Genomic DNA, 115,343 nt, shown 5'->3' on the forward strand with positions numbered 1-115,343 from the left:
CACCGCGCCGAGATGCTGGCCGATCTGAAGCAGGCGGACGCCGACACGGCGCGCGAGCTGGACGTGGAGTTCGCCGGCGTGTTGCTCAAAACGGCCGTCAAGGTCGGACGCGTCACCGCCAGCCAGATCTGCGACGCCGCGGGCATCAACGGGGTGGTGTACTACCAGCCCCAGCCGGCCATCTGGAATCTGCTCCTCAAGACGGATTGGCCCACCCGGGAGGAGGATCCGGCCTGCCGCGAGCTGATGGGTATGATACTCCAGCTCATCATCGATCTCGACCTCCTGGCCGAGGTCGATAGCAAGGTCACCAACACCTACCGTGAGATCGTCCTGGCCATCACGGCGCTCGCCATCGTAGAGCAGATGCCGGCCGAGCTCGTCGCCCAGGCCTGGCAGTTGGCCATGGACAAGGGCGAGGAGGGTGATGGCTACACGGCTGTGGACGCCCTCGGCATCCTCACGCCGGAGCTCCTGGCCAAGCACATGAAGCACCTCGCCAGCCTCACGGCCCCGCTCCACACGGTCGCCCGCGAGCGCGGCTGGGAGGTGGTGGCGAAGCCGGAGCCGGCTGAACCGGCTCGGCCAGCCACCGATGATCTGGTTGACCTGGGTCCGCCGCCTGACCCGGCATCACTCGGCGAGAAGAAGCCCGCAGGTGATCGTGAGGAGGTTCTGGAGCTGGAAGCCGACGAGCCCAGTGGGGTCCACCCCGGAGCTGCCGTGGGCAGCGACGGACCCCCCGAGCCGCCTCCGGAAGAGCCCGCGCCGACTCCGCCCGTGGAGCCGGCTCCTCTGCCGCCTCCGCCTCCGGCAAGGGAGCCCTCCGATCCCTTCGCTCATCTGCCCCCGGCACCGCCGCCCGATGACCTCCAGCCCGCCGGAAGCATGTTCCCCGTTCCGCCACCCCCGCCCCCGACCCACGGAGTCGCCCTCGGCAGCGGTAGGAGGGGTCCACCACCCCCGCCCCCGACCCGTGGCGGTCGGCGAGGAGGCGGGTAGAAGCCAGTAGTACGCACATTTCCCAAGGAGACCGTTCGCGGCGGGGTTCAGACAAGGCAACAGAGCAAGCCAAGTCCTGAACCTCGCCGTCTTTTTTTATACAAAAAATGTTTTTAAAAACAAAAAAAGCCCATGGTTAAGGCATCTATTATCTTTTTTGAAAAAAATTTTGAATATTTTAAAAGGCGATCTAACGCCGCAATTATATATTGATATTTTGGCTGATCGCCTTTATTTTCTACACAAGGCGATCATGTTTCCCCCTCACGGGGGACAACATTCTACTGTCTTGGTAGATTTCTAGACCCGAACCGCTTGTGGGTAGAGCCCCAGTAGTCATGCGGAAAGCGCTCTGACTACATAATTGGAGTTGCCCGGGAAGAAGTTGGGCAAGCTTTTGCCATTCTTTTTTCTGTGTTTGGCAGTAGTTTGCCCGATTTGAAGCTTAATGAAGCTATTTTTTGTTTTTGCAGTGTTGGGTCTTGGTTCAAAAGAACTACATTTATATTATACTCTAAACTCTACAATGTGTCAATGGTCAGTCAATAGGTAAACGTTTGGCTAATTTACGCCAATATTTAGCAAAATTAAAATTAATTTAATTTTTAATTTGTATACAATAGTTTATACAAATTTTTTTAAAAATAAATTTTGCTAAAATAAGCAAAAAGTTATTAACTTTATGGGTGAGTTATACCCAGAGTTATCCACAGTTGTATACAATAGTGTATACAAATTTTATATTTTTGATAAAAATTATTTATATTTTTTTTCATTTGACTCAAAAAAATAAATGGTGTTTAATACTGTGTTAGCAACTTCATACACAATCGGTGAAAACCGAGGAGGATCAGATGCTCACGAAACCGCTTAACTGGGATGAGGCAGTTGAAGTTTGGGAGCTGATTCAGACGCTCCTCAAGAACTACAGAAGGTGGGGGAGATTCCAGTACGGCGAGTTGGCTGGCTTGGCGCGCGAGCAGTCGTGCCTTGAGCATGTCTTGAGCATCACTGTGCTGGCGCGAGTCATCATCGGCAAGCTCGGGATCTGGCACGTGTTCCCGGATCGCGACCTGTTCCTTTCTGCCTTTGAGGTGCATGACTTGGGCGAGGCCGTGCACGCCAAGGCAGATGGGGAGAAAGAGGGGGATGTGCCCTACCCCTACAAAACGGACAACGGAGACCTGGTGGAGTATCGCGCTTTCTGCCGGGTGTTCGGACGCAAGTTGGTACCGACGAAGTTCTGGCTGGAGGCGTTTCTGCTCCAGTTCTGTCTGAAGAATCCGGAGTGCTTTCCGGAAGACGCGCGTCGCATCATGAGCAAGCTCGCGCAAGAGCACAGGAAGGCCGCCTTACTCTTCACCATGGTGGAGCATCTGGACTACATCGCCTACGGCTACAGAGAGTTCCAGGAACGGCACTTTCCGTTGGTTCTCGTCAGCATCTTTGCCGCTGACCACTTCCGGATCCTTGACGCCATCGCCAAGGAAGTGGATGGGGTTTCAACCGTGATCTGGACGCCGGAGTGGCAGGGCAAGTTGGAGACGGTGCGCAAACAGATCTACAGCAAGAAGGTTGAGTTTGCGGAAACCGTGCTTCTCTGCGCGAAGAGCATGAGCGTGGAGGAGAAGCTCAAGCTCGCCGACAAGGTGCTTCTGGGCGACGACTACGATCCGGACATCAACCACAAGAAACGGCTATTCTGCGACATGTTCCGAACCTAGAATCAGAAAGGAGAATGGGCGCCTCGGCCAATCCGAGGTATTTTTTTTATCCACTTTTTATTGTGCACTTTTATGGCGCACTGGGCCTTTTAGTGATATAATCAATTGGGTTCAAAAGTGTCATTTTAACGCTAATTTATCACTTTTTTATGCGAAGCATCCCACTGGCTCTTACTTATGATGATGTTTTAGTTGTTCCGAAAAGATCAACGCTGACTTCGCGCAGTCAGGCAATCACCAAAACAAAATTAACGAAAAAAATAAATTTAAATATTCCGATTGTCAGCTCCAATATGGACACGGTGACTGAATCGGAAATGGCCATCGCTCTGGCCCGCCTGGGCGGCATCGGCATCATCCACCGCTTCATGACAATTGAAGAAAATATTGAAGAAATTAAACATGTGAAGCGCGCGCAGAATTTTATCATTCAGGATCCGTATGCAATTGATCCGAACAAGACAATTAAAGAAGCAAAAAAATTTATTGCTGAAAACGGCGTGAGCGGACTGCTCGTTTCCAACGGCGATAAAAAATTACGCGGGGTTTTATCAAAAAGGGACTTTGTTTTTGTCCGCGACGAAAGCCAATTGGTGCAATATGTGATGACGCCGCGGGAAAAATTAATTGTCGGCGATAAAAATACAACTTTTCAGGAGGCCAGAGAAAAAATGGCGCAGTATAGAATTGAAAAATTGCCGCTGGTTGATGAAAATGACGTGGTGGTGGGGTTGATTACGGCGGATGACATAAAACACCTGGTTGATTATCCGAATGCAAATACGGATGAGAACGGCCGGCTAATTGTTGGCGGCTGTGTGGGAGTGCATGGCGATTATATTGAAAGAGCACAGGAACTCATCAAAGCCGGAGCAGACGTGTTGGTGATTGATATTGCTCATGGTCATTCGGACATGATGTTTAATGCGATTATGAAACTGCGGGAAGCGTGCGGGGATGTGCAACTTATTGCCGGAAATATTGCCACGGCCGAAGCGGCGCGGGAATTGTGCGAGGCCGGAGTTGACGGGATAAAAGTTGGAGTGGGGCCGGGAACGATTTGTATAACCCGGCTGGTAACCGGTTGCGGAGTGCCACAACTCACCGCAGTAATGGAAGTGGCTGAAGTTGGCCAAAAATATGGTGTACCGGTAAATGCTGACGGCGGTATTCAAAAACCGGGAGATATTGTGAAAGCAATTGGCGCAGGTGCGGACAGTGTGATGTTGGGCGGTTTGCTTGCTGGTACAAAAGAAAGCCCGGGAATTATTATGAACAGAGATGATAAAAAATATAAGGTCTGCCGGGGAAATGCCAGTTTTGCCATTGCCCAGAGGCGAAAAATAGTTGAGCAGGAAAAGAAAGATTTGGGCGAGGTTGTGCCGGAAGGGGTGGAGTCGGTGGTGCCGTATAAAGGACCGCTGGCAGATATTGTCGGACAGCTGATCGGCGGGTTGAAATCAGGAATGAGCTATACAAATTCTCATACAATTGAGGAGCTTCAAAAAAATGTTGAGTTTGTGCAAATCACAAACGCGGGCCAGCGCGAGAGCGGGCCGCATGATTTAATGGATATTAAGTAAATTTTTAGTTTTTCTTCATCAGTGGCGGAGTAAAGTTTCTTCATAATTAAATAAAAATCATTTATGAAGAAATTTTTTATTTTGGCCGTGGTTTTAATTGGCAGTTTTTTTGTTTTTACAAAGGTGTACTCGGCCATAGAGGTTAGTGATGACACAGGTGATACTTCTTCCACCCCGCCAATAGAAGAACCGGAAGAGAGCACGTCTACTGTGCCAATTGTTATCACCTCAACAATTTGGGCGCAGCTAAAAATTAATGAATTTGTGGCTGATCCGGCCACCGGAAGCGAATGGGTTGAATTATATAATCCATCATCCAGCAGTTTGGACGTTACCGGCGGATATATTTGTGATTCGCGCAACACCACTTCCACCTGCAAAGATATTTTTGGAGTTGTTTCGTCAAGCAGTTGGCTTTTTATTGATTTACAAACTAAAAGTTATTTAAATAATGGCGGTGATGCGGTGATTTTGAAAAATCCGGATGGGGAAATTGTTGACCGGGTTATTTATGGTCCGGAGTTGGCGGCGGAAAAAGACCAGTCGGTCGCGCGCAAAACAGACGGCGTTGATACCGATGATAATTCGGATTGGGCTATAACCACAGAGCCCACGCCCGGAGCGGCAAATATAATTTTGGCGCCAGTTGTGCCGGAGCCGCCGGTTGTACCAGTTGTTATACCAGCCAGTCCGCAAAGCGCGCCTGTCGCAGAGAAAAAAACCGTTTCTTCAACCACAAAAACCGCTAAAGTTACAACTAAAACCGAAGAAAAAATTGGTTTGATGTGGAAAATAAAATACGATCCAAAGGTTAGGGTTGGGGAGAATGTTTGGTTTGATGCCAGCACGACTTTTGACCCCCGCGGTGGGCGAATTGGGTTTAGCTGGGATTTTGATGAGGGTAAAATTGTTACCGGTACTGTTGCCCAATATATTTTTGTGTCTTCCGGGCCGCATAATATTCTCATCTCTGCCACCAGCACCGCCGGCACGACTGATACCAAGAAATTAAAAGTGGCGGTTTATCCGAATGATATTTTTTACGGCACTGGAATGGCGATTAGTGAAATTAATCCGGAAACCGATGATGAATTTATAAAAATAAAAAATATTTCCACTAGCACAGTTAATGTTTCCAACTGGAAACTGATGTATAACAATAAAATTTATGAAATTCCCACCGGCACGCTGGTGGTGGCCGGCGATGAATTGATTTTTTATAAAGAAATTACCGATTTTACCTTAAATAATTCTAAAGGCGAAGTGGAATTGCGTTTGCCGGATGATATTTTGGCTGATGCAGTTGAATATAGTAAAAAAACGGCTGATCCTGCTACTAGCACCAAGAAAAAAATAGATATTGTAGTGACCTCTTCGATTTTGAGCGTGAGTTTATTAGAGGCGCGCGGTTTGGACAAAGATCAAAATGTAAAAGTAAATGGCATAGTCAGTGTTTTGCCGGGCATTTTTGGTAGTCAATATTTTTATATTTTTGATAAATCAGCGGGCATACAAATTTATCAATATAAAAAAGATTTTCCCAAGTTGCGTGTGGGAGATAAAATAAGCGTGAGCGGTATCACTTCCGAAGCCAGCGGCATAAAAAGAATTAGAATAAAAGATAAAAACGATATAAAAATTTTGTTGGCTTATGGCGAGGCCAGTTCAAGCCGGTTTGCTTTGGATGATCTAAACGAAGACGCGCTGGGAAATTTGGTGCGCGTGCAGGGTGAAATTACGGAAATTAAAAGCAATTTTATGTATGTTGATGATGGCACCAGTGAAGCGATAGTATATTTCAAACAAGGAGCCAAAATTGATAAAAGTAAATTTAAAGAAGGTGAAAATGCGGAGGTGATTGGGGTGTTGGAGCAGGGTAAAACCGATTTACAAATTTGGCCGCGGTCGCAGGAGGATATAAAATCATTGGGTCTGTCGCAGGATTTGATTAAAAAACAGGTGGTGTTGGAAAAAGCGATGGAACAGAATGATGACTCGTCAAAATATTTGCTGGCCACAGGCGGAGGCATCGCGGCCCTGCTCGTTGGGCTTGGGATTGTGAAAATGAAGAAAAGAAAGGTATAATATTGGTGTATTTTTAAACACTAATATGTTAGACATCAAACAATATGTCCGCGACGTGCCAGATTGGCCTAAACAAGGGGTAAATTTTAAAGATATCACCCCGCTTTTACAGGATAAAGACGGCTTTAAAGAGGTAATTGATAAGATCGCCGAGCCGTATTTAAACCAAAAAATTGACGTGGTAGTTGGAATAGACGCCAGAGGATTTTTGTTGGCTTCGGCCGTGGCCTATAAGCTGGGCGCGGGGTTGGCGATAGTGCGCAAAAAGGGCAAACTGCCACGGAAAACAATTGCACAGGAATACGCGCTTGAGTATGCGTCAAATATTATTGAAATGCATGAAGACGCCATCAAGCCCGGGCAAAAGGTCTTGATTGTTGATGACGTTTTGGCCACCGGCGGGACAATGGAAGCGACTTGCAACTTGGTAAAAAAATTGGGCGGCGAGATAGTCGGTATTTCTTTTTTGATTATTTTGGATTTTTTGAAAGGAGAGGAAAAATTAAAAGATTATAAAATTGAGGAATTAATCAGATACTAAAATATGTCAGAAACAAAAGCGGAAATAGGAATTTTTGGAGGGTCGGGGTTTTATTCGCTGTTTGACAGCGCCGAAGAGATTGAAGTTGAAACACCATACGGCAAACCGTCGGATAAAATTACCATTGGTGAGATTGCCGGGCACTATGCGGCGTTTTTGCCCCGTCACGGCAAGGATCACCGGTTTGCGCCGCACACCATTCCTTATCAGGCAAATTTGTGGGCCTTTAAAGAGTTGGGAGTGAAGAGAATTATTTCGCCGTCGGCAGCCGGCAGTTTACAGCCGCAGATTAAGCCGGGAGATTTTGTGGTTTGCGATCAGTTTATAGACAAGACCTCGGGCCGACGTTCAACTTTTTACAATGGTCCAAAAGTCATGCACATAAGTTGCGCGGATCCGTATTGCAATCAAATGCGCCGGTTGGCGATTGACTCATGCAAAAATTTGTCTATTCCGGTTCATGAAAAAGGGACGGTGGTGGTGATTGAAGGGCCGCGTTTTACCACCCGCGCCGAGTCGCATTTCTATCAGAAGCTGGATTATGAGGTGATAAATATGACCCAGTGTCCGGAAGTGGCGCTGGCCCGGGAATTGGAAATGTGTTATGTAAATATTTCTTTGATCACGGATTATGATGCCGGTTTGATTGGGATGGACAATGTTGAGCCGGTTGATGCCAAAACCGTGGTGGAAATTTTTAACCGCAATATTGGCCGCTTGAAAGAATTGATCCACGAGATGATAAAAAATTTGCCGGCGGAGAGGAGTTGCGAGTGCGGCAGTGTCTTGTCAAAAGCGGAGATTTAGGCTAGTATATATGCACTTTGGAAGGGTAGCCAAGTGGTTGTACGGCAACAGTCTTGAAAACTGTCGTCCACGCAAGTGGGCCGTGGGTTCGAATCCCACCCCTTCCGCACTTTGGAGAGGTGTCTGAGTGGTTGAAAGTGCCGCTCTCGAAAAGCGGTAGGGTTAATAGCCCTCGTGGGTTCGACTCCCACCCTCTCCGCAAATTTTATTCTAGTTGGCGTAAAATTGTTCAGCTGGTGTATAATACATTAGTTAAATAATTATTCATTTAAGCCCAAACATATGGCGAAAGGATACAAAAACAACATCGAAAAATTAACTTTGGAAAATGACAATTTCCGCAAGGTTTTATATTCCGCCCCGCATTGTCAGTTGGTTTTAATGAGTTTGGCGCCAAGCGAAGAAATTGGCATGGAAGTTCATACAGATAACGATCAATTTTTTCGTTTTGAAGCCGGTCAGGGCAAGGTAATCATTGATGGCAATGAATACAGTGTGGCTGATGGCGACGCTGTGATAGTGCCCGCCGGTTCGGAGCATAATGTGATTAATGTCTCTGACAGCGAACCGTTAAAATTATATACCATCTATTCTCCGGCCCATCATAAAGACGGAGTTTTGCGCGCCACCAAGGCCGAGGCCGTGGCCAATGAAGCCGACTTTGACGGGCAGACAACTGAATAAAATCAAATAAATTTTTATGGGTCTAGTTTTTGCTTTCATAGCTTTAGTCGGCTGGGGATTTGGAGATTTTTTTATCCAAAGAACGACCAGAGTCACAGGGAGCGAACGGGCTCTTTTTTTTATTACCGCAGTCGGGATGATTTTAATTTTTCCGTTTGTAAGAAAAGACCTGGCCACTTTGGGTGCGCTCAATCTTCTGCTCTTGGCCCTTGTCGGTATAGTTATGCTTTTTGCCGCACTTTTTGATTTTGAGGCCTTGCGTCAGGGTAAAATCGCCATAATTGAACCGATTATGGGCATTGAATTGCCTTTGACCATGGCTTTGGGCATAACTTTGGGCAGAGATATTTTGAATGCCCCACAAATCATATTAATTTTTGTAATTTTTATCGGCATAGTATTGGCCGTGACCTCCCACCACAAACAATTGCACTATCATAAAAGAATTCTTGAAAAAGGAGTGATCTTGGCCGGAGTCGGGGCGATCGGTATGGCTCTGACAAATTTTTTAGTTGGTGTTTCCAGTCAGAATATATCGCCACTAGTGACGGTATGGTTTGCCCATTCCTTGATTGCAATAATTATGGGGGTACTTATAGCTGCTAAAGGCGAGCTCCCCAAGCTTATTTCTGATTTGCGCAAACACCCCGGCCCGATTGCCGGTCAAAGTTTTTTGGATAATGGCGCCTGGGTGGCTTTTGCCTTTTCAACCACTTATATTCCCTTATCAATCTCCACAGCCATCACCGAGAGCTATGTTGCCTTAGCGGCCCTTTTGGGGATTTTATTAAATCGGGAAAAATTGAAAAAATCGCAAATGGTTGGTGTCGCGCTCGCGCTCGTTGGGGTAATTATCCTCTCATATTTTTCCTCTTAATCTGGCGGAAGCGCCGGCTTGAACTTAAGGGGGAATAGTGTTAGTGTGTAAATATCGGGTTTATTCTTAATCTTGTCTATATGTACTACGTTCTTGCCGCAGTGGTTGTGCTGATTTTAATCAGCATTCGTCAGGTAAATCAGTATCAAAGAGGGGTTAAGTTTCAATTGGGAAAATACGTAAAAATGGTTGATCCGGGCTGGAGATTGATAGCCCCGATTTTTCAAAGTATGGCCAAGGTGGACATCCGCGTTAAAGCGGTTGATGTGCCCTTGCAGGAAGCAATTACAAAAGACAACGTGTCTTTAAAGATAAACGCGGTTATTTATTACAAGGTGGTGGATGTGGCCAAAGCGGTTTTGGAAGTTGAAAATTTTTATTACGCCGTAAATCAATTGGCGCAAACCACGATGAGAAATGTGGTGGGTGAATTGGAATTGGATGAATTATTGGCCAATCGCGAAGCCGCGGCTAAAAGAATTAAAGAAATTGTTGATGCCTCTTCTGAATTATGGGGCATTCAGGTAAACAGTGTAGAGTTGAAAGATATTTTACTGCCGGAAAACATGCAAAGAACCATTGCCAAACAGGCCGAAGCCGAGCGCGAACGCCGGGCTGTGGTTATCAAAGCGGCCGGAGAGGTGATCGCGGCCGAGAATTTGTCCAAGGCCGCCAAGATGTTGGCTGAAACACCCGGGGGTTTGCATTTACGAACATTAAACACCATAAATGATGTAAGTTCGGATGAATCAAACACTATAATTTTTGCCATTCCGGTGGAGATCTTGCGCGCTTTTGATGCGGTAGCGAAAAAAGTATCGGAGAAGTCGCCTGAATAGAAATTTGTATTTTAAATTATGCTATTTCGCTGGGCAGTAATTGCTTTTATTGTCTTACTACCAAGCTATTTATTGCGCTTTAAAATTGGACCTCTGCCAACCACAGTGTTGGAGGCGGTTTTTGGTCTGATTTTTTTGATTTGGCTGATACAGTATAGCCGGAAGGATTGGCCGATTTTAGTCAGCGTGATTAAGGCGCATAAATTTTTATTTGTCTGTATCGGTTTATTTTTTATTGCTTCAATTTCCAGCATTTTTATCAGTGATATGCCGATTCCGTCGCTGGGTCAGTGGCGGGCGTATTTTTTGGAGCCGATAATTTTATTTTTAATTTTAGTGGCACACAAAAATGAGATTAAGTTTAAGGATTTGATGTGGGGTTTGGGTTTGTCTACTTTAAGCATCAGTATTTATTGTATTGTGCAAGAGTTTACGGGCTGGGGCATTGCCACGCCGGAGTGGACGGCTCTGGCTACTAGGCGCGCTACGGCTTTTTTTAGCTCGCCCAATGCGGTGGGGTTGTATCTGGCGCCGGTTTTGATTTTGATGGTAAGCTTGTTATATAAAAAATTTCGGTTTTCTTTTTTCTTGATTGCGGTTTTTTCAGCAGTGGCTTTGGTCTTCACAAAATCCCGCGGCGCGTGGGTGGCAGCGGCAGTGAGTTTGGTGGTGTTTTTATTTCTGGTGGGTTATAAAAAAATTGCGGTGGCTATTGCGGCGGTGGCGGTGGTCGGCGCGCTGGGCGTTTTGGTTATCCATCCGATCAACTTGGACAAATCCACCCAGAACCGGGTGACTTTGTGGAGATATTCCACGACTTTCTTAACACAATCTCCCAAGAATTTTATTTTTGGCACCGGCATCCGGCAATTTTTCAGGAAAATTCAAAAACCGTATTATAACGACAAGGTGATGGAGCGGTTAATTTATCCACATAATATATTTTTAAATTTTTGGACAGAGATCGGATTGGTTGGTATGTTGGCTTTTATGGGGATTTTGGGCTATGGATTTTACTTAGCGCAAAAAATCAGAAAATATGATAAAATAATCGGCGCGGGGCTGGTGTGTGTGTTGGCAACGCTCGTTATTCACGGTTTGGTTGATGTACCGTATTTTAAAAACGATCTGGCCATGCTTTTCTGGGTTTTAATTTTTACAATTTTGTTGGTATATGAGAGTTTACGTCAAAGCCAAACCCATGGCGTATGAGGAAAAGGTGGAAAAAATTGATGATACGCATTTTGTTGTCCATGTAAAAGAACCGCCACAGAATGGTTTGGCCAACAAAGGCATTGCCAAAGTGTTGGCAGAGTATTTTCAGGTGGCGCAAAGCCGGGTAAGGGTAGTAAAAGGATATACATCAAAACAAAAAATAATTGAAATAATTTAAATTGTATGGCAGACAAAATTTACAGCGACTCATTGGATTTGCATAAAAAATTTCACGGAAAATTGGAAATAAAAAGTAAAGTTCGGTTGAATAACCGTCAGGATTTATCATTGGCCTACACTCCGGGTGTGGCCGAGGTTAGCCGGGAAGTTGGCAAAGACAAAAAATTGGCCAGGGAATATACAATAAAGAGAAATTCAGTGGCGGTGGTATCTGACGGGTCAGCAATTTTGGGATTGGGAAATCTGGGGCCATACGCGGCTATGCCGGTGATGGAAGGAAAAGCAGTGCTGTTTAAGGAATTTGGCGGGGTTGATGCTTATCCGATTTGTTTGGATACGCAGGACACCGAGGAGATTATAAAAGCGGTGAAAAATATCGCGCCCGGGTTTGGCGGGATAAATTTGGAAGATATTTCCGCGCCGAGATGTTTTGAGGTTGAAAGACGATTAATAGATGAGTTGGATATTCCGGTGATCCACGACGATCAGAGGGGAACAGCCACCGTGGTTTTGGCGGCGCTGATTAATGCATTAAAGTTGCGCCAGGATGACGGCCAGCCGACCAAGGCGGTTAAAATTGTGATAAATGGAGCTGGCGCGGCTGGCACTGCTGTGGCCAAAATGCTGATGAAGTATGGTTTTAAAAATATTTTTGTTTGCGACACAAAAGGTTTGGTGTATGAAAGCCGAGGCGATTTAAATTCAGCGAAAATTGAATTAGCAAAACTCTCCGGCGCCCAAATGATCGGGGATAATTCTTTAAAAGATGTGGTGAAGAACGCAGATGTTTTTATCGGCGTCAGCGCGCCCGGGGTTTTGACCAAGGAAATGGTGCAAACTATGGCCAGCAAGCCGGTAATTTTTGCCATGGCCAATCCGGTGCCGGAAATTATGCCTGACGAGGCCAAAGCGGGCGGTGCGTTTATTGTTGCCAGCGGCCGATCTGATTTTCCCAACCAAATTAATAATGTTTTGGCTTTTCCGGGAATATTTCGGGGTGCGCTTGATAATGGCGTAGCCAAAATTACCGATGAAATGTTGATTCAAGCGGCCGAGAATTTGGCCGGCTGCGTTAAGAGGCCCACGACCGATCAAATTGTGCCAAATCCGTTTGACAAGGAAATTGTCAAAGCAGTGGCACGGGCGATTAAATAAATTTAGCGGATCTTTTTGTTTTTGATTTTTTCCGGAACGGATTTTTTGAACTTACTGTCATCAAACATCAGCAGAAGCAGAACTAAAACGCTTGTGGCTATTGAGAGTATATAAAATTGTAAACCAGAGGCCATGCCAATTGCCGCGGCCATCCATAATCCGGCAGCTGTGGTCAGTCCTTCCACACGATCTTCTTTGCGTAAAATTGTGCCCGCGCCCAAAAAGCCGATACCGGTAACAATGCCAGCGGCTACCGGGGCGTTGTTTGGGCCAAAAGCGGTCACTGACAGAAGCGTAAACAAAGCGGATCCGCCCGCGACCAGGGCGTGCGTGCGCGGACCGGCCCACTTGCCTTGTTTTTCTCTTTGCCAACCGATGAGGCCGCCTAAAATAATCGCGTAAACTATAGGGATAAGGAGGGCGAGTTCTTCTGTGTACATATTTTTATTTTTACTGGAGCGAAAATTTAGTTTAAATTTACCTTTTATTCATTATACCACTTGTTGACTTTTATGTTAATTACTGGTATTGTATTTTTGTTTTAAAAGCGATTTTTTGGGGATGACGGGCCGATAGCTCAGTTGGTAGAGCATCGCGTTTGCAACGCGAGGGTCTGGGGTTCGAGTCCCCATCGGTCCACGATTCTCGGCATCCCCCCTCTTGAGAAGGATGTCGAAGCCCTCCTTTGCCCTAATCTCAGCTATGTTCCCATCTTCAATCACCAGTTCGGAAAGCGCCGTTGTCAAGATACCGTGCTTCTGCCGCTTGGAAGCGTACTCGTAGCAAGAGCTAGCCAAACGAACGAGTTCGGAAAGGGAAATCACCGTTGCCAGTTTGTCCTCGTCCCCAACCTCCTCCTTGCGCCGCTGCGAAGCGTTGAGGTCCTCCAGCTCCGCTTCGAGCCGATGCAGCTCTGCCATGAACTCGACGCCGCTGTAGACGCCGTCCCTGAGAAGGGCGATCTTATTGTCCGTGAGGTAGGTCAGGTCGCGATTGATCACGCGGCGCCGGCTCTCCAGAGCCTTCTCTTCATCCACCTGCTTGGTCCTGCGTTGGGCGAAGAACCGCGGCGCACGCTCGGTGAGAAGCCGCTCCTCCTCCGGTGATAGCTGGGCCTGGCTGAGCACATCCTTCACCAGCTTGTCGATCCTGAACTCCGCGAGCGTTCGGCTCTGGTTCCCGCAGTGACCCAGGCAGGGGACCGTGTAGTACACGTGCCCCTTCTTCGTGTAGGGGGAGTATGCCCTTCCGCACCCGCATCGCAGGAACCCTCGGTAGAGGTAGAACTGCTTGTTCACGTAGTGCACGCCCTGCGTTCGCTGCCGCAGCACCTCCTGGACCTTGAAGAACAGCTCGGGCGAGATGATGGCTTCATGGATGCCCGGAGCCAACTCGTCCCCGTGTCGGATGAAACCCGCGTAGAACGGGTTGTGGAGAATGGCCTCCATCGTCTTCTCCGTCACCGGCCTGGTTACCGGCTCACCCACCTGTCCGATCTCAACGCCCGCAGCCACTTCCTGCGGGGTCCGGTTCCGACACCGCGGCTTGCTCGTCAGGCCAAGAGGTGCGGCCCACTGAGCGAGCTGAGCGTAGCTCCACTGACCCGTCGCGCAGCGCTCAAAGGCCCCCGCGACAATGTCAGCCTGGGAACGATCAACGGGCTTGTTGCTTGGACCGTGGTCCAGGTAGCCCATGGGCGCCCGGGTCGTGCACTTGCCCTCCAGTCGCAGCTTGGAGTTCGCAGCCCGGATGTTCTCGCTGACCTTGTCCGAGTAGTGCTTGGCGAACACGCCGTCGATCGACTTGTGCAGCCGGCCAGAGCTCGACTCATCATAGTTCGCCAGCACGTAGCGGACATCACGTCCGCCCTCGGTGAGCGAGTCAATGACACCCTCGTCCTGCTTGTTCCGGCTCAACCGATCCAAGCACAACGAGATCACTCCCTTGAACTTGCCCTGGTCGAGCAGTACGGCCAGTCGCCGGAACTTCGGGCGGTCGATCTTCCGTTTGACTGTGCCGTCAGCGAGAATCCGCGGCCGTTTCGTCTTGTACGCGGTATGCTTCTCAATGATGGCGCCGTGTTCGCAGAAGCCCACCTCAGTGAAGTCAGCGATCCGGAGGCCATTGACCCGGGCGTGCTCGCGCCCTCGTTGGAGTTGATACTCGATGGTGTTCTGTTGATTATCAACGTCGGCAGTACTTCGTCGTGCGTAGAGTAGGTATTCATCTTGATACATATGATTGTGATTAGTTGTCTTACGTAATACCATCGCCACAGTCGGCTGGGGGAACAAGCTGCCCATCGCGCATCACGAATCCTCGCGCGAGCAGCTCGTAGAGGATTGTACGAATCGCAGTGAGAAAACCGAGTAGCTGGTTCGCGGCCTCGTTTGATATGCCGCCAAGGGCTTCCGCAGATTGAGATGGTCGTGGTGAGCGTGTGTCATGAATCATAGACTCATCACGATACGCCATGTTCCTGGTCGGCGTAAGTAGTGAAATCGGCAATCCTGTGCGAGACCATCACCCCTTGCTGGTATCGGTCGGCTGTGGTACAATAAGGGCACTTGCTTATTAACTTAACAATGCACCGGTATGGAATCAACCAAGTACAAGGTCGCCTCCCGAGCACAGTACGGCATGCTCTATCTAGACCCTTCGCACGTGACCCAGGTACCAGACATTGAGTCCGGTCGAACGTATGAACTCGATCCGGTCCAGGTTGGCCGGGTATTTGGTCTTCTGAAGGAGGTTTTGGGTTTCAAGAGCAACAGGGAACTAGCACGCTACCTTCATCTTCAGGAAGGTCTCGTTGAGCGTGTGCTCGCCGCGGACAGGAGGAGCATCAGGAACGGCTTGCGCCTACCCCATGGCAAGGAAAAGAACAGCGAGCTGCCCTCTGCCTTGTCCTCCGGCTAAGCTCATGCAATATGGTTGACGATCCTAGATTCGAGAAACCGTCTGAACTGACCCCCAGGATCTTGTGGTTTCTCTACACGCTCCTGGACTTTGATCATGCCGGCGTTGACGCAGGAACTCGTTGCCGTCCACCGGCGGTCAAGGCAGCCCTGGACAAATGGCCGACCTACCGGTTCGACTGGTTCAAGCCTGAGCTGGTTGAGGTGCTTCGGCCAACATTCGAGCAGCTGGTCAAGCACCTGGGCGGCAAGTGGGCTATCACCAGAGGGATCCACCCGGAATTCAGGACTCCCTTCCTGGGACGCGGGCCGCTTCCCTTGAAACCAATCATACTCCACCGCATTAGCTGGATGATCAACAATCAGATGAGGAACTACAGGTTCGACTGGTCTATCGTTGACCGACTGTCTCAGCCACCGCTGACCGATGAGATGAAACGCGGGAGGGTACTTATCGATTGACGAAGCAGTGACGGCGTCCCACTGCGGTACCGTACCCTGCACGTCATCGTCCTCTGGCCACAGTAACAAGAAGCCTCTCTGCGAATGCGGGTGAGGCTTCTTGTTATGCTTGTCGCTTCCATTTCGAATTCACTTATCCACAGCCAACGACGGAGTACCGCCGTTTGTACTACTGTGCCACTCCGCTCACTTCAAGGTAAGCTGTATTATGATACCCGGATGTGGAGGATTGGTGTGAAACGAGACGGGTTGTTTTCATGCCACCCCCGCATCTATGAGTAGGAGGTTCCCCAGCACAGGGTCCAATCTAAACAAAGAAGGGAGGTGACATAGACACTCTTACAGATAATCAGATTACTGTCAAGAGTGGCTACCATGACAAACATATTTGCAACAAGAAGCCACGACCAGGAGAACTCCGATGAAATCGATACGAGCCCCCTGGGTTTTCACATACGCAGACTGCGTCAATGGTACGGAGAGGGAGGCTTGTCCCAACGTGAGCTGGCCGACCTGGCCGATGTTTCTCCGCGCCAGCTGAGGATGTACGAAAGCTGTCGCATGCTCCCCGAGCCGATCAGCTTCCTGCTTTCTCTCGCCCTCGCCTTGAGGGTTCCCCTCGAGTCCCTCATCAACGAGACCGTCGTGAACAGGCTCAGGGCCGAGATCGAGCGCCGTCGGCCGTTCGTCGAGCAGGGAGCGCGACAACGCGCCCTGGACCTGCCGAGTCGCGGGTATGGCGCGTAATCCCCGCCCTGCCAGACGGGTTCTCGTCGCCTGCTACCGCTTTCGTACCCTGGCGGTGGTCGAGCTCACCGAGGGCGAACGCCCCTTCGTGCTCAAGCACTGCATCAGGGGGCTCCGGAGAAATCTCGCGAGAGCTGTGGCGTTCGTGCTGCGCGACGCCAACACATCCCGTCCGCGCCTCATCGTTGCCGACAACGCGCTGCTCGCTGACGAGCTGAGGAAGACCATCTGTGCGGTCCCGATCCAGACCATCACCATCGCGACCGCCAAGGAGGTTCTCCTCCCTGCGGAGCATCGCCCGAATCACCACGACCTCTACCACCACCTGCTTCGACAACATCCGCATCTCCGGCGATACGTGACCGTGATCCCGTCCACGGGTCACATCGCCGAAAGCGAGAGGTGGCGAACCGTCGTCCTTCTCGCCGTCGCCCTCGGCCTCGCTGCCCAGCAGCAGGCCCGGGGCGGCAACCACCGGCGGCCTACCGGCCGACCGGTGGCGTAATTCACCGTAAGTCATCGACCTATGCACGTCTTCAACAACGACTCAACCCGAGTCACCAAAATCGAGAGGCTCCTTCGAGTCCTCGGAGATCACGACTGGCACTCCACCAGGGAGTTGGTTCGCCGAGTAGGCCATGCCTTCGGCGTGGCCAAGTTCAGGCTGGTCCACTCCTACCACTACGACATCGAGCGCCGGCACCACCCCGCCCGGCGGTTTCAGTTCCAGTACAGGCTGCTCAAGGATCTCGACGAGTAGGAGGAGCTGGCCGTCCTCCACGCCATCCGCTGGTCGTTCTCAGCTTGAGACTCCCGAGGCTCCCGGCTTGCATCGCTTCAGCTTCAGTGCCAATCGTGCGACCGGCGTGCTCCGGTCGTCCTCCACGGCTACGGGAACGGCGGCATTGCGCTCGAGCTCTTCGACAACCTGTCTCAGCGCAGCCACGATTGCTTCAGCTTGCGGCTCACCGCAGGTTCCGGGAAGCATCCGTGGCAGAATCAGGTCGACCGCAACGAGGACCTGATCTCGCGTCGCGTCCTCCGGCCCAGCGCTGACCTCCCGTAGCGCCTGGAGCAGCAGCTGTCTTGCCTGCTCCTCGGGGAGAAAGCATCGCAGCTCCTCGAGGCAGCGCAAGAACAGCAGACTCTCGGGCATCCCTGACCTCACCGCACATCGCCGCCCCCGGATCGATCATCTCCGATACGCGGAGCGGACGTCTGTGGCCCTCGCTACAAGTCACCCGATTCGTCCCGTACCTCGACGGGCCCTGGCCTCGTGTGCAACTTCCTCGCCGTAACGGACGAGGAGGCGCACGACGAGCCAACGGGTCAACAACCGCTAACCTACGGGCTAGGAAAGCGACGATTGTCGGGGGCGGAGCCCCCGACGTTTTTCTGGCATCAAGGTGGGTCCCGGCGGTTCATCCGAGGGAGAACGCGCCACCCTTCCATGAGCCAGAAAAACGTCGGGTGCCGCTGCGCGCTCCGCGCTCCGCGGCCCCACGACAATCGCGCAGCGGGTTACCCCGAGGAGGCGCCGGACACCGATTCCCGACTGCGTCGGGACCGGGTCCGTCACCTCCATCGAGGACCCAACGGCGAACGGTCGAACGACCGACGCCAGGAACCAACAACCACTATGCCAACGTCCCAAGGAGAGAAACAGATCGTGCTGACGTACGTCTACATCATCTGCATCTACCTCTTCTACGTCTGGTGCAGCGGCCCACGGCCCAGGCACTGAGCTCGCCTCTCGCGAGCGTGCGGCTTCGAGCCGGCCGTCGACCCCCTGTCCCTCCATCACCTAACTCCATCCACCATGCGTCCATCACGCTTCATCCGTCCGGATCAGGCCACCGGTCTGGTTCTCCAGCCCCGCGACCGGGCAATCCTGGTGTCGGTGTTCAAACACCGATTCATGTGCAGCGACCATCTCCATCAGGTTCTGTGCCCGAATGTCTGCCTCCGGGTGCTCCAGGTCCGTCTCCGCAAGCTCTGGGAGCACCAGATGCTCGACCGGCACTTCATCCCGTTCGTCCTCGACGGCGTGCACAAGCCGCCCAAGAGGGCGAGTCAGCCCATCTACAGCCTGGCGCCGGCCGGCGCCGCGGCTCTTGATGAGGAGTCGAGGAAGGAGAGCGAGCAGCTCGCGAAGCTGCGGCCAGCCGGGAGCGCGCCCGCGCTCCTCGAGCACAATCTGGTCGCCACCGACTTCCTGGTCAGCGTCCAGGCCGCGTGCCGCGGCCGCGCTGACGTTCAGGTCGAGTGCATCGAGGCCGAGACGTCGCTCTGGCGCAAGGTCTGGAACTGGCGACAGCGAACCGGCAGGGACACCGGCTTCATCATCCCTGACGCCGCAGTCGTTCTCCGACTTCCAGCCACTGGCGAGCGCCTGGCGTTCTATCTCGAGGTCATCCGATCCGACATCAAGGGCGGCAACCGACGGCTGCTCGTCAAGCTCAAGCGCTACACCGAGCTGCTCAGGCAGGGGTTCTTTCGCCAGGCCTTCGGCCACGAGCGAGTTCGCGCGGTGCTGGTTGCGACCAGCACGGAGACCAGGGCCCAGAACCTCAACGCCCTGGCTCAAGAACTCGCTCACGGCCGCAGGTTGTTCTGGTTCGGGGCCTACGAGCACAAGGACAGCGACGGCCGCGGAGCCACCAACTTCACGGCCGGCACGACCCTCTCGCCGATGTGGAGAACGATCGAGGGCGAACTAGTGTCGCTTGAGCAGGGCCGCGACAAACCGCCAGCGTGAGCCGGTAATCCACTCACGCAGCCGGTGCCGTCTCCGCCACGTTGATCTTGATCGTCGCGTCGCAGTCATCCGGCCGAGTGGCTGCGATGGGGTCATTCTGCTGAGTGTCGAACCGTATGGCCGGACGGAATCGCAACTTGGCCCCGGTCGCCGCTGGGCCGTGGAAGGAGACAACCAGCACGCCGTGCAGCGCGGGCCCGTACTCATCCAGCACCGTCTTGGTGATGTTCCACTCCACGGCCAGGGAGCCCGATTCGGCATCCAAGAAGCGGTAGATCCACCAGTTGCCGGGTGATGGGATGAGACTGTTGATTACCGGCACGCCAAGCGCGACCGCGCCCTTGATGATCGACTCAGTTCGCGACGAGCCAAGGCCTTTGGAGCCCTCCTTCAGGGCTGCCAGCATGCAGTCCCAGACGGACGCCGAATTGCGGGAAGGGTGTAGGGCGATCAGGCCTGCCGCAACTTCAGTAAAGACCGTGCGAGAAGGTTCTGTGCCATTCTTGTCGGAGGGGAAGTCGAAGATGAGCTGGGCCTTGATAGCAGGACTCTTCGCCAAGGTCTTCATCCAGTCGAAGGACGACCCATGGGGTGACGCGAGGGCGAGATTCCAGTCGTACCGATAGACGTCCGGTGACTCGCCGTGTCGACCCGCACTGGAGCTATCCTTGCTGGATGGCGGTTCCTTCGCTTCGGGCGCAGGCTCAATGGGGGCAAGGGCCGAGGCACAAGGGTTGCCCTCACCTGCGACGCCGTACTGGATCACGATGGCTTCGTCGACACCCTTGGGGGCAGCTTGGCGTGGTGCCCAATCGTGAGCCTCGGCGCTTGGACGCTGGTCCTCGGGCCGTCGGATAACCCACAGCTTGCGCTTCTGCTCAACCAGCAGGCTCATCCCCAGCCTCCTTGTCCAATCCTGACGAACCCCGACCCGTGACGTGGCAGCCGGACGGTACGCAGAGTGGCCAGCTATGTCAACGACGAGGAGGATCTCACTCACTATCCCTTCATCCCCCTATGCCACCAGCCTACATCCTCACGCCCCCGCAGCCGGCCTCGGAGAAGCTACTCATCCTCGGGGAGACGACCTGGAGGGGCAAGCATCTCCGGTTTGGGCTCCTTCCCGATGATCGGCTCCGCCACCTCTGGCTCCTCGGCAAGACCGGCTCGGGCAAGTCCACGCTCCTCGCCAATCTCGTGGCCCAGGATCTGGCGGCCGGCACCGGCCTCGCTCTCCTCGACCCGCACGGCGATCTGGTCGACAGCGTGCTCCCTCTTGTCCCTCGGAGCAGGACCAACCAGGTCCTGTTGTTCGCTCCGGAGGACAGGGAGTTTCCGCTGTCGTTCAACATCTTCCGTCGGGGAAGACAGCCTCACCCGGACACTGCTCTCCTGGCATCCCAGCTCGTCTCGGTCTTTCGCAAGTACTGGGCCGACTCCTGGGGCCCGCGGCTCGAGCACATTCTGCGCAACGCGATCCTCGCGGTCGCGCCTGATCCGAGGGCCACGCTTCTGTTCCTCTACCGGTTCCTGACCGATGAGGGGCTGCGGGAGAAGGTCACCTCGTCGATCTGTGATCCGGTTGTCTCTCAGTTCTGGACCAAGGAGTACCCGGGCTACACCAAGGCCCTGCAGAGCGAAGCCGTGGCGCCGGCCCTCAACAAGCTCGGCGCCTTCGTAGCCCACCCGGTGGTGCGCAACATTGTCAGCCAGGAGCGTTCGCGTCTGGACCTCGTCGAACTCATGAGCGATCGGGGCATCCTGCTCGCCAACCTGGCCACCGGACGGATAGGGGAAGATGCCAGTCACTTGCTCGGCGGACTGCTTCTGTCAGCCGTTCAGCTCGCGGCGATGGAGAAGCCACGAGGAGGACCGCCGTTCATGGTCTATGTCGACGAGTTCCAGCACTTCGTCACCGACTCGTTGGCCACCATGCTGTCCGAGTCCAGAAAATTCGGCTTGGGCCTGACGCTGGCACACCAGTATCTGGCCCAACTGACTCCTGCCATCCGCGACGCGGTTCTCGGGAACATCGGCACCTCGATCATTTTTCGCCTCGGCGGGCACGATGCACTGATGCTTGAGCCAGAGTTCGCGCCGGCCTTCACGGCTCGCGACCTGCAGGCCCTCGAGCGCTACCATGTGGCCGTGAAGATGCTCGCGCGCGGCGAGAGTCTGAAGCCGTTCTCTGCCTGCACCTTGCCGGCGATCGTTCGACCGGCAGATGCCGACGACACGAACATCAGGATCAGGGAGCAGTCGCGTGCGCGGTTTTGCTCGCCGCGGGAGCAGGTCGAGGCGGCAATCTCTGCCAGCTGCGGCATCGCGGGCGCTGCCGTATAGTGCGGTCACGCCGTTTGGGAGGAAGCCATGGCCAAGGTAGACGCAGACGAAATCTCTGCCGCCATCAGAGAGGTGCTCGCGAACGCGTCCACGGGAAAGGGAACCACTCGCGCATACCTCACCGCGTACCAGATCCTCAAGCGCCTCCCACAGGCGCTACAGGACACGTTGCAGGCGGAGTACGGAAGGAGCGGGAAGGGTGGTGGTTGGCCCTTCGGACCGGCCACCCGCGTTGCACAAGTGGCATCGGGCCTGCACGGGGTCCACCACGTCTCTCTCGACACGCGCGGTCTGCAATTCGATGTCGGCCAGACTGACGAGGTGGAGGCCGGCTACAACCTCTGCGCACTCTTCCGCCTCACGTAGACCACGACACCGCTCTTGCTCTCGTAGTCGCATCGCTTCATCTCGTCGCTCCTCCTGAAGAGCCCTCTTTCGGTGTTCACACACCGACACCGCCCGTCTCTGACGGGCCGTCCCCTCTGACTCGGCCGCTAGCCAATGCCGGTCGTGGCGCTTGCCCCGTCTGGTCACGGGCCTGCGCGCATCGGTCGCCTCGGGATCAGCCGAGGACCGGTGCTCAGAGGGGACGGTACCCCATCGGGGGGTGCTGCCGATCGCTCTTTCACGCACGCACCCCGGCGAGGAAGTCGGGGAAGGGAGGTGTACCCATGGAAGCTCTGCACTGCAGCCGGCCCAGGCACTGGCGCGACAACATCGTCGCGGTCAGCCAGCCCATGCGCCGGCTGCTCTCCCTCATCGACAGGATCGCACCTTCGACTCTGCCGGTCCTCATCCTCGGTGAGACTGGCACCGGCAAGGAAGTGCTCGCCCACGCCGTCCACGAGGCCAGCGGCCGCAGTGGGCCGCTCGTGGCCCTCAACTGCGCGGCGGTTCCTTCCGGTCTGGCCGAGAGTGAGCTCTTCGGCCACGTGCGCGGCGCTTTCACCGGCGCCTCGAGCGCCGTCCCGGGCTTGTTCGAGCAAGCCGACCACGGCTCGTTGTTCCTCGACGAGATCGCCGAGCTCGGCCTGCATCTGCAGGCGAAGCTCCTGCGCGCTCTCGAAGAGGGCACCATCCGTCGGCTCGGCGCCACGGCGCTCGTCACGATTGACGTTCGCATCATCGCGGCCACCAGCCGGAACCTCTCCTACCTCGTTGACCTCGGCCGGTTTCGCGACGACCTCGTGCAACGGCTCGCTGGCGTCGTGCTCCAGATTCCGCCGCTTGCTCAACGGCCCGCAGACATCGAGCCCCTGGCTCTTCGCTTCCTGCGCCAGGCCGTGGGAGACAGGAGGCCACCGGAGGTATCGCCCCTGGTCTGGCCCTGGCTCACGAGCCAGCCCTGGCCCGGCAATGTTCGTCAGCTCAAGCTGGCGGTCGAGCGCGCGGTCGCGCTCGGCGAGAACGTCCTTTCGCCGCAGCACTTCGAGACCGGAGGCTCCAGTTTCCGCCTCTGCGACTCGGGTGTTCCGGAGGCTTGGCTCGAGAACAGGAGCTGGCTCCGGATTGAGCGGGAGATTCTGGCCTGGGCCGTCCGGCACTACGGCTCTATCCGAGCCGCAGCCCGGGCACTCCAGCTGCCTCGCTCGACCCTCGCCGGGCGCGCTAGCAAGCTCGAGATCAGGGCGAGCGCTCTCGCACGAGGCGCCGACATCCCGCTCACCGGCCACAACCCCAACCAGGAGTAGACCCATGACACCATGTGTGATTGTCGTCCAGTTTCTCGACGGTACCGTCGATGTTGTGGGGCCCTTCCAGAACGACCAGGAGGCCCATGAATGGCGGCGCATGCATCCGACCATTCCCCGCGGCCTGTGCAACGTGCAGCCGATTGAGGACCCCGCCAGCTACAGCTGGCCGAGGAAACGTCGGCGTCGTCGCACCGTCCGCCTGATCATCACCCCCTGATGATCGTCTCGCTCTCACGCCCCGCAGCCCAGGCGCTCCAGCTTCCCCCCCCAACCCTCGCTGGCCGCGTCAGCAAGCTCGAGATAAGCATCCGCTCCCACGCGCACCTCACCGACTCGGAACCCATCAACCGCAACCTCGACCAGGAGTAGACCATGGGACTCTGCGTGATCATCGTCCGCCTCTTCGGCCTGACCTGCGACATCGTCGGCCCGTTCGACAACGACGAGGAAGCCTACGACTGGGTGCGCAAGCACCCGAGCGTCACCCGCGGCAGCTGGGATCTGGAGCCCATCCGGGATCCGGCCAGCTACCGCAGGCCGAGGCGCCCTCGGCGCCGCCGCGCCATCCGCCTCGTCATCGCCAGGTGACGTCGGCGATGTGATGAGCCAGGTGGTCAAGCCTGGGCTCGTCGGAAAGGAGAACCACGACCTATGAGTGAATGGGTCAACTTCGCGGAGATCCGCGCTCGGGTTTCACTCGAGGACGTGATCTTCCGCCTCTACAAGATCGACACCCTGAAGCGTGTCGGCAACAAGCTCACCGGACCCTGTCCGGTCCACGGCGGCGATTCGCCCACGGCGTTTCGCGCCGACCTGGACAAGAACGTCTGGTACTGCTTCACCAAGTGCCGCAAGGGCGGCAACCAGCTCGACTTCGTCGCGGCCATGGAGAACATCACGGTCCGCGATGCGGCCCTCAAGATCCAGGCGTTCTTCCTCGGCAACGGGCCGGACAGGACCAGCACCGAACCGCCACCGAGTGGCACAACGATGCCGCCGGCTCCGCCCTCGCCCGTACCTGCATCACCGCCCGCCACACCCACCACCAAGCCCACCGACGAACTTCCTTCCCAGGAGAACCCGCCCCTGAGCATGACGTTGGACCTCAAGTCCGACCACCCGCACTTGATCGAATTTCGCAAGCTCAAGCTCGAAACCACCCAGCTCTTTGGGGTCGGCTACTGCAGCCGCGGCATCATGCGGGGCACGATCGCCATCCCGATCCACGACGACGATGGCCATCTGGTGGCCTACGCCGGCAGACGGCTCAAGCCCGTCGACATCAAGGAGTACGGCAAGTACAAGTTCCCCAAGGGCTTCCGCAAGGACCTCGTCCTCCATAACCTGCATCGGGCGAACGAGCACGGCTCCGACACCGGCATCGTCCTTGTCGAGGGCTTCTTCTCGGTCCTGAAGCTCCATGAGGCCGGGCTCCCGAACACGGTCGCGGCCATGGGCTGCGACCTGTCCGAGGCCCAGGCTCGGCTCCTCGCTGACGTCAAGGAGGTGATCATCATCTTCGACGGCAACGAAACCGGAAGAAACGGAGCCCAGGCAGCCAGGAAGCGGCTCGAGGACCTCAACGTCCCGGTCCGCCTCGTGCACCTGCCCGAGAACCTGGAGCCCGAGGATCTGCCGCCGAAAGGACTGCGCTGGCTGGTCAACGGCATGACTGGCCTGGACCTGGCCGAGGTGAGCTTCACCCTGCGCCAGCCGAAGGGAGGTGAGACACCCAAGACCTGATCGACCACGCATCCATCCGCACCACGTTCCCCGCCCATCCGTCCGGTAACACCAATCCCATCACCGATAGGAAGGACAAGCACATGAGCAAGAGCGAGAGGCTGAACGTGTACGCGCTCGTCGAGCGCGAGGAGAAGAAGACCATCTGGCTGCGCGTCGGCACGGCCTTCGTCAACAAGGACGACAGCATCAACGTCTACCTCGATGCCGTGCCCCTGGCCGGCAAGCTCCAGATCCGGCGTCCGTCCGACAACAACAAGGACGCGGACTCCGAGCAGTAGTCCGGCCGATGGCAGGGAAGACGTCTGGGAACCAGGATGAGCGCACATCCGTGCTGCTCATCGACGCGCTCGCGCGCATCTGGTCCAAGATCCGCGAGCTGCACCCGAGAGTTCCGGGAGTGGTCCTCCTGGCCGCACCTGCGGCCAGGGAGACCGTCAACGCACTTGGCTACTTCGCCGCCCTGCGGTGGAGCGCCAAGAAGAAAGGAGGATCGCACCTTCACGAAGTGGCCGTGGTGGCCGAGCACCTGAACCGTCCGGTCGAGGAGATCGTGGAAACCCTGCTTCACGAAGCAGCGCACGCCATGAACTTCGAGCTGGGCATCAAGGACTGCTCAGCCTCCCAGTACCACAACCAGCGCTTCCGTGATGCGGCCCTGCGCCTCGGACTCGAGGTCACGCAGGTCAGGCACTACGGCTACGCGCTCACCAAGATGCCGCCGGAGACGGCGGCCATCTACAAGGAGGAGATCGAGTCGCTCACCCAGGTCCTTGTGCACAGACGGCGGATGACGCCGTTCGGCACAGGACCGACGCCAAAGGGCGGAGAGGAGGGCGACGACAGTAACGACAACGACAACAGGCCACGCTCACGCAACCTGAAGGCCGTGTGCGCCTGCGGGTTCATCATTCGCGTGAGCAAAGCCACACTCGAGAATACGGTAATTCGCTGCGAGAGCTGCGGAAAGCCGTTTTACGTCGGCTAGTCTCAAGGAGCCAACCACCAGGGAGGCTCCTTTTCAATGCTGCATCAGCATCTCCAGGTCCGCCGAACTTGGCCGTGACTTGATTGGAGAGCGGGATTTCTGGTAGAATGCTAATAAGGGACGAATGTCCCTCGTGGGCTTCTAAGAAGGAGGTGTGAGAAGTCCAAGAGGGTACGGACTTCCTACTGACCAATCATGGTCAGAGCGCAACCCAAACGAGGTACTAATGAAGGAAAGGAGTGCCATAGGAGGCCATTCTCGTTTTTCCAAAGAGTCAGACCATGCATCCGCGCAGACCGCAAACATACCCAACCCAGATGTCGCGCGTGTGCCTGACCGTGACGAGCACCGCACGAAGCAGCACCAATATGCCCGGCCCCCCGTTGCGCGGCCCCTTCCCGACGCGCTCGTGACAACCTCGGAAGCGTTCGTCGGTCTGCTCGTGCGGGTGCGCTGCCTCGCAGGTGGATTCTGCTACTCCGGGCCAGTAGTCTGGAGAATAAGCCCAGGCTTCCTTCGCGCGGAGGACATTGCCTCAATGTGGCATGGTGACCAATTCGGATCCTCGGATCTAGCCTTGGGCGAGCTTCTCCGCCCGGAGCACACGCCCGACTCGCTGGCAATGTTCATTCCACGATGGTTCGTTGACGCCGTCTCCCTGCGACTGACTCAGGAAGCCGCCGTGGTTGCTGCGAAGATCTCTCATCTTGGACTGCCCGCGGCGCTCCTCCTACGTCGAGCGACTCTATCCATCATGCTGGCCCTCCTTCATTCGTACGCCCTGACGTTCGGGGAGCCGCTATCATTGCTTCCCTTTTGGATTCGGACAGGGACCATCCTCCGTGATGGAAGACGGATCCAACTGTCCAGCGGACGAGATGGCCCGCTACTCAGGGCCGTCCAGGACGACTCGAGTGACGACACCCACACGATTGCATTTCCTCTCGTGTGTGGCGCGTTCAAGGAGTGGACGTAGGCTACCGAGACCCCGCAATCGTGGGGTCTCCTTTTCTAATTGCCTATTGGCATCTACCTTCAGAGGGGGGGACAGGTTGCCTCTCGGCCGCGAACGCCTTCTCCACAACCTCGCGCAGCACTAATCCCTTCCCGAACTCGCGAAGCGAGGTCACGATTGGAGCAGAATACCCATACGACACGCGCCTGTACGCGCTTGGTACGGGATAGAGAATACGCACCGCCGGGTGCTTGGACCAGTAGAAGTACAACCCAAGACATTGGATCTTGGTGCAGATTGGTACCACCACGATTCGTGGTTGAACTCGCCACAGTCGAAGAACACGTTCGCGATGCTGAGCGATGATATCGCGCAAGCGTGATGAGAAGTCGCGTGGTGAAAGGCTGGGCACAAGTTCGGCAAACACGTTGTGATGTGCAAGCAGTGGACGATTGACTTCCAGCGCAGTCGTCACGTAGGTCATCGCTACTTCCGGTTGCGTCCAGGGGACGCCTATGGCGGCAACCGCTATTGCAGGGTCGAGTTCGAGCATGGTTGACAGTCCGCGATCCCCCTCGTAGCCCGCAAGTATGACGGCGAGCAGGGGGGACTGAGGGCTGCAAAGACCCTCGAATCCAAGCACAGCAACACATTGACGGTGACCAGTACCGGACTCGCCCTGAGCATGTGCCGTATGTCTGGAGCCGCCAACATAGACGACATGGCTGATGCGGCCGTACAGCTGATGCAGCAATCGCAGTATGTGGAGCTTGGTCAGACAGGAAATATCAAGGACTATCTCCTTCGCGTCTCCAGCACAGGCCGCGACTGACCTGACAATCTGGATCTGTGACGAGATGTCACTGCGTATTACCTCATGCCGCACGCCCGCGTCAGCGACCATGAAATCGCATCGATTGACATTCGCTATCAGTGCCGGTACCAGCTCCTCGGCTGTCTGATCATAGCGAATCGACAAGACGAGGTCGGGTCTGAAGTTCGACAGGCCGTACTCAAGTGCAGGCGCACACCGCTCCTCGAAGCTGTACGCATGCACCAAGACTCTAGATGCGTTCGTCATTGGGGACCTCAGACTCGCCAGCGAGAGGCAGCTGCATTTGAAGCGCGTCCGAGGGCAAGAGTGCCGCGAGGAACCCCTGCGGGTTCTCAACAGCCAGCTTCAAGTGCTTGGCCTGTAGTTCTCTCTGATGATGGTCCTCCAAGCTCAAATGGTACCGAGGGCACAGCAGGCGATGCAGCCGGTACGCGCTCATCGGAGTCAGCTGCGCTGGCGATAGGGACTGCCGGAGATTGGCACGCTGTAGTACTCCCAGCGTCAAGCAACCTTCAAGCAGTTCCCGAGTCGCCACGTCGAGATTTCCCGGGTCGGTGACGACGAAGCGGAGCGTCCTTTGAGATGTCTTCTCGGCGCGGCGCTTGCTGTACTCCGCCAGACTATCGAGCAAGATTCCTATGCGATGGCCGGCGGCGCCTCCCCTGCGAGTCTCAGACGAGAAGACGTGCGAATGGTCGCTGATGACGCGACTCTGAATACGAACGTCAATGGGAGACGACAGGCGCTTGGGCTCGACGTTGACGCTTCCTTGTGCGTCGGTGACGATGTCTTTGCACAGCTCGAGGAACTTCGAAATGTGACCAGATGAAAGCCGGACGATTTCGTTGAAGCCTGCGTACCCGCTCTCCGGGGGAGTCTCAAACGCAGGCAGAAGCTCCCTTATCGACGCAAGCGCAGAGCCGAAATTGGAGAGGCGTCGGTTGGCGATGTCCTCAACGTAATGGGGATATCGTTGGCTTGCGCCCCCGAAGAGCAGCTCATGGTCAAGGTCCGCAATTCGATAGTCTTCATTGGGCTGCAGGGTTCCGAGAGCGGCTCCCGACAACGCGGAGTATGCGCACGCAACCTTGACGTCGAACCTCCTTGCGGAGATCCAAGAAGCGATGGGATCGAACTGCTCATCGGAGCCCTCGAAGTCGTCGATCATCAGGACGAGGCGTTGGCGTGCAAGCGGTGGAACCTGTGCGGTGAGAAGAGATACCAGGTCAGAAACGGTGGTGGCCCCAGTACAAGCAGACGCATCAATCCTAGAGCGGTCAATCAGAGAACGGGCCTTGCGGATCTCGAACGGTAGGTGTTGGAGAGGAACCTCAGCCGCATCGTCGGTCAAGCGGAGCAGGACGCAAATATCGCGCAGTGTTCGGGCTCCGGCGAGCAATGTCGGGAAACGATTGCACACCGCGCACAGGCACTCCATGATGCTCTCTGCTACGACTAGGTTCAGGTAATGCTGATAGAAGAGCCGCCATTGGCCGGGGTTCTCTTCGGTCAGTCGTTGAGTAGCCATCCGGATATCGCGTCCGAGCTTCACGTAGACGGCCAGGGTAGCAAGTGCGGACGGGTCCGCCATCGTTTCGAGGTGCCCCCGCGTTGTGAGGGCTCGGAGAAGCATGGATTTCCCGGTGCCTCGCCCTCCGAGCAGGATTGTGTTGCCCGGCGACGTGACCGTGCCGGTCACGGTCGGGTGGTTAATGAACAAACTCACAACTAGGGAGTCATCTGGAATCTGGTCTGTTTTCCAAAACAAGAACGGATTGGTCGCCTCGGGCAGGGTCTCCTTCTCATGACGGGCCAAGGCGCGCCCCACTACGGGCTCGTTTGTTTGAAGTGCCTGCGTGTGACTTCGCAGCGCGCGGAAGAACTCACTCGCATTCATGGGTACTGGTACTACTTCGGCGAGCTCGCGAAATCGTCCTACATCCTCGAGATGAGGATGAGGATTGACGACGAAGAGCAGCGGTTTCTGACCAGAGGCTTTCAGGGAGAGAAACCACCGTATGCAGTTGGCATCGCGGCCACGGAAGCCAACGAACACGAGGGGACCGCCTACGCAGAGCGTGACGATTCTCGGCAGTACGAGTTGCAGGTACTTGACGCATCTCTCCTCGATGTCAGAGTCGGTAAGACAATAGGGGCCCGCCCGGTTGATGCACCCATATATTTTGTAGAGCTTGCGACTAGTCGGTCGCTGGTCAGCCTGAGGAATATCCTGATCGCAGGTCACCACTTCTAGGTGCGTCGAGTCGTGTACCGTCTCTAGGAGCGTGTCATAGTTGGTCGTGACGATGTTGTCGATTCTCTCCAAGTCACGGAATAGCTCATAGGGCTGGCGACTCGCGGCCTTCTGGCTCTCCTTCAGTGTGTTCTGAACGAACGCGTCAAGTTCCACCCTCATGCGTCCCGTGCCGAGGAACCGCTCAGCGACCATCCCGAGGTCGTCCGTAGGGGGAAGCTCGAATCTCTTCGCGATTAGGCGAGCAAGTTGAGCCGCGCTCGGAAGGCCCGCGTCGATGCCGACGCCAGCACCGAGGAAGAACATCAGCCTGCCTTGCCTCAGGTAGTCGGCCAAGATGCGGACGGGATCGGGTACTTGGCTCATGAAGCACCCCCTTACAGAGGCAGCCTATCATGGTCAAGGAGCCACGTCAGCTGCGTGAGGAAGTTGGCCGGATGCCGGCTTGGCCAGGCAGGATGCGCGTGTAATTCCAATTACATGCTATTATGTGATTGACACGGGCAAGCGAGCGCGTAAGCTCGGAGCCGTGATTCCAATTCCTCCCCAGGATATGAATGAACTGGCTCGGTCCTTTGAGGGCTATCTGCGCGTCGAGCGCGGCCGTAGTCCGATGACCATCAAGCGCTATCTCTCGACCCTCACCAAGTTCGCCGCCTATATTGACGCGGAGAACGCGGACCTGGTTCTTGAGAAGGTGGTCAAGGCCGACCTGGTCAAGTTCCTGCGGCAGTCAGCCGGCGACGGTAATGAGCCGTCGCGGACCACCTGGAATCTGGCCCTCGCTTCGCTTCGCTCGTTCTACGAGTATCTGTTCAAGACGGAGGTCATCAACGTGAATCCGGCCATGCGTATCGACCGGCTCAAGACCAATCTTCGAGAGCCGACCCCTCTGTCCCTGGACGAGTACCTTGCCCTGGTCGAAGCAGCGGAGCAGCTATCAGCCAAACCTGTGCGTTCGCGGAACGCGGTCATCATCCACGTCCTGTTTCACTCCTCGCTCCGCGTGCGTGAGGTCTGCTCGCTCAACCTCGACCACCTGGACTTTGACAATCGATGGTTTTCAAACATCAGGACTAAGGGAAGCAAGTGGCTGTCGCTTCCCTTCAGCGACCTGGTATCGGCCGCCCTTGAGCGCTATCTCAACGATCGCACTCATCTGGCGGCCAACAAAAAAAACGGCGAGCCCGAGCTCGCCCTGTTTCTCTCCACCAGAGGCACCCGCCTCTCAATCCGCGCCATCGAGGAGATGGTCACAAACTGCGCCCAGCAAGCGGGGATCTCTCGTTCGGTCGGCCCCCACCTGGTCCGCCACTCTGGGGCCACCGGAATGTCCGAGTTGGGTACCCCGCTATCCGTTGTTCAGGAAATCCTCGGCCACGCGTCAGTATCGACGACCCGTCGCTATGTCCATGTCCGCGACGTTGCCAGGCGAAACGCGGTTGATTCCCTCGGGAAGGAGGTCACGAAGCGACTTCGTGACCGAACTCGCAGGCCGTCTCGTCGTTCCACCAGCACACCCGACGTCGGATTCAACGAGCAGTAGCAAGACGAGCGGATAGGATATCGATGGACAGGCACCATGGCTTCCGATAGCATCGCAGCAATCCACTAGGAGGCCTGACGAGAATGGCGCGTCCACGAAAAGGTGATTTCAAGGCCGAGCTTCGACCAATCGTTGAAGACTTCGTCGAGCGCATCGCGCAGTTGATGCAGACTCGCGCTCGTGATGAGATGAGGGGCAAGCTCGAGGTTCTTCTCGAGGAGACTCCGCCCATCGCGACCAAGGGAACCAGGGGACGCAAGGGCCCGCGCAAGGCCAAGCCTTGCAGGGTTCCCGACTGCGGCAAGCCCAGCAAGGGCCCGCGCTTCAACTTCTTCTGCGCGGACCACTGGGAACTCCCAGCCGAAGAGAAGGCCAAGATCGTGGCCGCGGACAAAGCCGCCAAGAAGGCCGCCAAGGCTTCCGGTCGGACTGGCGGTGAGCAAGCCGGCTCTGGCGAAGGCGCAGCAGCCAATGGCACCAAGCCAGCCGCCAAGCGTGCCGCGACCAAGAAGGTCGGCAACGCCAAGAAGCGACGCAAGTCAGCCAAATCCTAGATCGGCCGACCGCGTGTAATTGGAATTGTCCGCAATAGTTAGTGGGTGTGGATAACTCCACAGTGAATTGCGTGCCCATAAGACCAGGAGGGAATGACAACGCAAGGCTTATAGCTCTATCCGGATTCGTCACAACCAACGGCAATGCAGGTCGCGAAAGGGGAAACAGTCATGAGGGTGTGTAGCGTCACTATCCTATCCGTAGTCCTCGCAGTGGCAGGCATAGGGTGCGGGCTGATGAGCGACGGATCGAAGGGCTCGTCGACGCCTGCCGCAAGTTCGGCCAAGCCGGCCTCTCTCGACGCTTACCAAATGGCACCCTACAAGAAGCTCGGCAGCGAGGCGTTCGTCGACGAGTACAAGGGGAAGTACATTCGCTTCAAGGCCATGTTCATTGGCGAGTGGACAATCGTCAACAACTACAAGCTCGGCGGGATTGAGACCGATGGCCGTGTCTTCGTGAACCACCGCGATGCCGACTACCAGACGACCGCCACGCCCCTCGGCCCGAGTGATTCTGAGTTTCCGCCGTTCGTCCTCTCTGTGCCCAAGAGCGCCAGCGACTTCGTCTATTCCTCGAAGCGCGGCGACATCATCGAGGTCTGGGGGAGGGCTGAGGAGGCCAACGTTCCGGGCAAGCACACTGTGCACATCCTCGTAGATAGGATCCAGAAGCCGTAGCGCCGCGAGGCTCGCCGGGATTCCTACAGGCGGGCCAGGGGGCCCGACAGGCCACACCATCCCTCCCTGCTCTCCCATCAAGGCTGCAATTCTCGTAGCTGGCCGAGTGCTCCTAGTCGCCCCGAACGCGATCTCGCTTGCCGTGGCCGCATGACGGTGCGTAGGATCGAATCAGGCTCCACGGAGCCTGGTCGCCGGCCAGCTGCCCCCCAGGCTGGTCGGCGGCCACTTCCTCGGAGGCAGATTCTCCCTCAAGCAGAGAGGCCCTCCTTCCGATGAAGATGTTCGTGGCCAGGGACTCGGGGCCAACGCGGATCATCGTCGATGCCGTCCCTCCGACAGGTGGGCAGGCTTGCAGATCGACATTGCGGCGAAACTCAAGGGCGCGAGGTCAAGATGGCTTGGGTCACTGAATTCGATCTCAATGGCAAACAAGTCGTCCTTTTCGTCGTGAGCGTGGTGCCGCCGAGCGAGCTGGGCATGCTGGAGTACTCCGACCCGCTGACAGGGACGAGGAAGAGGTTCAGCGGCAACATCCTGACTTGGCAGGAGCACACCGGATCGTGCCCTGACGGTGCAGCGCTTGCGCATCCGGTCCATGAATAGGAGGCAGGCAGGGAGACACGCTTCTTGCCCCGACGCGCCCGAGAACCGACCGCGGCGCCTTCTCGCTTGCCCCCCAGGGCTGTGTTCTTGTAGCTGGCGGAGCCGCTCCTTGTCGGCGCGATCGCGATCCCGCTTGCTCGGTCCTCATCGCCGCGCGTAGGGTCGAATCAGGCTCCATGAAGCCTGGTCGCCTGCCAGCCGCCCCCACAGGTTGGCAGGCGACCGATGTTTCTCTCGCAGGAGCGGACCGCTGTGTCACTAGGGGACGCCGCTTCTACGACAAGGACGATCACTATTCCTGAGAAATGCAGGTCCTCATGCGCCAGTATTCCTGAAGCGCCAGTGCAGCGAGGTTCATCCATTGACGGCCGCTATCGTCCTGACGCCAGTTGGCGAGTAAGTTGAAAACTGAGCGCCTGTCAGTGCTAATCCAGTCCAAGCGGCCGTGCTCGAACACCGCTTGGCAAGCCTCGACGCGTTCCACTATCTGGCTCTCAGGGAGTCGGGCGCGAACGTGCGCCACGACGTGTACCAGAGGGCCATTGAGATTGTACCCGAACCAGGATACCTGTATGGGGCCGTGCTCACTTGGCATGAGTCCAACTTCCTCGTTCAAGCAGCGTTCTGCCAGATGAACTAAATCCTCCTGATAACCAGAAACCGCAAGCGGCGAGACCATAGTTTCATTCGGGCCAATGGTCCACATGTTCTGTGACGTTCTGACTGAACGTGAGCGTTTGATGGCGAGCAACCGACCGCTACTCGCCAATACCACTACATTCATGGCAATCACGGACCGCGGGGCGCGCCTTACCACGTCGCGCGGGGCGCTCGTTCGGAGACGCTGCTCCACATGGCTTCTTTCGTCACTTGTCATGCAGGCGTTGGCGGCCAGGAAGTCGCCATAGACGCTCGGAGCAATGTACATTCGAAAGACTTGGCCCCGCACACTTTCGCGATGATCGATTTCGTAGTCAACGAGATGGGAGGACGGACCTCCGGGATCGGTGACGTCCTTGGTTGCGTTGGCCAGTCGTTTGGGATCCACCCAGTCCTGTGTTGAGGGCGGGTGGACGACCACTACTTCCTGCCGATCACGCGTGAGCTGCCTTGCCGGAGACCAGCGGTTGAGGCAGATGAGGTGCTCCTGCTCGGGTTCAAACAACGGCAGCTCGCCAGTAGTCACCTGATCAGCAACCGCAGAAGCCGCCCGCCCTGTTCTCTGCTGGCGCGGGTTAGGCAAGCCGCGCCTTAGGGGGCCGCCGATTTTTCTCACCGCCAACCGCTGTGGTCGTTCGTGGAGAAGATGTCGGAACTCCCGTTGTTCTCCGGGAGTGAAGAGGAGCCTGTGGTACTTGGACCCAGCCTGCTTGATCGCATTACCCCCTTCAAACGCTTCCCACTTGCGAGCAGAACTCGCAATGCGAAACGCTTTGACTTCCTCCTCAGTGAAATTGCCCTCGATGTACTTTGAGAGAAGCTCGAAAACCGCGCGTCGGCCTGCCTTCTTGTTGGCTACCGCGGCCCAGATGACCATCTGACGTACGCCCTCGGCTATTGTTGTCTCGCGATTCTCCTTGGCCAGGGCAATGACGCGTTTTGCAAACCGATGCTGGTGTTCGGTAGCTCCCGCAGCATGCACCCCGTTGAGAGTTGCCTCTCGTCTGCGACCGCTGCCGTGATGGAGTGTCGTTGAACTGCTCCTGATCTTCACGCTGCGTCGACTGCCAGAACCTCGGGAACCGCGAGACATCGATTCGTTCTCCTCGGTATCCGCTTACCAGAAGCTTACCACGCACTGACCGTGTACTTACCTTCGCGCGCGCGGGCTCGCGGAAAATGAACGCATACGAAAAAGCACCCTCTGCGCGAGGGTGCGACGAACAAGGAGAAACGCGAACGGATATCAACGAGTGAAAATGTGAGGAGCCGCGACTCGGCGCAACGGTGTTAGAGCACCGCCGCTAAGGAACGGCACACGCAACCCCCTTACAGGCAGGAGGATGCACATGCAGCACCGACCGAAGACGCGGCCCCTCGGGCTGGGCGTCAAGTACCCGCGCAACCCGAGTGGCCACATTCCGGCAACCTTATCCCACATGTACCACAATGTGGGCTCCTTCGTCAATCACCCCGCTGTGGATAACTCTCCCTGCTTCTTGGTCATGCTGTCGACCGTTGGCCTGTTGCTGGCTTGTCTGTTCGCCGCCGGCTGCATGCCTGACGCCCCGTTGTCGCCGGCCTCGTCCGACACCGTCGGGTCATTGGCGTCTCCGTCCTCGCCAGCATCCACCACCTCCCCGATTTCAACGAGGAAGCGGCGCGAGGTGGGGGTGCTCGTGCATGTTGTCGACCAGAGCACATCCACCTCGGCCGACTGGCGCTGTGAGGAGGTGCTCGCCCGTGTCATCTCCACGATGAGCCTGCCGGGCATACGCGCGCTCGATGTCATGGTTCTGGGCACCGGCGGAGCATTCAACAACGAGCCGAGCATCATCGTCCCATGGATCCGCTTCCGGCCGCGTCACGACCCCTTCACTCCCGGCGACAGCATCGAGGTCCAGCGCCAGCGCTACCTCAAGGACATCCACGCCCAGTGCTCGGCGCACATTTCGCGGACCCACAGCTCGCCGATTTTCACGGCCATCGCCCGCGGGGTGGAGAGCCTGCGCGCGCACTGCTCGGAGGTGGAGCGCTCCGGCGATCGGTGCACCCGCAAGCACGTCTCCGTCGCCTCGGACATGCGCGAGAACGGCCAGGCGTCGATCACAGCGCGCCTCTACCGGCGCCACCCGCGCTTCTCCACCGGCACGCTGCCGGTGATTGAGATCGACAACGACATCACCCTCAGCATCTGCGGGGTCGCCAACTACTCGGACACCGATTCCGTCTCCGGCTCGCGCCTGCGCGCCGTCTGGACCGAGGTGTTCAGCAACCGGCTGCCGGCCTTCGACGCTGCCTGCGCCCGCACCTCGGTGCAGTGATGACCGACACGTCTGCTCCGGTCCCACTGGTTCTCGGTGCCGACACTTCCGAGAGCTACTCCGTGATTGTGCCGTCGGCCACGGCACAGGACGTTCACGACGTAGTCGGCCGTGTGGCGTCCTGCACACCCTCACCTCAGCTCGCCAGGGAGGTCGAGGCCTACGCCGTCGCGCAGGTCGAAGCTGGCGCCCCGCTTTCGCTCGAGGAAAGCCGCATCACCGACCAGCTTCAGCGCGCCAACCTGAGCGTGCTTGATCATCTCCGCGTTCGTCTCACCGACGCCGCCGAGGCGGCCAGAGACGCCTACTACCGGGCCCGGAGCGCCACCTCCCAGTGCCTCAAGGGACTGCCCTGGCTTTGGCACCTGCTCATCGTGGCCGGCGGCCTTGTCTTTGGCGCCTTCGCCGTCCGCGCTGCGACCTACGTGCTCTCGCTTCCGATGGAAGGAGTTGTCGTTCGACCGGCTCTGGACTCGGGTGCTCTCGATCCATCGGCCGAGTCGTGGCGGATGGCGATCAACATGTCGCAGGCGTTCGCCATCATCGCTGTCGCGCTTCCGATCGGATCCGCGATCTCGACCGGCGGCCGGTTGCATTGGTTCCTGAAGGTGCTGTGCATCCTCGTCGACCTTCTGTTCTCGGTCGCCTTCGCCGGCATCCGCTCCGAGCGCGGCTTCACTACCACGGCCATCTACTACACCGCCTTCGAGTTCGTCACTGTCTTCGGCTCCGCCATCTACGCCTTCGCGCTGGGCTCGATCCTCAAGGTGCATACCGACAGGAACGAGAAGAGGAAGCTGGCCGAGGCCGAGGAGGCGGCTTCGAAGCTCGAATACGAGGACAAGGTCCACGAGGCGCGGGCGGGCGACGAGGCGTTCGTCAAGCAGTACGACATCGTCGCGGCCCGCGAGCAGGCCGATGTCCGCCTGCCGCGCATCAAGGCCCTGCAGGCGGCCGTGGCCCGGAGGGAGTTTCTCGTCGCCCACGCCGAGATTTCCGAGCATGCAGTGGGCGGCCTCGTCGACGAGCTCGACGACACCGCTATTCGCGACCACCTGACCCAAGAGCTCGCCGAGCTGACGCAGAAGGAAGGAAACCATGTCAACGCTTGATGTTGAGGATCCGATCTTTTCACCTTTGGCTCGTCTCGATTCGGCTGAAGTGCTCAACGCGCGGCGGCGCATCTTCGTGGCGCGGCTCAAGCGCGTGCTCGCCCGTCTGGTCGCCGAGGCACTCATCGACGAGTCCCGGTTCAAGATCAACGCGGCCGAGGATGCCGCTGCGATGCCCTGGCGGCCGTCACGCCCGCGCACCTCGTGGTGGCGCCGGTTCAGAGCAAACATCGGCCTCGACTCCGCCCAGCCCGTGGATGCCAGCGCGGGCGATCGGCTTTCCCTCGCCGAGGCCCGCGTCAAGACGGCGAAGGCGCAGCACGAGCGTCTCATCCACTTCGATCTCCCCGAACTGCTGCGCCGGGCCGAGGAGACCGCCGACTCCGTCGAGAAACTCGACGGCCGGACCGCTGGGGTTCAGCCGGACCAGGACGCGCAGCCGCCGAAAAACGGACGCCGGGCCAGCGGCCAGTCGCAGGTGCGGAGCTAGATCATGCTCGGCTGCATCCTGCTCATCGGCATCGTTGTCGGCGGCATCTTGATGATGCTTGGCTTCACCTCGGCTGCGAAGCGCCTGGGCGTCGTCATCCTCCTCCTCGCGCTCGCTGGCCCTCTCGTCATGGCCGTCGTCGACGGGCTTCACTGGGTCCGCCTCGATTGGCTCGCGTGGGCTGTCGTTCCGCTGCTTGTCCTCGGCTTCATCGTCGCCTTCGTGCAGTTCACCAACCGTCGGCGGGCGGTGAACAAGTGGCTCGGCGAGAAGAAGACCTCGGCCAAGACCCGGCTGGACAGCGATGACGCTTGATTTTTCCAACCTTCGTCTCATCTTCCGTCGGGGCGGGGCCACGAGTGAGCCAGTCGCTCCGGCGGAAGATGAGGTCGTCATCGGCTACACCGAGAACAAGCGACCCGTGACCCTCGGCAAGCCCTCGCAGGACCGAGGGCACCACCACCTTGTCGTCGGGGCCACCGGGTGCCACAAGACGGTGCTCCTCTCTGCAGCCCTCGCCACTGAAGTCGCCCGAACGCCCAGAGAGGAACTCGGCTTGGTGCTCGTCGATCCTAAGGGGGATCTGCTGACCTTTCTCCATGCGCTGGCCGCCTGCGCCCCAGACCGGCTCGCCGACTGCGTTGTGATCGACCCCTTTGCCGTCAGCCCGTTCCCGTTCAACCTCACCAGGCTGGACCGCACCGGCGTCCCGCTCGAACTCCGCGCGCTTGAGCTTGCGCTCCTGTGCGCATCGCTCAGCACGGAACAGGGCAGCCAAAAGAGCCTCGGCGCCGGCAGCCGCCAGATCGACGTCACGCAGAACGTCCTCGCGGCCGTTCTCGCTGCCGATCACGCCAAGGCGAATCCCACCTGGGCCGTCGACGCGCTCGTCGCTCCTCGGGGCAAAGGGTTGAAGCAGTTGGCTGAGTTTGCCGCGGGCGCGGGCCGGGCCAAGCAGTTCCTCGAGACCGCCTTCTTGAGTGACGAGCTCGCGGCGTCGTGCGCTGCGCGTCTCCGCCTGGCCTTCACGGCGTCGACCGCGATCGAGCGCATGATGGCTGCAGACACCTCAGTCCAGTTTGCGGACCTGACTGCACCGGGTCGCATCGTGCTCATCGACTGCAGCCGCCCGACCGCCGGCCTGAGCGCCCTGCAAATCTACTGGGCCAGTCTGCTCACCCGGCTCCTTCTCTCCCACCTCATCCAAGCCAGGCCATGCCCGTCCCGAGGACACCACCACCTGAGAATCGTCGTTGACGAGGCGCCCATGGTACTTAACTCGACGATCGTGGCCGAGGCGGTCAACACCTTGGTCACCACGGGCCGTTCGCGCAACCTGTCCATCGTTCTCATCTGTCAGGGCACGAGCCAGATCCAGGACCCGGCCTTGCTCTCGATTCTCGTCGGCAACACCACGCGCATCGTGGGCCGATGTTGCGCCAAAGATGCCGACCTCCTTGCCCGCGATGTTGCGCCCGGCGCCGGCGTTGACGAAAGCGCGTCGTCGGTCAGGGCACGCGTCAGTTCGTCGATTTCGAATCTCGCCGACGGTGAGTTCTATCGCTTCGGCCCGGGTCGAAGGGAGAGGTTCACCAACATCCAGGTGGACATGAACGCCTGGAAGACGGCGGCCCAGCGCCACGCCGCGGCGATCGGGGCGGCCAGGAACCGGCTGGCCATGCCGCCGGATTTCAGTCCTCGCGTCAGTCTCGCCGACGCCCTGGCCGAGCGTCGGGCTCAGCAGAAGAGGCAGGACAAGTCCTCGCCGAGCAAGTCGCGACCGCGCTCCGGCTCCGCTGCAACCAGCGACGAGTCGACGGGGCCTAAGCCGAAGCCGCGCTCGAGGTGGGGCTGATGTTGAAGACCGTCCTCGTCATGCCGCTCAAGCTGCTCTGGTGGACCATCAGGATCACCGCCCGGCTCGCACTCCTTCTGCTCGAGTCCGCCTTCTGGTTGTTCCATGCGGTGCGGTGGCTCGTCACCATCGCCGACGACTTCTTCAAGGCGAAGCGCTTGATGCCTGCCGGGGAACTGCACTGTCCGCGCGGTCATCTGGTCCTGCCGGCTCGCGAGAAACAGGTGGCCAAGTGCGAGGCCTGCGGCTGGACGTTTGAGGCGTCTGGGTTCGACATCCTCGTGTGCAAGAACCCCGAGTGCGTCAGCCCTCAGACTTCGTACATCAACTGCCCCACCTGTGGTCTAAGCGTCCGCAATCCTTATAGGCTTGGTCGCCCATGAGCGTGCGTGCGGCCAAGCGGTCGAGGACGGTCCGGTGCAAGGGTAAGCACGGCCTCGAGATCACCGAGCGCGACACCGCTATTCTCATCCTCCTCGGCAACGTCCGGTTCGCCACTCCGAACCAGATCAGTCGCGAGCTGTTCTCGAGCCTCGACCGCTGTCGCCGACGCCTTCGACAACTCTTCGACGCCGGCTACATCGTCATCACGATCTCCTCCTCGCGCCACCCGAACCTCGTCTCGCTCACGAAGGCCGGGCTTGACGTCGCCAGCCAGGCTGCGCCTCACGTCGCAGACCGGCTCAGACTGGCTGGTGCCATTAGGCTCGCCGGCATCGAGCACCACTTGCTGTGCACCGACATTCGGCTCTTTGCGGTCGCTCTCGGCGAGCTTCGGCATGCGCCCCTGGCTCGCTGGGCCAACGCAGGCGGCGACCTCGTCCGCGAGCTCGATCTTGCTCGCTTCCACATCCAGCCCGACGCTGTCGCCCAGTACACCATCAATCCCTCCGGAGACGCGATCCACATCGCCATCGAAGCGGACTGCGCCACGCAGTCGGTCTCCTCGGTCCTCGTCGGCAAGCTTCGGCGCTACGCTCAGGCTGCCGCGCAGACGAGTCTCGACGCTCTGTGGTTGGTGACCTCCGGCGGGGAGCAGCGGCGGGCGAACATCGACGCATTGTTGAACCAACAGGGACTCGAGCAGTTCGTGCGGGTGCTGTCGCGCGCGCACGTCATCGCCCGACCGGTTCGGGAGCTGCCGGCGCGCGGGGGGAGTAGGGCCGTTCAAGGCCCTATTACGACCTCCTTCCTCGACTCTGATTCTAGTTGCACCTCGCGGTGTTCAAACACCGAGGGTCGCAGTCGGTAGGCGGGCCGATGGGCGGGTTCGATAGGACGGGCGGACACGAACACCGACGGTCGGCCTACTCGCCGCGCGCCCGGGAACCCCAGCTCGTCGATCTTCCGCTCATCATCGACATCATCCGTGAGGTTCTGCGTGAGGAGCTCAGCGCGTGTGCTATGCTCGCAGCGACTGAACTCCCGTCGCGCCGAAGAGAGGAGGGTGAACAATCATGGCGCGACCCAAGGAAGGACCACGCGTCCGAGGTCCGTACCGCTACGACGGAGGACGACGATGGCGAGTCGACGTTTTCAAGGGCAGAGGCGAGGAGGATCCTGAGCTCCACTACTACGAGACGGAAAAGGAAGCTCGGCAGGTAGTCCAGTCGCTGAGAAGAGCGATGGGTCAGCAGCAGGACCGCACCATCGACGACGCCTTGAAGGAGTACGAGCGGCACATGCGGGAGAAGGGGAACAAGCCGAAGTCGATCACGGAGACGACCCGCAGACTCCGACTCTTCTTCCCGGACCTCGAGATGCCGCTCGCCGCGTTCAACTCCAGCCGCGCTCAGACGTACTACGACGAGCTCTGCCAGCGACCAACGATGCAGCCGAAGCGGCAACAGGTCGACGGAGACGAGGTGGCGTCGCTGCGTGAACAGAAGCTCTCGTGGCGCGACATCTGTGCCAAGCTCAAGTGCGGTCGGTCGGCTGCGATGCGCGCGCTAGAGCAGCGAGGCCAGCCCGAGCCCGAGTCCCGCAAGCTGTCAGTCGACAGCCATCGCAACATGCTCGCCGAGGCCAAGTCGTTCACCCGCTGGTGCACGGAGGACAAGCGCTGGCTCAAGGCGAACCCCCTCGAGGCCGTCAAGGGCAAGGGCAAGCGCAAGCACGGCAAGCTGCAGCTGCGCATCGACGAGACGCGCAAGTGGGTCGCCAAGGCGCTCGAGTTGGCGGGGCAGGGCGAGGAGGGCGCGATCGCGGCCCTGCTCACGCTGTACCTCAACCTGCGCTGCAGCGAAGTGGTGACCCGAGTCGCGCGCGATGTCGACGACAACGGCCGGGTGCTCTGGGTGCCGGACAGCAAGACCGAGAAGGGCAAGCGTACGCAGGAAGTCCCGCCGGAGTTGCGGCCGTTCCTCTTGCAGCTCACGTCGGGCAAGACCGCCGATGCCAAGCTGTTCGGCTGTGCCTCGCGCGACTGGCCGCGTCATTGGGTGCAGCGGATCTGCGCCTTGGCGGGAGTGCCCGTCGTCTGCGCTCACGGCATGCGCGGCACTCACTCGAGCATCGCGCACGCCTTCGGCTTCACGAGCCGCGCCGTCGCCGACGCGATGGGGCATGAGTCCGAGAAGACCACGATCGAGAGCTACACGGACCCGTCGGTCGTGGCGAACGCGCAGCAGAAGCGCATGCTGCAGGTCCTGAATGGGGGCCGAGCTTGACAACGAAACGTCTCGTTTCGTTGTCAGCGGGCCCGGACAACAAGAAGGGGTTTCGCATCTCTGCGAAACCCCTTCTGTTCCGGTGGAGCTGAACGGGATCGAACCGTCGGCCTCCTGAATGCCATTCGTCGGGAAAGCAGGGGGCTACGAGTAGTTGTCAGGTGGTTTCGTTGTCAGCCGCGACGGGAGTTCAGTCATTCTCGTGGCTTATAGCTGACAAGGATTCGTTCGGTGACCAATCCTAGCATGGGGTTCAGCAGTTGTGGTGATCGGGTTGTCGTCGTGCAACACCGCGGACTGTCACGCGGAGACGCGATCTCCGTCGGGAGCATGGTCTTCACCTGCGGTGGGACTTGAAACCTGAACGGATGATCTGTAGCTTGGCCGGCATGTGGTACTTGAACCTGAGCGGCTTGAACATGAAGCTCGGCCCCTTCACGACCGAGGGCCTCCGCGATGCGCTGAGCAAGGGCGTGCTGCGCGCGGATACGGTGGTCGAGGACACCGGGGGCCGCCGGTCTTCGGTCGGTGACATCGTGGGCGCACCCGGGACGTCGACCCTGGAGAACGTCATCCTTGGGGCACTCGCCGTGGGAGGGGCCGCCGCCATCCTCCACAGCATCTTCGGCAAGAAGTCGCGCGTTGGAATCTCGAAGGAGGAGCGGAACAGCATCCTTCGGTCGGGGCGCGTACACGAACGGCAGGGCGCCTTGCTCGTCTGCATGGACCATGTGCCGGCTGCCTGCCCGCCCCCGAAAGTTGGTAGACGGCGGCCCGATCTGGTCGCCTACTACGACGACAAGATTGTCGCGGAGGAGCACGAGACCATCGCGACCGTCTTCAAGAAGCACTCGGTTGAACAGAACCGGGATCTGCGCAGAGAAACGAAGCGCTGCGGCTGGGAGTACCGGCAGGTCATCGCCGAGCTCCCAGACTTGGACCTCAACGACTGACTGGTCGGTTCCTCACACACCCGCAGTCTGAATCACGTAAAAGCCCTGGGGGTGGACGTATTCCCGCTCGAGGCCATGGGCGATGGCCGAAGCCATCGCCTGGGTGCGGTGCTGGCTCATGATGTCCCATCGCATGCGGTCGTTCGCGCAGTCCCAGTGCCGGACCGCCTTGGTGATGCCCACGCAATGGGCGCCGTCGCGCCGCGCGACAGGGTCCTTGGATACGCCGAAGCAAACCTCGCCCTGATCGTAGTTGATAGCGCGATAGACGAGGAACATCTCGGACCTCTCTCTTCGAACCCGACTCCCAGCTGCGGCGATGAACGCGTACAGGAGCAACTACTACTAGCGCAGACACGAAAACAGGCCCGAGGGGTATCACCCCGGGGCCCGTTCATTGGCTTTTCACATCAGGTTGCCTGAAGCAAAACAGAAGGCCTCTCCTACCCGAGCTGCCCGTAGATCAAGGTCCGCTTGACGAAGGTTTCGAGCTCAATCGGGTTCACCACCGGCGGCGCTCCTGGCCCGTTGTGGTGGAACTGCTTCGAGTAGTCGTTGATGTCCGTGAGCTCCTGCACACGCGGTTGCAGACCCACGAGGAGAGTGCCGGCGCCCGCGTTGCGGATTCTGCCGATGAAGTCGCCCAGGTAGTCCGTCGCCGGAAACGCGTCCGGGAACCGGCCCCGCAGCTGGCCCTCCAGGTACGGCCGGATCGCCCGGGCAATGGTCAGAAGGTCCCCACCAGTAGAGAGTCCCTCGTCCAGGTAGCGGCGCAGGAGGAAGAAGTCGCGGTAGGCCGCCTCCAGGCACGCCTTGAGGATGTCCCACTCCTTGATGGCGTAGGTCGCGCCGTCGCGTGTGACCTGCAGGGACTTGATCGTGGCCTTGTCGATGTTGGTGTCGTAGATGTGCTTCAGGAAGTCCGCGTCATGCGACAGGACCACCACCTGCTTGGCCTGACTGCCCAGGCGGCAAATCTCCTGCTGGGTGCAGGCTGTACGGAACACGTCGAGGCTCGAGAGCGGGTCATCGAGGACGATGACCTTCTGCGCCAGCAACGGGTCCTGCTCGAGCCGCGCCAAAAAGAATGCCAGCGCCAGGGTGCTCTTGTCGCCAGAGCTTAGGGCCGTCCGGAAGCACGGCGTGCCGCGGGGTGTCTTCTCGTCCCCTAGGTTGACGGGGGTGTTGTTGATGGAAATTTGGTAGGTGGAGCTGGCCCGGCCGCCCTGGAAGCTCGGCTTGGTACCGGTGAGGGTAAAGTTGGCGCCGAACTTCTGCAGCAGGCGGTTGATCGCCTGCTCGTACTTCTGGAGGATCGAGCCGGCGATGGTCTCCAGCTGGCTACGCGTCTTCTTCTTCTCGTCCTCGTAGTTCTTCTTCTGCTGGCGCCCGGCGGTCAGCTTGGCGCACAGGTCAGTGGCCTCGGGCTGCTGCCGGATCTGCATGTTGCGGAACCGGCGCAGCTCCCGCTCCAGCACGTCCTCGCCGGTGGCCGCGGCCTGCTTCTTGATGTCGGCGATCTGCTCGTTCGCGCGCGCGATCTGCTCGTTGACCTTGCGCACGGCGGCCGCCGCCTCCTCGAAGTCGTGGAGGGCGGCCTCCAGGTGCTCATCCTTGGACGGGGGCTCCGACGGATTGGCCAGCCGGCGCTTGAGGGCGTCGCGCAGGACCTCGCGGACGTGCCGCCAGGCATGCTCAAGCGCGTCAGTGGAACAGGTGGCGTAGCTCAGGTCGGCCAAATCTGCCCAGCCGCGGATCAGGCCGTCGTTGGCCAGCACTCGCTTCTGGACGCCGTGGAGCGCGTCGTCGCCGAGCGTCTGGTCCAGGGCGTTGATGGCTCGCTCGATGAGGACGACGTGGTCGCGGTACTTGGTCGAGAAGTAGTCGCGCAGGAGGGCGACCAGCTCGACCTTCTCGGTGGACTGGGTGCAGAACGGACAGGCGTGGTCCTCCTTCAAGTACTCGAGGCCTTGCCGCAACCACTGCTCGCCGCGACCGTCGAGGTCGTCCTGGATGTGCTGACGGACCAGCTTGTCGCCGCCCTCCGTCTTGCGCTCGACCGCGACCTGGAGGATGTCGATGGACTTGGCCGGAACCTCAGGCACCGTGAGCGGGTCCAGCTCGCGCCGAGCGACGATCTCCCTCGACTTGCGGACTGCGCTCAGGCGAGTGGTCCGCTCGCTGATCTTCTCCTCGAGCCCGTTCTCGGGGACGAGCGTGAGGAACTCGTCGACGCTGAACGGCGCCTGGATGATTCCCCGCAGCTTCGTCTCCAGCTCGGTTATGTCGTGCGCCGCGGTCCGGCTCTTGGTGTCGATCTCGTCCACCTGGTGCGCGAGCGCGACCGCAGCCGCGCCCACCACGACCTCGTAGAGGTGCTTGCGGTGCTCGGACTCGACGCGGTCGCCGGTGTAGACGTTCTCGTTGATGAAGGTCGAGTCGAATATCTCCAGGTCGGGCATGGTCTGCGACCACTGGCCGCCCTGGAAGCTGGCGTTGCCCGCCGCCAGCCGGATCTCGACCGCCGGCGAGCCGTTCACGCCGAGCGTAGCGCGCTCCTGGACGTAGGCCGGGTCCCCGGTCTGCAGGGAGCGCAGGATGCCGGCGAGAGTGGTCTTCCCGTGCCCGTTGTCGCCGTAGATGAGGGTCAGCCGCTTGAACTGAACGTCTGCCTTGGCTGCCAGTTTGACGAACCGACCGACGTTCTCCACCTTGATGATTTTCTCTATCATATTAGTATTCTCAATATGTTAGCCTGCGGGCCTGGGTTCTTTGCTTAGCTCTGGGATTTCTTGCCAGGCCCTTGACGTTATCTTTGCTATAACATAAACTACAATCATATGTCAACCACAACCTCATCATTCGGCGATCGCGTCCAGCTCCTGCGCAAGCGCCTGAACCTCAGCCAGGAGCAGCTCGGGACGCGGCTGGACGTCTCCTTCGCAACCATCAGCCGCTGGGAGTCGGGCAAGTCGCAACCGCAGAAAGCCCAGCTCGCGACCTTCGACCGTCTCTGGGAGGAGACCGGCCTAGACCACGACGAAGCCGCTACGACCGCGACAACAGGCCAGCGTCGCCGTCGCGGCGTTCATCGCAGCTCCGTGCTCAGCAACAAAAGCATGGAGCAGATGCTGTGGGACGCCGCCTGCTCGATCCGAGGCGAGAAAGACGCCCCCAAGTTCAAGGATTACCTTCTGCCGCTTCTTTTCATCAAGCGGCTATCCGATGTCTTCGACGACGAGGTCGAGCGCCTGACACAGACCTACGGCGACCGCGACACGGCCCTCACCGTGCTGGAAGCCGATCACGAGCTCGTCCGCTTCTACCTCCCGCCCGAGGCGCGCTGGGCCGTCGTCAGCGGACGCGAGCCCTTCGACTGGCCTGCCACCCTCCGGCCGAAATCACTCGGCGAGCAACTCACCACCACCATCCGCGCCGTCGTGAAGCACAACCCCGAACTCGCCGGCGTCATCGACATCGTCGACTACAACGAGACGCGCAACGGAGAGCGCGAGATCAGCGACGCCGCTCTTAAGGGCGTCGTTGAGACGTTCTCCGATCCCCGCTACCGCCTCGGCCTCCACAACGTCGAGCCCGACTTCCTCGGCCGCTGCTACGAGTACCTCCTCCGGAAGTTCGCCGAGGGCCAAGGCCAGAGCGCGGGCGAATTCTTCACGCCGCGTGAGGTTGGTTTTCTCATGGCGGAGATCATGCGGCCCCGCCCGGGCGAGGAGTGCTACGACTATGCCTGCGGCTCATTCGGCTTGCTCATTAAGCTCCAGCTCGTTTGCCGTCGTCTGAACCCCCTCAGCAAGGTGCCACTACAGCTCTACGGCCAGGAGCTCACCGGCTCCAGCTTCGCCATCGCCTGCATGAACCGCATCATCCACGACATGGAGGGCCAGGTCCTCCGTGGCGACTCGATGCGCAACCCGAAGTTCAGGGATGCTGACGGTCACCTCAAGAAGTTCGACGTCGTGGTCTCAAATCCAATGTGGAACCAGCCGTTCGACCCCGAGGTGTACGAGAACGATCAGTTTGGCCGCTTCGTTGAGCACGGAGGCATCACCACCAGCAAGGCCGACTGGGCCTGGCTCCAGCACACGGTTACGTCATTGAAGGACAACGGACGCGCCGCTGTGGTCCTCGATACCGGCGCAGTCACACGCGGCAGCGGCAGCAAGAACGAGGACAAGGAACGCAACATCCGCAAGTGGTTCGTCGAGCACGACCTGATTGACGGTGTGATCCTCCTCCCTGACAACCTCTTCTACAACACCATGGCCGCCGGGGTGATCCTTATCCTTTCCAAACGGAAGCCCAAAGAGCGACGTGGAAAGATCGTCCTTGTCAACGCTAGCAACGAGTTCACCAAGGGCACACCGAAGAACTACCTCACCGACGAGGCCGTTCAGAAGATCGGGGCTGCGTTCGTGGCAGGGAAGCCCGTTGAGGGCTTCGTGGCAGTCATTACCAACGAGGAAGCGCTGGCAGACGACTACAACCTATCGCCGTCGCGTTTTGTGCAATTCAACGGCACACGTGGCACAAATCGACCCTTGCCAGAGATTGTGGCCGACCTAGACGCCATCGATGCCGAGCGAACGCGAATCGACAAGGAACTGCGGCGGGTTCTGGAGCAGCTACTATGACCAACGCTGCTCCCAAGGGATGGACAGAAGTACCACTCGGAGAGATCGCCACCTGCCAGGGTGGATCAGCATTCTCTCCCGCGTTGCAGGGGCGCACTGCCGGTGACATTCCCTTCTTCAAAGTGTCCGACATGAACCTGCCAGGAAACGGTTGGTTCATGCGTCGGGCAAACAACTACGTAAGCCTCTCCGACACGTCCCGTATCCTCGGGGCAGAGAAGCCATCTGGCTCTGTCATATTTCCCAAAGTAGGCGCTGCCGTGCATACGAATAAGAAGCGCCAGCTCACACAGGATTCCTTCGTAGACAACAACGTCATGGCCGTATGGTCAAAGGACCCCGAGCGCTGTCGTCCAGGATTCCTTTACTTGTATTTTCTAACGGTTGATCTCTCGACGATGTCCAACCCCGGACCCCTGCCGTCAATAAACAACAGCAAGGTCTATGAGCAGACTATCCGTCTCCCTACGTCACTTGAGCAGGACCGCATCTGCGCCACGATGCTCACCATTAGACGCGCGATCGAGGCCGAGGAGAAGGCGATCACACTTATCCGCGAAGTGAAACAGGCCGCGCTGCTGCGCCTCTTCAGTCAGGGACTGCGCGGTGAGTCACTGCGTGACACCGAGATCGGTCTTGTGCCAGCCAGCTGGGATATTCAGCCCTTCGCCGAGCTTCGCGAGTTCTTGCAGTACGGGACCTCCGTGAAGTGCGACTATGCGCTAGAAGGGAATCCTGTCCTGCGCATCCCGAACGTGGTTGACGGTCGAGTTGATTACCGTGACCTGAAGAGATGTCGCCTCGACAGCGATACGGTCGCCTCTCTGTTGCTCGAACCAGGCGACATTCTGTTCATTCGGACGAACGGAGTGCGCGAACGGGTGGGCACCTGCGCAGTCTACGACGGCGTTCCGGAACAGGCGCTATTCGCCTCCTACCTCATTCGGGCCCGACCTAAGCGCGGTGTTCTCAACCCCCAATACCTCCAGTACTTCACGGCAACACGCACAGGCGCATCCCAGCTCGCCGGACGATCCTCACCGGCTGCAGACGGCAAGTTCAATATCAACACGAAGTCCATCGATGCCGTGCTAGTCCCGATCCCGTCGGAGGCCGAGCAGAACGACATCGTCGGCGTGCTCGAGACGATCGATGCTGCCGCAACCTCCTATGAACGCCGGCGAGCGACCCTCTCGGAGCTATTTGCCACGCTTCTCGAGAAGCTCATGACCGCCGACCTTCGCGTGGACCACCTCAACATCGACACTTCGCTAATGACGGCAGCCTAACTATGAAACCCATCACTGAGCTAACCAGCGTACAGCTTCCACTCGTCAACCACGCAAGTGGCGTGGGATGGACCGTGGTCACGCCTGAAGAGTCGGTCACCAAGCGCCGCGGCGAGGCCGGCTTGTTTCACTATGCCGAACTCGAGTCCGCCCTTCTCCGTCTCAATCCGGGCGTGGTCACCGACGACAACGTCGCCGGCATCATCCAGCAGCTCGAGGCAATCCCCTCGACGCTCCAGGGCAATCGCGAGGTGCTGGAGTGGCTTCGCGGCGCCCGTTCCGTCTATGTCCCCGCCGAGAAGCGGCGGCTCAACGTCACTCTCATCGACTACAACGACCTGTCGCGCAACACGCTTGAGGTGACCTACGAGTGGGCCTTCACGCCCGGTACCCGGAAGGGCAACCGCGCCGACGTGGTGTTCCTGGTTAACGGTATCCCCGTCGCGATCATCGAGAACAAGAACCCCAAGCTCACCGACGCGATGGAGCGGGCCGTGAAGCAGCTGCGGCGCTACGAGCTGGAGACGCCCGAGCTGCTCACCGCGCCCCAGGTCTTCAACGTCACCCACCTGGTCGACTACTTCTACGGCGTCACCTGGAACTACAGCCGGAAGAACATCTTCCTGTGGAAGGAGAAGCGCTCTGAGACCTTCAAGGAGGCCGTGCAGAGCTTCTTCGAGCCGCACGCCTTCCTCACCATGCTGAAGGAGTGGGTCCTCTTCTACGTCAAGGACGACGAGCTGCAGAAGACCGTGCTCCGCCAGCACCAAACGCGCGCGGCCGTGAAGGTGGTGAATCGTTGTGCCGACCCGGCGAAGCGCCGGGGCCTGGTTTGGCATACCCAGGGCTCAGGCAAGACCTTCACCCTCATCACCGCCGCTCGCCTCATTCTCGAGGACAAAGCCCGCTTCCCCGGCGCCACCGTTCTCCTCGTCGTTGATCGCAACGAGCTGGAGGGCCAGCTCGCTGGCTGGGTCGACCGGATGGTCGGCGAGATGCGCGGGAGCGACATCAAGATCGAGTACGCGAACACCAAGGCGCGTCTTCAGTCGCTCCTGGATCAGGACTTCCGCGGCCTCATCATCTCCATGATCCACAAGTTCGAGGGCGTGCGCGCTGACTCCTGCACCCGCGACAACTTCTTCGTCCTCATCGACGAGGCGCACCGGTCCACCGGCGGCGATCTTGGCAACTACCTGATGGGCGCACTGCCGGCGGCCACCCTCATCGGCTTCACGGGCACTCCGATTGACAAGACGGCCCAGGGGCAAGGTACCTTCAAGACCTTCGGCACCGACGACCCGAAGGGCTACCTCGACAAGTACTCGATCACCGAGTCCATTGAAGACGGCACCACCCTCAAGCTGCGCCATACCCTCGCGCCGAATCACATCCGCGTCCCTGACGAGATGCTCGAGAAGGAGTTCTTCCAGCTCGCGGAGACCGAGGGCATCAGCGACATTGACGAACTCAACCGCATCCTGGACCGGGCGGTCCGCCTCAAGACCTTCCTGAAGGCCGACGAGCGCATCGAGAAGGTCGCCAAGTTCGTGGCGCAGCACTTCAAGGAAAACGTCGCGCCGCTCGGCTACAAGGCCTTCCTGGTCGCCGTCGACCGCGAGGCCTGCGCCAAGTACAAGGAAGCGCTCGACCAGTACCTGCCGGCCGAGTGGTCGGAAACCATCTACACAAAGAACACCAACGACGTAATCGACCGGCCGCTCGTCGCCAAGCACCAGGTCGACGAGGTGCGCGAAAAGGATGCCCGCAAGGCGTTCACGAAGCCGGCCGAGCTGCCCCGGATCCTCATCGTCACCGACAAGCTGCTCACCGGCTACGACGCCCCCATCCTCTACTGCATGTATCTCGACAAGCCGATGCGCGACCATGTCCTCCTCCAGGCTGTCGCCCGCGTCAACCGGCCCTACGAGGACGACGCTGGCGTCAAGAAGCCGTGCGGCCTCATCATCGACTTCATCGGCATCCTCAAGGCGCTCAACAAGGCCTTCAGCTTCGACTCCAAGGACGTGGAGGCGGCCATCGAGGACCTCGACGTCCTTCTCGAGCACTTCAAGGAGCTGATGCGCAAGCCCGCGGCCCGCTTCCTCGACCCCGGCCCGGGACCGGCTGACGAGGAGCTCGACCGGCTCCTGTACAAGGTCTACTTCGACAAGGAGAAGCGCCAGGCCTTCGCGGAGTTCTATCGGGAGGTGGAGACCCTCTACGAGATCCTCTCTCCCGACGCTGCTCTGCGCCCCTACATCTCTACCTATCGCCGCCTGTCCGAGCTGTACGCAACGCTCCGCGCAGAATACGGGACCCGCAGCGGCATGATGACATCGGAGCTCGCCCACAAGACGGAACTACTGCTGCGCTCGGCCGCCAAAGTGGAGGGCCTAACCGGCACCACCAAGACGGTCGAGTACGACGAAAAGACGCTCGAGGCCCTCCGGGCCAATCCCAAGTCGGACACCGGCCGCGTGCTCAACCTGCTCCGGGACGTGCGCACCAAGGCCGAGATTGACGTCGTGACGCAGCCCGCGCTGCGCACCATCATCGAACGCGTCGACGCCATACGCACCGCCTTCGAGGACCGCCAGATCGCGACCCAGAACGCCCTCGACGAGATCCAGAAGCTCGTCGCCGAACAGGACAAGGCGAAAGCGGAGCGTGAACGACTCGGAATGGACGATGCCACCTTCGGCATCTACTGGGTGTTGGAGAAGGAGAAGCTCGAGCAGGCCGAGCAACTGGCCCGTGAGATCGCCGTCGTCCTCGCCCGCTTCCCCAACTTCCGCCAGAGCGCCGATGAACTGCGCCAGCTCAAAGCCGAGTTGTACAAGTCTCTCCTAAAGGTCGTCTCCGGCCGTCAGATGGTGGATATTGGCGACCGCATTCTCGCACTCAGAAGCTGACACGTATGCGCACTCCCGTGACAACCGAAGTGAAGATTGAGTTCAAGGCCAGGGTTCGTGCCTGGGCCGTTCGCATTCGAGTTGAGCCAAAGCAGGTCCGTGTCCAGGCCATGAGGCGCAAGTGGGCATCATGCTCGAAGCGCGGATGGTGTACGTTCGCGCACGACCTGCTCCACGAGTCACGTCCCTTCCAGGACCACGTTATCGTCCACGAACTACTCCATCTGCGATACCGCAATCACGGGAAGCTCTACCGGGCCGCCCTTCGTTCTTATCTCTCGCCGGCCAAAGCAATGCACCTCGACGTTGTCGGGGACCGCTGCCTTGTCCGCCGGGAGTCGTGAGGCCTTCCTATGAAAGAGTACCTCTTCTGTTCCCGAAACCTGTCCGACGTGATGGAGGACAGGCTCCAGAAGATGAAGCGCGAACTGGAAGACTACGCGCCTGATCGGCTCCTCAACACCTCGACTGAGGATCTCGTGGAGTACTGTGGTAATGAGTACGGGATGGAGCCCGTGGTTTTGCACGAGGAACAAACCGAATGCGATCAGCATGAGCATCAATTGGACGTGAGCCAAGACCCTAACAGGTTCATTTTCGATTCGAGCCGTCCCTTCTATGTGCCGTCCTACCTTTTCGAATTCTTCGTGCCGTTCAGCGGTGATCCCGAGGTCCTCGAATCGCGGACGATGAGCTACGATATGAACCCGCCACGCGCCGAGATTCGTGAAGGCCAGCTGAGGTTCGCGGCTATCCTCGAGAAGCCAGACGGCGAGGCTGCCCGTGAGCAGTTCCACAATGAACTAAAGAAAGTGCGAACCTACCTGTCGCGTGGTGAGGCGACCATCAGCGATTACAACAAGCGGGTGAGGACGACATCTCAGGCGCAGATTGAGGCACGCAAGCAGCGGCTGCTGGCGGGAAGAAACGTAGCCGCGTCCCTCGGATACCCCATGCGGGTCCGAGCCGATGCTCCCCTCACGTACGCTGCCCCTGCCATTAGAAGGAAGATGGTTGCTCCACCGCGGGCTAGTTCGGGAGCGTTCTCTCCTGAACCCGTGATGCTAATTGAAGACTACGAGCATATCCTGGGCATCATCGAGACTATGGTGCTTATGTTCGAGCGCAGTCCGGCGACCTTCAAGAACATGAAGGAGGAGGATCTGCGAAATCACATCCTGGTGCAGCTCAACGGCCACTATGAGGGCGCGGCGACTGGTGAGACGTTTAATGGTGGCGGGAAGACGGACATCCTCGTCCGAGTCGATAACAGGAATGTCTTCATCGGCGAGTGTAAGTTCTGGGCGGGACCGGTCACGCTCGCTGAGACTATTGACCAGGTTTTCGGGTATGCGTCCTGGAGAGACACCAAGATCGCGATCATCTTGTTCAACCGCAACAAGGACACGTCGGCAGTGCTGGCGAAGATCCCCGACGCACTCAGAAGCCACGCGAATTTCAAACGGCTCGAGAAGAGCGCCGCAGAGACGCGCTTCCGAGCGGTCTTGCATCAGCCGGGAGACGTAAATCGCGAGGTAAGCTTGACCGTGCTGGTGTTCGATGTGCCTGCTTGAGGCTGAGCGATTGCGATGGGCAACGAGAGTAGCAGGGTTCTAAGGCAGTCCCGACATGCCCGCATCGTGAGACACGCACAACACAAGCACTCGTCGGAGCGCAACACCAAGATCACCCCGGCACAGGGTGATCTTTCGTTTGCTCGAGCGCGATGTTCCGAGGATACCGGCGAGCGCCACCGCAAAGTGTCGCCCTCCGGGCCCCCAGGGTGGACGGGACTCGAACCTGCCGACCAATCGACAAAAACACGTGTAGTGGCCGCGCCTTAGCTCCAAATTCGAGTCTCGCGCCCCTGTCTTTCCTGTCCAGCAGTTACACGCAGTTGCGACCAAGTGCGGCGGAGCTTGGGCAGCAGTTGGGCAGTGCTCTTTCCGCTGGGCGGCAGGTTGTTACGTCAGCCTGCGCCTTTCCCAATGGGGACTTGCGTCGGGAGCCGCCGTTCCCCGATAGCGCCCAGCCTTCATCCTGGCGGCCCAGGGATTCGCACACTCCCCTTGCAGTGGCGCCGCGAGATGCGTATCTTGGTGGAGTCAGGATTGGAGTCAGGATCCCGTTCCGCTACCGGCTGGCGCTCTGCGCCCAACGGAGGTCCTGATGGCCAGCACACGTATAGTACTGTTCGATCAGATCACGCTCGACTTCGCAGTGGCACGTGATGGCGACGGCGGGTACGCAGTCCGTCGACTTCTCGCCCTCTTTCCCGATCGACGCTGCCATCCGCATCTCAGCCTGTTCGCGGCCCCTCGTTTCGATCTGCACTTCACAGCCGCTGGTGGGGGGCGCGCGTTTCGACGTCGGTTGTTGGACTTGCCACTCCAGAACGTGGCCGAAGGCGCAGGTCGTCTCGCGGCTGAGACCGGCCGCAGGTTCGTGACCGCACTTGAGCCGGTCGACCTCGATGAGATTGAAGCGTGCGGCTGGATGGCGCACGCCGCTGATTCCCGCGTCCTACTGCGCTGGGCGCGGCGCGCCGCCCGGAGTCAGGAGGTCCACGTCAACATCGAGAGCGTCGTGGCTCTGACATCTCATGTTCTCGAAAATGCCGCTCGTCCCAGTGCGCTCAAATCACTCGCCGATGGCAATGGGCGTCGGTTCCTTGCGGCGCGCCATAGGTCCGACGCTGACCGGGACCTTCGACAGCTCCTGTGGTACCCGGATGGCTACTGGACGCAGAGCGAGCCGGATGGAAAGGCCCACATGTCGCGTCCGCCTGGATGGTACTGGTACAATTTCGGCTCGACTGACCAAGCCGGACTGCAAGATCTACTGCCTGTAGAACTGCTCAAGCGCAAAGCTGCTGAGATTGGGAAGTACCTGCGACGCTTTCCCCGAAGGGGGACTAGCATCCCATCGGTTCCCCTGGACCAGATTCCACGCTTCGTCTCAACGATTGCCGGGTTCTATGCCGGCGACCTTCTCACTGCGCTACTGATCGCTCGCGAGGAGAACTCCTACCCAACCCAATGATCCGGCGAACTGGCGATTCCATCCCCACAGCGGCCTCGGAGGATCTGGATGAGCACGACCAGCAAGCAACGGCGAGATCAGAAAAAGAAACGAGCCGCAAAGCGAAGCAATCGGCGTCGAGCCGAGGCGAGCGCCGCCCGGTCAGCGCGTCACACTACTGCGACCCTGTTCTCCGAACGGAAGAGATACGTGGACCGATGGCGAGCCACCTCCGACCATCTGTTGGCCGGAGGCCATTATGCATGGATGGCGAGCTTCGTGCGGGGTTTCCCGCGCGTCCTGGAGATCGGTACGGGTGTTGGCAATGGGACGATTGTGCTGCTTCGAGACGGCCATGCCGTCGTCTCGATTGATGAGAATCCGGATTGTCTCGCTGCCGCTATGGGGCGTATCCAACACGCAGGGTTCCCATGTGTTTGTTTGACCCGAGGAACGGTGCACCAGGAGATCCACGGGCATCGGATTGAATATGATGAAGTCGATACCGCGCCGGCCTCCGAGGGCGCGACCCTGATCGAAGCTGATCTCGTGAACGATCCACGCTGGGTATCGTGGGTCAAGGCACTACTCCCCTTTGACGCTGTCGTCTGTTGGCTGGCCGGGAGCCACAGAGCACGACCGCTCAACGTCGCCTTGACAGGGATCGGGAGTCCGCAGGAATTGCGTCTGTCCGTACAGAACCGCGCGTACACACTAGCAGACGAAGTTCTGCGCCCAGGTGGAGTGCTCCATGTGGTTGATCGCCGTGAGCCAATGGCAAACCATGAGCTTCTTCGATCGGACGCGCTTCGAGCTCATCGAGAGCAGGCTTCACCGACGAATCTTGTGATTGCGGATGATGCTATCGAGGAAAGACTGTATGAGGAACCGCGCGACGGCGGCGTGGAGATGATCGTATCTGCAGGCATATCAGGTCGCATGCCAGACATGACCCAGCTAGCGTTGACCTCGATAATCAGCAGAAGGATGTAGCCTGGCTCGACCTGGCCTGGCATGGCCGCAGCGGGCCTGGTCGCGCTGACGATGCGGTCCCGGTCGACATCGAGTTGGCGGGATGATACTTGCTGCGGTCGCCCTGAGCGGCTGCGGCCCACTGCGCGGTGCCCTCGGCGCACAGGAGTTCCCGCTCATGCTCGACCGCGACGCGGACGTACGTCTTGACACGCGGTCTTGTCGGCCACGACCAGCGCATCGAGCCGGGCGGCGATCAGTGGCGAGTACGGTCTGGGACGCGGGCTAGTCAGCGCGTACGTACCTGCGCCGACAGCGCGACCGACGGCGTCGACCCGTTCCAGCCTCGCGCTGTGTGGAAGCTTGCCCAAAACCACCCGCTAGTGTAAATGAGTGTCTCCATGCGCAGGTTCTACCCGCTCAACAGACCAGCCCCGCAGCATCCGGCTCTCGCTGTGCCGTCCGGCGCTGCATGGTCACGTGCGATACGGTCGAGGCTCTGCCGCTGATCGCGCCCGAGGAGAAGCATGATCCTCCCGCCAGAACCCCGAGTGGGTGATTTGTCTCATCGGTTGAGACCGCTTTCTCATGCGAAAAGCTGGGTCACGAGCTGATCTTCGAGCCTGCTTTCTCGGCGAAGGGAGTCTTGCGAAGGAATCAATCATGCGGGTCGTGCACGTTCTAGTCCGCGTTGTGCGCCGCCATATCGAGGTTTCAGCAGACCCTGCGGAGCAATTCTAGGCAATGGCTCGGCACCCCTCTACGTCGGCAATGGCAAGCCGCCCAGCTCCACAGGAGCCCGTGCGACTCCTCTCCGTTCCAACCGTTTCAGAGCCAGCGGTTCAGCATTCTCCTCCCGTCCACGGATTGCATTCCTGGGAGGGCCACACCTCCGCGGGCATCCGCTGGCGGGTACACAGAGGAGATGCGCGACAAGTCATGGCGACCATACCAGAAAAAAGCTTCAACTGCGTCGTCACTTCTCCGCCCTACTACTGGCAACGCGACTACAACGTTCCAGGCCAGCTTGGGCTGGAACCGACCCCTGACGCGTACGTTGCCGCGATTGCGGACGCCATGGACGAGGTCCGTCGCCTCCTTCGCAAGGATGGCCTTCTCTTCCTCAACCTTGGCGACACGTACTACTCCAAGAAAGGCAAGCCGAAAGGACGCGACAAGAAGAATTGGGCTCGCCGCTTTGGTCGTCTCAGAGCAGTCGACACGAGCGGGTTGGGCTTACCCAGAAAAACAGCCATTGGCATTCCGTGGCAGGTCGCGCTATGCATGATTTCTCGGGGGTGGACACTCCGCTCTCCAATTATCTGGAAGCGCGAGCACGCTCAACCAGAACCCACTGCGCGCGACCGTCCCTGGCGGTCATATGAGATGATGTTCATGTTTAGCAGGAATCCCGTATACTACTTCTCTCGCGCTGCTCTTCAGGGCGAAGAGGATATCTGGACTGTACACTCGCAATCAAAGCATACGGACAAGCTCCGTTCGGCCTATTTTCCCGAACAGCTCGTACGAAGGTGTCTCGAGATAGGGTGTCCCCCCCATGGTGAGGTGCTAGACCCTTTCGCAGGGAGCGGCACAGTGCTCCGTGCAGCGGTCGCAGCCGGTCGGCCAGCGACTGGGATCGACCTCAGTGATTCCTACTGCAAATTCATGGCGGGCGATCTGAAAAAACTGTGAGCACCCGACCAGCATACATATCTCTGCCCCAGCTTCGGTCCTCGCTGGACCGCCTCAAGCTGGTGCACCCCTTCTTTGGGATCGCATTCCTCAGCTTCAAGCTCACGCACTTGCCTGTTGGCCGTTCCACGACACTCAACTTCTCATCAATAAACCGAGAGTTTCTCAACAGCCACTTTCGTGTGTCCTCATCCTACGCCGGCTACTATCACCCATTTCAATCCGTCACCGGTTGGGTCGCCCCGGAGTATTCGCGCACCTCGCTGCAGAGAATCTGCGCGGACACGTTCAAGGATGCGTTCATTCATCCGAATGGAACGTCCCTGTGGGGATTCGCCAGGGGATACGTTGACGCCCTAGTCCGTCATTTGTCCCGAACCAAGATACCGTTGTTCGACCTAGCCGTTTGGATCTATCGGACAGTAGAGTGGAAAACCACAGTAGCGCCCGCTGACCTGCGCGCGAGATTGGTTAGCGAATTCGGAATCACAGATGACGAGCGTTCCAACTTGTTCGACGAATCTGCCGGCCCGATCACTGATTGGCGCTCCGCCAGTCCTCTCTCAGAGGACGAGATCATTTCGCTCACCGGCCTACCCCCAGGCACGCCGCCCAAGACCGGCGCGGCGCTTCGCTTCCTGGCGGTAACAGGGGTCGGGCCCGCTAGGAGCCTTCGTTATGAGCCTGGTCCGAAGCTCAACATAGTCACGGGCGACAACAGTCTAGGCAAGACATTCCTCCTAGAACTAATCTGGAGTGCGCTTACAGGCAACTGGCGGGAATGTGCGCTACTCCCCCGCGAAAACGCATCGAAGTCCGGGTCGCGAGTTGTCTACGGCGTTACAACGGGACTCGCCAGTTTGCACGAAACCACAGTAACCTACGACTGGGCGCGGCAAGCCTGGCAGGGCAGCCTCAAGCCAACTGCTTTGCCCGGGCTTGTGATTTTCGCCCGATTCGATGGCTCCTTCTCCGTATGGGATCCCGCTCAGACAGCCAAGGACTCACCTAGTCCAGGGCTTCGGTTCTCGCGGAGCGACATTTGGGACGGTCTGGCTCTGGACATCGGTGGTGAGAGGCGCCCGGTGTGTAATGGCCTAGTGAGAGACTGGGTAACCTGGCAGACTTCGCCTCGACATCAGGACAAATTCGCAGCCTTGCGGGCCGCCCTGAGTTGCATGTCGCCAGCTCCTAACGAGGAAATCAGGCCGGCTGAGCCAACGCGGCTTCCCTCGGACAGTAGGGAGATTCCTACGGTTGAGATGTCGTACGGGATCGTGCCAGTCTTACACGCCTCAGCTGGCGTACAGAGGATAATCGCACTTGCCTATTTCCTTGTCTGGGCCTGGTACGAGCACCTTGCGCTGACGTCACGCATGCGGCGGGAACCACAACGGAGGATCATACTGCTCATTGACGAGATAGAAGCTCACCTTCACCCACGTTGGCAGAGGGTCATCGTTCCTGCCCTGATGGCGGCTGTCGAGAAGATCGAGGCATCCGTTGCGCTGCAGATTCACCTAGCCACACATTCACCGTTAGTACTGGCCTCCGCAGAAACCACGTTCTCGAGCAAGACGGACTGTCTGCATCACTTGTCGCTCGAGGCAAACACCGTACGGCTCGAGACGCTCGAGTTCGTGAAGCGTGGGCGCGCCGACCTTTGGCTTATGTCCAGTGTGTTTGGCCTTGCACAGCCGCGTTCCGTTCCCGCGGAGGCCGCAATGCACGATGCGAAGTCGCTGCAGCTTAAGGGCGAATCAGATCCGAAGGTGATCGCCGAGGTTCACGCGCGCCTGAAGGCCAATCTGCCGCAGGATGATGAGTTCTGGCCCAGGTGGCTCTATTGGGCGGAGCAGCGCGGGGTGAAGGATTGATCCGGGTCGGCCGCCAACCGGAACCCGACGACTTCGACGTGCGAGTGCGCAAACGCGGCAAGGCGTTTCTTGCGCGCGTTCCGCACCCGACCCCGAAGGAGTGGGCGAATCACGACTACTGGGTCGACATCCTCGGCGAACTTCACTCGCGGTACACTCGTATCTGCGCCTATAGCTGTCTGCGCATACCCTACGTTGACGGCAGGAGTGTCGACCACTTTCATCCAAAGGCCAAGTATCCAGGCTCCGCATATGAATGGGACAACTACCGCCTGGTCTTTTCCACACTCAATGGCAGGAAGGGGACCTACGAGGATGTCCTCGATCCATTCGAGGTCGAGGATGGGTGGTTCATGATTGAGTTCCCGTCGCTGCTGGTCCGCCCTTCGCCGACCCTGACACCTGGCTTGCGGAGCAAGGTGATTAATACCTGCAAGCATCTTGGTCTCAATGAAGAGGACACGTGCCTTCGGGAGCGGTATGACTACGTTCGACTGTACTGTCGGAACCTGGCCAGTAGCGACGAGGGAATTCCGTGGGCTACCCTGGTTTCCTGGGCTCCATTTCTTGCAAGAGAGTTGGATCGTCAAGGGCTTCGTGGCACAATCAACCAGATCATGAATCTGTAGTTCGGCAACGGGGCTTCTGATAGCTGGCCAATCGCTCGCCTATCGCTTCCATCAGGACCGAACAATCCGCCTACAGGACGTGGGGCCTCCGCCCCAGAGTGCAACGTATCGCCCTCAAGGTGCTTGCCCAGAGGTCCGCCGCTAGCGACCGTGCATCAGTCTGCGTTTGGCTGCTCAGTACTCTCAATCAGCTCTCCCGGAGAGCAGAGCTCCAAGTTCTAAGGGGTGTGGATCCCATCCTGCGCAGGAACAGCCTAATCGCGTGTCCAGGTTAGACGTGAACTTGAACACGGGGCAGATCCATGCCATCGCAGCGTGGCTCAGTGTTGCCGCTCATGTCATCAGCTACACCCGCAGCTCCCTTGGGGGAACCTCACTTGATGACGTCGCCCTCCGAGGGTTGCGCAAGCGCGGTCATCCTCGGCGTTGCGAAGCGCGGGCAGCACACTCAGCGGCAACCACCTGCGGATGGCCCCTTGCCCTCCAGTGTTGTCGGGGTTATCCCCACCGTAGATGAACCACTCGTAGTCCGCATCCCGTACGGGAGGTCCTGCTAGTTCTGGCTTCGGCCGGAAGAGATAGGTCAGCTTGGCCACCATTGGCCTCGACGCCACCAGGCATCCGCCGAGCAGGGCAACATGCGCTTCGTTCTGCTCAAAGTCGCTCAGGTATACGCAGATGCTGATGATCGCATCATTGCCCGGCGTCAATTGCATTCTCCACGATGGGGAGGTGTAATTGTCGCCGGGCACATCATCCTCCAAGGGACGAGCCAGACCATCCCAGAAGTCCTCAATGCGAAGCTGTCGCTCTGAGTCGGGAAGCGTCGGATCCAGGATCAAGCGCAAACCGAAAAGCAGGTTCGATTTGCCGACCTTGTTTGCCCCGACTACGACGATATTCTCGCCGAGATCGCATGCCGCGTCTGAGAAGTTGCGGAAATTGTGTGGTTCAATTCTGCTTAGCCTCATTCCTGAATTACAAACCTGCTATTGCAAGGCGGTCAACATGTCGGCTGCCACTATGTGTGTTGACCGGACACTCTCTGTCGTTGTATGATTACCAATGTATGAGTAGTTCACCATCTCAGTCTTCACTGCATCCGCGAATCGCAATAACGAAACAACGTCTCTGGTATCTCTACTGCTTTGCGAGTCTCAACAAGTCAGATATCGAGCGCCTCACCAAGTGGTCTCGAGGAATGATCGATTACCGACTTCACCAGTGGAACCTCACCCTGCGTTCCTCCATCTCGCTCGCAACGTGGAGGTGGATGGAATGGCGACTCGCCCGTCGCCTCAACATCCCGCGTCAACCCGACACCGTTGGAAGTTTGGAGGCCTGGCGAGCCCGCTTCTGCGACCAGTTGCGCGGTCGTCTTCTGGACAAGCCGATCAACTGGGCCGAGATTGACCGTGATCCAGGGTTGCGGGAGATTGAGGCCCATCTGTCAGAGAACCAATCTCAGACAGCAGAAGGGTTCTAAGATCCTCCTTTCTTGTCCACACCGCAACGAGTAGGCAAGGCCTCGGCATTTGCCTCAACTCAGCCAATTCATCCGAGCAAAAAGGGCCTTTGTCACCCATCGCTGGGGATTGCCTGTCAAACCGATTTGGCTACATTGAGCCAGATTCATGTTCAATTCCACCTGGCTATCTCGGATTAGAGCGAGGGTGGCGGCGCGCGCGCATTCCCGGTTGCCAGCGGCCTTGTCGGTGATCGCGTCTTTGTGCTACACTTATATAAGTCGGGGAGCGATCCTCCGCACGAGGACAGCCATGGCACCAGTTGCCGAGCGCGACAACTGTGGGTTCAACAGGGGAGGACTGCGATGATGACCAAGATCCCTCCACTCGTTTCCCTGGTGGCACTGTTTCTTTCATCTGGCTGCATGTCTGGGCCGCCCCCGGAGGAAACCTGGTACGACCCTCCTACGACGTACACCTACTCGATTGTGGTTGACACGGACGAGCATGGCAACTTCTATACCGAGTTCTCGGACGGAACCTACTTCACGGATTACGCTTCGTACGAGAGCTACGTGCCTCAGTTTGTTCTCGATGAGGCCTACTACTACGGCTACGAGCCCCCGGTTCAGCTCGGTGAATACATCTCCGGACTCGCCGAGGAAGGGTACTCTTACCCCAACACTGAGTCAGGGACAGACCAAACCACCGCCGACATTGGCGACGGCATCTCCCGTAGCGTCCATGAACTCGTTCTCCGTATCGGCAACTACATCGTCACTACCGGTCCCCTTGCTAATGGAGCCCATGTAGCAGGATGCATTGGTCAAGTTACCGACTATAAGTACAATATTCGCCTGAATCGAAAGAACCCGTCAGCCAAGCTCTTCGACCTGCATCTGGCGACTTACACCAAGGGTGGTCAATGGTGTTTCGGCGCATATGAGAGTCAACGCAACCTCATTGACTACTGTACCTGCGCTTACATAGACAAGGATGGGTTGCGCGACATAATAATCACGGTAGCCGTTGGTGCAGCCGTCTTAGATATAGCGGCTGCAATTATCGCCGACATCGCAGCGCCTATCGTTGCATTGGCGATTCTGGGCCTCTAGTCTCACTACTCACATCTGCATTTCACGCTCGTGGTATGCCTTTCGCAATATACATCGAGAGAAGGGATTACGACATTGTCATCGGATGGCGGGACAAGCAAATGGCCACCGTCCGTTTTGTGTTTGAAGGCTGGAAGGACAGGACGGCGGCAGACAGGTTTCACGAAAGCATCAGCTACCTGGACGCTGAAACCGCTGCCAAGAGAAACCCGGGGCCAGATGGCATGTATTGCATCAGGTGCCGCGGCAAGGGCGAACCGACAAGAGACGCTGTTCTAGAGGTGACCTACGACAACGCGCTATGTGACCCCGAGAAGCTGGACATGTTTTTCGCGACGAGTGGGGTCGCTGTACACCATGCCGATCCTTTCTTCAAACCTGTGAAGAGCCTGTGGCAGGCATTGGCCCAGCGTCGGATTCCCAAACCGAAAGCTAATTAGGTTCCGTCTCATCCCCAGAACTGACATCCGTCGCCTGGGTTCTAACATAGTCCATCCACGCCCGCATCGTGAGACAACGTCCAACCGCTCGTCACCGCGCCGCAATGCAAGGACCACCGCAGCTGCAGAGCGGTGGTCTTTCGTTTGTCCAGGCGCGCCATTCAGATGCCGCGCCGGACCTCGCGGTCGGATCGCGTAGGCGTGTCGGGCGAGATGGCTTGCAGCGGCGCGTCCAGGCGCCTACCATCGCCCCCAATGGCGCCTGTCACAGATCTTGAGGATCTCGTCCGAAGATGGGTTGCGGGGTCGGGAAACGGTGCGCAGCCCGCAGCCGATCAATCCTCGTTCTCCCTCGGCTCTCAAGCAGGCCTTGTCCGGAAGGAGAACCAAGATCGTGTTGCCCATGCGCGCTTCTACTTTGGTGGTGAGCCCGCCTCGCTCTCCATCGTGTGTGATGGGATCGGCGGCATGGCCGACGGTGCGCGATGTGCCGATTTGGCAATAGGGGCGTTCCTTTGCAGCGTTGTCGCTTCGTCGCCCGCCCGTGGCCCAGAGGCGCTGCTAGCCCACGCCGCATTCGTCGCCAACTCCCGTGTCTTCGACCTCGTCGGTGGCCGAGGCGGCACTACCTTGGCGTCAGTGCTCTGCTGGGCGGGACAGGAGTTCGCGTGCCACGTCGGCGACAGTCGCGTGTATGCAACCGCCCCTGACGGCACCCTTCCTCAAGTCGGAGTCGACGACACCTTCCAGGCTCGTCTTCAGGCGATGGCGGCGCCCGCGGCGCACCAGCCCCTCGACTCCGAGCGCCTGGTCCAGTATGTCGGCATGGGCTCAGACATGGAGCCACATGTGAAGAAGATCGAGGTGCCCGCCGACGGCAGGATTCTACTCACCTCTGATGGCGTACACGGCCCCGCAGGATCTGTCCTGCCGACTCTGGTTCGCCATGCATCGACGCCGCGCAGGCTCGTCGAACGCGTGCTCGCGCTTACCTTGTGGCTCGGTGGTCTCGACAATGCAACGGCCCTCTGCATCTTCCGAGCGTCAACTGGTGGGGAGGCCGAGGCAGGGATCAGAGATCAGCTGCTTTGTGAAGTATGGAGTCCGGCCGGAAGATTGGTCGTTCCGCTACTCGGTCGAGATTCTCTGACTCAGACGAAGCGAGCGGTGCCGATGCCAGAGCCACGCCGCTCCTCTGATCCCCACACCCACGGACGTCGATCGAAGGGGAAGCCCCGGGGCGGGACGCGAGAGCGCGCGAAAGCTCCCCCGCAGACCCCGCCCGCGAGCCAGCTCTCCATCGAGGTGGTGGTCGGCGACACGCCCCAGACCGCAGCGAGTAGTAGCCCACCGTCAGTTCAGGACACGACCCGCGACAGCGCGAGTAATCCTCACTCGACCTCCGGCGATGCAGACAGTGCGAAGCCGCACGGCAAGTGAGGCGATCAGGGGGCAGCTGCGATGATCTACGGTGGCCGATACGAGAGCATTGGTACCTCTGGAAGCTCGGGGGGTACGGGCACGGTCGTGATCTGCGAGGATCCGAACCTCAAGCGCAAGGTCGTGATCAAGTTTCTGCAGGCAGTCAGCCAGAAGCGGCGCATCTACGACGAGATTCGCGCTCTTCAGCGCGTTCGGTCGAAACACGTCGTTCAAATCTACGACATCGTCGTGCTGCAGCCGGGCAACCAACTCGGCATCGTGCAAGAGTACCTTCCTGGCGAGGATCTTCTTGCTGTGGCGGCGTCGAAACCCAATCTCGACAAGTACCTCCTGCTCCTGTACCAAGTCGCCTGCGGGCTCGCCGACATCCATGATCTCGCCATCATCCATCGCGACGTGAAGCCCAACAACATCAAGCTTGATGAGGAGGGCTTGGCGAGGATCTTCGATTTCGACTTGGCCAGAACCGGCGGCGGAGACGCCAAGACGGTCGGTTTCATCGGGACCCCTGGGTTTGCCGCTCCGGAACTCTACCCCGGGTATGGTGGAGGAGGTACGGTGGCCTTCACGGAGGCCGTCGATGTTTACGCATTTGGCGCCACTGCTCTCTACTGCGCTGAGAACGACCTTCCGGCCGAGCTTGCTCGACATCCAGACCCTCCCGACCCTGACGCGTGGGTGGCTCGTCAGGGGTTCTCTGGTGTGCGAGTGAAGCTCCCGGCACAGGTCGCGGACGTGTTGAACGCCTGCATTGCGCGCGACATTCGCTATCGTCCCAAGTTGGCTCAGGTAAGGACTGTGTTGGGGGCGTATCTTGTTCGAGGGAAACACCGAGCCCTTCTTGTTCACCGTGGAAAGACATTCGTTTGCGACGAGAAGCAAGCTGCCGTTCGCCTCGCGTCAACAGGTGTTGGAGAGATCCACGTTGGCTACGACGGGCTGGGCTTCGGCGTTACATTCGTTCGCGGCGATGTGTGGATCAATAACCAAGTGGCGAGCACAGGCGCGACAATCCCGGGTTCCTGTGTGATCACCATCGGGGCGCCCCGCCTGGGGCCTGCGCGTGACTTTATCACGCTCGACACATCTCATCCGGAGGTCGTCCTGTGACTACGACGATCCACAAAGCCGGAGATACGGTGGCCGGGCGCTACGACGTGAAGGCGTACGTTGACGCTGGGGGTATGCAGGAGGTCTACCGAGCAGTAGATGGCGTCCTGAAGCGTGAGGTCGCCCTCAAGGTCCCGAAGAATGCCTCTGCCGAGCGGCGTTTCGCGCGAAGTGCGATCTTGAGCGCCAGGATTAACCACCCAAACGTCGCCAAGACTCTCGACTTCGTCGAGGACAACAACAGGCCGTACCTGATCGAGGAGTTCATCAAGGGTGAGGATCTTCAGCGCGTGCGGCGCCGCCTAGCCATCATGGATCCCTATCTGGCGGCTCATCTGCTTCACCACATGGCGCGCGGAGTAGCAGCCTCGCACCATGCGGGCGTCGTGCACCGGGATCTGAAGCCGAGCAACATCATGGTCGCGCCCGACCTGTCGTTCGCCTTCGTGAAGATCACGGACTTCGGCATCGCCAAGATGGCGCAAGAGGAGATCGCTGCTGCAGCTGGTGCCGGGGAACGCGAGATGACCAGCAGCCAAACGGCTGTCGGTGCGCTGCCGTACATGGCTCCAGAGATGATTCTCACACCGCGAAGCACCGACACGCCCTCGGATGTCTGGGCACTAGCGTCGATGGCCTACGAGTTCGTCAGCGGGAAGAAGCCATTTGGTGCAGGCTGGGCCGCTGCGGCGAACATCATCAACGGCACGTTCCCCGGACTGCCACCAGAACTGAACAAGACGCAATTCAAGGGCCTCGGCGAGGAGGTGTTCGCGCTTGTCCAGCGATGTTGGGCTCGGGATCCGGCTGAACGTCCCACTGCCGACGAACTCGTGAAGCTGTGCGGTCAGCTATGCTACCCACCTTGCAGTCGAAGCCAAGGCGTCGTCGCGCGTGTCAGTTACGACGCGTATGGCTTCATCGACTCAGACTCGGGTAGCGTGTTCTTCCACATGGACAGCGTGTACGGCCCTCGACCGGCCGCGGGCGACACCGTCTGCTTCGCAGCATTCGATGGTCACCCGGCGCCGCGGGCGCACCCTGTCGTCACGATGCGGAGCGATCCCGCTGTCGCCACTTCATCGGTGGCGCCGTAGCGTTCAGATCAGACTCGCGTCTCGCCCTCTTGGGCCACGTAGTCGGGTGGCCGAGGGCCGTCCCCGAGCAAGTTGACTTCTGCTGATCCGAGGATCTGAATCCTCGGCATGCCATCCAAGCGTCCGGTTTGCGTACAGTGCGGCATCGACGCCAGCCCTACCTGCGATTGGCTCTGGTACGGCAAAGAGGTCGAGGTCCTCGCGGGCGCACGCGGGGGCCCGCGGCGGAAGGTGTTGTAGCTGTGCCCTGAGTGCGCGGAGGAGTTCGACACCGCCGAGGTGCGGTTCTTCGCCCGCGTCGTCACTGGCGAGCTGAAGCGGTGACCGCGGGCGCCGAGCTATTGCGCTCGTCTCGGAGTGTGTCAACGACTTTGAGACACTGGCCGGGACGCATTTACTGACTTTCCTCGTCCGCTGCCGACACCGGGGGTAGCTGCAGCGGGGGTGGGTTGATCCAGACGGCCGTGGGCGGCTGTGCTGGCACGGGCGGGCGACGTACGAAGCGCTCCGGGTGCTCTTGCCAGGCCGCCGAGAGTACCAGCTGCCGTTGCGCGAGCACGTGCGGCCCGCGGCCGTAGTGCACCATCTCGGGCGTCAGCAGGCCGAGGCCCGTGTGGTGGTGTTCGGTGTTGTACCAGGCGAAGAAGGGGCCGCAGAAGGCGCGTGCGTCCTCGACGCAGCCGAAGCGGTCGGGAAACTCCGGCCGGTACTTGAGCGTCTTGAATTGGCTCTCGGAGAAGGGGTTGTCGTTGGAGACGTGCGGGCGGCTGTGCGTCTTGGTGACGCCGAGGTCCGCCAGCAGCAAGGCGACTGGTCGGCTCGTCATCGACGTGCCGCGGTCGGCGTGCACCGTCACCATCCCTGGCCTAATCGCCTGCTTCTCGCAGGTCTCGTAGATGAGCTGCTGTGCGAGCTGCGCGGTCTCACGCTGGGCCACCATCCACCCGACGACGTAGCGGCTGAAGATGTCGAGGATCACGTACAGGTGGAAGTAGGTCCACTTCACCGGCCCGAGTAGTCGGCTGATGTCCCACGACCACACCTGGTTGGGCCGGGTCGCGAGGAGCTCGGGCTTGGCGTAGGTCGGATGGCGGAGCTGGTCGCGGCGCTCGCGCAGCTCATTGTGTGCGCGGAGCAGGCGGTACATGGTCCGCACTGAGCACAGGTACCGTCCCTCGTCGAGGAGCGTGGCGTAGATTTCGCGCGGCGCCTGGTCGACGAAGCGCGGGCTGTGCAGCTCGGCGAGCACCGCCTCCCGCTCCGCGGGCTGCAGCGCCCGCGCCGGCGTAGCGCGCGGCGCGGTGCGCGTGGGCGGGGGCGCGGCGGCGGTCCGCCGGCGCCGGTACAGGGTCGCGCGCGGGATCCCCAGCGCCGCACAGGCGGGCGCTGACCCGATCTCGCGCGCCAGCGCGAAAGCGGTCGGCATCAGTCGTTCTCGTCGTCGCTGGGGCGGGTCAGCGGGATCCCCAGCAACTCCGAGGCTTTTTTTTGGACCGCGATGACGATCTTCGCCCGGGTCAGCTGCTTCTGCAGCCGTGCCTTCTCGCGCTCCAGCTGCGCCACTCGTCGCGCCAGCGGATTGCGCGTCGGTTTGGGACCGCGGCGCGGCCCCAGCCCGCCCAGCACGCCCAGGCGGTTCTGCATCCGCCAATCCGCCAGGTGCGAGGAGTACAAGCCGTGGCGCCGCAACAGCGCCCCCACCTCGCCGGGCGTGGTGCACGCATCGGCTTCTTCGACGATGCGGCGCTTGAACTCCGCGGTGAAGGTGCGGCGCCCGGGCCGCTCGACCACCTCGGAATCGGGCGCGGCGTCGCCGCTCGGTGGCGCGGCCGCCGTCGGTGTTGCGCTCGACTGCGGCGGCCGCGCGATCGACAGCGTTGTGCTCGTCCGATCGGGAGTGCCTGCTCTCTCCAGCGCGTGCAACCGGGGCCTCCCTGCCTGCTTCTCACCGTTGCTCATCCACGAGCGCCTCCCCGCCCTCTTCTACACTAAACTCGGGAAGGCCAAGTGTCTCATGTCACGTTGGCACGGAGGGTCTCTCGACGCCCTCGACAGAGAAGAGGTTTCGCGGCGCGCTTCATTCCCGTTGTGATGCCTGCGGCGAGCTCAGCGTACTGGGTCGCTCGGATATCCTTGGGTAGCAGCCTCGAGCCTCGTCTGCACGCGCCCAGACGCCTAACGCCGAATCCAATGTCTAGCGCGCGGCACAGAAGTCGCGCGCCGTTGACGCACTTGTTAATCACGTGCTATTATATAGACACGTATGGTGTCATCGATCAGCAATCCACATCCTGAGATTACGAAGCAGCGCCTCTGGTACCTCTTCTGCTTAGCATGTTTGACCGAGTCTGACATTGAGACTATCACCGGTTGGCCCCGCAAGCTGATTGAGGAACGCCTGCAGACATGGGGACTGACATTCCTGTCCCCGGTTTCTCGTTGCACAACACGGTTCCTTGAACGGCGCATGGAGAGGTCCATCGTCACGCCACTCGGCTCTCTCGCCAAGGTGGAGTTCGTAGCTTCAATGCGAGAGCATCTGCGCAGCCTCATTCTGGACAATCCCGTGCACTGGAAACGCATCGACCAGATTCCCTGGTTGCCGCAGATTGAGGCTGAGGCCGCAAGCGTGCCACCGATACCCGAGTGATGGCAGTCTCCACCAGGCTGGCAATCTACGCGAGACGTCAGCTGTGAGTTAAGCTGAGCTCCGGTGCGGCGCGTAGGCGCTCTATGCTTGCAAGCACGGGACCGTAGATGTTATCGAGTTCGGAAAGGACCCAATATCCTCCACTTAATCTTTGATTTATGCCTACCAATCTTTCCAAAGGAAATGTTAATACCGGTGAAATTGTCTATACCTGGACGGTTAAGGAATATGAAAAATATGAAAGAAGCCGGCGCTGGTATTGGCTGATGGGAATAGTCGGGGTGTCTTTGCTGGTTTATTCCATTATAGACGCGAATTATTTGTTCGTTTTAATCATAGTACTGTTTGGTATAATTTTATTTTTACAGGAAGTGCAGGAACCGATGGATGTGACCTTTGCCATTACTGAAACCGGCATTGTGATGGGCAGAAAATTTTACAGTTATTCGGAATTGGAAAATTTTTGGATGATATATAATCCGCCTATGGTCAAGACCTTATATTTTTTAACAAAAGATTTGTTAAAACACCGTTTACAGATTGCTTTGTTTGATAATGACCCCCGGCCGATTCGCGATTTTTTGAGTCAATATTTAAAAGAAGATTTAGAACAGGAAGATGAGCCGCTTAGCGACAAGATGGGGAGGACGCTGAAGCTGCACTAATAGCGCCCCCGTCGTTCAATGGATAGGACACTAGCCTGCGAAGCTGGAAATCTAGGTTCGACTCCTAGCGGGAGCACAAGTAAAAATTGATTTTTAAAAGCCGAGGTGATAAAATTGCTTCGGCTTTTTGATAACACAAACAAACGCACGAGGAGGCGAACAATGCGGCTGACGAACATCATTGACCTGGCATGGGGCGACAACGGCAAAGGCAAGGACACTCTCTTCTGGACCATCTTCTTGTCTGCGGTGGCTGTGGCGCGGTATTCGGGGGGCAACAACGCCGGCCACGCCTTCACCGATGATGATGGTGTTGAGCACCGTTTGAGCGTGCTCACCGCGGGAATCGCGGTGGACGGGGTCAAGGTGGTTCTTGGTAACGGCATGGTCATCTCCCCCGAGAAGACGATGGAGGAGATCCGGCGCTACATGGCGTATGGCAAGGACGTTTCTCCTGACAGGATCTTGCTTTCGCACGAGGCCCACATCATCCATCCCGGGCATCGCGCCATTGACGAGATGATGGAGGCCCTCCGCTCCAAGGGCGGTTGCGCAATCGGTACGACCAAGAATGGCATCGGTCCTGTCTATGCCGCCAAGGCTCTGCGAGTGGGCATCCGCGCCGAGCAGATGCTTGATCCTAAGGGCTTCGGCATGGCCGCGGCCGAGATGGCGGACGAGGCCAACCAGTTGCTTCAGATGCATGACCGGCCCCTGCTGAACGCGGAGGAAATCGGCCGGGCCTACACCAAGTATGCGGAGTTGCTTCGGCCCTACGTGACCGACACCTCGCGGTACCTGGTGGGTCTGCCTGAAGATGCCGACGTGATCGGTGAAGCGTCCCAGGGAACGCTCCTGGACGTGGATCACGGCACGTACCCATTCGTCACCAGCTGTAACTGCACCATCGGCGCGGCCTTCTCCGGCCTTGGTATCGGTCCGGAACATCTGTACCGGAACATCGGTCTGGTGAAGGCGTACTACACCCGCGTGGGTGGTGGTCCGTTTCCGACCGAGATCCCGCCCGGCCCGACTCTGGATCGCATCCGCGGCGACAAAGGCGTACTGTGGGCTGAATACGGCACAGTCAGCGGCCGGCCCCGGCGCTGTGGCTGGTGGGACTCGGTCCTGGCCCGGTACGCGCTCCGCATCAACGGCACGCAAGAGATCCACCTCATGAAGATGGATTGCCTGGCGGGTATCTCGCCCATCAAGATCTGCGTGGCCTACGAGGTGGACGGGGAGCGTTTCGTGAATCTGCCGATGGGCTTGCACAATTTGGAACGCTACCGGCCCATCTACGAGGAGATGGAGGGCTGGGGCGACATCCGGAACGTGCGAGTGTACTCGGAACTGCCCTCGCCCGCCCGAAAGTACATCCAGCGGATTGCACAACTGACTGGCAAGCCCGTGACACTCATTTCCCATGGTCCGGGCAGAGGAGAAGTGATCATCAAGTAGAAGTTCTACAAGGAGTAAGCAGGCCTGGTGTTTGGGGGGACACCGGGCTTTTTTTATGTCCGATTTCTGCTATAATTACGGGCAGTGAATCAAGTAAAAAAGATATGGAATTAAACACTCCGGTTTCGGACTTAAGCCGGGTCGGGAAAACCGTTTTCAGCCGTCTCAAACGTCTTGGTGTTACTACCGTGCGCGATTTGTTGTATTATTTTCCGTTTCGCTATGAAGATTTCAGAAAAATTGTGCCGATTGCGGATTTGCAAGACGACCAATTGGTAACAGTTTGCGGTTTGGTGGAACTCATTTCCAACAAACGCAGTTTTCGCACCCGGAAAATGATTACCGAGGCATTGGTATCGGACAAGAGCGGAACTTTGAAAGTGGTCTGGTTTAATCAGCCATTTTTAACCAAAAATATCCATCCGGGTGAGATTGTTTATTTATCCGGCAAGGTGAAGAGCGATATGCTGGGGCCGCAATTGGTCAGTCCGGTTTATGAAAAATTTTCAGCCAAGGGCGCTTCCGGCAAAGAAACCGTGCACACGGCCCGGCTGGTGCCCATTTACCCGTTAACCTATGGCCTCACCCAAAAACAGATCCGTTTTTTAATCAATCAGATTATAAAACTGGCGGATGCAGTTAAAGAATGGATGCCGGAGATAGTTTTAGAAAAAGAGGATCTGGTGCCGCTTGCTAGCGCTCTTAAGGGCATTCATTTTCCCAAAGACGAAGCGGATTTAAAACAAAGCACAAGCCGGTTAAAATTTGATGAATTATTTATTTTACAATTAAAAGCCGAACTGACACGTTTGGAAAAAAATGCCATTAAGGCGCCAAAAATTATCTTTAAAGAAAATGAAATAAAGAGTTTTGTCGCTGGTTTGCCTTTTACTTTGACAGCCACCCAGAAAATTTCCGCTTGGGAGATTTTGCAGGACATTGCCAAAGATAAACCTATGAGTCGATTGCTTTCCGGAGATGTCGGTTCCGGCAAAACCGTGGTGGCGGCGATGGCGATGTATAGTGCGTATCTGAATAATTTTCAATCAGTCATAATGGCGCCGACGGAAATTTTAGCCAATCAGCATTATCAACTGTTGGTAAAATTATTTAAAGATATAAAAATTGGGCTGCTAACCGGCAGTACTAAAGATAAAAAAGCCATAAAGAAACAAATGGTCAAAGGCGAAATAAAAATTATTGTCGGCACGCACGCCTTGTTATCCGAGGGTGTGGATTTTAAAAAACTTGGCTTGGTGGTGGTTGATGAACAGCATCATTTTGGGGTGGAACAGAGGCGGTTAATTAAAGAGAAAGGCAGAGGCGCTCATTTTTTAAGTATGACCGCCACGCCGATTCCGCGTTCGCTGGCCCTGGTGGTTTTTGGCGATTTGGATGTTTCCACAATAAACGAACTGCCGCCGGGCCGAAAGAAAATTTTAACACGGCTGGTTGAGCCGGCCAAGCGCGAACAGGCCTATGGTTTTATCCGCGAACAGATAAAAAAAGGCAGGCAGGCCTTTGTAATTTGTCCGATTATTGAAGAACAGGAAACGGAAAAGAAAAGTGTGACCAGCGAGTATGAAAAACTTTCTAAAAAGATTTTTCCGGATTTAAGAGTGGGGTATTTGCACGGTAAAATGAAATCAATCGAGAAAGAACGCGTGATGGCCAAGTTTAAAGCCGGGGAGATAGATGTTTTGGTTTCAACTTCGGTAATTGAGGCCGGGATTGATATGCCTAACGCCAGTATTATGATGATTGAAGGCGCGGAAAATTTTGGTCTGGCGCAACTGCATCAGTTTAGAGGTCGGGTTGGGCGGTCAGAGCACCAATCCTATTGTTTATTATTCACCGGTTTGGATTCAGTGCGCTCAAAGGAGCGTTTACAATTTTTTGAAAAAAATAATGATGGTTTTAAACTGGCGGAAAAGGACCTGGAAATGCGCGGGCCAGGGGAGGTCTATGGGGTGGAACAAAGCGGAATGATGAATTTGCGTTTGGCCCAGTTGACTGACAGGGAACTGATAAAAAAAGCCAGGGAAGCGGCCAAATTGGTAGTACCGGATATGCCAAAATACCCTAATTTAAGCGAAAAAATACAGGAATGGGAAGACAGTGTGCATTTGGAATAAATCGGCAGTATTGACAGAAAAGCCGAAATGTAGTAGTTTACAATGTTCGATTCCTTTACCTTTAACCGGGTGGGGGGATCGTAAAAATACAAGGAGTCCCCCATGCCCACCAACCACGAATTTTTCAACATTGACCTGAAGTGGGACGCTGACCCGGAGAAGAACGAGCGCATACCACTGGGGCACAAGTGCCCCTACCAAGGAGAGATCGCGAATATCATCCTTTGGGAGGGTGTGGTGCGGGTCCGGATTGAAGGCAACAAGGTCCACCTGACGGTCAGGTTGGCCTGTCTGGAGAAGATGGACTACATCGACCCCAAATCCCTCAAGCGGATCGAAGACCTGATCGACAAACGTCGTCAGGAAGAGCAGGCGGCGTGACCCCCGCAACTGGTTCAAAGCAGGACTCCCTACCCCGTCTATCAAGGCGGGGTGTTATTTTACAATTTTTTCCACCAGTTCAGTCACATTTTTTACCCCCGCGATTTTTAGTCCGGTAATTTTTGGTGAAGTTTTTGATAATGGGATAACGGCAAAATCAAATCCCATTTTTTTAATTTCATTCAGTCGTTTTTCTGTTTGTGAAACCGGTCGTACCTCTCCGCCCAGACCAACTTCTCCAAACGAGGCAATATTATTGGGCAGGGTTTTATTTTTTAATCCGGATGCCAAGGCCAAAATCACGGCCAGGTCAGCTGCCGGTTCGCTGGCTTCCAAGCCGCCGACCACATTTAAGAAAACATCATATGACTCCAGTGGCAAGCCGGCGCGTTTTGACAGCACTCCGATTAAAACCTGCAGGCGGTTTAAATCAAAACCCGAAGCGCGGCGCTGCGGATAACCAAAATTGGTTTTTGAAACCAAGGCCTGCACTTCCACCAAAACCGGACGACTGCCTTCAATCAAACAAGTGACAGTTGTGCCGGGCACGGACTCGCCCCGGCCGGATAAAAACGCTTCAGAAGGATTTTTAACTTCTGTTAGACCCTTGGCCTCCATAGAAAATACGCCAATTTCATCGGTTGAGCCAAATCGGTTTTTTGCGGCCCGCAGTAATCTAAAGATATGATATTTGTCGCCTTCAAGATATAAAACCACATCAACCAAGTGTTCCAAGGTTTTTGGGCCGGCCACATTTCCATCTTTGGTCACTTGTCCGACCAGAACGATTATTGTGCCGGTGGATTTTGCCAGTTCCATTAATTTTACGGTGCAGGCCCGCACCTGATTTATATTTCCGGCCTCACCCTCCACTTCGCCGGAGTAAATTGTTTGCACAGAATCAATAATAGCCAGGGGAGCGGAAGATTTTTGAATTGTGGCCATTATACTTTCAATGTGGGTGGCATTGGCCAACTTGAGAGATTGAGATTGGACAGCCAGGCGGTCGGCCCGAAGTTTTATTTGTTCAACCGATTCTTCGCCGGAGATATATAAAGTATTTGAAATTATAGAGGCCAACTGCAAAGCCAAGGTGGACTTGCCAATGCCGGGTTCACCGCCGAGCAAAATTACCGAACCGGGCACCAAGCCGCCGCCCAAGACCCTGTCCAGTTCATCAATATTAGTTTTTGTCCGCTCAACTTTTTTACCGTCAATTTTATCCAGGCCAACTGTTTCCAAAGCCGGGTATTTGGTTTCGGATTTGGCGGCGTGTTTTGGGTCAACACTCTTTGGCGTTTCAGCCACCGTTCCCCACTTGCCGCATTCCAAACAACGCCCAACCCATTTGGTGTATTGAGCGTCGCAGTTGGAACAAATAAAAATATTCTGGGGTTTACTCATATTTACTGACTTTGTGTCTCATCTGCCGGAGCCACTGTTTCCGCATCAGGAGTGTCAAATTGTTTTGATTGTTGCGCTTTGCAGGATTGAAAAGCTGCCCATGCTCTGGGAACGCCGGCAGCTTGTGAAATATCTTGACCGCTGTTTGCTCTAACATTACCGCAACCGGCGGCATAAGCCCAAAATGCGGCCTGAATTTTTTTATCACCATCAGTATAACCTTTTTTTACCGCACAATCCAAGTTGCTTTTAAAAAGGTTGGCTGAGAAGATTGCAGCCGCGTCAACGGTTAAAAGTTGGGGTATAGTGAAACATTGTCCAAATTTACTTATACCTCTTTGGCCACCACAATAGGAGTCACCTCTTAAAGTAGCTTGACCCAGCCCAAAGCCGTGAGAAAATCTCCAATCCAATCCATAATCAGGCGGAGCGTTTGGATCAAATTTGTCGTCATTTTTTATTAGATTTCCATTACTGTCCTTTGTGTTATTCATTGTCTTGCTAAAATCACTTTTTGAACTGGCTGGGGGTGCAAAGGTATTAGTACTATTACATACCCCGGTTTTTACACAAGAGTATTTCTTACCGCTCAAAAGAAAATCTCTTCTGGACCAGACAAGCGCTGTAATTTTTGGATAGTTTTCATCATGTCCGATTGCTGCCGGGTTGCCACCTGATTCTTTACCAATGATTGTTATCATGTAACACGGATCATCAAGACCGACTTGCTTGGTTACTGCGATAGCTTTTTGTAAAATAGACCCTTGTGGCAGTTTAGTCTGGCCGGTTACTTTTTGATAGTCGCCGTCTGAAATAAAAACCAAGTTTTCTAAAACTAAGGGTTGTACTACTTGTACTTTCAGTGCTTTAAATTGTACTAAATCCGGATTCACGGTTGATAATATAAAAAACGATCCCCAGGCAATGGCCAAGCCGACAAATGCCTGCAGGATTTTGTTATAGGCATCTTTTTGCGCTTCGCCGCCGGCCGAGGTTATAATTCTTACTCCTTGAACAATTATCATCACCACCGCGATGATGCTTACAATTCCGATTCCAAATTTGTAAATTGCTGAAATATATTCGGCTATCCAAGGGATATATAAATATCCCTGGCTATCAACACTGTTTATTTTTGAAAAATCCAATCCGGGGATGCTGATTTTGAGCAAATCTTTAGGCAATTCAGTAATCATCTTACTTTTTAAATCATCCGAGATTTGGGTGGTTTGCGGGGCAGTGGTTGAAGCCATGATTCCGGTTTGACAGGCCGGGACTTGGGGACAGCTTTTCATCACTGTTTGTTGTCCGGGTCCGTTGCAGTTGGAAATATCATCCTGGCAAGTTGCTCCGCCTCCACCCAAAGTAATGCAACAAGCGCCGGATCCGACAATATCCGGGTTGGTGTTGCAGACAGCGGGCATTGATGCCGAACAAATGGCCTGATAAGTTGGTCCGTATGGCGTGCACGATGACTGATCCGGTGTTGGCGGAAAAGGCATTATACATCTTTTTGACACTTCGGTTTGAGCGGGGTCAAAACAAGTCACAGACAGGCCGCTCGTGCAGTTAGCGGCCATGGCCCCGCTGACAGGCAGCAAAAGCAGAGTAACAAAAGATATAAGAAACAATTTTATTTTCATAGACCAAGATTTGTGTCGCTGGTTGTGTTATCCGTTGTTGGTTGTGCTTCAGGTTTTTGGATTGCCTGATTTAAAAGCTGGGCCACATCAATGTCGGCATTTACCAAAACAGCCCGGTTGTTTATATAAACCGCGGGCAGGTCTTTAATCCCCAGTTGGCCGGCTAAATCAACCGATGTTTGTACCTTGTTTTTGATTTCATCCGAATTGGTGCAATCCCACCAGGTGGTGACGTTGAGCCCAAGTCCTTCCGCAATTTTGCGAAGTCCCGCTTCATCAAGATGGCTCGTATTTTGCATGGCAATATTTATAAATTCAAAAAATTTACCTTGTTTGCCGGCACACTGGGCGGCTTGGTGTGCTAAAACATCGCCGCTAAATAAAACATTGGATCGCGGTGCGTCTTTCCAAACCATCTGAATGTCTAAAGGATGCTTGGACACAAAGTCATGAATCGCGTAATAGGTCTTTTGGCATTTTGAGCAACTAATGTCCGCAAATTCAATTACCGTAACCGGCGCCCCCGGATTGCCGTATTGCGGATCAGTGCTGTCAATGGGGATATTAAAAGAATTGTCGGATATTAAAGGCACGGTACTGCGGGTGATGGTTATTTGGCTGGTTTTGTTAAGGGCGACAAAAAATAAAACCACAATCAGCGCGGTGGCGAACAAAAGGAGAAAAACAGTTTTAGTGTGATGCATAATAATTACAGTTTAGTTTGAAAGATTCCCGATTGGTTTAGATCGGTGAACTCAACCGCGTTTTGCGCTTGGTTGTAGGAGATATTATTGATGTTGTAGTCGCCATTTAAGGGGATAATTGTTTTTAGTCCGGTTTTTAGATCAATTTTATATAAGTCATCTACAGAATCGTTGGCGATTTCTCTGGCCATGGCCGCGCCTTGAGGCAAATCCCTGGGCACCGCGCAATACAATGTGGTGTCATTAGAAAAGGTGCACTTGTCAGCCCAGGTATCAAGACCCAGCATCTTGCGGTTGTTGCCGATGTTGTTGCCTGATGAGTCAACCACCCATAATTCCGGCTTATAATCACTGCGGGAGCTGTAGACACTGTAAATCAATTTGTCGCCGGTGGTTGACCATTGCGGCTGAAAACCCAAACCCTCCACAGTCAGTGATTTAAAATTTTCTCCGTTTAAACCGATAAGCAAAACTTCTCTTCTTTCCGATCCGAGCGGTTCGCCGGTTTGCGAAAAGGCCACCACTTGTTTATTGGGCGACCAGTCAACCGTCACCTGGTCGGCATTGTCTCCCATCGGTTCAATTATCCTGGCGCCGGTGGCGTCAACATTGGTGGTTATTAAAAATTGATTATCCGGAGAGAGACCCAAGCTCTTGGCCGCGATCTGGGTGCCGTCCGGAGAGAAAGAAAATTCCTGCCAATGGTTGGGCAGAGAAGTTTGTTTTTGATTGGCAAAATCATAGACAATTTTTGAACCGTCAGGGTATTCTATTACCGCCGAGTCCTTGCTGTTCGCCCAAGTTACTTTTTGGGCATTATAAAAAACAGAATCAGACATGGATTTAATACTGCCGTCAGCCGCGACTTTATAAAATTTTCCGTCAGCGGCGTTATAGTATCTGAAATTACCCGCCTGATTTAAGGATGGATTGGTGACGTAGGTGTCGGTTATTTGTTTAACGGCCTGCGGTTGATACAGGCCCGGTCCGGTTGGCGTAATGACCCCGCCGGAGGGCAGGACTCCGACCGGCTGGCCGGCTCCGCCGGTAGTTGTGGCCGGCCTGTTTCCGGCAGAGGGGAGTTGTCCCCCTGACGGCAATTGTGGGTATTGCCCGGCTGGCTGGGTTGGGGCGCCGGTTCTGGTGAACATGTAATAAAGTCCGTAGGCAATTCCTCCGGCTACAACCAAGAGGAGCACTATCAGTAGAACCTTTTTTAGGGTGGGGGACATATTTAGCAAAAATTTAAAAAATATTTATTTTTTAATTGGACTGACAGCCGCCGGGCCAAAATTGTCTTTGAGCGCGCCGTCAATATAGGGTTTGATTTTTGGGTAGATAAATGAGCACAGCGGAATGGCAAATACGGCTGAAATAACAAAAGCCAACAACGAGCCGATAATTGGAATCCAAAATAAAAGTAAGTTTACAAATAAGCCGATTAACCAGGTTGTTACTAAAAATTGTTCAATTATTGATTTTTCTCCAAAACAAAATCTGATTCCCTTTATAATCCACTTAATTCCCGTGAGCAGAGCCGTGCCAATGCCGCTCTTGCCGATTAAGGCCGCGGCCGCGCTGCCGAGTTCTTCTTTTTTGTGTTCGCCGGCCGTATTTTGGGAGGCCTGGCGCCTCTGCATTCGTGAAGATGCCATTTGGTTGGCGACATCCTCTTCGTTTTCTGTTTCTGTATCCAAAAACTCCGAGGACTCTGGCGTTTCCGTTCTTTGTGGCATCTGCGGCAGGGGAGAATTTTGACTATCATTAAGACGCCTAAGACGCTCACCTTCAAGTTGTCCGGCGATGGCTTCTTCAGCCATAGTTTTACTTTATTATGAGCCGTTCTCCTTCTAAGGCAAGCTGATATTTGCTTTTCATCTTGCCGTTTAAGATGACTTCGGAAATGAGATCCTCAACTTTTCCTCTCACTTCCTGGCGCACATCGCGGGCGCTGGAGTGCTTTTCGGGAAGCTGTTTAACGAGCCATTCCATTATTTCCGGCTCGGTTTTAATCACCGTATGGTAATTTTTCAGCCGCTCATTGAGCTGTGAAATTTCCAATTGGGCGATTTTGGCCAAGTCATTATGGTTCAGGTTATTGAAGATGCAAACCTGGTCAAGCCGATTTATCAGTTCGGGCGAGAAAAACTCTTTCAGTTTTTCTTTAATCCGTTTTTGATTTTGCTGTTCCAAATTTGCACTATCTTGGCCAAAGCCGATCTTGGCCTTTCTGGCTTCCTCGGCTCCCAGCGAAGTGGTTAGTATTATTATAGCATGTTTTAAGGAAATTTTCTTGCCCACCGCATCGGTGATTTCGCCGTTTTCCAGCATTTGCAAAAGTAGTTTTGCCACATCGTGGTGGGCTTTGTCAATTTCATCAAGCAAAACGACGCAATAAGGGTTTAATTTTATTTTATCCGTGAATTGGTTGCTTTCTTTATAACCGACATATCCGGCCGGAGAGCCGAGCAGTTTGGAGACGCTGAAACCCTCGTTAAATTCGCTCATGTTCAAATGAACCAGCGAATTTTGATTGGGGTATAATATTTTAGCCAGGGTTTTGGCGAGTTCGGTTTTGCCCACGCCGCTTTCACCGACAAACATAAAAGATGCCAGAGGGCGTTGGGGATCGGATAGTTGAAGCTGGGCTTGTCTGATTAGTTTGCTGGTTTTATTAATTACTTCTTCCTGACCGACAATAAAGTTTTTTATATTTTCTTCCAGATTGTTTAATCGCCCTCTTTCGTTTGAGAGCAGGGCGCCGACCGGTGCGTCAATAATTTTGGCCAATTGTTTGATGATGTCTTCTTTGGTCAGGGATACAAACGGTCCGGCAGTTTTCTTTTTGCCGGATAATTTTGCAATTTCAATTTTTAATTTGCTTTCCTTATCTTTTAATTTTACGGCCTGCTCAAAATGATCGGCGGTGGCGGCTTCTTCTTTGGCGGAAACGGTTTGTTCAAGTTTTTGTTTTAAATTCCAAAGTTTTGTTTCCCAAGGACTTTGTTTTGTTTTTAGGCGTTTGGCCGCGGCGGTTTCATCCAGCAAATCAAGCGCTTTGTCGGGCAAGAATTTGTTGGTCATATATTTATCGGCCAGTTTGGCCGCCGCTTCAATGGCTTCGCCCGTAATTTTCAAGTGGTGATAATTTTCGTAATTGGTTTTTATGCCGTTTAAAATTTTTATGGTGTCGCCAACGCTTGATTCTTTGATATAAATTGGTTGAAACCGACGCTCCAGGGCGGCATCGCTTTCAATGTACTTTTTAAATTCCGCGGGGGTGGTGGCGCCAATGCATCGCAGTTGTCCGCGTGCCAAAACCGGTTTTAAAATATTTGACGCGTCCAGTGTGCCTTGGTTGGAGCCGGCTCCGACAATATTATGCAGTTCATCAATAAACAGTATGATGTCAGGATTGTTGGCCACGTCTTCAATTATTTGCCGCAGTCGCGCTTCAAATTCACCGCGATAGGTCGTGCCGGCAATTAGCAGTCCCATATCCAGGGCGTATATCTTTTTGCCCCGCAAAATATCCGGTACGTCGCCGGAGACGATTTTTTTAGCCAAACCTTCCACAATGGCGGTCTTGCCAACGCCCGGATCGCCTAAAAGCACCGGATTGTTTTTAGTGCGTCGGCAGATTATTTGAATCATTCTTTCAATTTCGGTCTCGCGACCGATAACCGGGTCAATGTTTGTTTGAATTTCCGGACTGGTCAGGTTGGCGGCAAAAAAATCCAGGGCTGATTCCTTTTTTTTGCCTTTTTTTGATAATTGGGAAAGATTGTTAAGTCCAAGCGGTTCTTCGCCCAAACTCAAACTGTCTTGCAACTTATCAATCATTTCCGGTACGTCATTTATCTGCGGAAACCCCGCAACATTATTCATGACCGTTTCCAACTGGCTTTGCAGATCTTCTGTTTTTAAACTGTGATGCTGGAAAAATTTATCCAGCCACTCATCTTGCGTGGCCAAAAGGGCGGATAATAGATGTTCGGTGCCAATATAGTTGTGGCCATTTTCCTGGGCGATCAGCATGGCTTTCTCTAAAGCCATTTTTGAAGACAAAGAAAAAGGAGATAAGCTGATTTGGTCTGTTTCCGGACTGTTTGTGGTTGGGTCTTGCGGTACGCTCTCGTCATAACTTAACATGGCCCGTTCAATTTTTTTGGAATCAACCTTATATTTGACGAGCAGTTCATTGGCCACTGAGCCCTTTTGCAAAGAAATCGCAAAAAACAGATGCATCGGCTCAACTGATGTGTTTTTGAGTTCGGTGGCGAGACGAATGCTTCTGATTAAGACCTCGCGCAAATGGGTGGAAAATCTATCTATGATATTCATAATAGTTGCTTTCATTTATATTGTATAATATAATGATTTTAGCTTAATTTGTCAAAAAAATAACGCTATGATAACAATATCTCCAGGAATTTTTAAAGCATACGATATCAGGGGGGTTTATGAAGTGGAATTGGATGAGGATTTGGCTTACCGGGTGGGCAAGGCGTTTGCGGAATTTATTAAGAAAGATGCCGGTAAAAACGACTTAACAGTCGCGGTCGGGCAAGATATGAGAATTTCTTCGCCGACCTTGTTTGAAGCGGTGGTAAAAGGCATAACCGAACAGGGTGTTAATGTGGTGGATATTGGTTTGGTTTCCACGCCGACTTTTTATTTTGGCGTCAGCTTCTACGGTTATGACGGCGGTTTGCAGGTTTCGGCTTCGCACAATCCGGCAAAGTATAATGGTTTTAAAATGGTGCGGGCCAGGGCGGTGCCCATCAGCGGGGAAACCGGAATAATGGAAATCCGGGATATGGCGATTAAAAATGAGTTTGTCGCGGCGCCGGAAAAGGGAAATGTGACAAAGCGCGAAGGTGTTTTGGAGGAGCAAATAAAATTTGCTTTGCAGTATGTTGATCTCCAAAAAATAAAACCGTTTAAAATTGTCATTGACACGGCCAACGGCATGGGTGGGCCGATGATGGAAGAATTATTTAAACATTTGCCGTGTAAATTGGAAAAATTATATTTTGAATTGGATGGAACCTTCCCCAATCACGAGGCCGATCCGTTAAAAGAAGAAAACATGAAGGACTTGCAGAAGCGAGTACTTGAAACCAAAGCGGATTTGGGAATTTCTTTAGATGGCGACGCGGACAGATTATTTTTTGTTGATGATAAGGGCGTAACCATTGAGCCGGCCATGGTGCGCGGAATTTTGGCCAAGATATTTTTGCGGGATAATCCGGGCGCGAAGATTTGCTATGACATCCGACCGGGAAAAATTACCATTGATATGATTGAAGAGGGCGGGGGCGTGCCGATTGTCACCCGCGTCGGTCATTCTTTGATCAAAGAAAAAATGGCCGAGGTCGGTTCGGTATTCGCCGGGGAGTCATCCGGGCATTTCTTTTTGAAAATGCCGCACGGAATTTTTGAAGCGCCGGAAATTATGATTTTAAAGATTTTACAGGAGTTGTCGGAGAGTGGCCAGAGTTTTAGCGAGTACACCGCGCCCCTGTATAAGTATTTTCATTCCGGTGAAATTAATTTTGAAGTGAAAGACAAACAAGCGGTGTTTGATAAGTTGCGGGAAAAATACGGAGCGAATTTGCAGTATGATTTTGACGGTTTGTCATTCCAGTGGCCGGAGTGGTGGTTTAATGTTCGGGCAAGTAACACAGAGAATAAAATGCGTTTGAATTTGGAAGCGACTAGTGAAGAGATTATGAAAGAGAAAGTTATGGAAGTAAGTGGACTTATTAAATTTTAATTTATTTATATTTAATTTTTAGAATATGGCGTATGCAGAAAAAAATTTAATAGATAAATTACAAGATGAGATTAGGAATAAGAAGGATAAACAAATGGAGGGGTTACGCAGGGCTTTTGAAATTTCTTTTTGGAAATATTGGGATGATCATAGTGAATATCCTAATCTTAATAATGACCAGGATGTTAATCTTTATCTTGAGGGCCGTCCAGATTTAAAAGCTGCTGTTTTTAAACTGGATTTGGTTTTGCCTAGAGTGAAAGAAATTGCTTTTGAAATTCTTGAGAATTTAAGGAAAACAGGGGTAAGAAAAGGTGCGAAGAAGAAATAAGAGTTAAACAATTTCTAAAAATATTTTTAGTGGCCATACCCACTGTTTCACTGTGGTGGGCAACTCCAACAACTTCGTAAAGTTTGCCTTTGTAGCGCTCGTATTTGCCTAATTTTAGCATAAATATTTACGCCATCCCTCTTAATTTTTTGATTCTGTCTTCAATCGGCGGATGAGTGGAGAAAAGATTGGAAACTTTTTTACCGCTAAACGGGCTTGCCAGAAATAAATGGGCAGTGGCCTGATTGGCGTGTGCCAATGGTTGATTTTCAGCCGCAATTTTTTCCAAAGCCCGAGCCAAACCTTCGGGATAGCGGGTGAGCAATGATCCGGAAGCATCAGCCAAATACTCTCGCCGGCGGGAAATAGCCAATTTTATCAGTTCGGCAATAATTGGAGATAAGATCGCCAAGATAATTCCCACCACCATAAAGATAATGCCGAGATCTCCGCCTTCGCGGTTGTTGTTTCTTCTCGGCAGCCAACGGCTTCGTAAAAAAATATTTGATAAAATCGCAATTGCTCCCACCATCACCGCCACCAAAGTCATGAAGCGAATGTCATAGTTCTTAACGTGGGAAAGTTCATGAGCGATTACGCCTTCCAATTCTACGCTTTCTAATTTTTCAATCGCGCCGCGGGTGATGGCAATGGTGGCCATGTCCGGTTTGCGGCCCGTGGCAAAAGCGTTGATGGCAGGATCTTCCATTATGTATACCTTTGGCACCGGCAAACCGGCAGTGATGCATAAATTTTCAACCAGATGATACACATATGGATTTTCATCATGTTCAATCGGGTGGGCGCCGTTTGTCCAAAGCGCAATTTTGTCGCCCTGGAAATATGAAATCGCCGTCATGCCCAGAGAAAAAATAATCGCAAAGAAAACACCGCCATAACTTCCGGAACCGGAGGCCTGATCAAACACAAACCCCAAAGCAATGATGACCACAATAAAAATCATCATCAAAATTATGGATTTTCGTTTGTTGGAATCTATCTCGTTATACATTTTATGTGTGGCCAGCTAGAATTTCACTTGCACGTTTTCCTTTTCCGCCGCATCCGCCTGGAAGAAATCGTATTTTTTGAAATTCATCATGCCGGCAAAAATATTTGTCGGGAAGACCTGAATTTGGGTGTTGAAGTCGCGCACGTTGCCGTTGTAGAAGCGGCGGGAGGCCTGAATTTTATTTTCCGTATCGCTAATTTCACCTTGTAATTGCAAGAAATTCTGATTGGCTTTTAAGTCCGGGTAATTTTCACTGACGGCAAACAAGGTTTTTAAGGTGCCTGATAATTGATTTTCCGCTTGTTCGCGTTCAGCCATTGAACCGCCTTTGGCCGACATAGCCGCGGTTCTGGCTTCAGTTAATTGAACCAAAGTGTCGTGTTCATGGGTCATGTAGCCCTTTACCGTTTCCACTAAATTCGGAATCAAGTCATAGCGGCGTTTCAATTGGACGTCAATATCGCTAAAGGCCTCATCCACGCGGTTTTTTGACTTAATTAAACCGTTGTATATGGCTATAATCCAAAAAACGATCACGGCCACTATTGCCAAAATTACCCAAAGCATATGATTAAGATTAAAATTAAGTTATATTTTCTGCCCGCAGGGCAGCTATTGGCTTTTTCGTGAGTTTATTATATGATATAGCAATAAAATAAGCAAGATTTTCTCTTTATTGTATGATTACCCTATTAATCTTTTTGGCCATCTTGGCAATTTTGGTTTTATCCCATGAATTTGGGCATTTTGTTGCCGCGCGCCGAAGCGGGATGAAGGTTTATGAGTTTGGTTTTGGCTTTCCGCCAAGGTTATTTGGCATCCAACTGCTCAAAAGCAGAAAACCGGCTAAAATTGGTGAAATTCAAGAAACAGATATAAAAATTGAAGATATAAAAACAGCGGACGGCCAGGAGGTTGTGACCGAAACAGTGACGACAGACACTAAGACAATAGTTCAAACCACGAAAAAGTGGCGTTTTATTTGGTGGAATAAGGATGTTGTACCTGAAGAAGGAGACAGCACGCTGGAACATGGCACGGTTTATTCTTTTAATCTGATTCCCCTGGGCGGTTTTGTGCGTATCAAAGGTGAAGAAGGCGACGAAACAGGTCCGGATAGTTTTAATACGCAAAAAACTTGGAAAAAGGCCATCACGCTGGTTGCCGGCGTGGCCATGAATGTGGTTTTAGCCGCGATTTTGCTTTCAATCGGGTTTATGACCGGCATACCGCAAGCGGTTGATGATTCTACGGTTGGAGTGAGAAACAGGCACGTGGAAATCGTCCAGGTTTTGCCGGGCAAGCCGGCCGAGCTGGCTGGTTTAAAAGCCGGCGATGAATTTTTAAAAATTGATAATATAAATTCTCCCAGTTCAAAACAATTGCAGGATTATTTAAATGCCAATAAAGATAAAAATATTAATGTCGTTGTAAACCGGAATGGCCAGCTTATTACAAAAGATATTCATCCAATTATTTATCCGGATACGGGCAAGGCGGGTTTGGGTGTGTCCATAGTTGATGTCGGCGTGGTTGGTTATCCGTGGTATAAAGCCATATATTATGGAATAATAACCACCGGATTTTATTTGAAAGAAATCGTGTTGGCGTTTTACGGTTTGATTAAAGGGCTCTTTGTCGGCGCGCCGGTGGGTGATGCTGTTTCCGGGCCGGTGGGCATTGCGGTTATGACCGGGCAAGTGGCTAAACTTGGTTTTGCTTATTTGTTAAATTTTACCGCCTTATTATCATTGAATTTGGCAATCATAAATATTTTGCCGATCCCGGCTTTAGATGGCGGTCGGTTGTTATTTCTGGTAATCAATAAATTTAAACGCAAGCAAATTAATCCCAAGCATGAACAGTTGGCGCATACCATCGGTTTTGCCCTGTTGATGCTTCTGGTGGTGGTGGTGACGGTAAAAGACATCGGCGCGTTTAGCGGTTCAATCGTGAACTTCTTTAAAAATTTATTTTAATTTTAAATATGCAATCTAAACTGCAGAAATTAAAAACCGAAGCCCTGCTGGCGATAAAATCCGCAAAAGATAAATTGGAAGTTGAGGCCTTGGAACAGAAATTATTCGGCCGCAAGGGCGGAGAGATGACGGATATCTTGAAAGGCATAAAAGATTTGAGCGAAGATGCAAAAAAAGAAATCGGGCAATTGGCCAATGAAGTGAAAAAAGAAATTGAAAACGCGCTGGCCGCAAAAAAACAAGAGGTTTTGTCAAAAAGTTTTGCCGGCGCCTTGGAAAAAGAGCGAGTGGATTTAACCCAGCCGGCTTTGCCGCATCAAGAACGCGGGCATCTTCATCCGGTGTCAGTAATTCAAAATCAGTTGGAGGATTTATTTGCGTCAATGGGTTTTATGGTTTTAGACGGTTCGGAATTGGAAAGCGATTATTATAATTTTTCAGCGGTAAATATTCCGGAAGATCATCCGGCGCGCGACATGCAGGATACTTTTTATATTAAAAACCATCCGGATTGGGTGATGCGAACCCACACTTCTTCAATGCAGGTGCGGGGAATGCAAAAATACGGCGCGCCGCTTCGGGCGATTATTCCGGGCAAGTGTTACCGGAATGAAGCCACCGATGTCAGGCATGAACACACCTTTTATCAAATGGAGGGGTATGTTGTTGATAAAAATATCAACTTCGGGCACATGAAAGCGGTTTTGGAAACCGTGGCCAAAAATTTGTACGGCGCGGAAACCCAGGTTCGGCTGCGGCCGAAGTTTTATCCGTTTGTGGAGCCGGGCGTCAACGGCGAAGTGACTTGTTTTTTGTGTCATGGCAACGGTTGCCGGTTGTGTAAAAACAGCGGCTGGCTGGAGATTTTTGGCGCCGGTATGATTCACCCCAATGTTTTAAAAGAAGCCAATATTGATTCGAAAATTTATTCCGGTTTTGCTTTTGGCTTTGGTCTCACCCGTTTGGTGATGCTTAAATACGGCATTGAAGACATCCGCCTGCTCCAAAGCGGGGAGATGAAATTTTTAGAACAATTTTAACTTTCTTTCACACAGAATATGCTTATCTCTTTTAACTGGTTAAAAAAATACGTCAAGTTACCTGATTCGGTTAGTGCCGAGGATGTAGCTGAAAAATTAAAGCAAAGCACGGTGGAAATTGAAAAAGTGGCCAGTCGCGCCAAGGATTTGGAAAATATTGTAGTTGGAAAAGTTGTGTCTTGCGATAAACATCCGAATGCCGATAAATTACAGGTTTGCAAAGTCAGCGTCGGCAATGAAGAAGTGGAAGTTGTTTGCGGAGGCAGTAATGTGAAAGAAGGAATGCTGGTGGCGCTGGCAAAAGTTGGCGCCAAAGTGCGCTGGCATGGAGCCGGGGAGTTGGTTGAGCTTGCGCCAACAGAGATTCGCGGCGTGAAATCATTCGGGATGATTTGCGCGTCAACTGAAATCGGTCTGGCTGACATGTTTCCTTTAAAAAGCGAAAAAGAAATTTTGGATTTGAGCGGCGTGAAAGCAAAGCCGGGCGCGCCTTTAAACAAAGCGTTGGGTTTGGATGATGCGGTTTTAGAAATTGATAATAAATCTTTGAGCAACCGGCCCGATCTGTGGGGGCATTACGGCCTGGCGCGTGAAGTGGCCGCGTTATATAAAAAGGATTTAAAAGCATACGAGGTCAAGAAAATAAAATCGGGCAAGGGCCTGAAAGTGAAAGTAGAAATTGAAGATAAAAAGTTGTGTCCGCGGTATATGGCCGTGGCCGTCTCGGGAATTAAGGTGAAAGAGTCCCCGGAGTGGCTAAAGAAAAGTTTGTTAGCAGTGGGCCTGCGACCAATAAACAACATCGTTGATATCACCAATTATGTGATGATGGATTTGGGTCAGCCCATGCATGCGTTTGATGCCAAGGTTTTATCTGGCGATAAGAAACAGGCCGCGATTGTGGTGCGGCGTGCGAAAGACGGCGAAGAATTCGTTACTTTGGATGAACAGAAAAGAAAATTGGATTCGTCAATGCTTATGATTGCCAATCCGGAAAAATCGTTGGCCATTGCCGGCGTAATGGGCGGGATGGAAAGCGGAATTAATGCCGGTACTGATACTATAATTTTTGAATCCGCCAATTTTGATGCTTCATCAATAAGAAAAACGTCTACTAAATTGGGTTTGCGCACTGATTCATCGGCTCGTTTTGAAAAAAGTTTGGATCCGAATTTGTGCGTGTCGGCTTTAAGCAAAGCCGTCCAATTGGCGCTGGAATTAAATCCCGGCGCCGGTGTAGGCGGTAATATTGCCGATGAAGCAAATTTTCATCTTAGCACGGGTCCAATAGGATTTGGCCTGGAATATTTGAAGAAAATTGCCGGAGTGGAAATTTCCAAAAAAGAAGCGGTAAGCATTTTAGAACGATTGGGTTTTGCGGTCACCGGTAAAGGCGATGAAATGAAAGTAAAAATTCCCAGCTGGCGCGCCACCAAAGACATCTCTCTTCCCGAGGACTTGGTTGAAGAAATTGTGCGTATTTATGGCTATGAAAATATATTGTCTGCGATGCCGACGTTTCCGATAAACCCGCCGGAAGAAAACAAAGTGCGTAAACTGGAAAGACAAATTAGGGATTTGCTGGTAAAAGAAATGTCATATACGGATATGTATAATTATTCTTTTGTCAGTCCGCAGATGATTGCCAAAATGAATGATGATGTTAAAAAATATATTGAACTTGATAATCCAATTTCGCAGGAACGGCCGTATGTGCGCCGGCATTTAATCACTAACCTGTTGGAAAATATTTTAAAAAATATTGATAATCATCCCACTTTGCGTTTATTTGAAATCGGTAAAACCTTTATAAGTGAAAAGCCGGGGCAAAGAACAATGGCCAACAATGACGATCTGCTTCCGCGCCAGGACACCTGGCTGACAAGTGTGTTTGTGGAAAAGAAAAATGCGGCGCCGTTTTGGCAGGCACGCCGGGTAGTGGAAAATATTCTGGGCGATTTGGGGCAAAATTTTGAAGTGAAGGTGCCGAAAGAAATTTATCCGTGGCAGCATAAAGCGCGCGTGGCCAGAGTAATGGTTGCCGGAGAAGATGTGGGTTCGGTTTATGAACTTAATCCGGCCGCGGGAGCCAACTTAGGTTTAGAGTGGAGCGTGGGCGTGGCGGCGTTAAACATTGATAAGCTGGCAATGCTGCCTGTGTCTGACAAAAAATATAAACCACTGTCAGAATATCCGGCCATAGAACGGGATTTGGCGATTTTGGTGAAAAAAGAAGTTTCACACGGTGAAATTATTTCAGCCCTGGCGCACACTGATCCGATTTTAGCATCTGTGGATCTGTTTGACGTCTATGAAGGAGAGAACATCGGCGCCGGTTACAAAAGCATGGCTTATCATTTTGTCTATCGCGACCTTAAGCGAACCCTTACGGCCGGAGAGGTTGAAAAAGTGCACAGTAAAATTTTAAAAATTCTTCAGGAAAAATTTAAAGCGAGCGTGAGATAGTAAAAAATTTGTTGCATCTTTAAATTTGTGCTATAATATCTTCAGATTATTTTTATTTTTAATTTAAGGAGCGGTATGATAGAAACTTCCAAAGATATTTTATACCTGGTCATCGCGTTTTGTGTTTTGTGGCTGACGGTTTTTCTCTGCTGGACGTTTTTCTACGTGGTGAAAATTTTAAAGAACACCAACCGGGTGGTTGAAGAATTTCGCTCGCGCCTGCAACTGCTAACTGAAACCATAAATTATGTGCGCGGCAAGGTGGAAAGCATTCATGCTTTGATTGGTTTAGCCGGCGGCAATGTAGCCAATGCCGTAAAAAATATCGTGAGCAAGAAAGCCAAAGAATGGGTTGATAGCGGTTCTAAAAAAATGAATACTTCAGCTAAAGACGCGGTGGACTTTGCGGTAAAAGCGACTGCAAAGGGCATGAGCAAGGTAGCAAAGAAGATTAGAAGATAAAATAAATTTAAACAAGAGAGCCCACCCGGGCTCTTTTAAGTTGCCTCCTATCTTGACAAAAAAATATTTTTAGTGTATTCTTGGTGATTATTCCTTAGGTAAGGAAGCCCGGACCATTCCGGTTCGGGTATGATGATAGAGGAAGGAGAAAAAAGATGGGAATGCGCGCGAAGGACTGGGAGGCGGCCCAGGCCGTTTTCTTGAAAGAGGCCGGTGCCGACCCTGACCCCGACGATTCGTGGACCGTAGTTCGGTCGCCGAGTTTGCAGGAGCTTCTGCTGGCAAAGGAGCAGGAGTTCCCGGTTGAGCTCGAGCTCTCCGACGGCCGCAAGATGACCGTGTTCGTCGAGGATATCAAGGACCCCGACGCGCACGGCGAAGTGGAGGTGTACGTAATGTACGTCGCCAACGGCAACCGGCGCCGGCGGTACCTGCACTTCACCCCCGACGTCTACGAGCCCAGGGTCAACGTCTACCCCGAGCCCAAGGAATCCGTGGGCTGACCCCACTTCCTCCCTCGTCTCACGCCCAAGCATCTGCTTGGGCCTTTTTTTGTTGATTTTGTTATGGCTTTCGGGTAAGATACGAGCACTATGCCCGACTTTGTTCACCTCCATGTCCACAGCCATTATTCGCTTTTAGATGGCCTGCCAAAAATTGACGAGCTAGTTAAGCATGCCAAAAGTTTGGGCATGACTGCCCTTGCCCTCACCGATCATGGTAATATGTATGGCGCCATTGAGTTTTATGAGCGGTGTCAGAAAGAGGGAATAAAACCGATCATCGGCATGGAGGCATACTTGGCTCCGGGCAGTCGTTTTGATAAAAATCAAAATGACAAGTATTATCATCTGGTGTTGTTGGCTTTGGATTATACCGGTTATAGAAATTTGATGAAGCTGGCTTCGCTGGCTCATCTGGAGGGGTTCTATTACAAACCCCGTGTTGATAAAGAACTTCTAAAACAATATCATGAAGGTTTGGTTGCTTCATCTGCCTGTTTTGGCGGCGAGATTCCTTGGATTTTGCGCAAAGAAGATAATTTTGAGAAAGCCAAAAAAGTGGCGTTGGAATACGAAGAAATTTTTGGCAAAGGAAATTTTTATCTGGAACTGCAGGACTTGCCGGGTTTGGAAGGTCAGATGGAGATGAATACAAAATTAATTAAGCTTTCCCAAGATACTGGCGTCCCGCTTATTGTCACCCGTGACGTGCATTATTTGAAACCGGAGGACGCCGAAGCCCAGGATATTTTAACCTGCATCCGCGACGGCCGGACTTTGGATGAACCCAATCGCCAGACCATGAATGCGGTTGATTGTTCAATGGCTAGCGTCAAAGAAATCGCCGGCCGCTTTAAACATATTCCTGAAGCATTGGAGAACACGGTTAAGATTGCCGAAAGAGCGAATCTGGTTTTAGAACTTAATAAATGGCATTTTCCGCCTCTTGAGCTTCCGGTCGGGCAGACCGCCGACAGTTATTTGCGCGAGCAGGTTTATGAAAGATTGCCGAAGCTGTTGCAGATAACCGAGGAGGTGAAAAAAAGAGTTGACTATGAGTTGGAAATTATCGCCAAAAAAGGTTATTCTCCGTATTTTTTAACAGTTGCCGATTATGTGCAGTATGCGCGCGACCACGGCATTGCCGAAACGACCAGGGGCTCGGCTGCTGGTTCAATCGTTTCTTACGCTATAGGAATCGTCACTGTTAATCCGCTGTATTTCAAATTGCCGTTTGAAAGATTTTTAAATCCATTCCGTCCCAGCCCGCCGGATATTGACGCGGACTTCGCCGACGACCGCCGCGACGACATGATTGCTTATGTCACGCAAAAATATGGTGCGGACAAAGTGGCGCAGATTATTACCTTCGGAACGATGATGGCGCGCGGAGCGGTGCGCGATGTGGGCCGAGCGCTGGGCTATACCTATTCTTTTTGCGATCAGATTTCAAAAATGATTCCTTTTGGCGCGCAGGGTTTTCACATGAATATTGCCAAAGCCATGGAGCTGGAGCCGGATTTAAAAAAATTATACGATCAAAATCCGCAAGCCCACCGTTTATTGGATTTGGCGCAAAAAGTGGAGGGCTGCGCCCGACACACTTCCATACACGCGGCCGGAGTGGTGATTTCACCGACGCCGCTTACGGATTTTACTCCGGTTCAGCGCGAAACCGGCGGTGAGAGAATTACCACTCAATATGAAATGCACGCGGTGGAGGCGGCTGGAGTTTTGAAAATGGACTTTTTGGGGATCCGCAATTTATCTATTTTGGGTCATGCCGTGGAAATTATAGAAAAAACAACCGGCCAGAAAATTGATATCTACAAATTGCCCTGGGATGACAAAAAAACCTATGAAATGCTGGCGCGCGGTGAAACTATCGGTGTGTTCCAGCTTTCCGGATCTGGCATGACCAGATATTTGAAAGAATTAAAGCCGGCCAGCATCTTTGATATTATGGCCATGGTGGCACTGTTTCGCCCCGGGCCAATGGAATCAATTCCCGAATATATAAAAAGAAAAAATCATCCGGAACTGATTGAATATCTTGATCCGCGCATGGAAAATTATCTTGATCAGTCCCTGGGCTTGATTGTTTATCAGGACGACGTTTTGCTTACGGCTATAAATTTGGCCGGATACAATTGGGAGGAAGCGGATAAATTCAGAAAAGCGATGGGCAAGAAAATTCCGGAAGAAATGGCCAAGCAGAAAGAGAAATTTTTTAAGGGCTGCCGTGAATTCGGGCATTTGTCCGAAGCAAAAATCAACACCCTGTGGGAACGCATTGAGCCGTTTGCCGCTTATGGTTTTAACAAGGCCCATGCCTGCAGTTATGGAGTTGTGGCCTATCAGACCGCCTATCTGAAAGCTAATTTTCCGGTGCAGTATATGACCGCGATTTTGATTGCGGAAAGCGGCGACATTGATAAAGTGCCGGAAATTATTCATGAGTGCGAGAGAATCGGCATAAAGGTCTTACCGCCCGATGTTAATGAAAGTTTTAAAAATTTCGCCATGATTTCGCCGGAAGACGGATCCGAGCCGCACATTAGGTTCGGTTTAAACGGCATAAAAAATCTGGGCGAGCATATTGCCGAAGTGATTTACCGCGAACGCAAAGAACATGGCACGTATAAAGACCTGCAGGATTTGCTCACGCGTGTAAATGATAAGGATTTAAACAAAAAGTCCCTGGAAAGTTTGGCTAAATGTGGCGCGCTTGATTGTTTTGGCCATGACCGGGGATTGCTTTTGGCCAACACGGACAACCTTTTGGGTTTTGTCAGGCAGATGCATGAGAAAACCCAATCAAACCAGAATTCGCTTTTTTCAGGCACAACGATTGATTTGTCCGCCAAAGTTCAGCTTAATCCGGCGCCCCTGGCCGATGAAGCCGACAAGCTGATTTGGGAAAAAGAATTGCTGGGACTCTTCGTCACTTCCCATCCATTTAAGTATTTTGAAAAAATTATGAACGGCGTGCTGACACCGATTAAGGACTTGCCCAATCAGCCGCGCAACAGCCGGGTGGTGGTGGGCGGATTTATTGATTCCACCAAGAAAAAAATTACCAGAAGCGGCAAGGCGATGATGTTCGCCAAAATTCAGGATCTAAGCGGTGGGTTGGAACTTTTGATTTTCCCGCGCACCTTTGAAACCACCAAAGATGTTTGGCAAGAAGGAAAACCGGTTTGCGTGGTGGGCAAGACATCAGAAGAAGAAGGGGATGACAAACTGTTTGTGGACCGGGCGTATATTTTAACCAAAGAAAACGCGGCTACGCTGGCCATGCAAATGAATATCAATCAGGGTGCGCCGTCTTTGCGCCAGTATGCGCCGAATTTTGTCAGTCCGGAAGAAGAGGGCTTTGAAGTTGTGGTCAGCCCGGCCAAGATAAAAACCGAATCAGATAATATTAAAAAAATTCTAGGGAGGTATCCGGGCGATAAGGTGGTGTATATAAAAGTGGGGAATAAAAAAATAAAAAGCGGCTACCGGGTGGACGGCTGCACAGAGTTGAAAGAAGAACTTAAACAATTTTCCAATTAGGGTCGGCCTTAAGGTTCCGCCAATTTGTAAAATCTTCTTTAAGGGTATGATAATATCCGGCCACGGCAATCATGGCCGCGTTGTCCATGCAGTATTTTAAGTCCGGATATTTTATGTTGCTGCCGGAAAGTGCATCGGCGAAGGTTTCCCGCAGTTTTAAATTTGCGCTCACGCCGCCGCCAACCACGATTGTCTTCGGCCGGAATTCTTGCACCGCTTTGACGGTTTTAGAAACCAAAACATCAACAATGGCCTGTTCCAAACTGGCGCAAAAATCTTCCAGTGTAATTTTTTTATTGATTTTATGATCTCTTAACCAATAAAGAGCCGAGGTTTTCAGTCCGGCAAAACTAAAATTATAATTATCATCATTTATCATCGGCCGCGGAAATTTTATCGCCTGCGGATTTCCGTTTTTTCCCAGTTTAGAAATTTGCGGACCGCCCGGATAGGGGAGATCAACCAGCTTGGCCACCTTATCAAAACATTCTCCGGCTGCGTCGTCACGGGTCGCGCCCAGTAGTTTATATTGCCTGGGTTTTTTTATTAAAATTAATTCGGTATGGCCGCCGCTCACCACCAAACACAAAGCTGGAAATTCTATCTTGGAGTCGGCCGCGATCTCCGTAGAATAAATATGGCCTTCAATATGATTTACTGCCACCACCGGAATTTTTAAAGCGTACGATAAAGTTCTGGCCGCTTCCACGCCTACCAATAATCCGGTAATCAGCCCGGGTCCGGCCGTGACCGCAATCGCATCCGGCTGGGGCTGGTTTTCCAAAATGAGTTCAATCAGCGGCGTAATTTTTTCCGCATGCGCCCGGCCGGCGATTTCCGGCACCACCCCGCCGTATTTTTTGTGAATGTCAATTTGCGAAGCGGTTTTTTCCGATACCACAACGCAACCTTGGCTTGAACAATTGAGCAAGGCCACCGAAGTATCGTCACAGGAACTTTCTATACCAAGAATAAGCATATTTTTCGCAATACCGAATTTCCTATTTAGAAACTCGGTATTACGGAGGAAGACGTGTGTCTTCCTCGACTCCTTATGTCTCCTTATGGCCAGTTGAGTTCCGCCGGCATAGGCCAATCACTGGCGTCGAAACTCACGAATCCCGGCGTCCATTTGAACTTGGACGCTTCTCCCGGACCAGAAGTGCCCGTGAGCTCGTGAATTTTTTTAGAACTGAGCACCTTGAGCGGCGACATCTCTTTCGGCTCCGGGCTATCGATAGTGGCCTGGAGAGAATAACCAATCCCTTTCGTGGGATTGTAGAGGAGAAGTTGCGTGGCGACTTTTGCCCGTTTGTGCTCAAGGCAGTCCCACACCATCTTCAAGAGCGGCTTCTCCACTACGACCACAGGTTCATTATCCTCTGCAGTCAGAGCTGGGAATACACCCATCAGTCCGTGTTCGATCAGCAGTAGGTAACCGTACCGAAGCTGCCATCCGCTCAGATCCTTTTCGAAGATGCTTCCCAGCGCCGGTCCTTGTTTGCTCATGGTTTCCTCCAAGATCGAGATCGTTTTCCCGAGTGTCAGGGGAGGGAGTCGGACCCTCGACCTTAGGGTTATGAATCCTACGCTCTTACCAACTGAGCTACCCTGACATTACCGAAAGTATACAAAAAAAAATGGCTTTAGTCAATGTTGATTTTGGCTCTGTTCTGTGATAGTGTAAATTCAATAATTTTGTGATTATGTTGGAAAAAAGGCCTTATGAAAACTCAATACCGCTTGTCGGCCAGAATCGGCCGTCTTTTGCTGTGGAAAAAGTTGTTTTGGGGCAGAAAAGAGAAGCCAGGGAGTGTTTGAGACGCTGTTATGAATATCGCGACAGCAAGGGTGAATTTATCGCCCAGGGGTTGGTTGATGTAAATGCCAAACCGTTTCCTATTGAATCGCCGGATCCAAAGCTTGGATTTTACAACGGCTGGAAGCTGGAGTCCTTTATTATTATATCCAAAGAAGGAAAAAAGCGTGACGTATTAAAAAATTTAAACAAAGACGGCCAGCCGCTGCCGGATATAGTCATAGACGATTTGGTGGAGCAATGTGGGTATATCAATGAACCAAAAAAGATGATAGTCGTGCCGCCGCTTAAGTCCGCCAAAGAAATTGAAGAGTTGGTGCATGAAAATATGCACGCACAACAGGATAATAACAGCCATTTTAAACCACTTTTGGATTTGTATGAATGGTCGGAGATGGATGCCGGTGCGCTTGGCGAGGCGGAAGTGGAAAAACGGTTGCGTGAAATTTTGCGGGCGGTTTCCCATTTTGGCGAAGCAAAAAAGTTTGCCAAGCAATTGAAGGATGATGTTACTTTTTTTGAAGGCGCACTGCGGTCTGGCAAAGTGCCGGCCTCTGAAGTGCCAAAGATGATGGAAGAGCGGGTCAAACGGATACAAAAAATGTTTTCTTTACCAATGCAGATATGTGAGATAGACGCCGAAGACGGGGGATTAAAAGGGTTGGAAGAAATTAAAGAAACCATAGGCGCTGATTTTTTGGCGCCGTTTATCTGGACACCGTCAGTGATTGCCGACACCCCGCACTCCAGAGCGCTGGACGCGGAAGAAGAAAACCGCTTTGAGGTGTTGGGAACATCTGATTTATACGAGCAAAAGAAAAAATTTGAGCACGGCAAGCCGTCAGTCACCAGTGTGCCGGCGATTGTCAAAATGTATCTTGAATCCGTGGGCGCTTTGCCGGCGCCATGGGAAAAAGGTTGACTTTCACCGAATTTTCTGGTATCATAATGCCGCACTATGGCCCCATCGTCTAGTGGTTAGGACATCTCGCTTTCAATGAGAAAACACGGGTCCGATTCCCGTTGGGGCTACCAATACAAAAGATTCCGGAGAACCGGAATCTTTTGTTACGGGCGATGGCTAGAGGCCGAGCTTTGTTTTACAAGTTTTCGTAATAGCTTCTTTTGTCACACCGTATTTTGCCGCAAGCATATACCAATAATTATACAATCTTTGGGCATTTAACATGGCTACAAAAATATTATGGGAACGAACGTCGGCCGATTGGGCCAGCTCCAGCATTTTTTGACACTCTCCGGTTGTCACTGTCCCGCCCAGATTAAACGGTTCATCAATTCTCATCATGACAAGTGCCTGACATTCCGCTCCTTCCACCAAGTTAATGCTAAGGGCCAGTTTGTCCTTTGTAACTACCATGATATTACCCGACAACGCTATCTTGTAACCGTGTTTTTTAAAGGCGTTTTCCAGTTTCGCTGTTGTCGGTTTGATTTTGACAACATACATTAGGGCATCTCCGACCTGATCGCCTTGTCCGATATTGGCGGAAAAAATTATTTCACCGCCGGCTTCGCTGTAAATTGATTTTAATTCTTTGGCCAACCCATTGGGAACCTCTGCTTCTGTGGCTGAATTGCACATATCCCCGGAATCTTTGTTATCATCCGGCGGTTCCGTCGCAGTGCTGTTCGGAGACTGTTGGTTGACAGCCGGCGGGTAAATGTTCTCCTGCTTTGAATTTTGAGCGGGACTTTTATTAATACATCCGGCGCCGGTTAAAATCAAAATACTGCCTAAAACAAACGCAATACCAAGAATTTTTTTGTTCATATTTGAAATTAGTGCATTAATAAATTTAGCAAGGAAAATTTTTGGCTGATATAATTATATCATTTTATGTTAAGAATAACAAAAATCGTCTACAAACCAAACTCCACCCATAAGGTGGAGTTTGTGATATAATACAAATATCAATAATTTAATTTTTTATTCTTAACAAACACTATGACCAAACATCAAGGCGTCTCAAGCGGAATCTACGGCCTGGCATTCATCGGCGCTCTTATTTATTATATCCAACACGCCACCACATTCTGGATGGGCGTGCTGGGATTTTTGAAGGCCCTGGTTTGGCCGGCATTTTTGATTTATAAATTGTTGGAATTTTTACACATGTAAATATAAAGATCCTGTTGCTTCGCAAGCAGGATCTCTTTTTCTCCTTTCACATTATCCTTTCACAGGACCACTTCTTCGTAGTAGTCGGCCCGCTCGTGGCTAGCGTAGGGGCTTGATTTGGCATCCTTGAGCGCAGCTGCGGCGAACGGTTCGTCTATGGTGACCTCGGCAACGTTCTCGCACTTGGCGATCAACAGCTGACAACCATCACAGCCGAATCCGGTCACGGTTGCCAGAACCAGCGCCTCCTTGATCTTCGGTACCCGGCCCTCTTTGCGGATGGCTTCGGCCACATCGGCCGCGTTTTCTCCACCGCAGTCGGTCCAGAACTTGAAAACAACCTCATCACCCTTGCGCACACTAACGAGTCCGGTTTTTCCGTGCATATCACCCCTCCTTAGGTAACTTTACATGTTTTTTCATAAAGATCAAGAAAAATATCCTCCGGGTCAGTTTTCTTTTTAACCGCGTAATAATTATCTTTGTTCCAGGTTTTCCAAAAGTCATCTTCCGAATAATAGTTGGTGGAAATCAAGGTTTTGATGCCGCCAATAGCCATCAATTCTTCCTCAAACATTTTGTAATAGTTTTTGTCCGGCCGTTTTGGCAGTCCGTAGATGGCCAGATCTAAAAACAACTCGTCTTTCATTTTTTCAAAAAATTCTCCGGAAATCCATTCATAATGCCGGGCAATTTTATAAGGCACGCACCATAAAGGGAAAAAATTTATCTCTTTTTCATACCATTTCATAAAATTTTCACCTTCAGAAAACGGGATGAAGGTGTCAACCGTTACTGGTATCTTATCAGCCGGGATAACTTTGCGAAATTTTTGCACCAGTTTTAATAAGCTTGAAGAATTAATAAATTTACCAAAAAACAAACGTCCCAGAAATGATTTTGGGGTGACATTGGTCACACCTTTGTCATAGCGGAAAAAATAATCAATGGTTTTAAGATAATCTTCTTTTCGTATTTTTGTGCTTTTATAATATACCCTCATCCAGTCATAACTGTGGGTGTAGGGCGCCGTGTCAACAAAATTTCCTGTACTTAATACTAACTCGGTGGGGGAATGGATTATACCATCCATAAAATCAACATCTTTTTTGGTGTAGTGATCCCAGATGGTAGCTTTATACTCCTTAATATCCACACATTTTTGATAAGTGACTTTAACAAACGGCTTGGCCGGAACCAATCTGAATTTGAGTTTAGCCAGAAGGCCCAAAGTGCCAAAGGTGCCGTGTATCATTTGAAATAATAAACTGTTGTCATTATCCGGAGAGCAGGTCAGAACCTCGCCTTGCGCGGTAATAATCTCATATTCCAGACAAGTGTCGTGGAAACCCCCATATTTGTATGACATTGATTCTAATGAACAGCCGGAAACCGCGCCACCGATGGTAATTGTTTTCAGTTCCGGTACAACAATCGGCACCAGGCCATATTTCAGAGTGGCTGTTGCCAAATCTACAAAAGTTACGCCTGATTCGGCAACACAAGTCCGCGCATCAGGGTCAATACTGATAATTTCATTTAAATCACTGATGTCAATTTCTTCATTCCAGTATTTCTGTTCTTCAGGTTTGGGCACTACATGAGAAACCGCTTTCTTTTTAAATAATACCGGCTTGCCGTTTTTGTGCGCTTTCAGCTGTCCGGCAATTCTTTCAATTTTTTGTGCATGAGTTATCATATTTTTGATAACTTATCTTAGCAAAATTTTTCATTCTTAGCAAACTATAGGGAAGTTATCCACATCTCCTCAAAAAAAGTACGAAATGTGCTATAATATACATAATTAATTAATTGCCGGGGTACTTGATTTTTTTAAGTATCCGCTGGCTATAGCAAGATACATATGAAAACATTTAAAATGTTTTCTGGAGTTGTAGGAATTTTTTTATTTATTCTTCTCGGTCTGGCCGGACCAAACACCGCGTATGCGGCAATAGCAACGTCTCCCAATCTTGGAGATGCAGCTAGTTTTTCAGTTTTGGCCGGTTTATCAATGAGCGCCGCCGGCGCCGGCACTACAATTTCCGGTGATTTGGGCCTAAGCCCAGGTCTTGAGACCTCAAAAACCGGGCCTTGGACAGTGGGGGGATCACAATATTTTGGTACAACTGGTTTGTCCGCGACTGCTCAAGGGGCTGCTTTAATTGCTTATGGTAACCTGGCAGGTCAAACAACCAGCGGGGTGTGGGGTACAACCCCATGGACTCCGGTGCCGGGTGTGTGGACTTCAGCCAGTGATAAAACGTTTACCGGAACGATCTATCTTAACGGCACTTACGATGATGTTTGGGTTTTTCAGGTTGGGGGTGACTTTACGTTCAGTGGTTCAATTGTTTTGCAAGGCAATGCCCAGGCCTGTCATGTGTTTTGGCAGGTTGGCAGCAGTGCGACCATCGGTTCAGACAGTACTTTTGTCGGAACACTCATTGCGCAAACTTCTGTCACGCTGGTCTCTGGTGCAACTGTTAATGGCAGAATTATAGCTCTCAATGGTTCTTTAACAACAGACGGAAATAATATTTCCGGACCAACATGTGCGACTGCGCCTGTAGTTGCAACACCCGTATCCGGTGGCCAGCGTTATGGAACGATTAGTGTTGTTAAAACAGTCATCAACGACAATGGCGGAACCAAGACCGTTGCTGATTTTCCACTGTTCGTTAATGGCACAGCCGTTGTTTCTGGTCAGACCAACGTTTTCCCCGCGCCTGCCGGTGTGTATTCTATTACCGAAACCTCTGATCCTAATTACACCCAGACATTTTCCGGTGATTGCAACTCCACCGGGCATCTGGATCTTAATGTTGGCAATACCGCGGTCTGTATAATTACAAATGATGACATTGGCGCGCCGGTAGTTGTTCCGCCCGTACCACCACTCATTGATGTGATAAAAGTACCGGATCCTTTGGCTTTGCCGGCTGGTCCAGGTCCGGTGGCATACACCTACACGCTCCGTAATATTGGAACGGTTCCAGTAACCGACCTAACGATGGTTGGCGATACTTGTAGTCCAATAAATCTTATTTCCGGCGACACAAATGGCGATTCAAAGCTTGATATGGATGAAACTTGGGTATACCGCTGTTCAACAACGCTTTCAGAAACTCACACCAACACCGTTGTCGCGACCGGATGGGCCAATGGCATCAGTGCGGTTGATATCGCGCATGCTACGGTCGTTGTCGGCGCACCAATAATTCCACCTTTGATTCACATTACAAAAATTCCTAATCCGTTAACACTCTTGGCCGGAGGGGGAATGGTTACCTATACTAAACAAGTAACCAACCCGGGAACGGTTGCGTTAAGCAACGTCCGTGTTACTGATGATAAATGCAGTTCGGTGGTATATATTTCCGGCGACACAAATAGCGATTCAAAGCTTGATCCAACCGAGACATGGACATATACCTGTCGGACCAGAATAACCAAAACTACGACTAACACCGCCGTGGTAACCGGTGAAGCCAATGGTCTGACTGTGAGAGATTTTGCAGTCGCCACTGTCGTTGTGACCGCGGTTGCTCCGAAATTACCAAATACCGGGGTTGCTTCCAGTGAAAATCATATTCCCTGGAATAGTATCATACTGGTTGGTGTCCTTATATTAATTTCAACTTCAACAATTGTCGTTCTAAAGAAACGCAGAATTTAAGTTATGCGTTCCGTAAGAAAATCTAGGCGATCCAAAAGTAAAAGTCCGTCAAAACGGTCCTTGTTTATCGTCAGTATTGTGGGGGTTGCATTTTTTCCGGCAACCATTCTTTTTCCGACCCTACTTCCCGTTAGTCAAATTTCACAAATTAATCAAATCCCGCTAGGTGTAGTTGGAAATAAGTTAGCCGACGCCATCGTTTTACCGGAACAAATAAGTCCGGGAATTCCGATTCATCTCAAAATTCCGAAAATCCAGGTTGATACTGTTCTTGAACAAGTGGGCCTCCTGCCCAACGGAACAGTGGGTGTGCCGAAAGGCCCTGCTGCCGCCGGGTGGTTCAATCTTGGACCGCATCCCGGAGATATTGGCAGCGCAGTTATTGCCGGCCATTATGGTCGCTGGCAAAATGGTGCAAATTCAGTATTTAATAATTTAAATAAGTTGAGGAAAGGTGATAATTTATTCGTTGTTGATGAAAATGGAGCGACCACTACTTTTGTGGTACGTGAAAGCCGAAAGTATGACCCGAACGCTGATGCTTCAGCTGTGTTTAGCTCCAATGACGACAAGTCACATCTTAACCTCATTACTTGTGAAGGAAGTTGGAATAAAGCTGCCAAAAGTTATTCCGGCCGGTTAGTAGTATTTGCAGATAGGCAGTAGAGCTAAAGTATGATTAAAAAAATTATCATTGGTTTGCTATCATTAGCTGCGATTGGGGTTTTTGTATTCGCCGCGGTTTTTTATTATCAAAATCTGCAGGGAAACAGCGCCCCGGAGAGCAATACTATCAGTAGTGCAGCCGCAGTCGCTACCATTACCACATCGGATCCACCAAACAATCTGGGTCTTTCCCTGCCTGCCGGCATGTCGGTTAAAGTATTCGCGGAAAAGTTAAATAATCCCCGCGTCTTAAAATTAGACCCCAAAGGCAATTTAGTAGTCAGCGAATTTGCCGGCGGCCGCATAACCGTTTTAATTGATAAAAATGGTGATGGCAAAGTTGATAGCCAAAAAGTAATTTTGAAAAATTTGAACCAGCCGCATGGTTTTGAATTTTATTGTCTTAAGGGAAAATGTAAATTATACGTAGCCGAAAATGACGCGGTTTCTGTGTATGATTACAATTCCAGCACCTTAACCGCCTCCAACCGCAAAAAAATCATTGATTTGCCTGCCGGCGGCGTACATGTGACGCGGACATTATTAATTAAAGACAATAAATTATATATAGCCATTGGTTCCAGCTGTAATGTTTGTCATGAAAGCGATAACCACCGTGCCAAGGTTTTGGTCTCTAATTTGGATGGTTCGGGTTTAAAGGATTTCGCAACCGGCCTGCGCAATTCGGTGTTTATGGTCACCAATCCTCAAACCGGAGAAATCTGGGCCACGGAAAATGGACGCGATTTGTTGGGTGATAATATTCCGCCTGATGAAATTAATATCTTGAAGCAAGGAAAAAATTACGGCTGGCCGATTTGTTATGGAAAAAATATTCATGATACCGAGTTTGATAAAAATACTTATATCCGTAATCCCTGCATGGAGCCGTTTGAAACCCCAAGTTATATAAACATCCAGGCCCACAGCGCGCCTTTGGGGTTGGCTTTTGTGCCTAAAGACGGCTGGCCGCAAGCGTGGCAGGGGAGTTTGTTTGTGGCTTTTCACGGTTCCTGGAACCGTACTGTGCCCACGGGTTATAAAATTGTCCGGTTTGATTTTAAAAGTAATGGCACGGCCGTGCAGACCGATTTTATTACTGGTTGGCTGAAGGGGGGCACTGCCTGGGGCCGGCCAGTTGATATTTTGACCTTACCCGGTGGCATCATGTATGTGTCCGATGATACATCCAATGTGGTTTACCGGTTTACATATAAAATGTTATAATCTAACTAATAAACGCCTGCAGAAGTTATGAAGAAATACATAGCAATCGTATCGGTTTTGGTAGTAGCCTGTTTGGGCCTGTATCTTAATCGGGCCTATCGTCATATTTCTGTGTCTATTGGTGAAAAAAATTTAGCGAATCCGACTGTTCATCAAACCATCGTTTTACCGCCGGCCACAACCACATCAACCGCCAAAATAGTTTATGCGGCGCTGGGAGACAGCTTAACCGTCGGCGTTGGCGCGACTGCAGAGCAAAAAACATACCCATATCTTGTAGCCAAACTTTTGGCACAGGAAAAAAATATTCAAGTGACAGTTGCCAATTTAGGCATACCCGGAGCCACCAGCGCCGATGTTTTAAATCAGCAGGTGCCGCAAGCAGCAAAGCTTCACCCGGATATGGTTATATTGGCCGTTGGTATTAATGATATGTTAAACAGAGTGCCGACAGATGTGTTTGAAAAAAATATGGTTTCCATTGTTAACGGCTTGGCCGGCGCCGCTACACATATAACTGTTATCAATATCCCGTATCTCGGGGGTAGCCAGGCATATTGGCCGCCATACAGATGCTATTTTGATTGGCAAACTAGACGTTATAATAATTTTTTAAACAAGGCGCTCGCCAATAAAAATGTTGCAGTTATTGATTTATATACCCTGACGCACGAGCAAGCGTTTAATGATAAAAATTACTATTCAGTTGACGGTTTTCATCCGTCAGATGAAGGATATCAATTTTGGAGCAATATAATTTATGGCAATCTTAATTACTGATGCTTTAAGACAAAATTGGGTGGTGATAACGGGGCTACTATTGGCGCTAGTGGTATCAATACGCCGCACTAAAGACGACTCTTTTTTTCCACCGCAAACCACCACCGAACTCAAAGGTTTGGCGATTTTAATGGTGGTTTTTTCTCATATTGGTTATTTTTTAGTCAGCGATCGCCAGTTTTTAGTGCCGCTCTCCAATTATGCCGGCGTGGGGGTGGATTTATTTTTGGTATTGTCCGGTTATGGTTTGGTGGTTTCGGCCTTGAAAAAACCATTATCAATCGGTCAATTCTACTCTAAACGTTTGCGCCGTATTTATATACCCGTGGCCGTGACCGTGGCGCTTTTTGTTCTGCTTGATTTCTTTTTTCTGCACCTAACCTATCCTTTAAAAACCGTTATAGAAAATTTATTGGGATTTTTTCCGCGCGCGGATTTATATCAGGATATTAATTCGCCTTTGTGGTATATCACACCGCTTCTGGCGTATTACCTTCTTTTTCCGCTGATTTTTTGGAAGCGCTTTCCGGCGGTGTCTGCCATTGGTATGGCTTTAGTCGGGTGGCTGTTTATAAAATACTCTCCCCAATTTCATATTGTTTCCGTGGATATGATAAAGCTGTATAAACTTCACTTTCTGTCATTTCCACTGGGCGTAGCTTTGGGGGCGTTAAGTCCGATGTTAAGCCGTCTGCGTCTGTCGGCCGTTTGGCGCTGGCTGATAATTATTTTATCTTTGGGCGTGTTTGCCTATACCTATTCTCATTCGTTTGTGACTGATAGTGTGTTAAGAGATGCAGTCGCCAGTTTGATGACGGTGATGGCTGTCATAGCCCTGTTTGTTTATAAAAAGATCAATTTTAAAATCCTCGCCCTGTTAGGCGTGTTTTCTTTTGAAATATATTTATTGCACTGGCCGCTTCTCTATCGCTATAATTTTTTATACGGCAAAATTCCGGCCGGCTTGGCCACGCTTATTTATCTCGCCTTGTTTTTGGGACTGGGATTTTTATACCAAAAATTACTCTCCTTGTTCTATCCCGTTAGGCGTCAGCCGGATGTTTCCGGTAAGTCCGTTTGAAGTGCCTTCTAAAGTGGCGGTAATGGTGTAATAATTTGTGCCGCTGGTTGAACTGTAAATATAATTTCCGGACTGCGGATCTTTCGGAACTTTTCCCATATAAGCGCCGACACAGCCGGTGGCTTGCCAGCCGTCGGAGTTGAGGCAGGCCGTATCAGTGTTTCCTAAAGCTACGTCATCGCCAATCGGGTAATGGTTTTCGTCGTTATTATAAAGTTCCAGGGCCGTGCCAATTTGTCTAAGATCGGCCAGCCGCTTGGTGTCTCGCGACGCGGATTTGGCCGTGCCGTAGACCACAATCACAATTGTTGCCAGTAGTCCGATAATAGCGATCACAATCAGTAATTCTATTAAAGTGAAACCTTTTTTGGACATAAATGATTTTAGTTTTTTAAATTCGGTTGAATACATTATAACATAAAAAAAGAGGCAATTCCACCGGCGGCAGAACTGCCTTGAAACCTTCTTCTGGTCTTCCTCCTTAGGTGTCAACCGTCTCCACCGGAGGGTTGGGCACTGTTGGCCCCCAGAGAGGGACGAATTCCGTGCTCTGGAAGTTCTTGCGACACAACTCTTCAAGACCAGGGGTATCGCCATCGTAGATGACCCGGGAGGCCGTAATCACGGCCCGATCCTGCTTGGACCCGAACCCCATCTGGGCGGCCAAGTTGTAGGCGTTCCTAGCCGAAGGGGCTTCACCGTTTTTTTGCACTTCCGCGCGAATTGCGTCAGCAAAACGCTTGGTGAGATTGCCGCCGCGGCCAACCACAACTTTCATCAAAACCACGTCGCCTCGGAAAACGATGACCATTCCCGGAACAGCAGTCGTGGACATGGAGAATCCTCCTTATCGCAAACAAAGCGATGTTCAATTTTAACATGGGAATTTGCCAGTGTCAAGATTCGTAAATAACAAAAAATCCCCTTCGCAGGGGACTTTTGTTTTTGAAATGTTAGCTATTATTTCAAAGCATCCTTTAAGGCCTTACCAGCTTTGAATTTTGGTACGGTCACGGCTGGGATTTGGATCTTTTGAGAAGGATTTTGTGGGTTCACACCCTGGCGGGCAGCGCGCTTTTTAGCGCTGAAAGCGCCAAAACCTGTCAAAACAACCTCTTCGCCTTTCTTTAACATGTCAGTAATTACCTCTACCATTGAGTTTAGAGTATCTTCTGTCTGTCTCTTTGGTAAATTTAATTTTTCGGCTATAGCTTGAGCTAAATCTGCTTTATTCATAGTGTCACCCCCTTTCTTTGGGAGATAAATAACATTAGTTTACGACAAGGTGTATTCTATCACATCTACACTATTTTGCCTATATTAAGCAAAACTAGTTGTCCACAGGTCAAAGAACGCCTTATTTTGCGTATTCCACCACTCTGGTTTCACGAATTATGGTTACTCTGATTTCTCCAGGATACTGTAATTCTTGCTCAATTTTACGGGCAATGTCCTTGGCTAATTGGAAGGCAGAGTAATCATCAATTTCGTTTGGTTTAACGAAGATCCGTATTTCTCGTCCGGCTTGGATGGCATACACCTTTTCAATTCCCGGGAAGGAGGTGGCTGTTTTCTCCAGTTCTTCCAAGCGAGCGATGAATTGTTCATAACTGTCTTTGCGGGCGCCGATTCTGGCGCCGGAAATTGCATCCGCGGCTTTGGCAATGCTGGCAAAGATATTGAATGTTTTATCCAGGTGATGAGTCAAAGCTGTTTGGGCAATGTCTTCATCCATATTGAATTTTTTGAGGATCATGTTGCCGATTTCCGGGTGAGAGCCCTGGGTTTCCTGATCAACTGATTTGCCGATATCATGAAAGAAGCCGCATTTTTTTGCTCTGGCGGCGTCCAGTCCAAGTTCGCTCGCAATCAAGGATGACAAATATCCCACTTCCATTGAATGGTTCAAGATGTTTTGTCCGTAACTGGTTCTGTATTTTAAGCGTCCGACAATGCCGACCAGTTTTGGATCAATGCCGGTGATACCCATTTTATATAGGGCTTCTTCACCGGCTTTCTTTATATCAATGGCCAAATCCTGTTTGGCTTTTTCAATAAATTCTTCAATGCGGGCCGGCTGGATTCTGCCGTCGGCCATTAATTTTTCCAAAGCCAGTTTGGCAATTTGGCGTCTGATCGGGGAGAAGCCGGAAACCATGATCGCGTCCGGAGTGTCGTCAATGATAAGTTCACAGCCGGTTAGTTTTTCAATGGTTTTAATGTTGCGGCCTTCTTTGCCGATGATGCGCCCCTTCATTTCCTCGCTGGGCAAGGACACGGTGGTTGAAGTGATTTCAGCCGCGTGCGAAGAGGCACAGCGCTGAATGGCTTCACCGATAATAGTGCGCGCCTTTTCTTCAAAGACCTCGCCGGATTCTTTTTCCAGTTTCATGATGCGGGCGGCCAAATCATTTTTACTTTCCTCTTCCACCCTAACTAAGAGTTCGGTCTTGGCTTCGTCTCTGGTCAGTCCGGCAATGCCCTGCAGTTTTTCAATTTCCTGATCGCGCATTTTTTCCAAATCCTGCTTGATTTGCTGGACTTTTTCCACTTTTTCCTGGAGTTTTTGCTGTTTGTCCTGGAATTCTAAAAGTTTCTGGTCAAACATATTTTCACGTTTTTCCAGACGCTGTTGCACGCTGTGCAATTCCTGGCGCAATTGTTTTTCTTCCCGTTTGGCTTCATCAATTATCTGCGCGCCTTTTTCTTTGGCTTGCAGGATGAATTCCTGCTGTTTGGTCTTGGCTTCGTTTAAAAGCTTTTCGGCTTTGGCTTCAATAGAGTTGGCCTGGGCCTGGGCTATTTTTTTACGTAAAATATACCCCAGCAAGAAGGCTATACCGACGCCGACCAGGGTGATGATCGCCCAGGTAAAATTAGTTAAATGCATAAAAACCTCAAGATTTTGAGGGCGTTATTCAATTGAAGAAGAGTAGCTTTAGATAAGCACAAAAACACCGGTCAAATCCATCTGATTTGCCCCGGAAAAGTGTTTGTTTAGGTGTTTATTTAGCATAAAGTTGACAATTCGGTTCGGTCTTAACTCTGCGAGTCAGCTTTCTTCTTAACTATTTAGAATAACGACTCAAAAATCAATTAATTATTTAGTGACTCTACTATAGCACTAAAGAGGTGTTTTGTCAATTGTTTCTGCCTTTGCCCCAGATTTTCCATTCCCAGACCCCTCTGTTTTCTTTTGGTTCTTCCGGCGAATTTTCACGTCTTTCTTCCTCAATGATAGGCATTTCCTCATCATATATTCTTGGCCTCTCTTTTTCTCTCTCTTGCTCTTCGCGTCTCCTTATCTCTTCAATAATTAAATCATCCAGCGGACTAAGTTTTTTAGCCATAAAATTATGTTAAATTTATTGCGTTTTTTAAATAGTTTTCACCAATAGCCGTCCGTTCCAGTTCCTCGCAGTAAGCGCCAATGCCGAGTTTTTCGCCAATATCATTGGCCAGGGAACGGATGTAGGTGCCTGTAGAGCATTTTACCTCAATTTTTAGAATTGGCCAAGAGTAGTCAAGCAGGTTGATTTCGTAAATTTCAATTTCGTTGGGCTGACGTTCAATTGTTTTGCCCTGTCTGGCCAGTTTATACAAACGCTGGCCGTTGATTTTTTTGGCTGAAAACATCGGCGGGGTTTGCAATTGTTTGCCGATAAAAGATTTTAAAATTGATGAGATGGTTTTTTTATCTGGAATTTTGGTTGGGTCTTTGGTTGGGTTTTGGTATTCGGAAATTTTGCCGGTCTTGTCATAAGTGTCAGAGGTTGCACCGAGTTTAATGGTGGCAATATATGTTTTCGGCAATTGTTTGAATTCATCCAATTTTTTAGTGCAGTCGCGGCCGACGCCGACAATCAAAAGACCGGTCGCGAACGGATCAAGGGTGCCGGCATGACCAACTTTGATTTTTTTGTCGGTCCGGATATGCGCCACTACATCATGACTGGTCCAGCCGGCGGGTTTGTTGATAAATAGAAATGGCATACTATCCCTGCATTATAAACATAATTTTAAAATAAAAAAAGAGCTTCCCTGGGGAGGGAAGTTCAGTGGGGGTTGGCTCCGGTGTGATCGCCTGATGGCGAATTGGAGCACGGTAGGAAAGAGCAGGGCGGGGCGGCTGGCTAGCCGGCGGCGGAAGCGGCGATGGGGGCGATCTTGGGCTGGATGTCGATCACGGGGATCGGCTCGGGCAGACCGTCGAAGCGCTGGCGGAGCCAGTCGATCTCGGGCTCCGAGGCCTCGCCCATGAAGATCTCGATGTAGAACGTCCCCCTGATGAGGCCCTCGTACTTCAGCTTGAAGCCGGGGATCTCGTCGTCGAAGTCGGCCTTGTGCGGCCTGTTGACGTACCTGTTGAAGTCGTTGAGCGAGCAGTACCTGACGCTGCCGTCCACGAACTGGATCCGTACGGCCCTTGTCTGCAAGGTCGTGTCCGGGAACGTCATCAGCTTCTGGATCGGCATCTCCCTCTCCTTGGGACTACGAGCTCGTGTGACCATCTTGTTATGCCTCCCTTGTTTCCGTGTTGGGCCCAATGCCCCTAAACTTGTTGGCCTTGTCCAGGCCGTGATGGGCTAAATGGTATCACAATAATACGATTATGTCAAGAAGAATGGCCAAAAATTGACTAAATGCCAAGATAAAGATATAATATAGTGTAATTAAATTAGGTATGAATGTCAGTGAATTAGCCAGACAATTACGCGTACATCCGCAGAAACTCCTGCAAATTTTGCCCGAGTTCGGTTTTGATATTGGTGCGAAAGCAGTGAAGATTGACGACCGTGTAGCCCAACAGATTCAGCGCGATTGGCGAAAAATCAAATATATTATTGATGAAAGAGAACGCAAGGAGAAAGAAAAGCAGAAGGAACTGGAGAAAGAAGCCAGAAAAAGCACAGGCACTTCTGTGGCCATACCGCAAAAATTGACTGTCCGCGAACTGGCTGATGCTTTGCAAATGCCGCCGACAAAACTGATAATGGAACTGATGAAAAATGGCATTCTGGCCACGCAAAATGAAAACATTGATCATGACACAGCCATGCTTATTGCCCAGGAATTTGGTTTTACCGTGACGGAAAAAACCGAAGACAACCACAAAGAAGACACCCATGTTCAGAATTTGGAAAATATTTTAACCAGCGATGCGAGCGGTGAGAACAAAATTGCGCGTCCGCCGGTGGTGGTGGTTATGGGTCATGTTGATCATGGAAAAACAAAATTATTGGACGCGATCAGAAGCACGAACGTAGTTGATTCCGAGGCCGGAGGCATCACCCAGCATATTGGCGCCTATCAGGTTGTCTGGACCAATCCAAAAACCAAAGAAAAAACTCCGCTGACATTTATTGACACCCCGGGTCATGAGGCCTTTACGGTCATGCGCAGCCGCGGCGCCAAAGTGGCGGACATTGCCATATTGGTGGTGGCCGCCGATGACAGCGTGAAGCCACAAACCATTGAAGCGATAAATATAATGAAGGCGGCCAAACTGTCAATCGTGGTGGCCATTAATAAAATAGATAAAGAAGGCGCTGATCCGCAAAAAGTGCGGGTTGATTTGTCTCAACATAATATTATCTCCGAAGAATGGGGCGGCGATGTGCCGATGGTTGAGATTTCCGCCAAGCAGAAATTAAATATTGATAAATTATTGGATGTTTTACTCTTGGTTGCGGATTTGCATGCCGATGAAATAAAAGCTAACCCGGACAGATCGGCGGCCGGAACCGTGATTGAGGCCCACGTTGATAAGGGCGAGGGGCCGGTGGCCACAATCTTGGTGCAAACCGGAACTTTAAAAATCAATGATCCGTTGGTGGTAAACGGTGAAATTTACGGAAAAGTTAAGGCCATGAGAAATTATAAAGGCGATATTTTGGAAACCGCCGGACCAAGCAACCCGGTTCGTATCCTAGGATTTAAAGTGGCCCCGCAAGTCGGAGATGTTTTGGATGTCGGCAGTTTTGAAACCGCCACTAACATAAACATAAAAGAAAAAAGATCAAAACAATCCGGAGCCGAACAAGGTTCCGCGTCCACAGTAGAGGTCACTGCCGAAGGCGAAGAGAAAAAGTTTTTGAATTTGGTGATTAAGGCGGATACTTTGGGGTCGCTTGAAGCCATCATTGGATCACTGGAAAAAATTAAGAATGACGAAGTGGGCGTGAAGGTAGTGGGGAAGGGTTTGGGCAATATTACCGCCGATGATGTGGCCAAAGCCGAAGCCGCGGGCGGAATTATTTGCGGTTTTAATGTCGTGGCTATGCCTAACGCGCAAACCATGATTGCCGACAAAAACATCAGCTTCATGCAATACAAAATTATTTATGATTTGCTGGATTATATTAAAGAGGAGCTGCAAAAAATGTTAAATCCTGAAAAAATAATAACGGAGCTGGGCGCGGTAAAAATCATAGCTGTTTTTAGAACCGAGAAAAATTACATGATTGTTGGCGGTCGCGTAACATCCGGCAAACTTCGTAAAGATTGTTTGGTCAAGGTGATACGAAAAGGCGAAGCGGTTGGCGAGGGTAAATTATCTCAATTACAAATTGCCAAACAGACGGTAAATGAGGTTGCTGAAGGCAATGAATGCGGAATGCAGTTTGACGGCAAATTACGACTGGAAGCTGGGGATGTTTTGGAGGCCTATAAAGAAGAAATCAAAGAGAAAAAATTAATTTTAAATTAATCTTCATATGGAGTACGTTTTTAATCAGGCAAATTTTAATGAGGAGGTTTTACGGTCAAAGGAGCCGGTGTTCGTGGATTTCTGGGCGCCCTGGTGCGGACCTTGCCAGACCATGGGACCGATGGTGGAAGAATTGGCCAAAGAATTTGACGGAAAAAATATAAAAATCGGCAAATGCAATGTTGATGAAAACGGCGATATCGCCATGCAGTATAATATAATGAGCATCCCTTCATTTATTGTTTTTAAAGACGGACAGGTGGTTGATCAGATTGTCGGGGGAGTACAAAAAGAGAAGTTGAAGGAAATGATAGAAAAACAGGTGGGCTAAAACTTTTACTAAAACAAAAGAGGGGCATCAGTTGTCTTTGAGCGGGTTTGAGCGCCGCAGCGCTCACCCTGAGCCTCGCGGCGAGGAAAGCGAAAAGATAACTGATGCCCCTTTTGTTATAGTTTGATTTTTTCCATAGGATTAGGTAAAATGAATATTGGCTCTACAGTATTATGCAAAAATATAATCCTAAGAAAATTGAGAAAAAATGGCAGAAGTTTTGGGAAGAAAACAAGACCTTTGAGGTTGCTGAAGAAAAAGCCAAGAATAAATTTTATGCCTTGATTGAGTTTCCGTATCCGAGCGGAGAGGGTTTGCATGTCGGCCATCCGCGGCCATTTACGGCCATGGATGTGATTGCGCGCAAAAAGAGAATGGAAGGTTTTAATGTTTTGTATCCGATCGGTTTTGATTCATTTGGTTTGCCGACGGAAAATTATGCCATAAAGACCGGGAAAGCGCCGCAGGAGGTAACTGAAAAAAATATTGCCAATTTTACGCGCCAGTTAAAAATGCTGGGCTACAGTTTTGATTGGTCGCGCGTGATTAATACCTCTGATCCAGAATATTATAAATGGACGCAGTGGCAATTTTTACAATTTTTTAAACACGGCTTGGCTTATAAAAAGAAAATAGCTATCAATTGGTGTCCGAAAGACAAAATCGGTCTGGCTAATGAAGAAGTGGTTGACGGCAAGTGCGAGCGGTGCGGTACGCCGGTTGAAAAAAGGGATAAAGAGCAGTGGATGCTGGCCATCAGAAAATACGCGGATAAATTGTTGGCCGGTTTGAAGGATGTTGATTATATTGAACGCGCAAAAATTCAACAGGAAAATTGGATTGGCCGGAGCGAAGGCGCGGAAGTGGATTTCAGTTTAAAAAAACATAAAGAAAAGATAAAAGTTTTTACCACCCGGCCGGACACTTTGTTTGGCGCGACCTATATGGTTTTGTCGCCGGAGCATGAGTTGGTGCAGAAACTGAAACCGGAAATAAAAAATTGGAATAAAGTGGAAAAATATCTTGAAGAGGCCAAAAGAAAATCCGATCTGGAACGTACTGAATTGCAAAAAGAGAAAACTGGGGTTGAACTGCAGGGCATAAAGGCGATTAACCCTGTTAATAATGAAGAGATTCCGGTTTGGGTGGCTGATTATGTTTTGACCAGCTATGGTACC

General features: G+C 53.5%; 107 protein-coding genes and 6 tRNA genes (2 of these 113 cut by a window edge). 83 read left to right on the top strand and 30 right to left on the bottom strand.

The window, feature by feature from the left end; genetic code table 11:
• From WC526_00615 to WC526_00680, 14 genes are all read left to right on the top strand, one after another.
• A protein-coding gene (locus WC526_00615; GenBank protein MFA5061634.1) for a hypothetical protein crosses the window boundary here: on the top strand, positions 1-1,002 show its 3' portion. The gene continues 159 nt to the left of window position 1, outside the view; only the last 1,002 of its 1,161 coding nucleotides appear in the window; its start codon lies off the left edge, out of view; its stop codon occupies positions 1,000-1,002.
• 833 nt (positions 1,003-1,835) lie between these two features.
• On the top strand, positions 1,836-2,726 hold the full coding sequence (locus tag WC526_00620) for a hypothetical protein (GenBank protein MFA5061635.1): 891 nt from the start codon (positions 1,836-1,838) through the stop codon (positions 2,724-2,726).
• A gap of 149 nt (positions 2,727-2,875) precedes the next feature.
• Positions 2,876-4,309 (top strand): IMP dehydrogenase, encoded by a 1,434-nt coding sequence (guaB, locus tag WC526_00625; GenBank protein ID MFA5061636.1) that lies wholly within the window; start codon positions 2,876-2,878, stop codon positions 4,307-4,309.
• A gap of 63 nt (positions 4,310-4,372) precedes the next feature.
• Positions 4,373-6,394: a lamin tail domain-containing protein gene (locus WC526_00630; GenBank protein MFA5061637.1), complete on the top strand. Its 2,022-nt coding sequence runs from the start codon at positions 4,373-4,375 to the stop codon at positions 6,392-6,394.
• Between the two features lie 25 nt (positions 6,395-6,419).
• Complete coding sequence (locus tag WC526_00635; protein ID MFA5061638.1) at positions 6,420-6,935, top strand: adenine phosphoribosyltransferase; 516 nt, start codon at positions 6,420-6,422, stop codon at positions 6,933-6,935.
• Between the two features lie 3 nt (positions 6,936-6,938).
• The gene (locus WC526_00640) at positions 6,939-7,742 is read left to right on the top strand and encodes an S-methyl-5'-thioadenosine phosphorylase (GenBank protein MFA5061639.1); all 804 of its coding nucleotides are present in this window, start codon (positions 6,939-6,941) and stop codon (positions 7,740-7,742) included.
• Positions 7,743-7,761: 19 nt separating this feature from the next.
• Positions 7,762-7,849 (top strand) — tRNA-Ser (locus WC526_00645).
• A gap of 6 nt (positions 7,850-7,855) precedes the next feature.
• A tRNA-Ser gene (locus tag WC526_00650) sits at positions 7,856-7,941 on the top strand.
• Between the two features lie 83 nt (positions 7,942-8,024).
• The gene (locus WC526_00655) at positions 8,025-8,426 is read left to right on the top strand and encodes a cupin domain-containing protein (protein ID MFA5061640.1); all 402 of its coding nucleotides are present in this window, start codon (positions 8,025-8,027) and stop codon (positions 8,424-8,426) included.
• A 16-nt stretch (positions 8,427-8,442) separates the two neighbouring features.
• The gene (locus WC526_00660; protein ID MFA5061641.1) at positions 8,443-9,303 is read left to right on the top strand and encodes an EamA family transporter; all 861 of its coding nucleotides are present in this window, start codon (positions 8,443-8,445) and stop codon (positions 9,301-9,303) included.
• An 80-nt stretch (positions 9,304-9,383) separates the two neighbouring features.
• On the top strand, positions 9,384-10,142 hold the full coding sequence (locus WC526_00665) for an SPFH domain-containing protein (protein MFA5061642.1): 759 nt from the start codon (positions 9,384-9,386) through the stop codon (positions 10,140-10,142).
• Between the two features lie 18 nt (positions 10,143-10,160).
• Entirely contained in the window at positions 10,161-11,354 is a 1,194-nt protein-coding gene (locus tag WC526_00670; protein MFA5061643.1) for an O-antigen ligase family protein, read from the top strand.
• Positions 11,344-11,535: a DUF167 domain-containing protein gene (locus WC526_00675; GenBank protein ID MFA5061644.1), complete on the top strand. Its 192-nt coding sequence runs from the start codon at positions 11,344-11,346 to the stop codon at positions 11,533-11,535. The genes WC526_00670 and WC526_00675 overlap by 11 nt, the downstream gene beginning before the upstream one ends.
• Positions 11,536-11,540: 5 nt before the next feature.
• Entirely contained in the window at positions 11,541-12,692 is a 1,152-nt protein-coding gene (locus WC526_00680) for an NADP-dependent malic enzyme (GenBank protein ID MFA5061645.1), read from the top strand.
• A gap of 2 nt (positions 12,693-12,694) precedes the next feature.
• On the opposite strand, the gene WC526_00685 is transcribed toward WC526_00680, so the two are convergent.
• Positions 12,695-13,132, bottom strand: a complete 438-nt coding sequence (locus WC526_00685) for an MgtC/SapB family protein (GenBank protein MFA5061646.1) — start codon at positions 13,130-13,132, stop codon at positions 12,695-12,697.
• A 126-nt stretch (positions 13,133-13,258) separates the two neighbouring features.
• Here WC526_00685 and WC526_00690 point away from each other — a divergent pair.
• The 9 genes from WC526_00690 to WC526_00730 all read left to right on the top strand — a co-directional run bounded on the left by WC526_00690 (position 13,259) and on the right by WC526_00730 (position 19,577).
• Positions 13,259-13,331, top strand: a tRNA-Ala gene (locus tag WC526_00690).
• 113 nt (positions 13,332-13,444) lie between these two features.
• Positions 13,445-13,798: a hypothetical protein gene (locus WC526_00695; protein ID MFA5061647.1), complete on the top strand. Its 354-nt coding sequence runs from the start codon at positions 13,445-13,447 to the stop codon at positions 13,796-13,798.
• Positions 13,799-14,497: 699 nt separating this feature from the next.
• Positions 14,498-14,911 carry a hypothetical protein gene (locus WC526_00700; protein MFA5061648.1) on the top strand — a complete coding sequence of 138 codons (414 nt, stop codon included), beginning with the start codon at positions 14,498-14,500 and terminating at the stop codon, positions 14,909-14,911.
• 376 nt (positions 14,912-15,287) lie between these two features.
• Complete coding sequence (locus WC526_00705; GenBank protein ID MFA5061649.1) at positions 15,288-15,611, top strand: hypothetical protein; 324 nt, start codon at positions 15,288-15,290, stop codon at positions 15,609-15,611.
• An 11-nt stretch (positions 15,612-15,622) separates the two neighbouring features.
• Positions 15,623-16,072 (top strand): hypothetical protein, encoded by a 450-nt coding sequence (locus WC526_00710; GenBank protein ID MFA5061650.1) that lies wholly within the window; start codon positions 15,623-15,625, stop codon positions 16,070-16,072.
• Positions 16,073-16,447: 375 nt separating this feature from the next.
• Complete coding sequence (locus WC526_00715; GenBank protein ID MFA5061651.1) at positions 16,448-16,819, top strand: helix-turn-helix transcriptional regulator; 372 nt, start codon at positions 16,448-16,450, stop codon at positions 16,817-16,819.
• Entirely contained in the window at positions 16,809-17,324 is a 516-nt protein-coding gene (locus WC526_00720; GenBank protein MFA5061652.1) for a hypothetical protein, read from the top strand. The genes WC526_00715 and WC526_00720 overlap by 11 nt, the downstream gene beginning before the upstream one ends.
• A 21-nt stretch (positions 17,325-17,345) precedes the next feature.
• Positions 17,346-17,579, top strand: coding sequence for a hypothetical protein (locus WC526_00725; GenBank protein MFA5061653.1), 234 nt, complete (start codon positions 17,346-17,348; stop codon positions 17,577-17,579).
• 1,059 nt (positions 17,580-18,638) lie between these two features.
• Positions 18,639-19,577 carry a replication-relaxation family protein gene (locus WC526_00730; GenBank protein MFA5061654.1) on the top strand — a complete coding sequence of 313 codons (939 nt, stop codon included), beginning with the start codon at positions 18,639-18,641 and terminating at the stop codon, positions 19,575-19,577.
• Positions 19,578-19,590: 13 nt separating this feature from the next.
• Here WC526_00730 and WC526_00735 read toward each other — a convergent pair whose 3' ends face one another.
• Positions 19,591-20,472: a hypothetical protein gene (locus WC526_00735; GenBank protein MFA5061655.1), complete on the bottom strand. Its 882-nt coding sequence runs from the start codon at positions 20,470-20,472 to the stop codon at positions 19,591-19,593.
• 122 nt (positions 20,473-20,594) lie between these two features.
• Between WC526_00735 and WC526_00740 the strand changes: the two genes are divergently transcribed.
• The 7 genes from WC526_00740 to WC526_00770 all read left to right on the top strand — a co-directional run bounded on the left by WC526_00740 (position 20,595) and on the right by WC526_00770 (position 26,345).
• Positions 20,595-21,920, top strand: a complete 1,326-nt coding sequence (locus WC526_00740; protein MFA5061656.1) for a DUF87 domain-containing protein — start codon at positions 20,595-20,597, stop codon at positions 21,918-21,920.
• Between the two features lie 27 nt (positions 21,921-21,947).
• On the top strand, positions 21,948-22,286 hold the full coding sequence (locus tag WC526_00745) for a hypothetical protein (GenBank protein MFA5061657.1): 339 nt from the start codon (positions 21,948-21,950) through the stop codon (positions 22,284-22,286).
• Positions 22,287-22,591: 305 nt separating this feature from the next.
• Entirely contained in the window at positions 22,592-23,611 is a 1,020-nt protein-coding gene (locus WC526_00750) for a sigma 54-interacting transcriptional regulator (protein ID MFA5061658.1), read from the top strand.
• Positions 23,612-23,986: 375 nt separating this feature from the next.
• Complete coding sequence (locus WC526_00755) at positions 23,987-24,202, top strand: hypothetical protein (GenBank protein MFA5061659.1); 216 nt, start codon at positions 23,987-23,989, stop codon at positions 24,200-24,202.
• A gap of 63 nt (positions 24,203-24,265) precedes the next feature.
• Positions 24,266-25,357: a toprim domain-containing protein gene (locus tag WC526_00760; protein MFA5061660.1), complete on the top strand. Its 1,092-nt coding sequence runs from the start codon at positions 24,266-24,268 to the stop codon at positions 25,355-25,357.
• A gap of 83 nt (positions 25,358-25,440) precedes the next feature.
• Entirely contained in the window at positions 25,441-25,638 is a 198-nt protein-coding gene (locus tag WC526_00765) for a hypothetical protein (GenBank protein ID MFA5061661.1), read from the top strand.
• A 50-nt stretch (positions 25,639-25,688) separates the two neighbouring features.
• A complete protein-coding gene (locus WC526_00770; GenBank protein ID MFA5061662.1) occupies positions 25,689-26,345 on the top strand; it encodes a hypothetical protein in 657 nt (218 codons plus the stop codon).
• A gap of 1,019 nt (positions 26,346-27,364) precedes the next feature.
• On the opposite strand, the gene WC526_00775 is transcribed toward WC526_00770, so the two are convergent.
• A complete protein-coding gene (locus WC526_00775; protein MFA5061663.1) occupies positions 27,365-27,853 on the bottom strand; it encodes a hypothetical protein in 489 nt (162 codons plus the stop codon).
• Positions 27,854-27,994: 141 nt separating this feature from the next.
• Between WC526_00775 and WC526_00780 the strand changes: the two genes are divergently transcribed.
• Complete coding sequence (locus tag WC526_00780) at positions 27,995-28,132, top strand: hypothetical protein (protein ID MFA5061664.1); 138 nt, start codon at positions 27,995-27,997, stop codon at positions 28,130-28,132.
• Positions 28,133-28,364: 232 nt separating this feature from the next.
• Here WC526_00780 and WC526_00785 read toward each other — a convergent pair whose 3' ends face one another.
• Complete coding sequence (locus tag WC526_00785) at positions 28,365-30,755, bottom strand: SIR2 family protein (protein ID MFA5061665.1); 2,391 nt, start codon at positions 30,753-30,755, stop codon at positions 28,365-28,367.
• Between the two features lie 187 nt (positions 30,756-30,942).
• Here WC526_00785 and WC526_00790 point away from each other — a divergent pair, with 187 nt between their 5' ends.
• From WC526_00790 to WC526_00800, 3 genes are all read left to right on the top strand, one after another.
• Complete coding sequence (locus WC526_00790) at positions 30,943-31,935, top strand: tyrosine-type recombinase/integrase (GenBank protein ID MFA5061666.1); 993 nt, start codon at positions 30,943-30,945, stop codon at positions 31,933-31,935.
• 83 nt (positions 31,936-32,018) lie between these two features.
• Positions 32,019-32,489, top strand: a complete 471-nt coding sequence (locus tag WC526_00795) for a hypothetical protein (GenBank protein MFA5061667.1) — start codon at positions 32,019-32,021, stop codon at positions 32,487-32,489.
• A 144-nt stretch (positions 32,490-32,633) separates the two neighbouring features.
• Entirely contained in the window at positions 32,634-33,170 is a 537-nt protein-coding gene (locus tag WC526_00800; protein ID MFA5061668.1) for a hypothetical protein, read from the top strand.
• An 898-nt stretch (positions 33,171-34,068) separates the two neighbouring features.
• On the opposite strand, the gene WC526_00805 is transcribed toward WC526_00800, so the two are convergent.
• Positions 34,069-35,529 (bottom strand): hypothetical protein, encoded by a 1,461-nt coding sequence (locus tag WC526_00805; protein ID MFA5061669.1) that lies wholly within the window; start codon positions 35,527-35,529, stop codon positions 34,069-34,071.
• Positions 35,530-35,875: 346 nt separating this feature from the next.
• Here WC526_00805 and WC526_00810 point away from each other — a divergent pair, with 346 nt between their 5' ends.
• The 9 genes from WC526_00810 to WC526_00850 all read left to right on the top strand — a co-directional run bounded on the left by WC526_00810 (position 35,876) and on the right by WC526_00850 (position 43,839).
• On the top strand, positions 35,876-36,760 hold the full coding sequence (locus WC526_00810) for a hypothetical protein (GenBank protein MFA5061670.1): 885 nt from the start codon (positions 35,876-35,878) through the stop codon (positions 36,758-36,760).
• A complete protein-coding gene (locus WC526_00815) occupies positions 36,760-37,872 on the top strand; it encodes a hypothetical protein (protein MFA5061671.1) in 1,113 nt (370 codons plus the stop codon). The genes WC526_00810 and WC526_00815 overlap by 1 nt, the downstream gene beginning before the upstream one ends.
• A complete protein-coding gene (locus WC526_00820; protein MFA5061672.1) occupies positions 37,859-38,362 on the top strand; it encodes a hypothetical protein in 504 nt (167 codons plus the stop codon). Before WC526_00815 ends, WC526_00820 begins: the two co-directional genes overlap by 14 nt.
• Positions 38,363-38,365: 3 nt before the next feature.
• Positions 38,366-38,677, top strand: coding sequence for a hypothetical protein (locus WC526_00825; GenBank protein ID MFA5061673.1), 312 nt, complete (start codon positions 38,366-38,368; stop codon positions 38,675-38,677).
• Positions 38,667-40,217 carry a hypothetical protein gene (locus tag WC526_00830; GenBank protein MFA5061674.1) on the top strand — a complete coding sequence of 517 codons (1,551 nt, stop codon included), beginning with the start codon at positions 38,667-38,669 and terminating at the stop codon, positions 40,215-40,217. The genes WC526_00825 and WC526_00830 overlap by 11 nt, the downstream gene beginning before the upstream one ends.
• Complete coding sequence (locus WC526_00835; GenBank protein MFA5061675.1) at positions 40,217-40,600, top strand: hypothetical protein; 384 nt, start codon at positions 40,217-40,219, stop codon at positions 40,598-40,600. Before WC526_00830 ends, WC526_00835 begins: the two co-directional genes overlap by 1 nt.
• On the top strand, positions 40,597-41,469 hold the full coding sequence (locus WC526_00840) for a replication-relaxation family protein (protein MFA5061676.1): 873 nt from the start codon (positions 40,597-40,599) through the stop codon (positions 41,467-41,469). The genes WC526_00835 and WC526_00840 overlap by 4 nt, the downstream gene beginning before the upstream one ends.
• A gap of 373 nt (positions 41,470-41,842) precedes the next feature.
• Positions 41,843-42,886, top strand: coding sequence for a tyrosine-type recombinase/integrase (locus WC526_00845; protein MFA5061677.1), 1,044 nt, complete (start codon positions 41,843-41,845; stop codon positions 42,884-42,886).
• Between the two features lie 389 nt (positions 42,887-43,275).
• A complete protein-coding gene (locus WC526_00850; GenBank protein MFA5061678.1) occupies positions 43,276-43,839 on the top strand; it encodes a hypothetical protein in 564 nt (187 codons plus the stop codon).
• A gap of 12 nt (positions 43,840-43,851) precedes the next feature.
• On the opposite strand, the gene WC526_00855 is transcribed toward WC526_00850, so the two are convergent.
• Together WC526_00855 and WC526_00860 are read right to left on the bottom strand one after the other, a co-directional pair.
• On the bottom strand, positions 43,852-44,118 hold the full coding sequence (locus WC526_00855) for a hypothetical protein (GenBank protein MFA5061679.1): 267 nt from the start codon (positions 44,116-44,118) through the stop codon (positions 43,852-43,854).
• Between the two features lie 164 nt (positions 44,119-44,282).
• Positions 44,283-46,571: an AAA family ATPase gene (locus WC526_00860; protein ID MFA5061680.1), complete on the bottom strand. Its 2,289-nt coding sequence runs from the start codon at positions 46,569-46,571 to the stop codon at positions 44,283-44,285.
• 108 nt (positions 46,572-46,679) lie between these two features.
• On the opposite strand from WC526_00860, the gene WC526_00865 reads away from it, so the two are divergent.
• From WC526_00865 to WC526_00910, 10 genes are all read left to right on the top strand, one after another.
• On the top strand, positions 46,680-48,491 hold the full coding sequence (locus WC526_00865) for an N-6 DNA methylase (GenBank protein MFA5061681.1): 1,812 nt from the start codon (positions 46,680-46,682) through the stop codon (positions 48,489-48,491).
• Positions 48,488-49,780 (top strand): restriction endonuclease subunit S, encoded by a 1,293-nt coding sequence (locus WC526_00870; GenBank protein MFA5061682.1) that lies wholly within the window; start codon positions 48,488-48,490, stop codon positions 49,778-49,780. Before WC526_00865 ends, WC526_00870 begins: the two co-directional genes overlap by 4 nt.
• A gap of 2 nt (positions 49,781-49,782) precedes the next feature.
• Positions 49,783-52,695 (top strand): HsdR family type I site-specific deoxyribonuclease, encoded by a 2,913-nt coding sequence (locus WC526_00875; protein ID MFA5061683.1) that lies wholly within the window; start codon positions 49,783-49,785, stop codon positions 52,693-52,695.
• A gap of 5 nt (positions 52,696-52,700) precedes the next feature.
• The gene (locus WC526_00880; GenBank protein ID MFA5061684.1) at positions 52,701-53,039 is read left to right on the top strand and encodes a M48 family metallopeptidase; all 339 of its coding nucleotides are present in this window, start codon (positions 52,701-52,703) and stop codon (positions 53,037-53,039) included.
• 9 nt (positions 53,040-53,048) lie between these two features.
• The gene (locus WC526_00885; GenBank protein ID MFA5061685.1) at positions 53,049-54,269 is read left to right on the top strand and encodes a hypothetical protein; all 1,221 of its coding nucleotides are present in this window, start codon (positions 53,049-53,051) and stop codon (positions 54,267-54,269) included.
• Positions 54,270-54,864: 595 nt separating this feature from the next.
• Positions 54,865-55,737, top strand: coding sequence for a hypothetical protein (locus tag WC526_00890; GenBank protein ID MFA5061686.1), 873 nt, complete (start codon positions 54,865-54,867; stop codon positions 55,735-55,737).
• Positions 55,738-55,983: 246 nt separating this feature from the next.
• A complete protein-coding gene (locus WC526_00895; protein ID MFA5061687.1) occupies positions 55,984-56,709 on the top strand; it encodes a hypothetical protein in 726 nt (241 codons plus the stop codon).
• A 918-nt stretch (positions 56,710-57,627) separates the two neighbouring features.
• The gene (locus tag WC526_00900; GenBank protein MFA5061688.1) at positions 57,628-58,383 is read left to right on the top strand and encodes a site-specific DNA-methyltransferase; all 756 of its coding nucleotides are present in this window, start codon (positions 57,628-57,630) and stop codon (positions 58,381-58,383) included.
• Between the two features lie 1,262 nt (positions 58,384-59,645).
• Positions 59,646-60,260 carry an AAA family ATPase gene (locus WC526_00905; protein ID MFA5061689.1) on the top strand — a complete coding sequence of 205 codons (615 nt, stop codon included), beginning with the start codon at positions 59,646-59,648 and terminating at the stop codon, positions 60,258-60,260.
• Positions 60,257-60,889 carry a hypothetical protein gene (locus WC526_00910; GenBank protein ID MFA5061690.1) on the top strand — a complete coding sequence of 211 codons (633 nt, stop codon included), beginning with the start codon at positions 60,257-60,259 and terminating at the stop codon, positions 60,887-60,889. The genes WC526_00905 and WC526_00910 overlap by 4 nt, the downstream gene beginning before the upstream one ends.
• A gap of 341 nt (positions 60,890-61,230) precedes the next feature.
• On the opposite strand, the gene WC526_00915 is transcribed toward WC526_00910, so the two are convergent.
• On the bottom strand, positions 61,231-61,860 hold the full coding sequence (locus tag WC526_00915; GenBank protein MFA5061691.1) for a hypothetical protein: 630 nt from the start codon (positions 61,858-61,860) through the stop codon (positions 61,231-61,233).
• 98 nt (positions 61,861-61,958) lie between these two features.
• On the opposite strand from WC526_00915, the gene WC526_00920 reads away from it, so the two are divergent.
• From WC526_00920 to WC526_00940, 5 genes are all read left to right on the top strand, one after another.
• The gene (locus WC526_00920) at positions 61,959-62,375 is read left to right on the top strand and encodes a hypothetical protein (GenBank protein ID MFA5061692.1); all 417 of its coding nucleotides are present in this window, start codon (positions 61,959-61,961) and stop codon (positions 62,373-62,375) included.
• 345 nt (positions 62,376-62,720) lie between these two features.
• Positions 62,721-63,470, top strand: coding sequence for a hypothetical protein (locus WC526_00925; protein MFA5061693.1), 750 nt, complete (start codon positions 62,721-62,723; stop codon positions 63,468-63,470).
• A 35-nt stretch (positions 63,471-63,505) separates the two neighbouring features.
• Positions 63,506-63,910: a hypothetical protein gene (locus WC526_00930; protein MFA5061694.1), complete on the top strand. Its 405-nt coding sequence runs from the start codon at positions 63,506-63,508 to the stop codon at positions 63,908-63,910.
• A gap of 1,461 nt (positions 63,911-65,371) precedes the next feature.
• Positions 65,372-66,463: a serine/threonine-protein kinase gene (locus WC526_00935; protein MFA5061695.1), complete on the top strand. Its 1,092-nt coding sequence runs from the start codon at positions 65,372-65,374 to the stop codon at positions 66,461-66,463.
• 47 nt (positions 66,464-66,510) lie between these two features.
• Entirely contained in the window at positions 66,511-67,560 is a 1,050-nt protein-coding gene (locus tag WC526_00940) for a serine/threonine-protein kinase (protein ID MFA5061696.1), read from the top strand.
• A gap of 394 nt (positions 67,561-67,954) precedes the next feature.
• Here WC526_00940 and WC526_00945 read toward each other — a convergent pair.
• Positions 67,955-69,351, bottom strand: a protein-coding gene (locus WC526_00945) for an IS3 family transposase (protein MFA5061697.1) whose coding sequence is annotated in 2 segments (ribosomal slippage) — positions 67,955-69,042 and positions 69,042-69,351 — 1,398 coding nt in all. Because the reading frame shifts where the segments join, the coding sequence is not laid out codon by codon here.
• A 472-nt stretch (positions 69,352-69,823) separates the two neighbouring features.
• Between WC526_00945 and WC526_00950 the strand changes: the two genes are divergently transcribed.
• The 6 genes from WC526_00950 to WC526_00975 all read left to right on the top strand — a co-directional run bounded on the left by WC526_00950 (position 69,824) and on the right by WC526_00975 (position 74,852).
• A complete protein-coding gene (locus WC526_00950; GenBank protein MFA5061698.1) occupies positions 69,824-70,210 on the top strand; it encodes a hypothetical protein in 387 nt (128 codons plus the stop codon).
• A gap of 158 nt (positions 70,211-70,368) precedes the next feature.
• Positions 70,369-70,875, top strand: a complete 507-nt coding sequence (locus WC526_00955) for a hypothetical protein (GenBank protein ID MFA5061699.1) — start codon at positions 70,369-70,371, stop codon at positions 70,873-70,875.
• A gap of 4 nt (positions 70,876-70,879) precedes the next feature.
• Positions 70,880-70,951: transfer RNA gene (locus tag WC526_00960), tRNA-Arg, on the top strand.
• Between the two features lie 86 nt (positions 70,952-71,037).
• Complete coding sequence (locus WC526_00965; protein MFA5061700.1) at positions 71,038-72,336, top strand: adenylosuccinate synthase; 1,299 nt, start codon at positions 71,038-71,040, stop codon at positions 72,334-72,336.
• A gap of 74 nt (positions 72,337-72,410) precedes the next feature.
• Positions 72,411-74,471, top strand: a complete 2,061-nt coding sequence (recG, locus tag WC526_00970) for an ATP-dependent DNA helicase RecG (protein MFA5061701.1) — start codon at positions 72,411-72,413, stop codon at positions 74,469-74,471.
• 102 nt (positions 74,472-74,573) lie between these two features.
• On the top strand, positions 74,574-74,852 hold the full coding sequence (locus WC526_00975) for a hypothetical protein (GenBank protein MFA5061702.1): 279 nt from the start codon (positions 74,574-74,576) through the stop codon (positions 74,850-74,852).
• 54 nt (positions 74,853-74,906) lie between these two features.
• Here WC526_00975 and radA read toward each other — a convergent pair whose 3' ends face one another.
• The 6 genes from radA to WC526_01005 are packed head-to-tail and all read right to left on the bottom strand — an operon-like array spanning position 74,907 to position 82,947.
• The gene (gene radA, locus WC526_00980) at positions 74,907-76,256 is read right to left on the bottom strand and encodes a DNA repair protein RadA (GenBank protein ID MFA5061703.1); all 1,350 of its coding nucleotides are present in this window, start codon (positions 76,254-76,256) and stop codon (positions 74,907-74,909) included.
• A gap of 2 nt (positions 76,257-76,258) precedes the next feature.
• Positions 76,259-77,899, bottom strand: coding sequence for a pilin (locus tag WC526_00985; GenBank protein ID MFA5061704.1), 1,641 nt, complete (start codon positions 77,897-77,899; stop codon positions 76,259-76,261).
• The gene (locus WC526_00990; GenBank protein ID MFA5061705.1) at positions 77,896-78,603 is read right to left on the bottom strand and encodes a thioredoxin domain-containing protein; all 708 of its coding nucleotides are present in this window, start codon (positions 78,601-78,603) and stop codon (positions 77,896-77,898) included. The genes WC526_00985 and WC526_00990 overlap by 4 nt, the downstream gene beginning before the upstream one ends.
• A gap of 5 nt (positions 78,604-78,608) precedes the next feature.
• A complete protein-coding gene (locus WC526_00995) occupies positions 78,609-79,835 on the bottom strand; it encodes a hypothetical protein (protein MFA5061706.1) in 1,227 nt (408 codons plus the stop codon).
• Positions 79,836-79,859: 24 nt separating this feature from the next.
• Positions 79,860-80,423 (bottom strand): hypothetical protein, encoded by a 564-nt coding sequence (locus WC526_01000; GenBank protein ID MFA5061707.1) that lies wholly within the window; start codon positions 80,421-80,423, stop codon positions 79,860-79,862.
• A 4-nt stretch (positions 80,424-80,427) separates the two neighbouring features.
• The gene (locus tag WC526_01005) at positions 80,428-82,947 is read right to left on the bottom strand and encodes an ATP-dependent Clp protease ATP-binding subunit (GenBank protein MFA5061708.1); all 2,520 of its coding nucleotides are present in this window, start codon (positions 82,945-82,947) and stop codon (positions 80,428-80,430) included.
• 67 nt (positions 82,948-83,014) lie between these two features.
• On the opposite strand from WC526_01005, the gene WC526_01010 reads away from it, so the two are divergent.
• A complete protein-coding gene (locus WC526_01010; protein MFA5061709.1) occupies positions 83,015-84,382 on the top strand; it encodes a phosphomannomutase/phosphoglucomutase in 1,368 nt (455 codons plus the stop codon).
• Positions 84,383-84,407: 25 nt separating this feature from the next.
• Positions 84,408-84,713, top strand: a complete 306-nt coding sequence (locus WC526_01015) for a hypothetical protein (GenBank protein ID MFA5061710.1) — start codon at positions 84,408-84,410, stop codon at positions 84,711-84,713.
• Positions 84,714-84,840: 127 nt separating this feature from the next.
• On the opposite strand, the gene WC526_01020 is transcribed toward WC526_01015, so the two are convergent.
• Together WC526_01020 and WC526_01025 are read right to left on the bottom strand one after the other, a co-directional pair.
• Positions 84,841-85,725, bottom strand: coding sequence for a M48 family metallopeptidase (locus tag WC526_01020; protein MFA5061711.1), 885 nt, complete (start codon positions 85,723-85,725; stop codon positions 84,841-84,843).
• A 15-nt stretch (positions 85,726-85,740) separates the two neighbouring features.
• Complete coding sequence (locus WC526_01025) at positions 85,741-86,292, bottom strand: LemA family protein (GenBank protein ID MFA5061712.1); 552 nt, start codon at positions 86,290-86,292, stop codon at positions 85,741-85,743.
• Between the two features lie 113 nt (positions 86,293-86,405).
• Here WC526_01025 and rseP point away from each other — a divergent pair, with 113 nt between their 5' ends.
• The 6 genes from rseP (at position 86,406) to WC526_01055 (ending at position 95,733) form a co-directional block, all read left to right on the top strand.
• The gene (gene rseP / locus WC526_01030) at positions 86,406-87,704 is read left to right on the top strand and encodes an RIP metalloprotease RseP (GenBank protein ID MFA5061713.1); all 1,299 of its coding nucleotides are present in this window, start codon (positions 86,406-86,408) and stop codon (positions 87,702-87,704) included.
• A gap of 8 nt (positions 87,705-87,712) precedes the next feature.
• Positions 87,713-88,744 (top strand): phenylalanine--tRNA ligase subunit alpha, encoded by a 1,032-nt coding sequence (gene pheS / locus WC526_01035; GenBank protein MFA5061714.1) that lies wholly within the window; start codon positions 87,713-87,715, stop codon positions 88,742-88,744.
• Positions 88,745-88,762: 18 nt separating this feature from the next.
• Entirely contained in the window at positions 88,763-91,210 is a 2,448-nt protein-coding gene (pheT, locus tag WC526_01040) for a phenylalanine--tRNA ligase subunit beta (protein MFA5061715.1), read from the top strand.
• A 75-nt stretch (positions 91,211-91,285) separates the two neighbouring features.
• Positions 91,286-91,672, top strand: coding sequence for a hypothetical protein (locus WC526_01045; GenBank protein MFA5061716.1), 387 nt, complete (start codon positions 91,286-91,288; stop codon positions 91,670-91,672).
• Between the two features lie 155 nt (positions 91,673-91,827).
• Positions 91,828-92,175: a hypothetical protein gene (locus tag WC526_01050; protein ID MFA5061717.1), complete on the top strand. Its 348-nt coding sequence runs from the start codon at positions 91,828-91,830 to the stop codon at positions 92,173-92,175.
• A gap of 90 nt (positions 92,176-92,265) precedes the next feature.
• Positions 92,266-95,733, top strand: coding sequence for a DNA polymerase III subunit alpha (locus tag WC526_01055; protein ID MFA5061718.1), 3,468 nt, complete (start codon positions 92,266-92,268; stop codon positions 95,731-95,733).
• Here WC526_01055 and tsaD read toward each other — a convergent pair.
• The 3 genes from tsaD to WC526_01070 all read right to left on the bottom strand — a co-directional run bounded on the left by tsaD (position 95,714) and on the right by WC526_01070 (position 97,349).
• A complete protein-coding gene (gene tsaD, locus WC526_01060) occupies positions 95,714-96,712 on the bottom strand; it encodes a tRNA (adenosine(37)-N6)-threonylcarbamoyltransferase complex transferase subunit TsaD (GenBank protein MFA5061719.1) in 999 nt (332 codons plus the stop codon). The two genes, WC526_01055 and tsaD, sit on opposite strands and share 20 nt — an antisense overlap.
• 83 nt (positions 96,713-96,795) lie before the next feature.
• Entirely contained in the window at positions 96,796-97,242 is a 447-nt protein-coding gene (locus tag WC526_01065; GenBank protein ID MFA5061720.1) for a hypothetical protein, read from the bottom strand.
• Between the two features lie 33 nt (positions 97,243-97,275).
• Positions 97,276-97,349 (bottom strand) — tRNA-Met (locus tag WC526_01070).
• Between the two features lie 90 nt (positions 97,350-97,439).
• On the opposite strand from WC526_01070, the gene WC526_01075 reads away from it, so the two are divergent.
• Together WC526_01075 and WC526_01080 are read left to right on the top strand one after the other, a co-directional pair.
• Positions 97,440-98,474, top strand: coding sequence for a hypothetical protein (locus WC526_01075; GenBank protein MFA5061721.1), 1,035 nt, complete (start codon positions 97,440-97,442; stop codon positions 98,472-98,474).
• A 38-nt stretch (positions 98,475-98,512) separates the two neighbouring features.
• A tRNA-Glu gene (locus WC526_01080) sits at positions 98,513-98,587 on the top strand.
• 46 nt (positions 98,588-98,633) lie between these two features.
• Here WC526_01080 and WC526_01085 read toward each other — a convergent pair.
• Positions 98,634-99,344 carry a hypothetical protein gene (locus tag WC526_01085; protein MFA5061722.1) on the bottom strand — a complete coding sequence of 237 codons (711 nt, stop codon included), beginning with the start codon at positions 99,342-99,344 and terminating at the stop codon, positions 98,634-98,636.
• Between the two features lie 174 nt (positions 99,345-99,518).
• Here WC526_01085 and WC526_01090 point away from each other — a divergent pair, with 174 nt between their 5' ends.
• A complete protein-coding gene (locus WC526_01090; protein ID MFA5061723.1) occupies positions 99,519-99,692 on the top strand; it encodes a hypothetical protein in 174 nt (57 codons plus the stop codon).
• A gap of 59 nt (positions 99,693-99,751) precedes the next feature.
• On the opposite strand, the gene WC526_01095 is transcribed toward WC526_01090, so the two are convergent.
• Both WC526_01095 and WC526_01100 read right to left on the bottom strand, forming a co-directional pair.
• Positions 99,752-100,078 carry a hypothetical protein gene (locus tag WC526_01095; GenBank protein MFA5061724.1) on the bottom strand — a complete coding sequence of 109 codons (327 nt, stop codon included), beginning with the start codon at positions 100,076-100,078 and terminating at the stop codon, positions 99,752-99,754.
• Between the two features lie 11 nt (positions 100,079-100,089).
• Complete coding sequence (locus tag WC526_01100) at positions 100,090-101,391, bottom strand: FAD-binding oxidoreductase (GenBank protein MFA5061725.1); 1,302 nt, start codon at positions 101,389-101,391, stop codon at positions 100,090-100,092.
• A 165-nt stretch (positions 101,392-101,556) separates the two neighbouring features.
• On the opposite strand from WC526_01100, the gene WC526_01105 reads away from it, so the two are divergent.
• The 5 genes from WC526_01105 to WC526_01125 are packed head-to-tail and all read left to right on the top strand — an operon-like array spanning position 101,557 to position 107,125.
• Positions 101,557-103,371, top strand: coding sequence for an ice-binding family protein (locus WC526_01105; GenBank protein MFA5061726.1), 1,815 nt, complete (start codon positions 101,557-101,559; stop codon positions 103,369-103,371).
• A 3-nt stretch (positions 103,372-103,374) separates the two neighbouring features.
• Entirely contained in the window at positions 103,375-104,037 is a 663-nt protein-coding gene (locus WC526_01110) for a class F sortase (protein ID MFA5061727.1), read from the top strand.
• Between the two features lie 9 nt (positions 104,038-104,046).
• Positions 104,047-105,264 (top strand): PQQ-dependent sugar dehydrogenase, encoded by a 1,218-nt coding sequence (locus WC526_01115; protein ID MFA5061728.1) that lies wholly within the window; start codon positions 104,047-104,049, stop codon positions 105,262-105,264.
• Positions 105,265-105,291: 27 nt separating this feature from the next.
• A complete protein-coding gene (locus tag WC526_01120; protein ID MFA5061729.1) occupies positions 105,292-106,044 on the top strand; it encodes an SGNH/GDSL hydrolase family protein in 753 nt (250 codons plus the stop codon).
• Entirely contained in the window at positions 106,025-107,125 is a 1,101-nt protein-coding gene (locus WC526_01125; GenBank protein MFA5061730.1) for an acyltransferase, read from the top strand. Before WC526_01120 ends, WC526_01125 begins: the two co-directional genes overlap by 20 nt.
• Here WC526_01125 and WC526_01130 read toward each other — a convergent pair.
• From WC526_01130 to WC526_01160, 7 genes are all read right to left on the bottom strand, one after another.
• Entirely contained in the window at positions 107,066-107,500 is a 435-nt protein-coding gene (locus tag WC526_01130) for a prepilin-type N-terminal cleavage/methylation domain-containing protein (GenBank protein MFA5061731.1), read from the bottom strand. The two genes, WC526_01125 and WC526_01130, sit on opposite strands and share 60 nt — an antisense overlap.
• Before the next feature lie 106 nt (positions 107,501-107,606).
• Positions 107,607-107,960 carry a hypothetical protein gene (locus tag WC526_01135; protein ID MFA5061732.1) on the bottom strand — a complete coding sequence of 118 codons (354 nt, stop codon included), beginning with the start codon at positions 107,958-107,960 and terminating at the stop codon, positions 107,607-107,609.
• A gap of 125 nt (positions 107,961-108,085) precedes the next feature.
• Positions 108,086-108,361, bottom strand: coding sequence for an HU family DNA-binding protein (locus WC526_01140; protein MFA5061733.1), 276 nt, complete (start codon positions 108,359-108,361; stop codon positions 108,086-108,088).
• 121 nt (positions 108,362-108,482) lie between these two features.
• Positions 108,483-110,015, bottom strand: a complete 1,533-nt coding sequence (rny, locus tag WC526_01145) for a ribonuclease Y (protein MFA5061734.1) — start codon at positions 110,013-110,015, stop codon at positions 108,483-108,485.
• 250 nt (positions 110,016-110,265) lie between these two features.
• A complete protein-coding gene (locus WC526_01150; GenBank protein MFA5061735.1) occupies positions 110,266-110,475 on the bottom strand; it encodes a hypothetical protein in 210 nt (69 codons plus the stop codon).
• 4 nt (positions 110,476-110,479) lie between these two features.
• Complete coding sequence (gene truB / locus WC526_01155) at positions 110,480-111,118, bottom strand: tRNA pseudouridine(55) synthase TruB (protein MFA5061736.1); 639 nt, start codon at positions 111,116-111,118, stop codon at positions 110,480-110,482.
• A 140-nt stretch (positions 111,119-111,258) separates the two neighbouring features.
• Positions 111,259-111,600, bottom strand: coding sequence for a hypothetical protein (locus WC526_01160; GenBank protein MFA5061737.1), 342 nt, complete (start codon positions 111,598-111,600; stop codon positions 111,259-111,261).
• 209 nt (positions 111,601-111,809) lie between these two features.
• On the opposite strand from WC526_01160, the gene infB reads away from it, so the two are divergent.
• From infB to WC526_01175, 3 genes are all read left to right on the top strand, one after another.
• A complete protein-coding gene (gene infB / locus WC526_01165; protein MFA5061738.1) occupies positions 111,810-113,834 on the top strand; it encodes a translation initiation factor IF-2 in 2,025 nt (674 codons plus the stop codon).
• Positions 113,835-113,841: 7 nt separating this feature from the next.
• On the top strand, positions 113,842-114,165 hold the full coding sequence (gene trxA / locus WC526_01170; GenBank protein ID MFA5061739.1) for a thioredoxin: 324 nt from the start codon (positions 113,842-113,844) through the stop codon (positions 114,163-114,165).
• Positions 114,166-114,338: 173 nt separating this feature from the next.
• Positions 114,339-115,343: the beginning of a class I tRNA ligase family protein gene (locus WC526_01175; GenBank protein ID MFA5061740.1), read on the top strand. It continues 1,314 nt past the right edge of the window; only the first 1,005 of its 2,319 coding nucleotides appear in the window; its start codon is at positions 114,339-114,341; its stop codon lies beyond the right edge, outside the window.

This window comes from Patescibacteria group bacterium, assembly GCA_041649475.1.
Taxonomy (GTDB): Bacteria; Patescibacteriota; Patescibacteriia; order Magasanikbacterales; family GWA2-37-8; genus JBAZNA01.

Excerpts from the sequence above, each read along its gene's own strand:
- WC526_00795 (MFA5061667.1), top strand. The coding sequence starts at position 32,019 with ATGGCGCGTCCACGAAAAGGTGATTTCAAGGCCGAGCTTCGACCAATC.
- WC526_00740 (MFA5061656.1), top strand. The coding sequence starts at position 20,595 with ATGCCACCAGCCTACATCCTCACGCCCCCGCAGCCGGCCTCGGAGAAG.
- WC526_00870 (MFA5061682.1), top strand. The coding sequence starts at position 48,488 with ATGACCAACGCTGCTCCCAAGGGATGGACAGAAGTACCACTCGGAGAG.
- infB (MFA5061738.1), top strand. The coding sequence starts at position 111,810 with ATGAATGTCAGTGAATTAGCCAGACAATTACGCGTACATCCGCAGAAA.
- WC526_00830 (MFA5061674.1), top strand. The coding sequence starts at position 38,667 with ATGACGCTTGATTTTTCCAACCTTCGTCTCATCTTCCGTCGGGGCGGG.
- WC526_00955 (MFA5061699.1), top strand. The coding sequence starts at position 70,369 with ATGCCTACCAATCTTTCCAAAGGAAATGTTAATACCGGTGAAATTGTC.
- WC526_00850 (MFA5061678.1), top strand. The coding sequence starts at position 43,276 with ATGTGGTACTTGAACCTGAGCGGCTTGAACATGAAGCTCGGCCCCTTC.
- WC526_01115 (MFA5061728.1), top strand. The coding sequence starts at position 104,047 with ATGATTAAAAAAATTATCATTGGTTTGCTATCATTAGCTGCGATTGGG.
- WC526_01025 (MFA5061712.1), bottom strand. The coding sequence starts at position 86,292 with ATGCTTTGGGTAATTTTGGCAATAGTGGCCGTGATCGTTTTTTGGATT.
- WC526_00665 (MFA5061642.1), top strand. The coding sequence starts at position 9,384 with ATGTACTACGTTCTTGCCGCAGTGGTTGTGCTGATTTTAATCAGCATT.
- rny (MFA5061734.1), bottom strand. The coding sequence starts at position 110,015 with ATGCATTTAACTAATTTTACCTGGGCGATCATCACCCTGGTCGGCGTC.
- WC526_00660 (MFA5061641.1), top strand. The coding sequence starts at position 8,443 with ATGGGTCTAGTTTTTGCTTTCATAGCTTTAGTCGGCTGGGGATTTGGA.
- WC526_01090 (MFA5061723.1), top strand. The coding sequence starts at position 99,519 with ATGACCAAACATCAAGGCGTCTCAAGCGGAATCTACGGCCTGGCATTC.
- WC526_01140 (MFA5061733.1), bottom strand. The coding sequence starts at position 108,361 with ATGAATAAAGCAGATTTAGCTCAAGCTATAGCCGAAAAATTAAATTTA.
- WC526_00975 (MFA5061702.1), top strand. The coding sequence starts at position 74,574 with ATGCCCACCAACCACGAATTTTTCAACATTGACCTGAAGTGGGACGCT.
- WC526_00785 (MFA5061665.1), bottom strand. The coding sequence starts at position 30,755 with ATGAGCCAAGTACCCGATCCCGTCCGCATCTTGGCCGACTACCTGAGG.
- WC526_00905 (MFA5061689.1), top strand. The coding sequence starts at position 59,646 with ATGTCGTACGGGATCGTGCCAGTCTTACACGCCTCAGCTGGCGTACAG.
- WC526_00720 (MFA5061652.1), top strand. The coding sequence starts at position 16,809 with ATGGCGCGTAATCCCCGCCCTGCCAGACGGGTTCTCGTCGCCTGCTAC.
- WC526_01100 (MFA5061725.1), bottom strand. The coding sequence starts at position 101,391 with ATGATAACTCATGCACAAAAAATTGAAAGAATTGCCGGACAGCTGAAA.
- WC526_00840 (MFA5061676.1), top strand. The coding sequence starts at position 40,597 with ATGAGCGTGCGTGCGGCCAAGCGGTCGAGGACGGTCCGGTGCAAGGGT.
- WC526_00630 (MFA5061637.1), top strand. The coding sequence starts at position 4,373 with ATGAAGAAATTTTTTATTTTGGCCGTGGTTTTAATTGGCAGTTTTTTT.
- WC526_00875 (MFA5061683.1), top strand. The coding sequence starts at position 49,783 with ATGAAACCCATCACTGAGCTAACCAGCGTACAGCTTCCACTCGTCAAC.
- WC526_00900 (MFA5061688.1), top strand. The coding sequence starts at position 57,628 with ATGGCGACCATACCAGAAAAAAGCTTCAACTGCGTCGTCACTTCTCCG.
- WC526_00765 (MFA5061661.1), top strand. The coding sequence starts at position 25,441 with ATGAGCAAGAGCGAGAGGCTGAACGTGTACGCGCTCGTCGAGCGCGAG.
- WC526_00730 (MFA5061654.1), top strand. The coding sequence starts at position 18,639 with ATGCGTCCATCACGCTTCATCCGTCCGGATCAGGCCACCGGTCTGGTT.
- WC526_01005 (MFA5061708.1), bottom strand. The coding sequence starts at position 82,947 with ATGAATATCATAGATAGATTTTCCACCCATTTGCGCGAGGTCTTAATC.
- tsaD (MFA5061719.1), bottom strand. The coding sequence starts at position 96,712 with ATGCTTATTCTTGGTATAGAAAGTTCCTGTGACGATACTTCGGTGGCC.
- WC526_00865 (MFA5061681.1), top strand. The coding sequence starts at position 46,680 with ATGTCAACCACAACCTCATCATTCGGCGATCGCGTCCAGCTCCTGCGC.
- WC526_00640 (MFA5061639.1), top strand. The coding sequence starts at position 6,939 with ATGTCAGAAACAAAAGCGGAAATAGGAATTTTTGGAGGGTCGGGGTTT.
- WC526_01105 (MFA5061726.1), top strand. The coding sequence starts at position 101,557 with ATGAAAACATTTAAAATGTTTTCTGGAGTTGTAGGAATTTTTTTATTT.
- WC526_01000 (MFA5061707.1), bottom strand. The coding sequence starts at position 80,423 with ATGGCTGAAGAAGCCATCGCCGGACAACTTGAAGGTGAGCGTCTTAGG.
- WC526_00815 (MFA5061671.1), top strand. The coding sequence starts at position 36,760 with ATGACCGACACGTCTGCTCCGGTCCCACTGGTTCTCGGTGCCGACACT.
- WC526_00735 (MFA5061655.1), bottom strand. The coding sequence starts at position 20,472 with ATGAGCCTGCTGGTTGAGCAGAAGCGCAAGCTGTGGGTTATCCGACGG.
- pheT (MFA5061715.1), top strand. The coding sequence starts at position 88,763 with ATGCTTATCTCTTTTAACTGGTTAAAAAAATACGTCAAGTTACCTGAT.
- WC526_00985 (MFA5061704.1), bottom strand. The coding sequence starts at position 77,899 with ATGAAAATAAAATTGTTTCTTATATCTTTTGTTACTCTGCTTTTGCTG.
- WC526_00860 (MFA5061680.1), bottom strand. The coding sequence starts at position 46,571 with ATGATAGAGAAAATCATCAAGGTGGAGAACGTCGGTCGGTTCGTCAAA.
- WC526_01110 (MFA5061727.1), top strand. The coding sequence starts at position 103,375 with ATGCGTTCCGTAAGAAAATCTAGGCGATCCAAAAGTAAAAGTCCGTCA.
- WC526_00800 (MFA5061668.1), top strand. The coding sequence starts at position 32,634 with ATGCAGGTCGCGAAAGGGGAAACAGTCATGAGGGTGTGTAGCGTCACT.
- WC526_01130 (MFA5061731.1), bottom strand. The coding sequence starts at position 107,500 with ATGTCCAAAAAAGGTTTCACTTTAATAGAATTACTGATTGTGATCGCT.
- WC526_00990 (MFA5061705.1), bottom strand. The coding sequence starts at position 78,603 with ATGCATCACACTAAAACTGTTTTTCTCCTTTTGTTCGCCACCGCGCTG.
- WC526_00715 (MFA5061651.1), top strand. The coding sequence starts at position 16,448 with ATGACAAACATATTTGCAACAAGAAGCCACGACCAGGAGAACTCCGAT.
- WC526_01045 (MFA5061716.1), top strand. The coding sequence starts at position 91,286 with ATGATAGAAACTTCCAAAGATATTTTATACCTGGTCATCGCGTTTTGT.
- WC526_00750 (MFA5061658.1), top strand. The coding sequence starts at position 22,592 with ATGGAAGCTCTGCACTGCAGCCGGCCCAGGCACTGGCGCGACAACATC.
- WC526_00685 (MFA5061646.1), bottom strand. The coding sequence starts at position 13,132 with ATGTACACAGAAGAACTCGCCCTCCTTATCCCTATAGTTTACGCGATT.
- WC526_00885 (MFA5061685.1), top strand. The coding sequence starts at position 53,049 with ATGAAAGAGTACCTCTTCTGTTCCCGAAACCTGTCCGACGTGATGGAG.
- pheS (MFA5061714.1), top strand. The coding sequence starts at position 87,713 with ATGCAATCTAAACTGCAGAAATTAAAAACCGAAGCCCTGCTGGCGATA.
- WC526_01010 (MFA5061709.1), top strand. The coding sequence starts at position 83,015 with ATGATAACAATATCTCCAGGAATTTTTAAAGCATACGATATCAGGGGG.
- WC526_01065 (MFA5061720.1), bottom strand. The coding sequence starts at position 97,242 with ATGAGCAAACAAGGACCGGCGCTGGGAAGCATCTTCGAAAAGGATCTG.
- WC526_00925 (MFA5061693.1), top strand. The coding sequence starts at position 62,721 with ATGATGACCAAGATCCCTCCACTCGTTTCCCTGGTGGCACTGTTTCTT.
- WC526_00675 (MFA5061644.1), top strand. The coding sequence starts at position 11,344 with ATGGCGTATGAGGAAAAGGTGGAAAAAATTGATGATACGCATTTTGTT.
- WC526_00810 (MFA5061670.1), top strand. The coding sequence starts at position 35,876 with ATGTACCACAATGTGGGCTCCTTCGTCAATCACCCCGCTGTGGATAAC.
- WC526_01135 (MFA5061732.1), bottom strand. The coding sequence starts at position 107,960 with ATGTCCACGACTGCTGTTCCGGGAATGGTCATCGTTTTCCGAGGCGAC.
- WC526_01160 (MFA5061737.1), bottom strand. The coding sequence starts at position 111,600 with ATGCCGATCCAGAAGCTGATGACGTTCCCGGACACGACCTTGCAGACA.
- guaB (MFA5061636.1), top strand. The coding sequence starts at position 2,876 with ATGCGAAGCATCCCACTGGCTCTTACTTATGATGATGTTTTAGTTGTT.
- WC526_00655 (MFA5061640.1), top strand. The coding sequence starts at position 8,025 with ATGGCGAAAGGATACAAAAACAACATCGAAAAATTAACTTTGGAAAAT.
- WC526_01075 (MFA5061721.1), top strand. The coding sequence starts at position 97,440 with ATGTTGGAAAAAAGGCCTTATGAAAACTCAATACCGCTTGTCGGCCAG.
- WC526_00755 (MFA5061659.1), top strand. The coding sequence starts at position 23,987 with ATGGGACTCTGCGTGATCATCGTCCGCCTCTTCGGCCTGACCTGCGAC.
- WC526_00950 (MFA5061698.1), top strand. The coding sequence starts at position 69,824 with ATGGTGTCATCGATCAGCAATCCACATCCTGAGATTACGAAGCAGCGC.
- WC526_01095 (MFA5061724.1), bottom strand. The coding sequence starts at position 100,078 with ATGCACGGAAAAACCGGACTCGTTAGTGTGCGCAAGGGTGATGAGGTT.
- WC526_00825 (MFA5061673.1), top strand. The coding sequence starts at position 38,366 with ATGCTCGGCTGCATCCTGCTCATCGGCATCGTTGTCGGCGGCATCTTG.
- WC526_00820 (MFA5061672.1), top strand. The coding sequence starts at position 37,859 with ATGTCAACGCTTGATGTTGAGGATCCGATCTTTTCACCTTTGGCTCGT.
- WC526_01015 (MFA5061710.1), top strand. The coding sequence starts at position 84,408 with ATGGCGTATGCAGAAAAAAATTTAATAGATAAATTACAAGATGAGATT.
- WC526_00995 (MFA5061706.1), bottom strand. The coding sequence starts at position 79,835 with ATGTCCCCCACCCTAAAAAAGGTTCTACTGATAGTGCTCCTCTTGGTT.
- WC526_00775 (MFA5061663.1), bottom strand. The coding sequence starts at position 27,853 with ATGCTCGAACTCGACCCTGCAATAGCGGTTGCCGCCATAGGCGTCCCC.
- WC526_00760 (MFA5061660.1), top strand. The coding sequence starts at position 24,266 with ATGAGTGAATGGGTCAACTTCGCGGAGATCCGCGCTCGGGTTTCACTC.
- WC526_00805 (MFA5061669.1), bottom strand. The coding sequence starts at position 35,529 with ATGTCTCGCGGTTCCCGAGGTTCTGGCAGTCGACGCAGCGTGAAGATC.
- WC526_00845 (MFA5061677.1), top strand. The coding sequence starts at position 41,843 with ATGGGTCAGCAGCAGGACCGCACCATCGACGACGCCTTGAAGGAGTAC.
- WC526_00710 (MFA5061650.1), top strand. The coding sequence starts at position 15,623 with ATGGTTGACGATCCTAGATTCGAGAAACCGTCTGAACTGACCCCCAGG.
- WC526_00920 (MFA5061692.1), top strand. The coding sequence starts at position 61,959 with ATGAGTAGTTCACCATCTCAGTCTTCACTGCATCCGCGAATCGCAATA.
- trxA (MFA5061739.1), top strand. The coding sequence starts at position 113,842 with ATGGAGTACGTTTTTAATCAGGCAAATTTTAATGAGGAGGTTTTACGG.
- WC526_00780 (MFA5061664.1), top strand. The coding sequence starts at position 27,995 with ATGTCTGGAGCCGCCAACATAGACGACATGGCTGATGCGGCCGTACAG.
- WC526_00930 (MFA5061694.1), top strand. The coding sequence starts at position 63,506 with ATGCCTTTCGCAATATACATCGAGAGAAGGGATTACGACATTGTCATC.
- WC526_01085 (MFA5061722.1), bottom strand. The coding sequence starts at position 99,344 with ATGAACAAAAAAATTCTTGGTATTGCGTTTGTTTTAGGCAGTATTTTG.
- WC526_00705 (MFA5061649.1), top strand. The coding sequence starts at position 15,288 with ATGGAATCAACCAAGTACAAGGTCGCCTCCCGAGCACAGTACGGCATG.
- WC526_00915 (MFA5061691.1), bottom strand. The coding sequence starts at position 61,860 with ATGAGGCTAAGCAGAATTGAACCACACAATTTCCGCAACTTCTCAGAC.
- WC526_01150 (MFA5061735.1), bottom strand. The coding sequence starts at position 110,475 with ATGGCTAAAAAACTTAGTCCGCTGGATGATTTAATTATTGAAGAGATA.
- WC526_00880 (MFA5061684.1), top strand. The coding sequence starts at position 52,701 with ATGCGCACTCCCGTGACAACCGAAGTGAAGATTGAGTTCAAGGCCAGG.
- WC526_01125 (MFA5061730.1), top strand. The coding sequence starts at position 106,025 with ATGGCAATCTTAATTACTGATGCTTTAAGACAAAATTGGGTGGTGATA.
- WC526_00790 (MFA5061666.1), top strand. The coding sequence starts at position 30,943 with ATGAATGAACTGGCTCGGTCCTTTGAGGGCTATCTGCGCGTCGAGCGC.
- WC526_00965 (MFA5061700.1), top strand. The coding sequence starts at position 71,038 with ATGCGGCTGACGAACATCATTGACCTGGCATGGGGCGACAACGGCAAA.
- WC526_01020 (MFA5061711.1), bottom strand. The coding sequence starts at position 85,725 with ATGTATAACGAGATAGATTCCAACAAACGAAAATCCATAATTTTGATG.
- rseP (MFA5061713.1), top strand. The coding sequence starts at position 86,406 with ATGATTACCCTATTAATCTTTTTGGCCATCTTGGCAATTTTGGTTTTA.
- WC526_01055 (MFA5061718.1), top strand. The coding sequence starts at position 92,266 with ATGCCCGACTTTGTTCACCTCCATGTCCACAGCCATTATTCGCTTTTA.
- WC526_00745 (MFA5061657.1), top strand. The coding sequence starts at position 21,948 with ATGGCCAAGGTAGACGCAGACGAAATCTCTGCCGCCATCAGAGAGGTG.
- truB (MFA5061736.1), bottom strand. The coding sequence starts at position 111,118 with ATGCCATTTCTATTTATCAACAAACCCGCCGGCTGGACCAGTCATGAT.
- WC526_00895 (MFA5061687.1), top strand. The coding sequence starts at position 55,984 with ATGGCGAGCTTCGTGCGGGGTTTCCCGCGCGTCCTGGAGATCGGTACG.
- WC526_01050 (MFA5061717.1), top strand. The coding sequence starts at position 91,828 with ATGGGAATGCGCGCGAAGGACTGGGAGGCGGCCCAGGCCGTTTTCTTG.
- WC526_01120 (MFA5061729.1), top strand. The coding sequence starts at position 105,292 with ATGAAGAAATACATAGCAATCGTATCGGTTTTGGTAGTAGCCTGTTTG.
- WC526_00855 (MFA5061679.1), bottom strand. The coding sequence starts at position 44,118 with ATGTTCCTCGTCTATCGCGCTATCAACTACGATCAGGGCGAGGTTTGC.
- WC526_00835 (MFA5061675.1), top strand. The coding sequence starts at position 40,217 with ATGTTGAAGACCGTCCTCGTCATGCCGCTCAAGCTGCTCTGGTGGACC.
- WC526_00670 (MFA5061643.1), top strand. The coding sequence starts at position 10,161 with ATGCTATTTCGCTGGGCAGTAATTGCTTTTATTGTCTTACTACCAAGC.
- WC526_00890 (MFA5061686.1), top strand. The coding sequence starts at position 54,865 with ATGGCCAGCACACGTATAGTACTGTTCGATCAGATCACGCTCGACTTC.
- WC526_00725 (MFA5061653.1), top strand. The coding sequence starts at position 17,346 with ATGCACGTCTTCAACAACGACTCAACCCGAGTCACCAAAATCGAGAGG.
- WC526_00935 (MFA5061695.1), top strand. The coding sequence starts at position 65,372 with ATGATCTACGGTGGCCGATACGAGAGCATTGGTACCTCTGGAAGCTCG.
- WC526_00680 (MFA5061645.1), top strand. The coding sequence starts at position 11,541 with ATGGCAGACAAAATTTACAGCGACTCATTGGATTTGCATAAAAAATTT.
- radA (MFA5061703.1), bottom strand. The coding sequence starts at position 76,256 with ATGAGTAAACCCCAGAATATTTTTATTTGTTCCAACTGCGACGCTCAA.
- WC526_00635 (MFA5061638.1), top strand. The coding sequence starts at position 6,420 with ATGTTAGACATCAAACAATATGTCCGCGACGTGCCAGATTGGCCTAAA.